Raw genomic sequence first — 115,343 nt, 5'->3', positions numbered from 1 at the left:
GAGTTCCTCGCTTGCGAATGTTGCGAAAAAGATATTGTCACGATTCATGGCAAAGCACTTCACATGCTCACGCATGCGGTCCCGCCACGGAAATACCTCCGGAAATTTCGAGGCGAAATGCAGCTCGCTCCGCCAGTGCGTGTTCCCGACGCGACGGCGGCTTTCCTGGGTGATGGCCGAAGACCAGTCGGCCGCCTCCTGATCATAATAAATATGAGCGGACGGTCCTGTCGAGCCACCAGTTTTGGCCACATGAATCCGCATACCGTCCCGGTCCTCGCGCATCAGTCTTTGACCCTGTTCGCGAATGATATCCTTCGTTAGGTATGGCAAATCCTCGATATATCGGGGGTCCGCAGCCACCTTCACCGGATCGAAGCCGATCGAACTGAACAGATCACGATAATACGGCACCTTGGCGCCGGCAAAGGCGACTGTTTCGGCAAGGCGCGCCACCGCACGCGCACGTCGCTCTAAAAACGGCCGGTCTATCTCTTCTCTGATCCATCTTGTTTTGCGGCGAATATCGCGAGCCTCATAGCGCTCGGTGAGGGGGTAGACGATGGTCGTTGCCAAGGCCCCGCGAATGCCGTTCCGAAGAGCGCTAAAAATCATTGTCTTTCAGCCTTTGAAATTCCGCGTCAAATGCGCTTTGGTAAGGGCAAGTAGACTCGCCTGTCAACGCGCAGCCGCCAGCCTGTGGTAGAGTTCTAGCAACGGCTCGACGGCGTGATTCCAAGTAAAATTCTTGTTCACATAGTGCCGCAGTTGCTCCGATGGCGGCGTTTCTCCTGCTTTTCTCAATGCGGTGGCAATCCCCTCTACATCGTCGCTGTTGACATATAGAGCATGATCCCCAAAATACTCGCGGGTGGAGCCTTCACCTGTGATCACAAGCCGTGCACCTGCAGCCGATGCCTCCAAAGCAGCAAGGCCTGGCGTTTCCAACGTTGAAGGTAGACAGAAAACCTCGCAAGCAGCATATGCAGACCGCAGCAACGGACTATCGTGATCAAGTGCGCCCAAATGGCGAACATTCGGACCTGCTTCAGCGAGACAAGCCTCACCATATTCTGCGTCTCGGATATGACCAAGGAGTATCAATGGCTTGCCGGCCTGCTTTGCTGCGCGGATCAAAGCCAACTGATTCTTGCGTGGCTCGATATTCCCGACATTGAGCACAAACGGCCCGTGAATCTCGTAGGCGGAGCGGAAAAGCCTAGGGTCAACCGGCTCTCCGAACCACGGATCGCAGGCATTGCGTACCGTTTGGAAGCGTTCGCGCGATAGACCAAGTATCGTGGAGATACGATCGCTTTCTACATCGCCATTGGTAACGATTGCATCGGCCAAGGAAAGCTGTGCGGTGATTTCGGCGATTGGATAGAGGTGCATGGTTTCTTCCGTCAGCCAGAGGCTGGCAGAAATGACGAGAGGAATGCCCCGCGCCTTCACGTAGTTGCACAGATGTACGGAGCCGCCCATGCACGAGAAAAAATGAAATAGCTCCGCCTTGTCGAGGCCGCTACGCCAGGGATCGTACCGCACGACATCCGCGCCGGCCTTGAGCAGATATTGTTCATATTTCAGCAGCTGGATTTCGCCACCGCCCGGTGTCTCGAATGCCCAGGGATAAGTCGCATAGACGATCTGCATCAGGCTGCTCCCAAACCTTCGATAGCAGTCAGGATAAGCCTGCCGTCAGCCTTTGTCCGCAGTTCCTCAAGGCGTTTCTTCCGGAAGGAGGCGTGGCCAGAGTGGTCGCCATCTATAAGAAAAGCCGCGATCGCCGCCGCCGCTGCTGCCTTGTCATCTTCCCGAATTAGCAATGCCGCAGACCCCAACACTTCCAATATTGCGGGAACGGGAGTGACGAACATCGGTTTATCAAAGGCCAGCGCATCGAGGGCGGGCACGCAGAACCCTTCGTGAGACGAGTGCGCGATGCAGGCTGTCGCCATTTCATAGAGCCCCTTCAATTGGCGATCCGATATCCCATGATGGAAGGTGACAGGCACACCATGGGTTTCCTCGATCGTATTTGCGAGCGCCTTGACAAGATCGACGTAGGGGCCGTTTGCAGGGCCCCCGACGATATCGAGTGCAATCGGTATCTTCAGTGCCGCTAGCTCTCCGGCGATATCGACAATGTCGAGGACGCCCTTATGTGCAACGATGCGCCCAACGTACAGAAGATTTTGCTTATCCGACGCAGCTCGCAGACCTTCGGCCTGAACAGCATTCCACCGGTCCGCGCCGATGAGCGGCGGGCAGATGACGATCCGGTCCCTGTGATGCGCTAAAGCATCCGCATCGAACGCCTCGAGCAGACACTTCGCCGTCGCTTCCGAATTGACCATGATGACATCGAACTTAGCTAGAAGTGGACGCTGTTCGAGGCCCAGCCGGCAATTTTCGATTGTTCGCTCGTCAACTCGATCAATCAGATCAGGCGGTGTGATATTGTGAAAATAAACAATCTTAGCATTCGGTAGCGCGATAATATCCTCAAGCGCAGGATCGAAGATCGAATGATTGAAAAAGATGACATCCTGCGGCTGGACTGCCGTCCAGAATGCCGATCGGCTTTCAACAGGGTGAGGCTCTTGAACGTCTGTGTGTTCGGCCCAAAGCCGAACGTGGTGCCCTGCTTTCTCCGCTAGAATGGCGATCTGCCGCGCGAAGCTGCCGACGGCGTCGTTTAAAACGATATCCCGGGCATGAATATGCACTGTGCTCAACGCTGTTCTTTCTGTATTATGGGTCAGCTAACCGCAGTTGCAGGCGTTTCCGCACCATCAATCTTCTGCGCCCGCACGACAGCTTCATCGGATTTGATATGCCCCTGCTCTAGCCGCACGATGCGTGTGCAAACACGTTCAAGCATCTTCATGTTGTGGGATGCAATGATGAGGATCTTCGAACGAGAAACCAAATCCTCCATGCGCCGCTCGGCCTTCTTGGAAAAGGTTTCATCAACGACGCTCAGCCATTCATCCAGAAGAAGGATCTCCGGTGAGAACGCCGTCGACACTGAGAAAAGTACGCGCATCAGCATGCCCGAAGAGAACGTGCGCAAGGGCATGCGGCGCATTTTGTCCTCTAGGTCCGTGAACTCCCAGATCGAATCAACAAGCTCTTTCGTTGGTTTGATACCATCCACGCGGAGCAAGAGCCTGATGTTGTCCTCGGCAGAAATTTCCATATTGGCGCCGATTGCAAGCCCGAGCAAAGGCGTTATTTGACCGGTGACGGAGATGTTGCCGCCGGATATTGGAAAAATACCCGCGATTGTCCGCAGCAGTGTCGTCTTGCCGGAACCGTTTGGTCCGTACAGTCCGATGCGTTCCCCAGCTTTAACCTTAAAGTCGATCTCGTGAAGGGCGCGGATGACTGTTGTTTTCTCCGTAGATCCGCCCGCGGCGGACAACAAAAGCCTCTTCAAAGACTTGTCGTTCAGATCGTAGATCGGATAGTCAAGCGTGACTTTCTCAAGCGTGATCGTAGCCATTGTTCAGATCCAGAAAGCCGCGTTGCGCAGGCGCGTTAGCGCAAACCAGCTCAGTAGGGCAAGAATTGCGAAGAGTCCCAGCGACACGATGAAACTATCCCAGGGCATCGCGTCGTTCAACAATGGCTCTCGCCAGATCGCAAGCAAATGCACGACGGGGTTATAGTGCAGCAGATAGTCGCGACCCGCGACCACATGCGGTTTCCACATGATCGGCGAGGCAAGGAAGGCCAAGTTCATAAATGACTCCACCAGCGGCTGCACGTCTCGATAGCGCGTGGCAAGCGTTCCCGCCACGAGCGATAGGCAGAGCGTCACCGCCATGAAAATGATCAGCCCTGGAATAGCCATGAGGAGACCGGGGAACGTAGCCCCTCCTAGAAAGATGAAAAGAATAATCGGAACGAGGATGTTGTGGGCGAGAAACAGTAGATGCCGGAAAAAGCACTGGACATAGAAGACATAGGCAGGCAGCCCCCGATCCTTGATGAATCCACCCGCACCCAGTAGCGTCGTCGTCGCATTGTTGGTCGCGCCGGACAAAAAGTTCCACATAACGAAACTAATTGCAAAATACGGCAAGAAGTCGGGAACGGAGACGTTCGATATAGCGCTGAAGACAAATCCAATGCAGCCTACGAAAATTGCCGTCTGTAGCGTAATCCAAAAAGGGCCGATCACCGATCGCGCATAGCGGTGCCGCACATCGTACCAAGCCAGGAAATAGGCCAATTTGATGTTGTTATACACCCCAGGCGGCGATTTCTGTATCCGCAAGGACTCAGTCGATTCAGACCACGACGGATTCAACGGGCTCGTCGCCTGTGTCTCAACTAACATATTAGTTATCCTCTTCTCGAGATCAAAAGCATCCCGTCGTCTATCCCACAAGCTCCAACTAATAAGCAAATGGGAACAAAAGAAGGCCTAAGCTTTCCTGCCTTGATGCAGAAGCGATCAACCCCCGATCACCGCCAGCCGCTGCAGGCAGTGAGCTAAGGAGTCGCGCCAGTGCGGAGCTTCAATTTCCAGCACGCTGGCGATCCGATTGCAATCAAAACGTGAATTGGCAGGCCGCCTTGCCGGCGTCGGATATTCGGCGGTCGAGATTGCCGTCACACGGTCGGGCACTGCCCATCCGTGCGCTGCCGCTTCGGCGAAGATTGCCTCGGCAAACCCGTGCCATGTCGTATATCCGCGACCGGCGAAATGGAACGTGCCCGCGACGTTGCGCGAGCGAGCCTTCGCTATCTCAACGATCTTCAAGCACGCTAAGGCAATATCGCCCGCATAGGTCGGATTGCCATGCTGATCGGCGACGACGCGCAGTTCCTTCCGCTCCCGGCCAAGGCGAAGCATGGTCTTGACGAAGTTGCTTCCACTCTCGTGAAAAACCCAGGCAGTACGAAGGATGGTGGCTGCCGAATAGACCTCGCGCACTCGCTTCTCGCCTTCGGCCTTGCTTAGGCCATAGGTGCTGATCGGCGATATCGCATCGTCTTCGGTATAGGGCGTCGTTTTGTCGCCCGAAAAGACGTAGTCTGTAGAGATATGAACAAAGGGGACATCAAGCTCCCTTGCGGCCCGTGCGATGATCGCTGGGACATCCGCGTTCAGACGCATCGCTGAGGCAGCCTCGCTCTCCGCTTTATCCACAGCGGTATAAGCCGCAGCGTTTACGACTGCTGACGCTCCCGACTTCATGATCGCCGCATATGTCTTGTCGAGATCTGAAAGGTCGAGCTCGCCCCGACCCCACGCAACCCATTCGAGGCCGCGTTCCTTGGCCAGTTCCGCAAGGGCTGTAGCAACCTGTCCATTCTTCCCTAAGATCAAGAGCGTCATTTGGCTTTAGCCTTATAGAGGGCCTCGGCAGCATCCTTGTGCGGGCGCCACCACCACTCGTTGGAAAGATACCACAAGATGGTGGCATGCAGGCCGTGGTCGAAATCATATCTCGCTTTCCAGCCGAGTTCGGTTTCAATCTTTGTTGCATCTATCGCATAGCGGTGATCGTGACCGAGGCGGTCGGTGACATAGGTGATCAGGCTCTCATACCCTCCTTGCGGCGCAGGAGGTCCCAACTCGTCCAACAAGGAGCAAATGGTGCGAACGACATCGACGTTGCGGCGCTCGTTGCGCCCACCGATATTGTATTTCTCACCAAGGCGTCCCTTCGTCGCCACAAGCCACAGAGCGGAAGCATGATCGTCCACATGCAACCAGTCGCGGACGTTGTTTCCGGCACCGTATATCGGTAACGAGCCATGCTCCAGCGCGGTCGTAATCATGCGCGGGATGAGCTTTTCCGGAAACTGGAACGGACCATAATTGTTTGAACAATTCGAAATGACAATCGGCAGGCCGTAGGTATGATGCCAGGCATTGACCAGATGGTCCGATGCAGCCTTCGATGCGGAATATGGCGAGTTTGGCGAATAGGGCGTCGTTTCCGAGAAAAGTCCCTCGTCACCCAACGTACCATACACCTCGTCTGTCGAGACATGCAGGAAGCGAAATTCCTTCTGCTCGGCCGCTGGGAGCGCCGACCAATAGCTGCGAACGGCCTCTAGAAGCCGGAAGGTGCCGACGATATTGGTCTCGATGAATGGCGCCGCCCCGTCGATAGAGCGATCAACGTGAGACTCCGCCGCGAGATGCAGAATGACCGACGGGCGGTGACGTTGCAGGATTTCACCCACCAACTCGCTATTACCGATGTCACCTTGTATGGTCGAGAAGCGCGGATTGGATTTGATGGAGTCGAGCGAGCGAAGATCACCAGCGTACGTCAACAGATCCAGATTGACGACATCGTAATCTGTTTCGCCAATGAGATATCGACAGACTGCTGATCCTATAAAACCCGCTCCACCAGTGACCATTGCTGTTTTGCGCATGAAAAGCTCTCCGCACTACCTTGTACTCAAGGGAGTGTCCCTATATCGGATCTTGACCGACGTCAAAGCTGCTAGCGTGATCGCCATCTCCAGGAAAGGAAAAAAATGAACTTCAAGGCTATTCCTCAGGCTATCCCCGATGTCCTGCTCTTGGAACACAGGGAATTCGGAGACGATCGCGGCTCGTTTACAGAGACGTTTCGGGCCTCCGCGTTCCAGGAACTTGGGTTGCCGCAATTTGTACAGGATAATCAATCACGCTCCTCAAAAGGAGTCGTTCGCGGCCTGCACTATCAAGTCAATCCTCACGCGGTGGGAAAATTAGTCCGCTGCGTTCACGGGCGGATATTCGACGTTGCCGTGGATCTGCGGCTGGGATCGCCGACTTATGGTAAATGGGTGGGAACCCAGCTTGCCGGCACAGACAATCACATGTTTTATGTTCCAGAGGGCTTCGCCCATGGCTTCATGGCGCTGGAGGATGATACCCTCGTTTCCTACCGGCAGACGGGATACTGGGATGCCGCGTCCGAGCGGTCGCTCCTATGGAACGATCCTGACGTCGCGATTGATTGGCCCAAACTTGGCGTGTTGCTTTCGCCAAAGGATGCCACCGCCACGCGCTTTGCTGACGTCGATCACAATTTCAGCTACTAGACGGCAGACGAGTCCAATTCCGCTTATAGAGAAACTATCGCGGAATTAGGCTCAGCAGGTACTTTCCATAGCCGCTCGACACAAGTGGATGAGCCAGTTGTGCGAGCTGCTCGTCATCGATGAAGCCCATGCGCCAGGCGATTTCCTCAATGCATGCGATCTTCTGGCCCTGGCGTTTTTCGATCGTGTGTACGAATTGGCTCGATTCAAGAAGACTATCATGGGTTCCGGTGTCGAACCATGCATTACCGCGACCGAGCTTCTCGACGAAAAGCTTTCCGTTTTGCAGATAGACGTCGTTGACCGTTGTGATCTCAAGCTCACCGCGGGAAGAGGGCTTGATACCTTTTGATATCTCGATGACGTCGTTGTCATAGAAGTAGAGCCCGGTAACGGCGAAGTGACTTCTCGGATTCTTCGGCTTCTCGACGATGGAGATCGGGGTCATCTTATCTTCAGCAAACTCGACGATCCCGTAACGCTCTGGGTCGCTTACCGAATAGGCAAAAACGGTCGCACCGGAACTGCGTTCGCTCGCTTGCCGCACGCTCGTGCCCACGCCGGTGCCATAGAAGATATTATCTCCAAGCGCGAGGGCCGCACACGCACTGCCGATAAAGCGCTCTCCAATGATGAAAGCCTCGGCAAGACCGCGTGCCTCCGCTTGTATCGCGTACTCGAAACGCATACCAAGCGTTTCACCGGATCCCAGCAATTCCTGATAGAGGGGCAACGCACTTGGTGTTGAGATGATCAACACCTCTGTGATTCCGGCGATCATCAGCGTACTAAGCGGATAGTATATCATCGGCTTGTCATACACTGGCAGCAACTGCTTGCTGACTGGGATCGTCGCTGGGTAAAGCCGTGTTCCCTTGCCGCCGGCGAGGATGATGCCCTTGTATTTCGGCTGAAGCATTTACGTTAACCACTTTTCGGCCCCAAGGCCGCTGAGAAATCAGTTATAACAAACCCGCATAGATCAACTTGCAAATCTTTTCAACATCTATGGGCTGACGATATCGTGCCCGCGAGGAAGTTGGAAACTTGCCATCAAGTTATCAAGAGTGTAACTGGGTTCGCTTCAAATGCGGCTACCAGCAGCAGTTTTTATTTGAATCGTTCAACGCAAACGCTGGAGCAAGATCGATAGCTATGAGCGTTCTCCGAGTTTTGGTCGCTAACCGTCCTTCAAACGTCGCCTCGACCTACGTGTCTCGATCGATATCGGCTCGACTATTGGAGCCGTTGCACTATCTGCACGATGCAGGAACAGCGGATTTTTTAGTCGATTTTCCGAGCGAACTTCGAAAGAGATACACGCCTGACTGGGTATTCTTCAATAAGGCAATTGACAACGATTCCATCGAGTACGCGCTTGAAGCCAAGATGCAAGGCGCTCGCATTCTTTACGATGTTGATGATCATGTGCTTGCTTACCCGGCCTATAGCGGTGCAAAGCCCACACAGGCGAATATCGATATCATCCTTAAATTTCTTTCGCTTAGCGATGTCGTAAGCGTAGCAAACCCTCGACTCTTGGAAATTTACAAACCTCTTTGCTCTAAGATTCAACTTCTGCCGAACGGGATATATACCGAGAGATATGCATCGTCACCTCCCGTGGCACGCGAAGACGGGAAGCTTCGTATCGGCATGGTCAACGCCGATTTTTTGAAGATCGTAAATTTCAAACAAGATTGGCTCCGATCAATTGATGCTGTCAGGGACAGATATCCTGATATCGAGTTCACGTACTATGGAGATTTTTCACCTGATGAACTGGGACTACAGGACTGGAAATGGCTTGGAAGTGTTGATTTCGAGACCTATCGTCGCTCGCTTTTCAAAGGCATCTTTGATATCGGCCTGGTTCCCTTGGGGGGGAAGGAGGATGAGGGAAGTTACGAGTTCAATCTTTGTAAAAATCCCTTCAAGTTTATCGAATTCGGAGCAGCCGGCATTGCGGGTGTCTATTCAAGAGTCCCGGTTTACGAAACGGTAATAGACGACGGTGTCCACGGCCGTCTGGTCGAGAACGAGCGTGATGCATGGATAAATGCCATCACGATGTTCATCGATAATCCTGACGCGAGGCGGAAGCTGGTTGAAAATGCGGCTTTGCGAGTGGAAGGCGCACTCCATATCAAGTATGCGGCTTCAGCCTTGGCCTCGATGCTACGATAGAGTGACAGAAAAACTCAGAAGCTCGCCTTTTTCAATAGCATGCACCCGTCTACCAAACAAATATCGAGATCAACAATTGCGCAGTTTCGCAAGTTAAAAAGGGGAAATCGGCTTAGTTCGATATTAAACAATTTGTGCAGTATGATGTTGATAGGCCCGAGGTGCGTAAAAAGTAATACTTTTTTATTGTGCTTGGGTGCAACTTCCGAGCTGATGAAGGTCAGTACACGCTTTCCCATTTCGCAATGGCTTTCTCCGCGAGGATACGCTCTTTCAAGATCGAGAGGGTTGAAAAAGTCCGGAAACTCTGCGTCAAATTCTGATCGTGGCCGCCCGCCCCAAGCTCCGCCATTCGTTTCCTTCAAGAGGCTCGTAAGTGACATTGCATCAAAGCCGGCCAGTCGCGCCGTCTGAATTGTGCGCTCGGTGTCACTTACATAAACCGCATCGAATACACCAAACGATTTTAGTGAATCCGACAATGCAATTGCTTGTCGTTCACCCTCCTCGCTAAGCACATCCGCGTCCGTGCCAGTGAGCGAGCCAGCTATATTACCTTTCGATTCCGCGTGCCTGACCAGCACAAGCTTCAATGCAGCCATAATCACAATTTTCTTCAAGTGCCAATTTTTTGGCAGCCGATCGACTTGTATCGTGCCTTTCGTATCATTATGGTTCTCGTTCAGGAAGTATCATTGCCGTGAATCTTTGAAGTGACCCACCTGCTATCAGTAATCATGCCAGCCTGGAATCGAGCAAGTGTGATAACTCGCGCGCTCAGTTCACTTGTCGAGCAGGATATCGGCCAGCTAGAGTTATGCTTGGTAGACGATGGAAGTACCGATGGCACCGGAGACGTAGCCAAAGCATTTTTGTCGAGCTTTACCAACAAGATACAATTACGATACCAGAAAACTGCGCATGGCGGCGTTAGTGCTGCTCGAAATGTGGGTCTGCAAATGTCTACTGGCGAGCTTATCGCATATCTGGACAGTGACAATACGTGGAGACCGAACTTTGCGTCGACGGTCGTAAAAGCATTTTCGGACAATAGCCAACAGAAGACGGCTTATTCTAGGCTTCTTTTTCTTGACGAAGTCGAACAACAGTCAGCAACCCTTTTCTTTCCTTTCGAAAGGAAGTCTATTTTATATCAAAACTTCATTGATATGAATGTCTTCGTCCATCGTCGGGAGTGCATTGAAAAATATGGTATCTTCGATACCAAGCTTGCGAGGCTCGTCGACTGGGATCTTGTTCTCCGATATACCAAAGACACGGCCCCGATGGTTGTTCCGGAGACACTGTGCGAATACTATGTCGGCAGGCCAGGATCTGGTCGCATCTCCAACACGGAAAATATGAAACGTGCGATGCACCAGATCATTACTAAAAACATTGCTGAAATTGCTGAGCTCGACTTGCATAAGCTGATCCTCTCCGGTCACCCCCACAGGCATGCCACTCTCGTGCAGCCAGCGTGGGATCGCTATTATCGGGAAATATTGCACAGCTTGATGCCAGACCATTCGCTTGCTATTAACTAGGCTCCTAACGATCAGTTGGTGAACGAGTACGATAGAGCATTCAGCAAGCTTTGCATTTTGATGAATGGGCAATTTAGTTGTATGGCGCGACAAAGCATGACGATAACCTGTAATATTTGCGGAGCAGCCAAGTGGGGCGATATGAATGGCCGCATCGCGGTGAGGTGCGAATTTTGCGGATCGCTAGAAAGGACTCGCGCAATTAAGCTCATTATCGACAAATTGCGCATGCCGTCGGCAACAAGCAAGATACTTCATCTGGCACCTGAAACTGGACTTCTGAATTATCTTTCTAGCGTATCGCCCGAGGGATATGAGGCGGTGGATTATAATCCTGAAAATTTCCCGTCTAAGAAGGTCCGTAAATTCGATATCATTAAGGACAGTCCCAATCTCGCCGAAAACCACTACGATTTGATAATACATTCACATGTAGCAGAGCATATACCTTGTACGCTCGCATACATGTTCTTTCACCTATCGAGGTCACTTCAGCCAGATGGATATCACATTTTCTGTCTGCCCCTAATCGCCGGCCACTATGAGGAAGATTTCGGTCCATTGACCGAAGACGAGGCTTTGCGGCGCTTTGGTCAGGGTGACCATGTTCGACGTTTTGGTATCGACGATCTTGACCGCCACCTGGGGCTGATAATGAGGCTAGAGCCGCAATACTCGCTTTCGAAGTATGCTAGTGAAGCGGAAATGGACTCCTGTAACATACCACCCTCAGAGCGATCGGGGTTCAATGGTAGCACGATTTTTGTTGCCCGAAAGGCGGACTACCTCCTTCAGTGACGCCCACGCCACCAATGTTTCTTGGCTGTCGCACGAGACCCGACCCGAGATTGATGGATTTTCCATCGAGAGTTCTATCTGACTCATATGCGGAACAGGCCGGACCTCGGTAGAAATCAAAATCGTGTCGTTGCTTAACATTGTTACGTCGTTAGGTACGGTCGGCGCCATGCTTTTCGGCCATCACTTCAATCATCGCATTTAGGATGGTGCCTGCTCTATCGTCGAAGCTATGATTTTGACGAATATAGTGCGCAGCAGCCGAAGATCTGCCCGGATGTCGTCGATGTGTTTGACGAGCCTCCTCGATAGCCTCCGCAATCGGCTTAGCGGAAGAAAACATGGTACAAAACTGTGCGAGTTCGGGCGGCATTCCCCTCACGTCATCGGTCACCACGTTGCCCCCACAAGCCAGTACATCAAAGATGCGGTTTGAAATAAACCCCTCATTTCGCATGGCATCCCAGTGATCATTCAGTATAATTTCGGCGTTTGAATAGTATCGCGGAAGATCTACATTGTCGATTTTGATCCCTTTAATCCAACGTTCGGGTGCGATTCCGCCCCACATCTCACCGAAGATGTCGAGAGTGATGTCACCCTCAATAGCTTGTTTTACGACGGCTCTCTCCACCAGTCTGGAATTGGCAACATACAGGCGGGGGAATGCGACGCCACTATCCTTCTCCCTAGGGTAAAACCGGCAAGTATCTGTGCATTGCAGCAGAGGTTCAATCTTAACAGGTCTGGAACGATCATCATGGGGAGACCAAATGTTCGAAGCAGCGAAAATACGGTCGAATTGCAAAAGCTCGCCGGTTGAGATTTTGTCCGGATGACTGATCACCCAAATGAGGTTGACGGCATCGGCGTCTGCCGAGAACTGTGAAATACCACGCAAGACGAGATTGATGTCATTTGGCATTGCGTTGGCATGCCAGCAGTCTAGGAAATCTATACGCGCGCGCACACCCTTGCGTAGGAATGCGGCAGCCAATGCGACTGCAAAGTGGTAGTCGCCCCAATGATCTTTCAGAGTACTGTTTGGACAACCGATTTTGATGGCAATCGTTGTATCCGTGGGCAAAAGTTCAGCGTAATTCCTGACTGTTTCTCGCCCGCCCACTTCGCGTGGTCGCCAGACTGCGTACCCCGTGTCAGTCCATGGAGTGTAGTCCGGGATATATTCGCCTACTTCAACTCCATCCTCGGAATAATGCATGAAGTCGTCTGCTAGATTGGCGTTCTTCCATCTTTCGGAGAAAATCTGGCGATTGTATTCAATGTGATCGCGGCGGCCGACTGTTTTGCTTTCATGGTGGATTATCGTGACCTCTGGTGAATAGGCAAACAAGTGTTCACCCCCTCCGAGACGCAAACATAGGTCAACATCTTCCTGACCGTTGATAAATATCGGGTCAAATCCCTCAACGGATGCAAAATCGCTCGCGCGAAACGCAACACATGCGGCCGTTAACGCGCGGAATCGCTTTGGCTTTTGTGATGGCTCATAGTCTCCTGGTTTGCCCGCATAAATTGGATAGCCCATCGGAGTGCGATCAGAGAACACAATTCCGATGGCCTGAATTAAACCATCGGGATAGATAAGCTTGGGTTGTACGCCTTTCACGTTCGGATCGTTCAAGGGCCGTGTCAGAGACCGTAACCACTCGGGACAGACCTCAGTATCGTTGTTAAGGAATACGACCCGCGACCCACGCGATGCGGCGAAACCAATGTTGTTACCGAGGGCAAAATTTAAGTTTGTAGCATTGTGAATCAATTTTATCTCGGTATGTCGCGCAGCCCATTGCTCAAGACGTCGCCTCGTTTCGGAATCGTTTCCGTTGTCAACGATGATGAGTTCGAAATCCTCCCCTGCTTCGTGCCGAAATATTGATGTCAGGCAGGTGTCTGTCAGATCCATTTGTCCGTAGACACACATTATAATCGACACCAAGCGATCATGTCGCCTGGTGAGATCCCGGCGCACCGATGTCCATTTAGGTTCATTACAATCTTTACTTGAGTCCTTCAGACTATCTCTATCAAGGTTTGCCATCACGCTTCTTTCAGCCCCAACGACATTCATGCCGCGCAGGGAGCCTTTTGCCACTACAACAACTCCATTGCACTTACTTTTTATCTGAGGGAACGTCAGCGGCCTACCTGCTTCACCATAAAGCGTATCCGATGCGACCGTCCCATGGCTGAACTGGGTTGACGTCGGCGGATCTGTTTGCGGCGCCATTGCAGGGCTTAAGCTTGGGTACGAACTCTGGGTGGTCGGCCGGTGCCGAGGGATTGAAGCGCATCGGCTTGCAGTGGGCGTAGATTTCCTCGACCGCAAAAGGGAGCGTACGCCAGTCGTCTTTAAGGATGGCCTCAGTCAGCTTAGGAAACGCCATCGAGATCATTTCGATCGATCGGATGCAGACTCCGATCAAGCCGCCCCATCGTTCCGAGATGATTTCGCCCCTTGATCTCGGGATGATCTCGCCTACTGTCTAGAGGGTCTGGTTGTTGTCAGCTCATTCAGGCGAAGTGTCAAGCTTTGCGCGGCAGATTTCGGCGCAGACTATCGCCGCTCAGTTCGATCCGATGGGCATTGTGGACCAACCCGTCGAGAATGGCGTCGGGGTAGGTTGGGTCGCCGATGACACCGTGCCAGACCGATATGGGAAGTTGGATGGTAAAGATGGTTGCGCTTCTTTCGTCGTCGCCAAGGACCTCGTCGAGAAAATCAACGCCTTCGTTCAGGCCTACAACGGCAAGGCGTCTGGTCCGCCACAAGCGAGGCAATCCTCGAAAAGGTTGAACGATTATGTAAAGCTATTTGCAGGACACGACACTAGGCGCAACGCTCGTTTTGGAGCGTCAACCATAACAGTGCCAGGACCGCGTCATCGATTTTGTCCTCGTCGATCTCTATTCTGCTATGCTACCACGCGTGAGATCCTAAGTCCCGCGGCCCACCTCGGATGGATACAACGAATGCGCGTTCTACATTTTTTCAAAACTTATTGGCCCGATACGTTCGGCGGCATCGAGCGAACGATTCACGCTCTAGCCGAAGGAAGTAGTGAACACGGCATCAAATCCAATGTGCTATCGCTGAGCAAGGTACCGAAGGATCGTGAATTCGGGAACCATATGGCCTATAAGGCCAGGCTTGACTTCGAATTCGCATCGACAGGATTTTCTCGTGACGTATTCTGTCGCTTTCGTGATCTGAGTGCAGCCGCCGATATTGTCCATTATCACTTTCCCTGGCCTTGGATGGACGTTGTGCACTCGTTTATAGGCCCTGGAAAGCCTACGCTTGTCACATATCATTCCGATGTCGTCAAACAGAAGATCCTGTTGCGGCTTTATCGACCGCTGATGAAGCATTTCCTCGAGAGCGTCGACCATATCGTAACGACATCTCCTAACTATCTGGCATCGAGTGGCATTCTCCAGCAATTCAAGTCCAAAACTAGCGTCATCCCGCTCGGTCTGGACGAGACGAGCTACCCGGCTGCGAACGCGGATGCCTTAACCCGATGGCGTCGCGATTTGCCGCCGACATTCTTTCTGTTCGTCGGTGTGCTTCGCTATTATAAGGGTGCGCACATCCTGTTGGAGGCGTCGCGGATCTCTGGCTTGCCGGTAGTCATTGTCGGCGAAGGCCCGATGGAGGTCACTCTCAAGGAGACGGCTCGTCAGCAAGCGCTTAGCAACATCTTCTTCCTAGGCGCCTTGCCAGATATCGATAAGGCTGCCTTACTCGAACTCTGCCTCGGCGTAGTCTTCCCGTCGCATCTACGCTCAGAAGCCTTTGGCCTAACGTTGGTGGAATCGGCCATGTTCGGCAAGCCGATGATCTCTTGTGAGATTGGAACGGGCACGAGTTATGTTAATCTTGATGGCGAGACCGGCTTGGTTATTCCGCCCGCCAATCCTGCGGCGTTGGCGGCGGCTATGACACGGCTGGCAAACGATCCGGTTACTGCCATTGAATATGGCTCCAAGGCAAGACTCCGATATCTGCAGATGTTCACCGCGAAGCGAATGGTATCGGAGTATGCCGAGCTTTATCGAATGTTAGCGGAACGCAAAGATATGGTTTTCGGGCAGCATCCCCTTGAAACGCCCGTCTACCCAAAACTCTGATACCGTTGCAGGATAGGTCCCCACATAGCAGCCATCGCTCTGGAGCGGCTGCGTGATCTCGCCGCCGAGGGCCACTTTCAGGCCATCCTGATCCACCCGCGGGATCGGCTGAGCAGCAAATATGCTTATCAAGTCCTGTTGACGGAGGAGTTCGCCTGCCATCGTGTCGGGACGATATTCCTGAAGGCACCATATTCCGGCACGCCCGAAGATCAGTTGATGCTGCAATTGCAAGGCATGATTGCGAGCATGAACGGGCACAGATTCTCGAACGATCCCGTCGCGGCAGGGTAAACGCTCATTTCCCTGCACATTGACGCGGGCGATTTTCATCCCGCGAGTTCGAAGGGAAAGTTGATCAGGCGACCGCGGCTTGGGGAAAATTGAAGAGTGGCAGATCAGAGATGTCGGCGTCTTTGGCGCGCTGCTGCAATTCACTGAGAACATGGCGCAAGTAGGCCAAGGTTCGACGCCGGAAGCCCGGCATGTCAGCATGATGCTGTAGACGGCGCTGGCCCTGGCACCTTCCATGGTGACGCTGAGGAGCCACGATTTTCTGCCCGTTGCAAAAATCCTGATATCACGCTCAAGAAGGTTGTTATCAATCAGCACTCTGCCGACTTTGGTGTAACGGGTCAGATAATCCCATTGGTTCAGGGTATAGGAGATGGCATCGCCGAGCTTGCTGTCCGGCAAGACCTTCGGCTCGATGTCATCAAGCCATTTCTTGAGGGCATTGAGGATGGGGATGCTGTGTTGCCGACGAAAGCGCGAATGCAGTCGACCTGCGTTTCACCCTCATCATTCGGCTTTTCGTCCTTCGCCAGCCTTTCTCCAGTAGAGCTGTTCAAAGAACTTGAGCCCCTGTTCCGGCGCTCCGCCATCTTTATTCCTCGTCTAGAGGGCGTCGACGAAGCGCTTTCGTGAATGGGCCGTGCCTCCAATATGTGTTGCCCCTCCAGAGTGCGCCAGGCGGAATAGCCGTAGCTCATGAGTATGCCACAGTAATCGCCAAGGAAGATCTTGGAATGGATTTGGCCGCGGCCCAGCTGATAATCGAAGAGGACGATTGGCTCGTCACTCTCGACGTCGTGTCGATGGGCCTACATATACGACGTGTCGGCGGCCTCTCTATCCTTTTGCTTTAGGACCTGAACCGTCGTCTCATCGCCATGGATGAGAGGCTGCGATCGAAGCCGCAGCTTCAGCGTCATAAATGCGGGAGAGATGCATCTGGCTCGAGCCGATCACCTAATGTCCCAATGCACCCCGGCTGACGGGAACACCGGCGCCCTCGAAGACTTGGCTCACGCGATAGAACGGTGTGCCGTCGACATATTTATGAACGAGGCGAAGGCCGGCGTCGAAGCCGTGGCAATGCTGCTAGGCAAGGGCTGTGCAGGCATTGTGGCAATGATGACCGGCGTGTTGACGCCGGCCCGTTCGCAATTCCGGCATGCATACTTGAACCGGACATTCTGCAGGACCTTGGCGTTCACCTCGACATGAAGCTGCTCGGTGACGGCTTCACCCGTACGATGCGTCTGGCAATGGCAGCCTGGGCTGGCCTTCTGATTGTCGGAAAGCTAATATTCGACACGTTCTTGGGGAAGGTTTTCCGGCAAGGGTCTGCGGTCGCGCTTCTTGCCTTCAGGCTTTTGCGCGGACGGCAGGCCGGTGTCCGGCAGGTCGATGACATAGCCTTCTTAGCCCTCGCCATCATCCTCACCGGCAATCTGTTCGGCCTCATTGAAGAGGCGCTCAACGTACTTTTGACTACGAGGCGCATAGCGATGCATTCACGCCAGCGCCGCTCTTCCTCGAGTTTGACCATGCGCTGCAAAAGCGCTTCCTTCTCGGCCTTGAGTGCGCCCCGTACTTTCCGGTTTCGTCAAAGGCTCTTCCCCATGCAGGGTAGCCAGCGCCGTCGCCAGGTTGCATTCTACGGCCGCAACCGGGACAAACGCCGATGCTCAAGACCTGCCTCCTTGACTTGCTTGATCAATTTCCTCAGCAGATTGGCATTGACCCCATTATCTAACGTAAGTCGCGACACCGACACTCGCGGCTCAAGGCTCGCCGCGGCAAGGCGCACTTTCGACGCCGTGTCATATCGCTGACGCCCGTTTCGCAAATCTTCCTCACCCTCAATTACTTGGCGTCGACCTCCTCCTTTAAGTGGACGCTTCATGCGGCACGACTCTCAATGACAAAACGTGCACCGAAATGAACGATTACGCGGCAAGCGCCACCGCGCCAAGGTTGGCGAAGTCTCGCTCCTCCTTTGCGACGCACCCTGTAGCTATCGTTACATTCGCAAGACCCGCCATGCGCCAGTACCCCGGGAGATCGACACCGTAGAAGCGGAGGTGGTGCGACTACGCACGACAAATATACCGCGGATGGTCTGAGTATTGGCGCGATTGCCCTGCTGTTATATGCCATCGAAAACATCATGCTTTGTGACCAAAAGTTGCTGCCAAATTGCCAGACAACCTCAAGCGCCGGCTGTCGAATTTTCCGTGCTTGCCAGAATTCGTCATAGTATTGCCGCCCAGCTTAGAACTTCGCAAAGCGATTGACCTTTGCCGCCTCATCCATCTCCTTGCGACGGAAATAGATCGCACGTCCGCAGCGAATTGGGCTATGGCCCTGGACAATGATGATCTGCTCGTCCTTGCGCATCGACTGGGTGATTTCGTGCGGCATGATCAGCGGCCGGCGCTGGAAACTGACGCTTTCGGATTTGCGGCCGCCGGTATTTGATTTGCTCCAACCGATATCGCGCGTACGCCCCTGCACTTCGACGGTCATGTCTCCGCATTGAGCGGAGACATTGCGAGCCGTGTCGAGCGCCTTGATCGCGGCGTAGGACGTGAATGCGCAGCCTTCGATCCAGGAGGTCGCTCCATCCTTTCCGAAATGACGCTCGAGCTGGCCGACGGATTGATACATCAGCATCAGTGTGATGCCATACTTGCGTCCGCGGTCGCGCGCTTCTTCAAGAATGCGCATGTAACCCAATAGATCGACCTCGTCGAGCACGAAGAGCGCTCGCTGGCGGAAGTCGCCGTCTGCCCGGACCATGGCATTGATCAGCGAGCCGCTGATCACTCGGCCAATGCCCGGATAGGAGCGGAGGATCGATGCAGGGATATTGAGGAAGACGTCCTTCCGACCGGAAGCGATGTCGCTCGATTTGAATGCATTTCCGCAGACGAGCGCAGCATAATTGTCGAGCGACAGCCATTGCGTATCTTTGGATGCGGTCGAATATACCCCGGAGAAGGTCTGCTCTGTCATATTGGTGAAGACGCCGAGCGTTTCGCGGATAAAGGCGGACGCGGAATTTTCCTGGATGTCGCGCAGCATGGCAAGCACCGACGGTTCTGGCTCGGAAACGATCAGGCGCAGGCTACGCAGGTTGCGGCGGCCGGCGTAATCGGGCGATAGCATCACATGCGCCAGAAGCCCAGTTAACAGATTGTGCGCCTGGTTCTGGAAATAGGAGCCAGTCGAGGTGTCGAAGCGTAGGCTCTCCGACAAAAGCATATGGGCGATACCAACAATGTCCTCTTCCTTACGCGTCGATCGCTCGATCCCATCAAGAACGTTGAAACCCATGACTGGATTGGCGGGATCGAGTACCATGACTTCGCGACCGAGCGCATGGGCGCGATGTTCGAGAACTATCGGCGCGACCTCAGTTGATGGATCGAGACAGATCAGCGGCCCCCTATAGCGTAGCGCCGTCGGGATGACGTTGCTGGTCGTCTTGAAGCCGCCGGAGCCTGCAAAGAACAACATATGGGTGGAATCGAAATTCTGATTGAAGGTCATGAGTGGCGCCTTGCCACCTTGCCCCCAAGTCCCGTGATCGTTCGGATCGAAAGGCAACTTATGCACGTGGTCACGGTCGACGCGGTAGCGTTCACCGATGACGATCTCCCCATCCGAGGGGAAGAGCTTAGCCACTTCCGGCATGGGCAGCCAATCGGCATCGCCGAAAATGCCGTGCTTGGCGCGCTTGATCGGATCGGAAACGACGATCGAGATGCGCGCGGAGATCGCGACGATACCAAATCCGAGAATGGTCCCGGCAACCGCAAAGGCGTCGAGATAACTGAGAGCCTCGCTCCACATGACGACGCCATTCTCCACCCATGGAACTAGACGGCCATATTCCCTCAGGACGTAAAAGCCTGCCACACATAAAAAGCAAAGAAGGCTCACAAAAGCGATCGGCCGGCGACGATGTAGCGGCAACGCCGAAACCGTCACAAGTGAGGCTATAGGTCCGAGAACGAGATCTGGAAGAGGACCCACTCGCAAGAACCAATAGGCGATTCGTGCTGGCATGCCGATCGCCAAATCCTGCCACTGCCATTTAGTGATACAGAGTGTCAGCGTTGTCACTATGATCGGCACCAGCATGAGAAGCAAGCTCGGATGAATTTTGTTCTTCAGCGCCATCAATAGGCCTTCTTGGGCGGTAGTGTTTTTCATTCGCGTAAGGCATTTTTGAACACCGTCCTTCTAATCTGCTGATGATCTGCTCACTGCGCAGGACCGGCTCGGGTGTCTGCGTTGTTCAAATCTTCTGCTCTGCGGCCGGGCAGTGCGCTAAGCGAGCAACATTGCGAGGCGGTGTTGACGGAGTTGATACAGCTGGTTCGCGCCGACGGGGACGAGGCGGCGAGCAACATCAAGGGCCGCAATGGCACCTATCAAATTGCCAATCTCCAACCGATATCCCTGGACTAATGCTCCCTACCGCGTGACGGCAAGTGAGCTGGTTCAGAACCTCCAGGAAACCACTCGATTGCGTCGTTGGAGATCGCCGCGAGTTTCAAGAGGCTACCCTCTAAAAGAGTTCGAATTGCGTAGAAAATGACGAGGTTCCGGGCAGAAATGCGAACAAATAAACCATCGTTGGTTGACCGAATGATGGCGCAGCCGTCGCCAAAGTTCAGAAACCTGCTGGCTCTTTCGGTGGCCGCAGATCGGCTATCATCCCGAATCTGCGGGCAAGCCTTCTCAGCAATAATATCCGCAGTGCTGATAATTTGGTGTCCTTGCGCGCAGTCGAACCATTTTTCTCGCCCGTTGGGGATTATGAAAGGGCATAGCTCGGCAGCGTGTCCGCAAATCTGCTCAAGCCATATATCGGAATCCGGTAAGGTGACGTAGGTTTCGGCGATATATTCCAACATATCGATCCCGTGGCCTTTAAGTTGGCGTTGCGGCTAATTTCCGGCGCTTCGTTTAGAATGGTGCTGATGGAGTCAGTCATGGATCTGTTCCTCGTTCGGCGAACGCCTCGTTGATCGCACGTCCCAACCCCTCAATCTCCCAAATGCCGTGGCTGGCGGTAGGGCAGACCCGCAAGCCAGCCTTGCCCTTTGCGACCGTGGGAAAGAAGATCGCCGAGGTGTAGAAACCTTTGTTGAGAATATGGGCAGCCGCACGAATGGATTGTCTTTCATCGCCGAACTCTATGGTGCGGATTGGTAGCTTTGAGCCGGCTTGCTCGCTGACAACCATCCTGTCGAAAACAGCTAACCGATCCGCAAGCGCATCCTGGCGCAACTTGAGCTCATCGGTGCGGTGCAGCGTCTGGGACGCCATGGCAGCGCCGATTGCCGCTAAATTAAGCGACGCGGAAAAGGCGTAAGCGATCGAGAAGCGCCGGAACAATTCCTCCTGCCGAGGAGTGCCGAGCATCAGCAAGCCACCCGATGCTCCAAAGCCTTTGCCGAGCGATGCAGCAATGATTGTACGCTCGCCAAGGGCTGCGCCGACCTGGGATCGTACAAAGCCCTCCCCAGACTTCCCGAACAAGGAAATGCCATGGGCATCGTCGATATAAAGAAATAGGCCGTACCGATCCTGGAGTGCTAGAAGGTCCGCAATCGGCGCGCTACCGCCCATGGAATAAACGCCATCGCATACATAGGCTACGCGATCGTTGCGCCGGCAAATATCCTCCAGTGCGTTCAGGTCGTTATGAGCAATCGTTTCGACCGGTGTTTCATTGGCGACGACCGGCTTGTGAAACGCAATCGTCGCATGGGCTAACCGGTCGAAAACGACCACCGGTCTTTTGTTGTCAGTGAGGTATCCGGAGGCGAGGAGCGGTAGGGCTCCCATATTGGCGGCGAGGACGGTCGTGTAGGTTATAACCCGTGCAGCAAACAAGTCAGAGAGCGCTTCTTCCAGTTCGCCTAGCAGGCTGAAATTAAGTCTCGTTCTTGCGCAGGACCAATGGAGCGCCTTGCATCGCTGCACCGCGTCTATTGCGCCTTCAAGGATGAGCGGATGATTGTCGAGGCCGAGATAAGAGCAGCGAACGAAGTCAGTCACTTGTCTCTTCCGAGGCGCCGTGGGCAGCATGACGGAGCGATCCTTATCCGGATCGACGTATAGCGCCATGACCCCCTCCTGCTCGGCCGCAGCAAGGTTTTGGTCGGCGGAAACAATCACGCTGTGTGTATTGCGGTAGGGTCGCGACACAGCGTTAGCGGTGGGCGGATGATGATCATCGCTCATGGGAACATCCAAATTGTTGGTAGTGGAACAATGATACCGCAGAAGATGGATATCTGCTGCAGCACATCGCATCTCACTGAGGATGCGATGCTATTTTATTGCCGTGGAATGGGTCCGCGAACAACGATCGTTCCGGTAATATTGTTTGAAGGTTCTGTGACGCCAATGTTTCGAACGCGAGAGGCTTGAGAAACACAACAGGCGGAACGTCAAATTGATGCTCAACGGAGTCTCTCCGCAATCTCGGTGCCCTACGAAGCCCTATCTGCCCACTGACGCTCATCCAGCGCATAACCGGTAGCTCGCACCGTGCGGATAACATCGCGACCTAGCGCAGCTCGCATGGTCCGCCGGAGGCGCCCGACATGAACGTCGACGGTGCGGGGCTCCACAAAGGTACCTCGCGGCCATGCAGCCTCGATGAGATCGTCGCGGCTGAAAACGTAGCCTGGTTTTTGTAGAAAATGCTGGAGAAGGCGAAATTCGATCGGACTGAGTTGGACATCCATGCCGTTGCACTCGACGCGCCTTCTATCGAGTTGCATCGTGATTTCCGCATAAATAAGCGAATTGCCGGAAGCTTTTTCCGTGCGAGATCTTGCGTTGTCGTCTGGCGATAAATCTGAGAGATAAGATAGAAAACGCTCTGGGTTGAACGGGCGTATGAAAATTTCGCTCACGCCGGTTTTGAGCACTTCGAGATAAAGTTGTTGATTGCCTGCTCTCACGAAGACCGCGATCGGCAGCGCTGTATCGGCCAGTGTCTCTCTGATCTGGCTGACGAGATCACCGATGCGGAAGGCATCGCTATGATAGTCTATTATCACGGCCACCAAGTCATCGGATTTGATGCTAGCGAGAGCCTCCTCCGCTCCTTCCACCAGTGAAGCTTCAAAACCTCTCATGTTGAGGATCTGAGCGAGCAGAAGGTAGAATTCGTAATCCGTGGAGCAAATGAGGATGAGTGGCTTCATTGATGATAACCTTTCGATCAGTGGGCGGCAGCACGCAGAAGATGAGAGGGTCGGAGACTCTGCATAACCTTCGAACATTTTGACGCAACAAAAAATACCCGCAAGAATTGCGATATTTTCTGCTTCTTCCGAAAATCGCAGTAATTTACCTGTCATAAATGTGCATTGCACGTAAAGAGGGAAAATGATATTTGTTCGATCACAATTTTGTTGCATCAAAAAAGGAGGCGCTCGCGAGCGAATTCGGTTGGCTCGCCCAAGATTCACGGTTGGTGTACGTTGAGATAAAGTAGGAAGTGGCCAGGGATCACACGACATATGCGGCATCCGCGGTCGTGACTCACTTGTGAGAACAAAGTCCGGCCAAATTTCGTCCCGTGCCGGACATTCACGGGAGAGCTTCCTATGACTTTTGCGAATACATCAAAATTTCGCCAGGCGTCGCCCTGGGATGATGATATCTCTATTTGGTCCGGCACGGACATGGCAGCCGCGGTTTTAGCCGCCAAGGCAGCCTACGGTCCCGGTGCCACGCTTGCTGTGGCTTGGTGCGCTTTAGGCGCAAAGGTAGATGGGCGGGCTACCGACGCCCATTTCTGGTTTCAGGTTTTTTGCCTACTAAGTGCCGGCGAACCTGGGGAGGCGCGTCTTTCGAGTAGCGAAGACTCCGTAAATCCAGGTGGAAAACTGCATTAGTCTAGGTTTGCTGTAGTCACAACTGGTGGGGCAGAACCGATAATCTTTGTACTTCTCGGTAACGCCCCACCGCTCGGGTATCGGCTGACGCTAAGCGAAGAGAGTGCGGATAGAGGGGAGTTTCCGAAGTGGAGCAGCAGCGTATGACGATCCGATAAGTGCCAAGTGTCTGGAGACAGATCGCGACGTGGCGGACGGAGCAAAGAACGCCGATAAGCGATTGACAACAGGGCTTAGAGCTTTTGCCGCAGCTTTTCGATATGCTCTTCACAAATCGCTTTTACCAATTGCTGCAGTGCGTCCGTACGTTCGCCAAGCCAGACAAGCGCTTCTTCGGTGATCTTGAAATGCTCGGAATATCGGGCTTTCACGTAGGCGTGATTGATGATGTTGAACCAGGCAGTATAGCGCTGCCGATCTTGTGGCCAGATCTCAGCAAGCCGCCGATCACGACCTTCCGCAAGTGTCCTTAAATGGTTGAGGTTGTGTGAGGCAGGGCTATAATTCGTCAATGTCAGCAGCAGGGTCGAATAGGCCTGTTCAATCGCTTGATGGAGCAGGAATGCTGCTTCGTCCATGTCGCCCTCGCTTGCGTAAAATCGAACGCCTTTGAGAAATTTTTTTGCCCTTTGAAATCTCTTAAAATGCTGTTGACTAACGCGATATTCCTCCGCCGGCGTGAGCGATTTTGGTTCGGCAAGTTCCTCGTCGTCGAGTTCATAGAGAACGATGCCGTCGCGACGGATTTCGCTGAAGAAATAATTGCCGAGTTTCAGTGCTGTGTTGACCTCGCGAAGCGAATGCACGTTGAGGCTGACTGGCGGCTTGACGATGCGGGGAAAGCGGTCGGCCGCCTTGCGCCAGTATGAGCCGAAGTTGGTAAGCTTGCGATTGTTGACGATTACCAGCAGATCGTAGTCGGACTTATAGCCTTTGCCGATGTTCTCTTCATCGACCCAATCGCCACGAGCATAGGAGCCGAAAAGAATGATCTTGAGGATGCGGCCCTTCTTCTTGAAATCGGCGGTACCTTCTTTCAGCGCATCCTCGAATTCTTCATGCACGATCTCGACAATTCGCGACAATTCCAAGCGTTTGCGTTCCGGCAGATGATCGAGGCTGAACTTCATGGAGAGCGGGACCCTTTCTGATGATTCCAGTTGTAGGTACGATCCGACTACAACGCCAGTCCGATATTGATTCTATGCCAGCGGATAGGATAGCAGAAGAGATCTTTCAGCCCTTGGATCGAATTCGGATTTCGAGGGCGCCTGCTCAATGATCTGCTCTGCGCAGGTAATGGTAACTCCGTTGTTCCCTTTATGTTCTTAGATTGCAAATAAGAAGTCAAGTTTGACTTCTGAGCATTAAGGCACCGATATCTTTGGGAACCGATATCTTTGGGAAATGTCCGTTCGCCGGAGTCCTTCGGCATCCACCCATGGATTGATCCGACGCTTTAAGAAGGTAGCGGCGCGCGACAAAAGGGGTAATTTCTGCATCGTTACGAGGCCTCATTAGGCAAGAGAGGTCCGCCTTCGAGCCTTTCTGCTCGCAGACGGACCTCTCGCGGAGGTGCACCGGGGTGCGTAGGCGTCTAGCGTTCATTCAATGAACCATCGCTGAACGCTTATCTTCTAAACGTCGCGGCATCCCATGATCATGCACAATGTTTTGGTATCGTCATCCTGCTTCAGCGAACCCAGTTGTTCCACCGCTCCAATAGCTCCGAGGCATGATCGTTTATCCATTTGGCATCTGGAATGACGATACTGTCGCGCACGTCTTCGGCGCTCGGCATCTGGTCGCGAACTGCTTGCGGCATCATCATAATCGCCGCGCTGCTCGGTGGCGTGCACAGCAATGTCTCGCAAACCTTGGCCTGGATGTCCGGGGAATCCAACCAGAAGGCGATGAGCTTCAGAGCATTGTCCCGATTGGGCGCCCCTTTGATAACTGTGAGACGATCGCCCACCAGAAATGCCGCCTTGTTCGACCAGGCGATTGAACGTCCCTCTGCCTTGAGCGCGCTTGCCCTCGTTAGCCAGATCTGTCCGATGCTGTAATCGTTCTCACGGAACCCCTGGACGCTCTGATCCCCGGTTTTCCACCAGAGCGAGATGGACGGCCGCAATGCGTCAAGTTTCCTGAGGGCGCGATCGACGTCGAGCGGAAACAGGTTCTCGCGCTTGACCCCATCTGCCAAAAGGGCAGCCGCCATGACGCGCCACGGATCATCGAAATTCGGAAACGAGCGTCCGCCCGGAAACTTCGAAGTATCCCACATATCCGCCCAAGTCACGGGCTGGTTGCCTTTGAAAGCCTGCGGATCGTAGGCCATCAATGTGGCCGTCGAAAACAGCCGCACGCCGGCCGGGATGCAGGCATCGGGAACAAGATCCTGGCGGTCCTTAAACTGGGCGCAAAAACCGTCAAGCGGTTCGGAAATCGCGAGATGATCCTTTGAGCTCACCTGGATTTCTCCATCGGGGTAGAGATCCCAGCTGACATTGCCAGTTTTCACCATCGCGGTCGCCTTGGCGCGCATCTCCGCGTTGGTTGCCGCTACGGAAACGACCTGGATACCAGTCTTAGCAGTGAACGGCTCGAACCACCATTTGCGTAGCGCCGCATCATAGGCGCCGCCAGTCGTGGCGATCACGACCTGCTCACTGGCAAGTGCTGGATTGGGCATTTCTCCCAGAAGAATGGCTGCGCAAAGCATAGCGATGCCGCTCAGCCGGATGGCTGCTCTTATTGTCATCAATGTTGCCCTCTTATTATCCCGCCTACAGCGGGCGTTTTTGCCGCAAGTGTTGCTCCCGGCGGCTGTTCAGGAGATGTATGGACCCCATCAAAAGCAGCGAGACGGCAACAATGATGACCGAGACGGCGGCAATGACAGGTGTCAGGTTGAAATCGATGTCCTCGAACATTTTCCGGCTAATCGTCTTCCCGCCGGTATCGGAGATGAAGAATGCCACGGTCGCCTCGTCAAAGGAGGTCAGGAAAGCAAAGACCGCGGCGGTCGCGACGGCCGGCGCCAGATTTGGAAGTGTCACGGCAAAGAAGGCTCTGAGCCGCCCCGCTCCGCAGCTCAAGGCTGCCAGTTCCAGCAGCGGGTCCATTCTTTCCAACGCTGCGGAAACGATGATGACCACAAAAGGTACCGCCAGCACCGAATGGGCAAGGACGAATCCCGTCAGATTCCCGGTCAGTTGCAAAGGTGAGAAGACCAGATAGAGCGCCACGCCGAAGACGATTGCCGGCACGATCATCGGCCCAAGGCATAGGGCCTGGAGCAGCGCCTTGCCCGGTAGTTTGCCACGTACAAGAGCAACCGCCGCCATCGTCCCGATGATCGTCGCTACCACAGTGGTTAGTGCGGCGATCTGTAGGCTGAAAATGGTCGAGCGCAGCCAGTCGACATCGGACAGATACGCCTCGAACCAGCGTAGGGTCAGTCCCTGCGGTGGGAAGGTGATATAGGAGGCGTCGTTGAGTGCCAACGGTATCACCAGCAGCGTCGGAAGGATGAGAAAGAACAGCACCGCCGCGATCATCAGATTGGATGTATGTCGTGCCATCCATGGCCAGACCGAACGATACTGGCGAACCTCAGACGATGGTGTTGCCAATCGCTGCGTAAAGGATTCAGATTCAATGGACACTGTTCAAACCTTTGCTGAAAGAAAGCGCGCGGCGAAAGAGCAGCACCAGCACCAACGTCGCGGTGAGCAGGATGACTGACAGGGCGGCCGCAAATGGCCAATCCAGAAGGACGATCGTCTGTTGACCGATCAGGGTCGCCATCATCAGCGCGCCGGGTCCACCGACAAGGGCGGGGGTGATGTAAAATCCGATGGCAAGAATGAAACAGATCACACAGCCGGCGAAGACGCCCGAGAGGCTGAGTGGAAAGGTCACGCGCCAGAAGGTGACGATCCGGCTGGCGCCCAGATTTCGTGCTGCTTGCTCATACGCGCTCGGCACCGAACGCAAGGCCGAATGGATCGGCAGGATCATGAAGGGCATCAGCACATGCGTCATCGCGAGAATGACAGCGCCCTCCGTATAGAGCATTTTCAACGGCGTCGAGATAATACCGAGTTGGATCAGCCCGTCGTTGATGATGCCGTTGCGACCTAGCAGTACGATCCAGGCATAGGAGCGGACAAGCACCGAAGTCCATAGCGGAATGAACAAGCATGCCGTTCCGAGCTTTACCCACTTGCCGCGCATGCGCGCGATCGCATAGGCGGTCGGATATCCGATTGCAAAACAGGCAACGGTTACGATCGCTGCGATGCGGAAGGTTCTGAGCAGGACCTGAATATAAAGTGGACTGTCGAACACACGTTGGTAGGGAGCAAGTGGGGCTTCCCCGGAAAGGCTGATGCCGATAAGCCTGACCACCGGATAGACGAAGCCTCCCGCCAAGAGGAGGAGCAGTGGCAGGATCAGCAAGATGGCCAATAGCGGCGAATAATGCTGGCTCGATCCTGTGAGGATCCAACTGCGGAAAGTGCCGGTTGATTGTCTCGCGAAGGATGATGCCACGGATTAGACCTCCGCTTTTGCAAACAGCCGTAAGGCGTTCGCTTCAGGGATGACGTCAACCAAGTCTCCCTGATGAAGGCCTGCCGCTACATTTCCGACGGGCATCTGGATCTGGAGGAGGCGGTCATCGCTGTTCTGGGTTCGTACGAAGAAGAGGAAAAACGAACCGGCGAAAACAGTTGCATCTATGGTGCCCGTCAGAATGGCGCCGCGGTCGCGACCGTGAGGGGCTAGCGACAACCGTTCGGGGCGAACCGCGATACTGACAGCTTGGCGTGGGGAAAAGGGGCTTGCCGCGTCTTCGGCAGCCGCCGCAGCAACGACATTGCCGCCTTTTGGCCGTATCATGTACTTCCCGTTATCTTGACCGAGATATTCGCCGTCGAGAAAGTTCATGCGGCCAATGAAGTCTCCGACAAAGGCTGAGGCAGGCGAACGGTAAAGATCGAGCGGCGATCCCACTTGAGCCAGGCGACCTTTTGCGACCACCGCAACGCGATCAGACATTGTGAGTGCTTCCTCCTGATCATGCGTCACATAGACGACGGTCGCCCCAAGGCGTTGCTGCAAGCTCTTGATTTCCAATTGCAGCGCTTCCCGCAGTTTCTTGTCCAGGGCCCCAAGTGGTTCGTCCATCAAGAGAACGGGCGGCTCGAAGACGATCGCCCGAGCGACGGCGACGCGTTGCTGCTGACCTCCGGAGAGTTGATGGGGATATCGATCGCCATAGCCGTCGAGATGTACCTGCGCCAGTACCGCCTCGACCTTGCGGCTGATGAGATCTTTGTCCATTCGGCGCATGCGCAACGGAAAAGCAATGTTGGCCGCCACCGTCAAATGCGGAAAAAGCGCATAGCGCTGGAACACCATACCGATGTTGCGCCTGTTTGGTGCCACATAGGTAACGTCGCGCCGGCCGATCATGATCTGGCCGTTGCTCGGGCTCTCGAAGCCCGCAATCATCGTTAGTAGCGTCGTCTTGCCAGAGCCCGAAGGACCAAGGATCGACAGGAATTCACCTGCCCGGATGGCAAGCGAAATGCCATCCACGGCAAGCGATGTGTCATATCGCTTTTCAAGCCCTTGCAGCGTAAGTGCTTCACCAATCAAAGTCCCTCTCCATATTGTTGTCGTTATGAACGTTGTCGTTTGCGCCGGCGCTGCAACTCACTCGCCGATCGCTTGGCTTCTGGTCCGGTTCCCGAATTGAACTTTGGGAAGACGGAAATTTGCGAACGTGGTATGACTTTTAATGTCACATAATGTTTGCAAGCACGTCGCTTTTCATTTTTGTTGCAACAAAATGAACGTTTGTCAAAGGAAATTGGAGAAATTTTCAATGGAAATCGCACTGGAAGACGAAGAACGCCATCGACATCAGCCCAATCGATTGGGCGAAATGGCGTATGGCAACATGAAGGAGCGACTGATCCGGGGCGCTTTTTCCCCTGGAGATAAGCTCACGATCCGTGCGGTTTCGGAAATGCTGGATGTCAGCACGACGCCCGCTCGTGATGCCATCAACCGGTTGGTGATTGATGGGGCGCTCATTTACTCCGGCCCGAAAACCGTTATCGTTCCTCGCTTAAGGTTGTCGGATCTCGAGGAGATCACGCAGATGCGCCTGGCCTTGGAAGGGCTGGCGGCAGCGCTGGCCGTCAAGGCCGCAGGAGAAGCGACGATCGAAGAGCTTGAGCAACTTCAGACAAAAATTGAGGCCGCATTAGACGAAAAGCGTTATTTTGACGCCCTCTGGCATAATAAGGAGTTCCATTTCGCGATCTACCGTTTGAGCGGTATGCCCTATCTTTTGCAGACGATCGAGACCCTGTGGCTGCGGGTTGGTGCGTCATTTAATGGCCTCTACCCGGAATTTTCCGAGACCCGCCACGGTGCTCGCAACCATCGTGCCGCGATAGAGGCGCTCGTTGACAAGGATGCCGCCGCTACCCGCGCCGCCATCGAGAACGACATTCGTGATGGATTTCGCCAGATGAAAAAAATCACCGCTGACCACGATCAAAGGAATCTCTCTCGTCGCTAAATAATTATGTTGCACTTTCCCTCTCTCCATGTTTTTTTGTTGCAACAAAAATGTGAACGGGATGCGAACGCGCATCTCGACGTGGAGAGGGCAAGGCATGCTACATCAGGATTTTCCATCATTTCGGCGCGCAGCGCTCAGATCGCGCTCGCAATATTTCTTCGAGCGAGGGCAGATCGTGTTTCCCGATGGAACCACGCGTGTCACCATCGAGCGCGATCCTCTGCCGACGTATATTTCCCGTGGCGAGGGTGCCTATCTGATTGATGTCGACGGCAATCGGCTCCTCGACCTCAATAACAATTTCACGACGCTGATCCATGGTCACGGTTACCTCCCTGTCGCCGACGCGATCGCAGATCTGCTGCAGAAAGGAACCTGTTTTTCCAATCCAACGGAACACGAGTTGGGATTAGCGGAATTGCTCGTGCAGCGCATTCCCGCGATCGAGCAGATCCGCTTCGTCAATAGCGGCACCGAGGCCGTCATGTTCGCTATCAAGGCTGCCCGCGCCTTCACCGGGCGGTCGCGCATTGCCCGCGTCGAAGGAGCTTATCACGGTGCCTATGATTGGGCCGAGGTAAGCCAAGGCGCGTCGCCCGCATCGTGGGGCCTCCCGGACGCTCCCGCATCCACGACCTCTTATATCGGTGCGCCGCAAAGTGTGGCCGAAGAGGTCGATGTGATCCGTTTCAATGATGTCGAAGGCCTGGAGCGAAGGATGGCCGCGTCTGGTGGCGACCTTGCTTGTATCCTGATGGATCCCATGCCGAGCAGGGCAGGTTTGCTCGCTCCTGAGCCAGCCTTCCTCGAAGCCATTTCCGATCTGGCCCGACAATATGGCGTTCTCGTCGTAGCCGATGAAGTGCTGAATCTGCGTCAGGGATATCGCGGTGCATCGGCGCGTTTCGGGCTGGTGCCGGATCTTATCGCCGCCGGGAAGATTATCGGCGGCGGCTTCCCAGTCGGCGCGGTTGGTGGTCGCAAGGAGGTGATGGCAGTGTTCGCAAGCTCGGGCGCAAGGCCGGCGGTGCCACAGGGCGGCACCTTTTCGGCCAATCCGGTGTCAATGGTCGCAGGAAGAGTGGCTATGGAGGCACTGACATCGGCAAGCTTCGAGCGCCTGGATGAAATGGGTGCACGTGTGCGTGACGGCCTTTCTGCCGCGATCGTGCGTCATGACGCACCATTTATCGTCACCGGCTCGGCTTCGCTTTTCCGCATCCACCCCAAGCGACACGTTCCCCGTGACTATCGCCAGGCCTTCCCGACACCGGAACAGAACAGTTGGATGACCAATCTGACAAGCCACTTCCGTCAGCACGATATCCTTCTGCCCTTTGGAGCCGCCGCGTGCCTCTCCACGGCAATGACGAATCCCGATCTCGATCTGATCGTCGAAGTCTTCGGCGATTTCCTTGAAACCTACGAAGCCGATTTTGCTGGAGCAAACGCATGACCTCGATATCTTTAGAAACTGCCGCCGAATGCCTGGCTCGCTCACTGGTGCGCCACGACGTCACCCATATATTTGCCCAGAGCCTACCATCCGCTCTCATCCTGGCTGCTGAAGCGGTAGGCATTCGCCAGGTCGCCTACCGGCAGGAGAATATGGGCGGCGCCATGGCCGATGGCTACGCTCGACGATCCGGAAAGATCGGCGTGGTGGCTGCCCAGAATGGTCCTGCTGCCACGCTGCTGGTGCCGCCCATGGCCGAAGCGCTGAAAGCGAGCGTTCCGATCGTAGCACTTGTGCAGGAGGTTGAGCGCGATCAGATGGATCGGAACGCGTTCCAGGAGCTCGATCATATCGCGCTCTTCCAATCCTGCACGAAATGGGTGCGCAGGGTCATGGTCCCGGAGCGAATCGAGGACTATGTCGATGCCGCCTTCACTGCTGCTGCCTCCGGTCGACCCGGGCCGGTTGCGTTGCTGTTGCCTGCCGATCTGTTGCGCTCGGAGCTTGGTCTCAAAACCCCATCACGATCTCTGAATCTTGGCCATTGGCCGCTTGATCGGTCGTGCCCTGATCGCGCGAGTTTGCAAAAGGCAGCGGAGTTGATCGCTAATGCTCACAATCCCGTAGTCATCGCTGGTGGCGGCGTCCTCGGCAGTGATGCGTGCCATGAACTGGCCATGTTGCAGGATCTGGCTGTACTCCCAATTTTGACCACCAACATGGGCAAGGGTGCCGTTAATGAATATCATCCGCTTTCTGCTGGCGTCTTAGGATCACTCGTGGGTCCCCGGTCACTTGGGCGCCATACGGTTGCTCTCGTCGGCGAGGCAGACCTTGTCATTCTGATTGGAACCCGAACCAATCAGAATGGCACGGATAGCTGGCGGCAAATTCCTGCTGGTGCTCAGGTGATCCACATTGATGTCGATCCTCAGGAGATCGGCCGCAATTATCAAGCGCTGCGCCTGGTCGGGGATGCGCGCGAGACGCTCAGAGAGCTTGTTCATGCCCTGAACGGGCAAGATTTATCCCTGCGTCGGGACCAACGGACTGCTATTAGCGACCGTATAGCCGAGTGCTGGCGGCGGTTCGATGAGGATCGGCATCAGCTCATGCATGCTGCTGCCTCGCCGATCCGCCCGGAACGAATCATGGCAGAACTGCAGGCGTCATTGACACCGCAGACGACCGTCGTTGCGGATGCAAGCTATTCATCGATGTGGGTCGTCGGCCAATTGCGATCGCTTGACTCAGGAATGCGGTTCCTGACGCCGCGCGGTCTTGCGGGGCTGGGATGGGGCCTGCCTCTGGCTCTTGGCGCAAAGGCAGCTAGACCCGAGCATCCGGTGGTCGCCATCATTGGCGACGGCGGGTTCGCCCATAGCTGGGCGGAGATGGAAACCATGGTTCGCTCCGAACTTCCCATAACCATCATCCTTCTCAATAACGGTATCCTCGGTTTCCAGCGGGATGCCGAGACCGTGAAGTTCGGGCGCTTCACATCGGCGTGCCATTTTGCACCTGTCGATCATATGAAGATAGCTCAAGCCTGCGGATGCCCGGCGGTTCGCGTTGAGGATCCAGCCGAGCTCACGGCTCATCTACAGGGTGGTCTGGCAGGCAAGGGGCCGCTGTTTATCGAGGTCATGACAGATCCCGAAGCTCATCCCGCTTTGTCCTTGTTTGCCGGCTTGGATGAGGCTGCGTGATGCCAGGGCCGTCTCGCATCGCCGTCGTGACAGGAGGCACGAGCGGTATCGGATTGGCGACGGCGCGAAAGCTATTAGCGGCGGGGCATCGTGCCGCCGTCTTCAGTCACAGCGCTAAAACTGTGACTGACGCAACTGCCGTGCTTTCCGCGGAGTTCGGATCTGGACGGGTCCTGGGCCGAGTTGTCGATCTGTCGGATCCTGCGGCTGTTGCCGACTTCTTCAAAGAGCTCTCATCCAGCTGGGGAAATGCTGAAATTCTCGTCTGCAACGCCGGGATATCGCCCAAGGGCCTTGCTGGTCCTCGGCGGTTCGAGGATATCGGGCTGGAGGAATGGAACGAAGTGCTGGCCGTTAATCTGACCGGCGCCATGTTATGTTGTCAGGCAGTCGTCAGGGGAATGCGAGACGCGGGATTTGGACGCATCATTTTGATCGGATCGCTCGCGGGGCGGACACGCCCTCGCATTGCCGGCGGCGCTTACGCAGCCAGCAAGGCAGCACTGGCCGGTCTGATGCGCGCGCTTGTCGGGTCGTGCGGTCCTTTCGGCATAACCGTTAATCTCGTAGCGCCCGGCAGGATCTTGACGCCCCTGACTGGCGATCCCAATACGCCAACCAATCGGGACGCGGTTGCACGCATTCCTTCTGCCAGATTGGGAACGCCGGAAGACATCGCCGCTGCCGTTGCCTTCCTGGCGTCGGAGGAGGCGGGTTTCGTGAACGGTGCTATCCTCGATATCAACGGGGGCGAATATGCGCCAGCCTAGTGCCGTAACACGGTCCGGCGCGTCCAACTTCGAGCACTCCGATGCGGCGGCGAAGCTCGAAGTGGCCGCCTGCGACGAAGTCATTATCTGGACCTCCGATGCAGAGCTGTTCCTGCCGTTTAGTTATATTCTGAAGACGGAAGGCTTTATTCCCTCTTTGGCTTGCAGTGCCAACGATGTTCTGGCTTCCTGCGCGAACCGCTTACCGTGTGCCGTCCTTTTCGATTGCACCCACGAAACCCAGGATGCCGTTTCCTTATGTGGTGAAATCAGGCGATCCACGACACACGACGAGGTCCGTCTGATTGCACTCTTGCGAAGCGAAGCGCAGCCGCTTCACCTGGCGTTGCTGCAAGCCGGTGTTGATGACTGCCTGTTCAGGCCGCTTTCACCGGAGAAGTTGCTGACATCTCTCAGGCAGGCGACGGGAGAGGCCATGGAAACGGTCAACTCGAAAATGGTTGCGTCACCGGCTCTTGCTGACCTGGAAGTCGATGTTGCCAGTCGCCGAATACACTGCAACGGTCGCGACTTTGCGCTGCCACCCATTGAGTTTAATATTCTACGTCACCTGATGAACAGGGAGGGACAGCTCTGCAGCCGTTCCGAACTGATTGCTTCGGCTTGGCCGCCTTCCGCCGAAGTCACGCCGCGAACGGTGGATGTTCACATTGGTCGCTTGCGCAAGGCACTCGGGGAGCTGCCCGGATGTGGTGCTGCCATTCGCACCGTCCATGCAGCGGGCTATGTGTTCAAGCCACGGGGCTTGCGAAGGAATGGGTCAAGCACATCAGCATAGTCGCTTTGTTTGGACGTTTCTGGGTTTTTATTGATTATTTTAATTCAGTTTGATTCGGCTGCGAAGGTGATCAATCACCGCGCCTGAAAGCTCCGTAACTTCTCGAAAATCTCTGGCGCGATCTCAAATTGACGGGCCTTACCGCGCCCCATGGAATTCTTCACGAACGTCTCCGTCAGGATCCCGCGCTTCACCAGCGGCTCGATTGTCTCCGTCACGCCCATGCGTGTGAGCTTGGTAATTTCGACTATATTTGAGATAGTTAGCGCTTGGTGAGCTTGGTTCATGATGTAGAGAACACTCATCATACCGACCTGTTTCAGCCGCGATTGCGGTGTCTCGTCCTCCTGCGGATTATCCATGATCTCATGCAGGATGAAAGCTGCAAACGAAAGACTGTGCCACTGCGTGGTTAGGGTACTTGTCATCTTTTTAACTGCATCATATAAGTAAGTATAAATTATCAACGACGCCTGATTCGTCGTCGGACGGATCGTTTGATATCGCCACATCGAAGGATCATGCTGATGAAACGCCTTCTGGTTGGAACAATCTTCGCCATTGCCGGCTGCAGCCCTTTATACCTCATTTCCGAGCGGCTTGCGCGCGCCGATGATTGGGGATGTCAGGTTATCCTGTGCCTTTCCAATCCGGGTGGACCGACACAATATGCCGCCTGCCGTCCGCCGATCAGCAAGCTCTGGCAGGAGCTTGCCAAGGGGCATTCCTTTCCCACCTGCAGCGGTGTCGGCTTCAGGGCATCGCGTCCTGGTTACGAGCCTTATTTCTGCAGTGACAGCTATCGCCTGACGACACGCTATGGCGAGCGCGGCCAACAGGAGACCTGCGTTTCGCGAACCCTTTCCAAGGTTGACGGTGGTTATTGCGCTTCCGGCCGTGATGGTAGCGCTAGAGACGACGGGCTGGTGATATCGGCGCGTTGGCAGCAGGATGGTCGGCACGTTCAGTGCATGGGCTATCCGACGGCGCGGCCGAATGTGCGATCCGAGCCCCATTATGTCGATGTGACCATCGACGGCGTTGGAAGCCAGCGGGTGTGGTACTGATCATGGCCGTCTCCTTCACCGATCTTGCCCAGACCTGTGCGCCGGCGATTGCGATCGAAACGCTTGCAGCGGTTGTCAGTCTCGAAAGCCAGTTCCAGCCTTTTGATATTCGCGTGCGAGGAAGGTCATCTCTCCATGAACAGCCAAAGAACAAAGCCGAAGCGGTCGAAACCGCAACGGTGCTGATGGCGGAGCATAAAGATGTCCAGCTAGGGCTTGGCGGCATTGGCATCGCCGAATTGCGCAAATTTGATCTCAGTATCGCGGATGCCTTCGATCCGTGCCTCAACCTCAAGGCAACGGCGACACTGCTCGATGGTTATTATCGTTTGGCCGTGCGCGCCGGCGCGACATTGCAACAGGCTGAGCGCGTGATGCTGCAATCCTACTACGGGCGCTCCGATCCTTCGGTCGAAAAGATGGCTCAGTATGACGATCAGGTCCAAAGCGAGGCCAAGCGGCTCTCGAAGACCCTGTCCACCATAGCGATAGGGCAGAGTGCGCGGCGGCCGACGGTTTCCCAACTCCAGACCAATGATCTGTCCTTGAACGGTGAGGAAAAGCCTTCGCCCGAACGGTCGGCGAAACTACCGTCTTGGGATGTCTTCCATGTAGCGCGGCAATCATCCGCGCTGGTCTTCCAAAATGATCAACCGGAGCAGTCTGAATGATGTCGAGGATCAATATTCGTGCATTTGGCGCCACCGTTGCGATGGCAACTGTCCTTTCGATCGCCATGATCGAGCCAGCCTTCGCACAGAGCGCCGGCGGGATTGAGACGGTTCTGCAGAATATCGTCACCTTGCTCACCGGCAACGTCGCCAAGCTCCTGGCAACGATCGCCGTCATCATCGTCGGTATCGCCTGGATGTTCGGCTATCTAGATCTTCGCAAGGCCGCCTATGTCGTGCTTGGTATCGGCATTCTCTTTGGCGCCTCGCAGATCGTCAGCACGATTTCCGGGGGCTGAAGGTAATGGTGGAGAGGGTTTCGCTTGAGGAAGATACCCTGTTCCTGGCCTGCACTCGGCCGGCGATGATCGCCGGGGTGACGATGGAGGCCATGGGCGTCAACATTATGCTGACGACAATCCTCTACATTGTAGCTGGCTCGATTGCCTATGGGCTTGTCGGTGTGGTCTTTCATTTCATTTTTCGCTCGCTCGTCAAGCATGACCACAACATGTTCCGCATTCTGCTGGCTTGGATCGAAACCCGTGGTCGTTCGCGCAACGGCGCCTATTGGAGGGGTGCTTCGCTGACGCCGTTGAGGCTAGTGCGACACTATGACGAAAGGGACCTTGGCCATGCCTAATGTGTCCCGTCTCAAATCCCGTGAACTCGAGCCGGAAACCTTCATCCCCTATGTCCGGCACGTGGATGAGGCCGTGGTCGCGCTCGATTCCAGGGCTTTGCTAGCGATGATCGCTGTGGAGGGCGTATCGTTCGAGACAATCGATGCTATCGACCTGAACAGTCTGCAGGGCGATCTCAACACGCTCTACCGCAACATTGCGGACGAGCGTCTTGCAATCTGGACCCACATCATCCGCCGCCGCGATAACACTTATCCCGACGGTGGATTCACCAATCCCTTCTCGGCAGCTCTGAATGACAAATATCGCGAACGGATGGTGAGAGAAGACCTATTTCGCAACGATCTCTATCTCTCCCTGCTTTGGCATCCCGGACGCGATCCGGCCGAGCGGCTTGCAAATTTGCTGTCACGGCTTCGCAAGGCCCAACGAGCTGCGGTCGAGCTCGATGAGGACAGCCTGAAGCGTCTGCGGGACAAGGTCACCGATGTTACCGCGGGACTGAGACGCTTCGGCCCCCGTGTGCTGTCACTCTACCATCGGAACGGCATCCTGTTTTCCGAACCGAGCGAGGTGCTGCATCAGTTGATCGGCGGCCGCCGAGAACCGATCCCATTGACGGAAGGAAGGGTCTCCTCGGCGATCTATTCCGATCGTGTGATCTTCGGGCGGGAGACCGTCGAGATCCGCGATGAAGGGACAAGCCGTTATGCGGGCATGTTCGGTTTCAAGGAATATCCGGCGAGAACCCGCGGCGGTATGCTGGACGGCATTCTGACGGCACCTTTCGAGCTGATCCTCACCCAGTCCTTCGCGTTCAGGTCCAAAACCGATGCCCGCACTATCATGGGCCGCAAGCAGAACCAAATGGTGAGTGCGCTCGACAAGGCAGCCTCCCAAATTGAAGAGCTTGATGCGGCAATGGACGAGCTGGAATCGAACCGTTTCGTGCTCGGCGAACACCATCTGACCCTCGGGGTCTTCGCTTCATCTGTCAAAGACCTTGCTGACAATCTTGCGAAGGTGCGCTCGCATCTGACCAATGGTGGCGCCGTCGTGGCGCGTGAGGATCTAGGGCTGGAAGCTGCATGGTGGGCACAATTGCCCGGTAATTTTCGGTATCGGGCCCGTTCCGGTGCAATCACCTCGCGGAATTTTGCAGCACTTTCTCCGTTTCATTCCTATCCTATGGGCAGGAAGGACGGTAACGAATGGGGACCAGCCGTCGCCATGCTGAAGACGGCGTCGGGCTCGCCGTTCTATTTCAATTTCCACTATGGTGATCTGGGCAACACCTTCGTCTGCGGTCCGTCGGGTGCTGGCAAGACGGTACTTCTCAATTTCATGCTATCGCAACTCGAAAAGCATGACCCGCACATGGTCTTCTTCGACAAGGATCGTGGCGCCGACCTCTTCGTCCGGGCTGCCGGCGGTACCTATTTGCCGCTGAAGAACGGGCTTCCCACCGGATGTGCACCGCTGAAAGCCTTAGAGCTGACACCGGAGAACAAGATATTCCTGGCACGATTTATCGCCAAGCTAGCCGGAGCGGTGGCGCGTGATTTTGCGGTCAGCGATGTTAGCGATATCGCGCTGGCGATCGATGGTCTTGCTGATCTGCCGAAAGAGCAGCGCACGATCGGCGCTTTGCGCACCTTTCTCAACAATACCGATCCGGAAGGGATCGCGGCGCGCCTGCGTCGGTGGGAAAGAGGCGGGCCGCTTGGTTGGGCCTTCGACAACGAGGCCGATGAGATCGGTATCGGCGCCAAATTTCTCGGCTACGACATGACCGATTTCCTCGACAATGAGGAAATCCGCAATCCCTTGATGGCTTATCTTTTCCATCGGGTCGAACAGTTGATCGATGGCCGACGGATCATCATCGTTATCGACGAGTTCTGGAAGGCGCTGCAGGACGAGAGCTTTCTTGATCTTGCCCAGAATAAGCTCAAGACCATTCGCAAGCAGAACGGCTTGATGCTCTTTGCCACGCAAAGCCCGCGAGACGCCATCAACTCACCGATCGCGCATACGATCATCGAGCAGTGCCCAACCCAGGTTTTCCTACCGAATTCCCGCGGTGATCGAGACGATTATGTCAGTGGCTTCAAGCTCACCGAACGCGAATTCGAGTTGGTTGCCCGCGAGCTCTCCGCCGAAAGCCGGCGCTTTATCGTTAAACAGGGTCACAACAGCGTTGTCGCCGAGCTCAATCTCAACGGTTTTGGCGACGAGCTCGCAATCCTCTCCGGGCGAACGGCAAACGTGGAACTTGCCGAGGCGATCCGGGCAGAGCTTGGCGATGACCGGGACGAATGGTTGCGGATATTCCAACAGACGAGGAGTGCAAGCTGATGGCGCAGAGCAGAATGATTCCCATGACAGCGATAGTACTTTTCCTTTCTTCGTATGCCGCCGACGCACAGGGTATCCCTGTTATCGACCAGACCGCGATTGCCAAGCAGATCGAAAGCATAACCCAACTGAAATCGCAGCTCGATGCGCTGAACCAGCAACTCCAGCAGGCCCAGCAGCTCTACGGTTCGCTAAACAAGCTGACCAACATGGCCGACGTCGCCAGCCTGTTGAACGATCCGGCGATCCGCAAGGCGTTGCCAGGGGACTTTTCTGCCGTCGAAAGCCTGCTCAGGGGCGCAGGTTCAGGCACGCTTGGCCATGCCGCCTCAAAGTTCTTGACCGACAATTCGACCTACAAAACGAGCGCTAACGACTTTTATGCTCAAGAACTGTCGCGTCTTCAGAACAAGAATGCTGGGCAGATGGGCCTCGGCCAGCAAATTTACGATACCGCGACCAAGCGGATCGACGGGATTGATCAATTACGTCGGCAAATCTCTTCGGCGAGCGATGCCAAGGACATCGCCGATCTGCAGGCGCGGCTGCAGGCCGAAACGGCCTTTCTCCAGACCGATATGCTCAGGATGCAGGCGTTGCAGATGGTGCAGCAGGCCGAGGTTCAGGTCGATGAACAGCGCAAGGCCGAGGATTGGCGCAAGCGCATGGATACGATGGGAGCGGCCCTTCAATGAAGTTTCTTGTTCTCCTCACACTCGGTGTTTGTTTGTTCGGCTGCTCGAAGCAGCCCGAGCATACTTATTCGGTCGATGAGTTGATGGCCAACCAGACGCTGCTGTCGGATCTCATCGCCAAATGCAAAAGCAATCCCGGCGAGTTGCGAGCCACGCCGAACTGCGTAAATGCCGAGGCGGCGGATTGGAAATCCCGCCTGGAGCGCATGGGCAAAGCGCTTGGAGGCTGAGGTATGTATCAAATCTTTGCCTTCGTCGATGGGCAGTTCAAGGCGCCGTTGGAGAACTTCATATCGTCAGGTACGTCGAATATCGCCAGCTGGGTCACCGGGCCATTGACGGCGGCATTGACACTTTATGTCATCCTCTACGGCTTCCTGATCCTGCGCGGATCAGTCCACGAACCGATCATGGATTTCGCCTTTCGGGCAATAAAGCTTGCCATCATCCTAATGCTGGTCACGAATGCTGGCGAGTATCAGACTTATGTCGGCGGTATCTTCTTCGACACCTTGCCCAAGGAGATTTCACAGGCGTTGAACTCCGGCACGATACCAAGCGCCTCGACCTTCGACAGCCTATTGGATAAAGGTCAGAAATGCGCTCACGAGATCTGGGCGCGCGCCTCGTGGGGCGTCGACATCGTCACCGGCTTCGGTGGCATGCTGGTCATCTTGGCAAGTTTCGTGGTTGCCGCGATCGGTTATATCGTCTCGCTTTATGCGCGTCTCGCACTGGCGATCGTGCTCGCTATCGGCCCGATTTTCGTAGCGCTCGCCATGTTCCGCTCGACACGCCGCTTTACCGAAGCCTGGATCGGGCAACTCGCCAACTTCGTTATCCTGCAGGTACTGGTCGTGGCGGTTGGCTCGCTACTCATTAGTTGCATCGATTCCACCTTCACAATGATCGAGAGCTACAGCGACGTACTCATGCGACCGGTTGCGCTCGGCGCCATTTGCCTTGCCTCCCTCTACGTTTTTTATCAGCTTCCAGGCATCGCCTCGGCGCTTGCCGCGGGCGGAGCGTCGCTCACCTACGGCTATGGCGCGGCACGCGACGCCCATGAAGGCACGCTTGCCCGAGGTGCTACCTACATGGCGCGAGCGACTGGTCGGGGTGCACGTGCCGTTGGCCGCAGCTTTCGTTCCCAAAGAGCCGGCTGATGTGGAACTTCAAGCAAATTACAAGATGGTTGACGATGATCCGAATATTCGTGCTTTTCTGTATGGCATCAACACTCGGCGGCTGCGCGTCCCATTCCTATCCCCTGCCTAAATGCGACGGCTATTCGCGCCGGCCGCTCAATCGCGCCATGTGGCAATGGGACGGCGATAGTGGGTCCACGCCGCAACCGCCTCGCTCTTCATCGGCACAGTCCGGTGGCAAGCCGCCTGCCTACGTCGAGGAAAAGCCGGATATCGTTCCCGCCGCCTTCGCGCATTTTGATGTCGGCCACTCCTATCGCCGATGCGGAGGGCCGCGGTGATGGTGACGACGGACAGTCTCAAGGATTATTTCGACAAGGCCCGGCGCTTCGACCAGGATCGCATGATCCAGATGGAACGTTCGGCTCGGATTGCCTGGTTCGTAGCCACCGGGGCCGGCATTCTTGCGGCGATTTCTATCGTTGCAATCGCAGGTTTGACACCGCTGAAGACGGTCGAGCCTTTTGTCGTGAGAGTCGACAATTCCACCGGTATTGTCGATGTCGTTTCGGCACTCACGTCGACCGCGGGCACCTACGACGAAGCTGTGACCAAATATTTTGCCGCTCGCTATGTTCGTGCCCGCGAGGGTTATGTCTGGAGTGAGGCGGAGGAGAATTTTCGCACGGTTTCGCTACTCTCAACGGCGCCGGAACAGACCCGCTTTGCCGCGATTTATCGTGGTGGTAATCCGGATTCCCCGCAAAATATCTACGGTCGCGGCGCCACGTCGCGGATCAACATCGTTTCCATCTCGCTGATCAACGCCCATGTCCTGTCTGTTCGCTATATGCGTACCATCACCCGCGGTGACGAGACCCATACGACCCATTGGGTGGCAACGCTTACCTTCTCCTATGTGAATGCTCCAATGTCCTCGACCGATCGGCTGATAAATCCGCTCGGCTTCGCCGTCAGCGACTATCGATCCGATCCGGAGGCCATCAATTGAAACATCTGAAACATCATTGTTTGATCGCACTGCTCCTGACTGCTGGCTGGTCATCGGCAGCCCTTGCGCTGGAAACGCCGCGCGGGGCCTCCCAGGACAGTCGGATACGCTTCGTCGACTATCAGCCTTACAATATTACCAGGATCGTGGGCTCGTTGCGCTCCTCCGTCCAGGTGGAGTTTGCCGCCGACGAGGAAATTGCCCATGTGGCGCTTGGCAACACTGTCGCATGGGAAGTGGCGCCAGCCGGCAATATCCTCTTCCTGAAGGCGCGAGAGAACCAGCCGGTCACCAACATCTCCGTGGTCACGACACGTCGTGACGGTTCGACGCGCAGTTACCAGATGGAGTTGACGGTCCGAGATGGTCCGGTTGCGGCCGGCCAGGATACTTACTTCTATGTCAAATATCGCTATCCAGCCGATGATGCCGAACGCCGTCGTCAGGAGGCGCTCGCGCGAACCCAGGCAGCACAAGCCGGACAAGCCGACACAGTGCTGGCTTTGCACGAGCAATATGGACCGCGCAATTGGCGTTATTCGGCGCAGGGATCAGGGGCCTTGGAACCGAACGCTGTTTATGACAACGGCAAGATCACGGCCATCGCCTTCTCCGGCAATCAGGAAATCCCGGCAATCTATATGGAAAACTCCGACGGCACCGAAAGCCTGGTACCCAAGTCGGTTTCCGGTGATCTCGTGCTCGTTCACGCGATCGGCCGCAAATTCATTCTGCGGCGGGGAGGAGACGTGCTCTGCATCTTCAACGAAGCCTACGATCCGACCGGCATCGATCCCAACACCAATACGATCTCGCCTTCGGTCGAGCGCGTCGTGAAAGCGCAGGCGGCAAGCGCTGCAACAGGAGGAGCCCATGGCGGATGAGGCGGAAGACCGTATCCCAGGTGAGCGCGCCGAGACGGATGTCAATCAGCGAACTGAGGGCCGTCCATTCCTGAAGCGCGGTGGCGTGGTGCTAGCGATGGTCGCCTTTGTTGGGTTTTCGTTGTGGTCGATGCGTGACCGGCAAAAGGCTGAGACGAAAGAGCCCGACCATGTCGTTATTCGCCAGACGGCTGACTTCGAGCCGGCGAAGGAAGAGGTAAAGCCGGCCACACCCCTTCCTGAGGTGTTGCTACCGACGCCTGCGTCAAAGGAGCAGGTCACACCCGCTGAAGACCCCTTGTTGGACTCCGCCCGCCGTGCGCCCGTCATGGCCTATAGTGGACAGCAGTCATCATCGCAACGACGCGACACAGCAGCCGCGATGTCGCAAGATCCAGGTTCCAATTACCTGCCCGTTCCTGGCAGCTTTGGGGGCGCCCAACCTGAAACCGAGGGCCAGCGCTTCAACAGGATGTTGACGCCGACCCAGCTGGAAGGATCACGCGCCGGCACGCTCGGCAACCGCGACTTCATTGTCGCTATGGGAACGTCCATTCCGTGCGTGCTCGAGACGGCGCTTGCTTCCGATCAGCCGGGCTTCGCCAGCTGCGTCATCAATCGCGATGTTCTTTCCGACAACGGCCGCGTGGTCCTGATGGAGAAAGGAACTCAGATCGTCGGAGAATATCGAGGCGGCTTGAACCGGGGCCAGAAGCGCCTGTTCGTGCTTTGGAATCGCGCAAAGACGCCAGAAGGTGTGATTATTACACTCGCCTCACCCGCGACCGACGCACTCGGGCGGGCGGGCATGGATGGTTATGTCGACACGCATTGGTGGGAGCGCTTCGGCAGCGCCATCCTGCTCTCCATTGTCGGCGACGCAACGACCTATGCCGGCAGCCGGCTGCAGGATAGTGACGTTCAAGCGCAGAATACGACGACTTCTGGCCAGCAGGCAGCAGCGATCGCCGTCGAGCAATCCATTAATATCGCGCCGACATTGACAAAGCATCAGGGCGAACTCGTCTCGATTTTTGTAGCCCGTGATCTCGACTTTTCCGACGTCTATAGCCTGCGTGTTACCGAACCCCGCAACAGGATCCTCGATCGGGCGGTATCGGGGGATTTCGGGCCTCAATCGACGCTGGTGACGAAGTAGGGCGGAAGATGGCGGAAGCTTCAGATGCTCGCGTGGTGCGTGAATTGCTTTTGCCACTATCTCGCTTCCTGAAGGATACGTCGCTCTATGAGATCGTCGTCAACCGCCCGGGTGAAGTGCTGACCGAGGGAACGGAGGGATGGCAGCATCATGCACTGCCGGATCTTAGTTTCGAGAAGCTCATGCGCCTTGCCCGGGCCATTGCAAGCTATTCGAACCAGGCAATCGATGAGGCCCGGCCGGTCTTGTCGGCCACCTTACCCGATGAAGAGCGGATTCAGATCGTTGTTCCGCCGGCAACGACGAAGGGCACGGTCAGCATCACGATCAGGAAGCCGTCGTCAGTGACGCTGACGTTGGATGATCTCGAAAGGGGTGGATTATTTTCCAATGTCTCCTCGCCGAACCGCCATGTTGAATCCTCCAATACCAGGTTAGACAAGATCCTTAAGGCAGGCAACTACGCGACGTTTCTGCGCGCGGCGGTTCTTGAGCGAAAGAACATCATCATCTCGGGGGCGACCGGATCTGGCAAGACCACCCTCTCGAAGGCATTGATCCGGCATATCCCGGAGCATGAGCGGATAATCTCGATCGAGGATACGCCGGAGCTGGTCATCTCGCAGCCCAATCACGTCAAGCTTTTCTATTCGAAAGGAGGGCAGGGGCTGGCGAAAATCAGCGCGAAAGATTTGCTCGAATCGTGCCTCAGGATGCGACCCGATCGCATTCTTCTACAGGAGCTGCGCGACGGCTCAGCCTTCTACTACATCCGCAATGTCAATTCAGGACACCCTGGATCGATCACAACGGTGCATGCCGATTCCGCGGCCCTGGCATTCGAACAACTGACGTTGCTCGTCAAAGAGTCGGAAGGAGGTCGTGACCTTGAGCGCGGCGATGTTCGTAGTTTGCTCAAGGTCGCGATCGATATCATTGTCCAGTGCAAGCGGATCGATGGGCGATTTCGGGTGAGCGAGATTTTTTTCAAGCCGTGATCGAGCGGAGAAATGATTGGTTCCTGCATTTTGGTTTGTTCGCTTCAGCCGAGGTTCCTTGTAAACGGAAAACAGGCCTAACCAGATTTAATCCGGTGCCTTGTCTTCCTCGGCTTCGGCGAACGGCCTCGTTCATCGGAAAACTGGACCGGAAAAAGGCCGATGTGCATGCGAAATTCGGGGTACGTGAGCGCTCTCCAAGGCCGCATGCCATGTTTGGTCACACGGCCTCGTAGTTGCCCGCGGATTATGCAATGAAAATAGAGAGCATTGGGGTACAAATATTTGAATTTCGTGGTGGTGATCCGGTTGGGTCGCAGCATCACCAACTTGGTATGACGCTTTTCGTGCGTTGTTGAGCGAAAAGCCGAGTTCCTCAGTCGCGAAGGGATTCTAATTGGATTTCTATAGCGCCCCCTGTTTCTAATCGATTTTCGATGCGAAACCTGCGGTTCGATGAGGCGCATGTCCGGTATAATCAATTTTCGATATGGTTGATCGAATCTAAGCGTGTTTCGATAAGGATAATTGATTTCCGATCTAAGCGATTTTCGATATCATGTCTCGAAAATAATCATTCTTCGATGATGTAACTTTTTTTCGATGAGGAAGGAAGTCGGCATGACAGCTAATCCCGCAAATCTGGGGGTCTTCCAAGAGCGTATTGTGCCAACGGATACGGTTCCCGTTGGGTATGCAGCTCTTGTCCAGAAATACGGGATTGCAGCCCCTGTTCGTCTCCCCTCGTGCGTCGCGAAGGGCTTCGTCTATGGCTCGAGGAGAGCACATGAGGATTGGACGATCTTCGACAAGCGCTTCGCTCCAGAGGACAGCTTACTTGGACATCTGTCTTTCGCACTGAGGCACGAGACGATCGATCTGTTGATCCTAAAAAAGCTATTTCACATCGTCCCGGCCAGTCAGATCGCAGCGCTGATCGAAGCCGAACCGACGAGCAGCGTGACGCGCCGGATCTGGTTTTTCTATGAATGGCTGACAGGTACACGCCTTGACATTCCGGATGCGGAACGGGGGAACTATGTTGAAGCGCTTGACACCGCGAGCTACTTCACATCGTCCCCCGTGAATTCGCCCCGTCACCGCGTGCGAGACAATCTCCTTGGCACACCAGCATTCTGCCCCGTATTAAGGCGTACCGAATATCTCGTCGACACGGTCGCCCACCGCTGGGACGCTGAAGCCAAAGAGCTCATCGGAAAGATCGGAAAGGGGATCGTTACGCGCGCGGCAAGCTTTCTGCTTCTGTCGGATAGCCAGGCATCCTACCAGATCGAAGGCGAACGCCCGCCGCGAAGCCGCCTCGAGCGTTGGATGAGGGCTGTTGCTCAAGCGGGAAAGCGGCCGATCACAGTGGACGAACTCGTGCGCCTCCAGCACATTGTGATCGAGGAGAGCCGGTTCATCAAGCGCGGGCTGCGAGACGCCGGCGGCTTTATTGGCGATTGCGACTGGAACGACGATCCTCTCCCCGAATTCATTTCAGCCCGGCACGAAGACATTAGCGATCTGCTCGGAGGGATCATAGCCTCAGGAAGCAGGATGGCGGAGAGTGGGGTCGATGCCGTACTTCAAGCCTCGGTCATGGCCTTCGCCTTCGTCTTCGTCCATCCCTTCGAAGACGGAAACGGTCGCCTGCATCGGTACCTCATACACCATGTTCTGTCTGAGCGCGGATATACGCCCGCTGGCATGATTTTTCCCATTTCTTCCGTACTTCTTGAACGCCAGGAGGAGTATGGCGAGCGCCTGCGCGGTTACACCGGACCGCTGTTGCCCTTTATCGAATGGGTGCCGACACCGGAGAAAAACGTGAGTGTCCTCAACGACACTGCCGATCTTTACAGGTTCGGGGATTATACGAAGTTGACGGAATTTCTCTATGCTTGCGTCGTACAGACGATCAGGCATGACCTGCCAAATGAGATCGATCACCTCGCGCGCTTCGATGAAGCGAAGGGACGCATTCAGGATTTCCTTGAGATGCCGGACGGGATGATCTCCAGTCTCATCAATTTCATCCGTCAGAACGAGGGTACGCTTTCCAAGAAGCGGCGCAGTCGTGAATTCGAAAAGATGACGGACGAGGAGGTAACGTCAGCGGAAGCGGTGGTTCGCGACGCCTTCGACATCAGCCTATCGAATGAGGATGGCGCGCCCAAAGGCCCGCTCGGCTAGGCTCAGCCTTTCCAATAGGGCCAGCACGTCGATCGACGGTTCAAGCGGTAATGGGGGGGCGGCACGAAGGCGCGCACGATTCGCCCGCTATAGGGGTCTCGACGAAGCGGCCTAGCCGAAGGTTAGAAGCTGAAACGGACATGTCCAATTACGAGAGTGCAGTGTTATTTAAGCAATTGGCTCCTGGCTTAAATAGGGGCTGAGCTAAGTTAAGCGCCCTTAAATGGCGGAGCGATACCATTCTGGGCGGGTAGCTGTGTCAGCGAATGGCTTCTTCGGGCTCAGCGGACGATGCTCACCACCGATATGGAGGAAGGTATTCGATCGGCGTTTACAAGGTCTGCTAGACATCACCGCTTTGGCAGAGGGTGCATTTTCGGAACCGAATACTTCCTGCATGCGCAGGACGCGGATTTGTCGGGAACGATCCTGGCCCGATACGACATAGATCGAACGTTTTGTCGCCAATCGCGAAGAAGGGTGATCTCAAGGCGCTGAGTTTGCTTGTGATGAAATGTTGCCTAGATCATCCAACGATGAACTTGAATTCCGCCTCGCGTCAAAAACGACTTCTCGCCGGCAGCGTTCGAACTTTTCCACCACCAAACGCGCTAGTTTCTACGCTTTTCACGCGGGGGCAATCAGTCGCTCTTCGTGCGTCGTAGCTCGGCGGGTATGGACGGCTTTGGAGGCCTCGGTGCCCGACCTGAGAGATAGGTGACGAATTGTACCGGAGATATGGGTGGTAACACTTTCGGCTTTTTGGCGGGAGGTGTTGATGCCGTGGAGAGAGCCTTCGGTGATCGAGGAACCTCTACGCTCTGTCGCCCGGCTGCTGGAGGCGAAGGCATGAGCGATGTGTGCCGGGAGTTCGGGATCTCGCCCAAGACCGGCTACAAGGTTTTCAACCGCTACAAGGACGATGGCCTGGAGGCGCTGACGGATCGGTCACGGCGACCTGTGCGCTATGCCAACCAGCTACCCGAAGCAGTCGTGCAACTATCATGCTCACGCTCTCACGGCCGCTTCTTGCCGTTCCCCTTTAGAGATCGTCAAATACTCCCCCTTCAGCCGCATGTGACACCAGCAGGCGAAGGCGGAGCTTGCGAAGGCCAGGCTTTCGCCGATCGCCAGGCGGTTGTTGGAGTTGCTGAGGAGCGTCAATGAGAAAAAGAAAAGGCAGGCGATATAGGCGTGCCATGCGGCGCGCGGAATAATGCCGGCCGTGCGGGCGCGCCAGACGGCGCGGATGAAGGTGGCGAGCATAAAGCCCATGATTGCCGCACCGAACAGGCCGTAACGTACTAGGATTTCCAGATAGCCGTTGTGCAGCAGCGTGTACTGAACATGCGAGTAGCGCGTCTCGGCCCAGCGTTCGAGCCACCGATTGCCCCAGCCGAAGATCGGCGCCGATGAAAAGACTTCCCAGCTGTTCGACCAGAGCTGCAGGCGTTCGTCCATCGACACCGGTGTATTGCTGGAGCTGATGGCGTTTGAAACCACGCCGCCCATCTCATGGCCATTGGCCACATTTTCGACCATGGAAAGGGCTGCCGATACAGTTGGGCCGGCCGTTTTGTCCAGATTGTGCCTGACGCCATAGATCCCTGCGATCAACAGGGCCGCGACGGCGATAATAATGATGGCACCGCTCCTCAGGCGCAGGTAGGTCAGCGTAATGAGCGCAAGGACAGGCAGTGTGATGCCGAGTGCCAGCCAGACGCCTTTCGATTTGGCACCGTAAATGGCGATGAAACAGAGCGCGAAGATGAAGGGCGACGCGATATAGGCGAAGCGGGCGATCCGGCGGTCGCTCGATTTGTTCGTTAGGTAATGCAACAGCCAGAATAGGGTGAAGATCACGATCATGCCGCAGGCGACGGCGCCGTGGATCTGGTTGTTCATAATCAGCGGGCGGATGGTTTCGCCGGCAAAGACCTCGCGCAGATGCTGAGTGGCGACCAGCATGACGAGCACCACGGCGAAATAGGCCGCGACGATCTTTTCCATCAGCTCTTCGTAGAGCAGGAAGGCGACGCCCATGATGGGGAAGAAGAAGGGGAAGGCATAGAGCCAATCCGAAGCGCCGATATCGTGCTGCGGCGTCAGCCAGAAGGTGATGAAGAAACGCGCCATGACATAGAAGGCCCAGCCCATGCAGAGCCAGCCGATCCAATCGGTGCGCGGCCGTATCGGCGCCTTCATATAGTAGTAGAGGGCGATCAGAGAGAGGAGCGCGGTGGCATACCGGTAGGCGTCGCTCTCGACGACGGTCGGCGAAGCGACAAGCAGCCAGAGAATGCCGCCGATGATGGCGAGCGGCTTCGTCATGTTGCTTCCTGCCTTCGTGACGCCGATCGGTTCGGCTGCAAGATCAGCATGCGGTTTGTTGATGCGCGAGTCGTCCAATGTCGTCATCCGCCTTTGTCCAGAATCGGTTCACCATCCGGCATTCCTCGCCCCGTCACGGGCCGTATGGTCGCAAAGGGGCAGGAATACGGCAATTTTCCCGCGCCGTTGTGTCACTGATGCCGATTTCGCTGATTGTTTGTCAATGAGCAACTCCGTCGCGCCGGACCACTTTCAATACCGTCAGGAAAATGATCTTCAGATCGAAAAGAAAGGAGCGTCGGTGCAGATAGTCCTCGTCCAGCGCCACCTTCTCGGGGATCGGCAGCTCGTCGCGGCCGTTGACCTGCGCCCAACCGGTCAAGCCCGGTAGCAAAGCGTCGACGCCACGTTCCGTGCGCAGTGCGACGAGATCGTGCTGGTTGAATAGCGCCGGGCGCGGGCCGACGATGCTCATCTCGCCTCTCAGGATGCACCAAAGCTGCGGCAACTCGTCGAGGCTCGACTTGCGCAGGAAGGAGCCGATCGGCGTCAGATAGATCTTGGGGTCCTTCAACAGATGGGTCGCAACCGCCGGCGTATCCGTACGCATGCTTCGAAATTTCGGCATGCGGAAGATCTTATTTTTCCGGCCGACCCGATCCGACCAATAGAGGATCGGACCAGGTGAGGTCAGACGCACTGCAAGTGCGACGATCAGGATCGGGATGAAAAAAACGATGGTCGCGGCTAGAGCGGCGAGAAAATCGAAAAGGCGCTTGGCGATCGTATAAAACATCGTCTCTTGTCGTTGCATCACCCTCTGTTCTGAGGGTGATCAAGGTCGTCAGTGTTCCGTCCATCTCATATCGCGATTTCAAGCACAACCAGTCCCGGCAAGATTCCCCGCCCTTGTTCTAAGCAGACATCCCGTGCAAAGCATGTCCCAATTAATCATGGTGCGGAAAAGTGGAGGCAGCTGGCGGATGATCCTGGTGACGGGTGCGACGGGTTTTGTCGGACAAGCTCTGTGCACGGAGCTTTCCCGCCGGCGAATGGAGTATCGGCCGGTCAGCCGCAACTCCCGCCCAGGCTTCGTCGCCATCGGGACGATGGATCGCGATACGGATTGGACCGATGCGCTTGCCGGCGTCGATGTCGTCATGCATCTGGCGGCCCGCGTCCATGTCATGAACGAGAGCGCCGCCGATCCCTTGGCTGCGTTCCGAGCCGTCAATGTCGATGCGACCGTCAACCTGGCGCGACAAGCCGCGGCCGCGAGCGTAAAACGCTTCGTCTTCCTGAGCTCGATCAAGGTCAATGGCGAGGAGACGGCGGAGGGGGAGCCTTTCAAGGCTTCCGATATACCGAATCCGGAAGATGCCTACGGCCGCTCGAAACTGGAGGCGGAGGAGGCCTTGCTCGCGATATCAGCGGAAACGGGCATGGAGGTCGTCATCATCCGGCCGCCGCTCGTCTATGGTCCCGGCGTTAAGGCGAATTTCGCAAGCTTGATGAGGTGGGCTGCGCGGCCGTTTCCCTGGCCGTTTGGGGCGGTTCGAAACCGCAGGTCGCTCGTTTATATCGGCAATCTCGTCGATTTCATGCTGCTCTGCGCCAGCCACTCTGCCGTCAGTAATCGTGTATTCCTGGTCAGCGATGGCGAAGATCTTTCGATTGGCCAGCTGATCTCCAAACTATCTCTGGCTGCAGGGCGCAAGGCTTGGATACTACCGCTGCCGCCTGCGCTGCTTGAGGGACTTGCCGCAATTCTGGGACGTCGAGCCGCCGCGCGGCGATTGCTTAGCTCGCTTCAGGTCGATATTGGCGAGACGCGGGCGCTCACCGGCTGGTCGCCGCCTTACTCCGTCGAAGAAGGGTTGGCGGCAACGGTCGCCGGCGGGGATAAAGGCGCGCTGAGCTAGCGTTTCAGCCTTACAGACTCCAGACTGAGTGACCTTCCAGCAGAGGATTACTCCGATCGAGAGCTGCCTTCACGTCGACGACGACGCCGTTCTCGCTCAAGAGATCGAGGATAGTGGCTGCACCTTCCGCCAGATAGGATTTATGGGGAACGGCAAGCACGACGGCATCAAGCTTGCCGAAATCCTTCAGCTCCATCAGGCGAATGCCGTATTCCTCCTCGGCTTCCGCATGGCTCGCCATCGGATCGTGCACCAGCGGCTCCAGGCCGAACTGATGCAGTTCGCTTATAATGTCGGGAACGCGGCTGTTGCGCAGGTCAGGCACATTTTCCTTGAAGGTCAGACCGAATATGCCGATGCGCGCGCCATTGATCGGCTTTTTCGCCGCAACCAGCATCTTGATGAGCTTCTGGGCAATGAAGGCGCCCATTCCGTCATTGATGCGGCGGCCGGAGAGGATGACTTCGGGATGATAGCCGAGCTCTTCTGCCTTGGCAGTCAGATAATAGGGGTCGACGCCGATGCAGTGGCCGCCGACCAGGCCGGGAGTAAAGGGCAGGAAGTTCCATTTCGTCCGTGCCGCCTTTAAAACATCGGCGGTGCGGATATCCATTTTCTCGAAAATGATCGAAAGCTCGTTCATCAGTGCGATGTTGACGTCGCGCTGGGTGTTTTCGATCACCTTGGCGGCCTCGGCCACCTTAATACTCGGGGCGCGATGAATGCCCGCCTCGACCACGGCACCATAGATGGCGGCGATCTTTTCCAAGGTTTCCGCATCATCGCCGGCGACGACCTTCACGATGCGCTCAAAGGTGTGTTCCTTGTCGCCAGGGTTGATTCGTTCCGGCGAATAGCCGACATGGAAATCCTCGCCCTGGCGCAGCCCGGAAACTTCCGCCAGCACCGGGCCGCAGACCTCTTCGGTAACGCCGGGATAGACGGTCGATTCATAGACAACGATCGAACCCTTGCGCAGGACTTTGCCGACGGTGCGCGAGGCGGAAATCATGGGCCGCAGGTCGGGCTGGCGGTTCCGATCGATCGGCGTCGGCACGGCAACGATGAAGATATCGCGATCCTTGAGATCCTCGATCTCGCTGCTGATGTGCAGTCCGCTCGACCGCAGCCGTTCAGAAGAAATCTCCCGGGTATCGTCCTTGCCCGCCTGCAGCGCAGTGACGCGAGAGGCTTTGATGTCGAAGCCGACCACATTATGGAATTTTTCGGCAAGCGCAATCGCGACAGGTAGGCCAACATAACCGAGGCCAATGACGGCAATTTTTTCGTTCAACACAACATACCTCGAACACTCCGCCTGAATTAGCCCGAATTTGAAGCTGATGTCAGCGCCTAATATTTGCCCTCGGGATCATTTCAGCCGCAGTCGCATGAATGTGATGACCGGTCGGTCACTTTGAAACAAGTGTGAAACGGCGGCATTGCGGCATTTCGTGACAAGAGTTTCAGGTGGGTGATGGGACGTCTATCGAAACTTTCTGATTTCGAACCTATTTATTGGGAGTGACTTCATTTCTTTGAAAGCGTATTCGCAATGCGAAACAGCTATCTCAAACATCTGCGCACACAGCGCGAGCAGCTTGAAGCCAAGCTTGAGCTGCACATTGCCCGCTATTGTTTTGGCGAAGGCGAGGTGGACGACGGTACCGAGGCGGAGCTCCGTCAACGCATCGCGGAAATCTCCGACGAGATTGCCGCTCTCGAGGCCGAACGCGCGGAGTAAGATTTGCGCGCGCCACCTCACTTTATCGTCATGCTAGGTCCTTGCTTTCCGAATTCGTCATGCGTGCATCGGCGCGGAACGCTTCCATACCAATCTTGTGTAGATGGCGGTATTGCGCGGTATCAGGCGGGATCCGGCTCGCCTCGATCAAGGCGCCGAGCAGGAACGCACGATCGGCCTTTCGCAAGCCAGCCTTGATGATCAATCCGCCGAAGATCATCTTTTCGCGCGTTTCGCGCTTGCGATCTTTTATCATGTCACGCTGCTGCCTGCGTTCGAGAAGCATAATCCGCTGATCTAGCCTCTTAAGTGGATGCGCCCGTTTTCCTTTTTTCACCGTCGCGAAATCGCGCTGTGATTTCGGCGAGAACCTCATTGAGCTCGGCGTCGGAAATGTCCAGTTCCGCGAGACCTGCCCTCCGTGCCGCGCTAGCGAAACGTTCATTGGCCTTGGCGACCATCCTCTTGCGCTTCTCCCTGAGCAGCTCGATCTGCGTGTCCATCTCGGAAGCCGTGCTTCTTGCACGCATGCCCTGTCCTTTCTTTCATCGGGATCAAATCTAATGGAATCTTTTATACTGCATTAAATGCAGTAGTCAAATGGACTGAAATAATATAGGAAAGTGGAATTCATCCTAGAAAACCGGCCTATTATGGGCCTTTTCGCCAGGTCTCTCGATATCTATGCGGTACCGATGTGCTGGAAAAGGAAGAGTCAAATTTGGCTATTATGTTTTTGAGAGCGAAAATGATCAGCCGCGGAGCGGGACAGAGCGTTGTCTCGGCTGCTGCCTATCGGCATCGTACCAAGATGACGGATGAGCAGGTAGGGACTAAGTTCCGCTACTCCGCGAGGGCGGACGAACTCATCCATGAGGAACTCGCTCTGCCTGACGATACACCGGCATGGTTGCGAACTTTAATCGACGGACGATCGGTTGCCGGCGCCAGTGAGGCGCTCTGGAATGCTGTCGATTGCTTCGAGACCCGGTGTGATGCACGGTTAGCCCGCGAGATTATCCTTGCGCTTCCAAACGAGCTCGGCAGGACTGAGAATATCGCGCTGGTGCGCGATTTCGTTCGCGAGAACCTCCTGTCGTGCGGAATGGTTGCAGACTGGGTCTATCACGATAAGAAGGGAAATCCGCACGTCCACGTTATGACCACACTGCGTCCGCTGACCGCGGAAGGGTTTGGGCCGAAGCAGATCGCTATCGTCGACGACACCGGCGAGCCTCTGCGCCTCAAAAGCCCAGATAGGCCGAAAGGAGCAATCATTTACCGTCCGTGGGCAGGCAACAAGGAAACGATGGAGGAGTGGAAGCTTGCCTGGGCTCAAACGGTAACGCGCCATCTGGCACTTGCCGGTCACGATATTCGCATAGACGGCCGCTCCTATGAGGAGCAGGGATTGCGGGGAATGGGGCAGCGTCATCTCGGTCCTGCCCGCACGGCGCTTCTACGCAAGGGTGCCAATGTCTATTTCGCCCCGGCGGCGTTGGCGCGGCGTTACGAGACGGCGGATCGCCTTGCTGCCGACCCCGGTCTACTGCTTAGGCAACTCAGCAATGAGCGCTCGACTTTTGGTGAAGCCGAGATCGCCCGTGCCCTGCACCGCCACGTTGATGATCCAATCGTCTTTGCCAATATCCGCGCGAAACTGATGGCGTCGGACGATTTGGTAATGCTGCGGCCGCAGCAGGTGAGTGCGGAAACTGGTGGGGTAGAGCTGCCGGCGGTCTTCACGACGCGCGCGACGATCAGAACCGAATTCCATATGGCGCGGTCGGCATTCAATCTCTCGAACATGGGTGGTTTCGCGGTATCGTCATCCCAAGTTGATGCCGCCATAGGTGAGATTGAGGCGGCTCCCGACAGGGTCATCCGCCTTGACGCTGAGCAGCTCGATGCGGTTCGGCATATCACGGCCGATAGCGGCATTGCCGCGGTCGTCGGGATTGCGGGCGCTGGCAAATCGACATTGCTGAGTGTGGCACGTCTCGCCTGGGAACGAGACGGCAGGCGCGTCCTCGGAGCAGCGCTCGCCGGCAAGGCGGCGGAGGCATTGACTGGCAGTTCCGGGATCCGTTCGCGTACGATTGCCGCTTGGGAGCTTGCCTGGAAAAACGATCATGACCTACTTCAGAAGGGCGATGTCTTGGTCCTAGACGAAGCTGGCATGGTATCGTCGCAACAGATGGCACGTCTCCTCAAACGCGTCGAGGATGCCGGGGCGAAAGCGGTTCTTGTCGGCGACGCGATGCAACTTCAGCCGATCCAGGCGGGGGCTGCCTTCCGTGCCGTCGTCGAGCGCATCGGCTTTGCCGAATTGGTCGGCGTTCGCCGCCAGAGACACGAATGGGCGCGAGAGGCGTCTCGTCTATTTGCCCGTGGAAATGTCGAGGAAGCCTTGAGTGCCTATAGCGCCCATGGCCATCTCCTTGAAAGTGACACGCGCAATGATGCGGTTCAACGCATCGTCTCCGACTGGGTCAGCGCCCGCCTTGATGCCATTGCCAAGGTGGAGGCCGAAGGTCGTAAATTGCGTGGCGACGAGTTGATGGTTCTCGCCCACTCTAACAGCGATGTGAGACGCCTCAACGACGCGATCCGTGCGATCCTGTTGCAACAGGATGCGCTTGGGGAGGGTAGGTCGTTTCGTACAGAGCGCGGCATACGTGAGTTTAGCGAGGGAGACCGGATCATCTTCCTCGAAAATGCACGGTTCGTCGAACCCAAAGCCCCTCACTTAACTGTTCAGCACGTCAAGAACGGCATGTTTGGAACGGTCATATCGACAGCGGGTCGAGGCGGGGTACCATTGCTTTTGGTTCGGTTGGACAGTGGTCGGGATGTCATGTTCTCCGAGGAGACTTATCGCAACGTCGACCATGGCTACGCTGCAACGATTCACAAGACTCAAGGATCGACCTTCAACCGCGCTTTCGTGCTGGCAACAGGCATGATGGACCGACACCTGACATATGTTGCCATGACGCGTCATCGCGAGCGTGTCGATCTTTATGCGGCAAGGGAAGATTTTCAGCCAAAGTTCGAACGGGCCAAGACGACACGCGTCGAGCATGCCACTGGCATCACCGGCGAGGTTGTTGAAATCGGACTTGCGAAGTTTCGCAAGCGGGACGACTCTGGTCCTTCTCCTTATGTCGACGTCAGAACGACCGATGGAACCACGCATCGCCTTTGGGGCGTCAATCTGCCCAAGGCGCTTGAGACGGCCGGCGTCGGGGTCGGGGATATAGTGACCATGCGCAAGGAGGGGACTGAAAAAGTTACCGTTAAAATGCCCGTTGTTGATGAGGAAACGGGGGCGAGGCATTTCGAGGATCGCATTGTCGGCCGCAATATTTGGACGGCATATTCAATTGATAAGGCCGAGGCTCGGATGGAGCAAATTGACGCCGAACACCGCCCGCCGACGCTCTTTGCGCAATTGATTGAACGGCTGTCGCGCCCCGGCGAAAAGACGACGACGCTCGATTTCGAAAACGAGCCGTCTTATCAATCCGTAGCTTTCGATTTCGCACGGCGGCGCGGCATCGACACTATCGCGGAGTATGGTTACGCCGTCGAGTTACAGGTGGAGCGCCTATCCAATTGGCTCACGGCAAAAAGTGATCATGTGGCGCGGCTCTGGCGACGGGCGAACGTGCCCCTGGAGGTGCCAGTCGCAACTTCAGGGCGAAATGCTGCTATTCACGCAACACACGACAAAGACGCCTTGCCCGTTCCAACGGCGGATGCTTCCGATCTATTACCCGCGGTGAACTCCCTAACCCGATCGTTTGCAGAAGAGGCGCGTCTCGCCCAACTCGCATCGCCTGCGATGTTGCCGGCGGTCACGAAATTCAATGTAAGCCTCGACGAGGAGGCTCGAACACGCGTAATCGAGACTGAGCATTACAAACAGGCGAGAGCAGCACTCACCGCGACGGGATCCGTGATCTGGCGCGATCCCGCAGCCGCCGTGGCGATGATCGAAGATCTGGTGCAAAAGCAGATCGACCCTGAGCGTATTGCGCGTGCCGTCACCACAGAGCCAACTGCCTATGGCCCTTTGCGCGGTAGCGGCAGAATGATGGATAGGCTGCTTGCCGGTGGTCGCGAGCGTAGGGAAGCTCTGCGGGCGGTTGAAGCAGTTGGTGCTAATGTACGCTCTCTGGGGCGATTTTACTTGAGCGCTTTTGAGGACGAAAAAGCGGCGGTCATGATAGAGCGGGAACGGATGGCAATACCTATTCCGGCGTTGACGAGAACCGCTCAGACAGCGCTGCGACACATTTCGTCCGAGACGGAGAAGAAGCCGCGCGAACTGGCACGATTGGTCCGGTCGTTGTCGGCAGATGTCCGTCAGGAATTTTCTCTCGTTAGCAAGGCACTTGATGCTCGCTTCGGACCCGGTGTCATTTTGCGCAATGAAGCTGATGCTGCCAAGATGGTCTCAAAGTCTCAGCAGACGGACTTCAAGGCCATCCTGGGCCAATTGCGCATGGTCCAACGTGTCGTCGCTACAGATAGGGCAGAAGAGATTATCGCCGAGCGCCAACTTCGAACGATCAACCATGCCCGTGGCGTTGATCGCTGAGAGCATCCGGAGATTTTAGAGGGAACGATAGGCTTATATCCGGACCGACCGGCGCCGCACGGCGATGTTTCGCTTCTCCAGCGCGCAAACGTCTCGACATTGGAGGTCATTCGGCGCGATAAGGTCGGAGACGATCGAAGCGAGCGAGAAAGCAATGAAGCCGAGCCTGCCCACCCTTCTGAGCATCAATGGCGGCTATGTCGATACCGCGGGGTTTCTTGCCCTGCATGGCCTGTTCACGGCGCATGTCACGGGCAATTTCGTCACGCTCGGCGCTTCCCTGGCGCTTGGAACGTCGGGCGCTCTCGCCAAGCTTCTGGCGTTGCCGGTTTTCTGCGTCGTCGTCATTCTCGCCCGTCTCCTTGGCGGCGATCTCTCGCGGCGCAATCTGCCGACGCTGCAGATCATCCTCTCGCTGAAATTGCTGCTATTAGCGTTCGCGGCGATCCTCGCTTTGCGCTTCGGTCCGTTTGGCGATGGAGACGGCTGGCAGCCGCTTCTGACGGGCATGACCCTTGTCGCCGCCATGGCTATCCAGACGACGGCGCATCGCATTCACCTCGGCTCGACACCACCGACGACCATGATGACGGGCACGACGACGCAGATCATGATCGACATCGCCGATCTGCTCCATGGTGCCAAGCCAGAAGAAAAGGCGGCGATGCAGGCGCGGCTTCGCCGCATGGGAGCGGCCGTCGGCGGCTTTGCCTTCGGCTGCGCGCTGGCGGCGGCGCTTTTCCTGATCGTCGGCATGGCTTGTTTCCTGCTGCCGCCGGTTCTGGCGCTTGCGGGAATTCTCATGCATAGCGGCAAGGCGGAGGTGAAGCCGGCTTAGCTTTTTCGCCTGCGTCCATTCTTGAGACTACCAATCTTGCTCCTTTCTCCCGCCTTGCAAGTCGGCTACAGCTCTCTAAGTGTACGCGTCGGATCGAACCGGTCCGCCGCGTTCGAGGCGGCAAATCCTTGTGAGTTAAGAAGGGATGGTCATGGCAGGAGAAACGGTGCTTGTGGTCGGCGGAGCCGGATATATCGGTTCGCACACTTGTCTGGATCTGGCGAATAAGGGGTTCAAACCCGTCGTCTACGACAATTTCTCCAATGGGCATCGCGAATTCGTCAAATGGGGTCCGGCCGAGGAAGGCGATATCCGCGATCGGGCGCGCCTCGACGAGGTGCTGGCCAAGCACAAGCCTGCCGCTATCCTGCATTTCGCCGCACTGATCGAGGTCGGCGAATCGGTCAAGGATCCCGTCGCCTTCTACGAAAACAATGTCATCGGCACGCTGACGCTGCTGTCCGCAGCGCAGGCGGCCGGTGTGAAGGCTTTCGTCTTCTCCTCGACCTGCGCAACATACGGTCTACCGCAGAGCGTGCCGCTGGACGAGAGCCACCAGCAGGTGCCGATCAATCCTTATGGCCGCACGAAATATATCGTCGAGCAGGCGCTGGCGGATTATGACCAATACAAGGGGCTGCGCTCCGTGGTTCTGCGCTATTTCAATGCTGCCGGCGCCGATTTCGAGGGGCGCATCGGCGAATGGCATACGCCGGAAACCCATGCGATCCCGCTCGCCATCGATGCCGCCCTTGGTCGCCGTCAGGGCTTCAAGGTCTTCGGCAGCGACTATGACACGCGCGACGGCACCTGCGTGCGCGATTACATCCATGTGTTAGACCTCGCCGACGCTCATGTGCGAGCCGTGCAATATTTGCTTGATGGCGGCGATTCCGTCGCGCTCAACCTCGGCACCGGCACCGGTACGACGGTGAAGGAATTGCTCGGAACGATCGAGACCGTGTCGAACCGGCCGTTTCCGGTCGAGTATGTCGGCCGCCGCGAGGGCGATTCGACGACGCTTGTCGCGAATAACGACAAGGCTCGCGATATTCTTGGCTGGTCGCCGCAATATGACCTGACCGAGATCATCCAATCCGCCTGGAATTGGCATGCCAAATCCAACCAGCACTAAACGGCGTTCTGTCGCTGGTGTTGAGGGCAAACGCCCGAATGTCCTGCTGATTTCAGCCGACCAGTGGCGGGGAGATTGCCTCTCCGCCGTCGGGCATCAATGCGTGAAGACGCCGAATGTCGATGCGCTCGCGCGGGAAGGCGTGCTCTTCCGGCGGCACTATGCCGGAACGGCCCCCTGTTCGCCGGCGCGCGCGACGCTCTATACCGGTCTTTACCAGATGAACCATCGTGTTTGCCGCAATGGTTCGCCGCTGGATGGCCGTTTCGACAATGTCGCGCTCGCGGCGCGGCGGGCCGGCTATGACCCGACGCTGTTCGGCTATACCGACACGGCGCCCGATCCGCGCAGCCGCGATCCCCACGATCCGCATCTGACGACCTATGAGGGAGTACTGCCCGGCTTCACGCCGCGGCAGCTTTTGCCCGAGCACGAGAAACAATGGCTTTCCTGGCTGCGGTCGCGCGGCCATGCCGATGCCGTCAGCCGGGATATCCATATTCCCGTCGGCGCCGAACCCGGCGAGATTTCCAGCAACGCACCCGCCTATTCCAAGGAGGAGACGCAGACGGCCTTTCTGGCGGGCGAATTCATCCGCTGGCTCGGCGAACAGGATCAGCCCTGGTTCGCGCATGTTTCCTTCCTAAGGCCGCATCCGCCTTTCTCGGTGCCGGAGCCTTATAACCGTATGTTTTCGCCCGCCGACGGCCCGACCTTTGCGCGCGCCGCCGATCGCGAGACGGAAATGGCAGCGCATCCGCTGCTCGCCTTTGGCCTACCACTGATCGGCAAGAGCGGCTTCATCTATGGCGGCAAAGGCTCCATTAGCGACTGGACGTCACAAGACTTTGCGGCGATCCGCGCGATCTATTACGGCATGATTGCCGAGGTCGACGCGCAGCTCGGCCGGATCTGGCAGGCATTGAAGGATGCAGGCGCCTGGGACGATACCATCATCGTCTTCACATCAGATCATGCCGAGATGATGGGCGACCACTGGATGCTCGGCAAGGGCGGTTTCTTCGACGGCAGCTATCATGTGCCGCTCGTTATTCGCAATCCCGGCCAGCTTGCCACGCACGGCCGGCAAGTGGAGCATTTCACCAGTGCTGCGGATATTTTCCCGAGCCTGTGCGACCGGCTTGGCATCGCCCCGGCAAATCATGTCGATGGCGAAAGCCTGCTGCCGTTCCTTTCCGGTTCCGAGCCGGAAAACTGGCGCGACGCGGCTTTCTGGGAGTTCGATTTCCGCGATATTGCCGAGGGTGTCCCCGAGCAGCATTTCGGCTTGCGGTCCAATGCCTGCAATCTGGCGGTCGTTCGCGACGAGCGCTTCAAATATGTCCATTGCGCCGGGCTGCCGCCGCTGCTCTTCGATTTGGCGAAGGATCCGGCCGAGCTGTCCAATGTCGCCGAAGACGGCGCCTATATGGCGATCAGGCTTACCTATGCCGAAAAGCTGCTCTGCCTACGGGCGGAGCATCTCGACCAGACGCTCGCCTATACGGAACTGACGGAAAAAGGGCCGGTCTCGCTCCGGCCCTGAATCGTCTTAGCCGAGTGCGCCGAGATAATTCATCTTGCCCACCGCCAGGCCGCGGCTGCGCAGGATGTCGTGCGCCGTGGTGACGTGGAAGAAGAAGTTCGGCAGCGCGAATTTCGCCAGGTAATCTTCGCCCTTGAAGGTGATCTTGTTGCCTCCCGGCGTGATCGTCACTTCCCGGGTTTCGCTGCCTTCCATGGTGGCCGGCGTGATCGTCGCCAAAAAATCCTGCGTCTTCTTCAGACGCTCCCGCAAGTCTGCGACGGTCGTCTCGTTATCTTCGAAACGCGGCGCATCGATCCCGGCGAGACGGGAAATGGTGAGCTTCGCCGTATCCGAGGCGCGCTGGTACTGGCCGGAGAGCGGCAGCATGTCGTCGATCAGGCGCGCGGAAACGAGTTCCTCCGCCGCAATGCCTTTCTCCGTGGCATAGGCTTCGATCTTGTCGAGATAGGCCGAAAGGTTTTGCAGGCCGCGTTGAAAGATGGGGACTGAGAAACTGTACATCGAGGGCATGCGTTTTCTCCATTGCGGGCCGCGGCGCGGCTGGTGGGTTTGCCGACATTCTATTCCGTTTCCATGTCGATGGAATAATCGTTCCACGGTATCGGCGCTCATATGTAGGTTTTGACCGCCTATTCTTGCACCAGCGGACACGAGAAAACTCGTCGTCGTGAGGTCCCGTTTCGGGGACTAGAATTTGCTGTTGACCTTTCCCTTGAAAAATGGAATGAATATTCCGGATAGAGAATTTTACGGTTTGTTTGTTCCGTTTTTCGATGTGGTCGCCATGGGAGTGGCGGCTGAATTGACTAGAGGCCCCGCAGTCGAAACTGGGGGCTCCGGCATTTAGGAGGGGTGTGGCCGGGCACCTTATCTGGGAGGAAAACATGAAGAAATTTATCCTTGGCTCCGCGATGGCTCTTCTGCTGTCGACCGCTGCCCACGCCCAAACCATCGGCGTTTCGATGGCGCTCTTCGACGACAACTTCCTGACCGTTCTGCGCAACGGCATGCAGGACTACGCCAAGGACAAGGGCGTGACCCTGCAGGTCGAAGACGCGCAGAACGATATCGCCAAGCAGCAGAGCCAGATCCAGAACTTCATCGCCAGTAAGGTCGATGCCATCATCGTGAACCCGGTCGATACCGACGCGACGGCTGCGATTTCCAAGCTGGCCGCCGATGCCAAGATCCCGCTCGTCTACGTCAACCGCGAGCCGGCAAACGTCGACAGCCTTCCGGATAAGCAGGCTTTCGTCGCTTCGAACGAACAGGAATCCGGCACGCTGGAAGCCAAGGAAGTCTGCCGCCTGCTGGGCGGCAAGGGCAAGGCCGTCATCATGATGGGCGAGCTTTCCAACCAGGCTGCCCGCATGCGCACCAAGGACGTTCATGATGTCGTGGCGACTGACGAATGCAAGGGCATCAAGATCGTTCAGGAGCAGACCGCCAACTGGCAGCGCACCCAGGGTGCCGACCTGATGACCAACTGGCTCTCCAGCGGCATCGAATTCGATGCCGTCATCTCCAACAATGATGAGATGGCGATCGGCGCTATCCAGGCACTGAAAGCTTCCGGCAAGTCGCTGGACAAGATCGTCGTTGCGGGTGTCGACGCCACGCAGGACGCGCTTGCCGCCATGCAGGCTGGCGACCTGAAGGTCACGGTGTTCCAGGACGCCGCCGGTCAGGGCAAGGGTGCAGTCGACGCCGCACTCAAGCTTGCCAAGGGCGATAAGGTCGAGAAGAAGGTCTACATTCCCTTCCAGCTCGTCACGCCGACCAACGTCAAGGACTTCGTCAAGAAGAACTGAGGACGAGAATGATCGACGGATGCGGGTTTTATCGCCCGCATCCCTTGAAATCCGATCTGCCCGGGAGGGAAAAATGGTTGTGAGCCCATCCACCATGGCGGCGGTGCGCGCCAGCGGCGTTGTTCCCAATGCCGCCTATCTGTTGAGCGCCGAAGGCATCCGCAAGGAATTTCCCGGCGTGCTCGCCCTCGATGACGTTTCCTTCCGCCTGAAGCGTGGAACGGTGCATGCGCTGATGGGCGAAAACGGCGCGGGCAAGTCGACGCTGATGAAGATCCTTGCCGGTATCTATATCCCCGATCAGGGCGAGGTACGCCTCAAGGGCGTCGAAATCCGGCTGAAGTCACCGCTCGACGCACTGGAAAACGGCATCGCCATGATTCATCAGGAATTGAACCTGATGCCCTTCATGACGGTTTCGGAGAATATATGGATCCGCCGCGAGCCGAAGAACCGTTTTGGGCTCGTCGACCATGCGGAGATGAGCCGCAAGACCGAGGAGCTCTTCCAGCGCCTCAACATTTCCATCGATCCTGAAATCCAGGTGCGCGAGCTTTCTGTCGCCAGCCGCCAGATGGTCGAAATCGCCAAGGCGGTCTCCTATAATTCCGACGTGCTGATCATGGATGAGCCGACCTCGGCGCTCACCGAGCGCGAGGTGGCGCATCTATTCCAGATTATCCGCGACCTGCGCGCCCAGGGCATCGGCATCGTCTACATCACCCACAAGATGAACGAGCTGTTCGAGATCGCCGACGAGTTTTCGGTGTTCCGCGACGGCAAATATATCGGCACGCATGCCTCCACCGATGTGACGCGCGACGATATCATCCGCATGATGGTCGGCCGCGAGATCACGCAGATGTTCCCGAAGGAGGAAGTGCCGATCGGCGAGACCGTGCTGTCGGTCAAGGATTTGAGCCTCGACGGCGTCTTCTCCAATGTGTCCTTCGACGTCAGGGCCGGCGAGATCCTCGGCGTGGCCGGGCTTGTCGGATCGGGTCGGTCGAATGTTGCCGAGACCATCTTCGGCGTGACGCCTGCTACCTCCGGCACGATCGAGCTTTTTGGCAAGAAGGCCGAGATATCCTCGCCGGCGGCTGCTATCCGCCACGGCATGGCCTTCCTGACGGAGGACCGCAAGGATACGGGCTGTCTTCTCATCTTGAGCGTACTCGAGAACATGCAGGTGGCCGTGCTGCACGACAAGTTCGTGCGCGGCGGCTTCGTGCAGGAGGGCGCGATCGAAGAGGCCTGCGAGGAGATGGCACGCAAGCTGCGCGTCAAGACGCCGAACCTCGACGAGCGCATCGAAAATCTATCGGGCGGCAATCAGCAAAAGGCCCTGATCGGCCGGTGGATGCTCACCAATCCCCGCATTCTGATCCTGGACGAGCCGACGCGTGGCATCGATGTCGGCGCCAAGGCCGAGATCCATCGTCTCGTTACCGAGATGGCGCGCAACGGCGTCGCCGTCATCATGATCTCGTCGGAAATGCCCGAGGTGCTTGGCATGAGCGACCGCATCATGGTCATGCATGAAGGACGGGTCACGGGATTCCTGGATCGTGCGGACGCAACTCAAGTGAAGGTGATGGAGCTGGCCGCGCAGTGACGCCGCCAATCATCGCAAGGGAGGATTGAACCATGGTTAGCAAAGTTGCAGAGGCGACCGCCCCGGCGGTCACACGGCCAAGACGTCGCCGCGTGCCGCCCGAACTCGGCATCTTCCTGGTGCTGATCGGCATCGCGCTCCTGTGCGAGATCCTCGGCTGGATCTTCGTCGGCCAGAGCTTCCTGATGAACCTGCAGCGCCTGAAGATCATGATCCTGCAGGTCTCGGTCATCGGCATCATCTCGGTCGGCGTGACGCAGGTCATCATCACAGGCGGTATCGACCTCTCGTCCGGCTCCGTCGTCGGCTTGACGGCCATGGTCGCTGCAAGCTTTGCCCAGTCGTCGACATGGGCAAGGGCCGTCTATCCCGCACTGACCGACATGCCATTCTTCGTGCCGATCGGCATTGGCTTGCTGATCGGCCTGCTTGCCGGCTACATCAACGGTCAGCTGATCACGAAAACGAAGATCCCGCCCTTCATCGCGACGCTCGGCATGATGGTTTCGGCCCGCGGCCTGTCGAAGCTTTATACCAAGGGCCAGCCGATCTCAGGCCTGACCGACCAGTTCAATTTCATCGGGTCGGGAATTTGGCCGGTCGTCGTCTTCCTCATCATCGCGGTCCTCTTCCATGTCGTGCTGCGCTACACGCGCTATGGCAAGTTCACCTATGCGATCGGCGCCAATGTGCAGGCCGCGCGCGTATCGGGCATCAATGTCGAGGCGCATCTGGTCAAGGTCTATGCGATTGCCGGGCTTCTGGCCGGCCTTGCCGGCATCATCACGGCCGCCCGCGTGCAGACGGCGCAGGCCGGCATGGGTGTGAACTACGAGCTGGATGCGATCGCGGCTGCGGTCATTGGCGGCACGTCGCTGACCGGCGGCGTCGGTCGCATCGCCGGCACGGTGATCGGCACGGTCATCCTCGGTGTCATGATCTCCGGCTTCACCTTCCTCAATGTCGATGCCTATTACCAGGAAATCGCCAAGGGGTTCATCATCGTCGCGGCTGTTGCCATCGACGTCTACCGCCAGAAGAAGCGGGCCAAGCGCTGAAATGCCCGACACATCGTCAGCGTTCTAACATGCTCTCAAGGCGGGGTTTTTACCCCGCCTTTTCCATTTGACGATGCCATTCCATGCAAATGCAAATTTTTTTCATTTGGGTATGGCGAATCCTGTCAGCTTTTCTATTCTGGCCGCTTTCCATTCGCTCACTCGAGCGCTTCATCCGGGATAGACAATGCAAGCCGTATTCGATGGTCATAACGACGTTCTCCTGAGGCTCTGGCATCACGCGCGCGACGGCGCCGACCCGATCGCCGAATTCCGGGACGGGACGTCGAGCGGTCACATCGATGCTCCGCGGGCCAAGGCCGGCGGTTTGGCCGGGGGGCTGTGCGCCATCTATATTCCCTCGGGCGATCTCGTTTTCGCCGATCCTGATAGCAATGGCCATTATGCCACGCCTTTGGCGGCTCCGCTGGAGCGCGCGCCCTCTCTCGACATCGCGCTGGACATGGCCGCGATCGCGCTGAGACTCGACCGCGCCGGCGCCTGGAAGCTCTGCCGGTCCACGGCCGACATTCGCGACTGCATGGAGAAAGGCATTTTCGCTGCTGTTATGCACATGGAAGGCTGCGAGGCGATCGATGCCAATCTCGTCGCGCTCGAAACCTTCTATGCCGCCGGTCTGCGCTCGCTCGGCCCCGTCTGGAGCCGCAACAATGTCTTTGCCCATGGCGTGCCTTTCGCCTATCCGAGTTCGCCGGATACAGGACCTGGCCTCACCGAGGCTGGTTTCGCGCTGGTGCGCGCCTGCAACCAGCTCGGCATCCTCGTCGATCTCGCCCATATAACCGAAAAGGGTTTCTGGGATGTGGCGAAGACGTCGGACCAGCCGCTGGTTGCAAGCCACTCCAATGCGCATGCGCTGACGCCGGTCGCGCGCAACCTCACCGACAAGCAGCTCGACGCCATCAAGGAGAGCCGCGGCATCGTCGGCCTCAACTATGCGACCGCGATGCTGCGCGACGACGCGCGCTCGGATGCCGACACGCCAATCGAGGCGATGGTTCGGCATGTCGATCATCTCGTCGGGCGTCTCGGCATCGATTGCGTCGGCCTCGGATCGGACTTCGACGGTGCGACGATTCCGGCTGAAATTGCCGATGCGGCAGGCAACCAGAAGCTGATTGAAGCCCTTCGCAACGCTGGTTATGGTGAGGCCGATCTTGTAAAGCTGTGCAGGGAGAACTGGCTTCGGGTCCTGGCGTCCGCCTGGAAGGAAGGTAGCCGGTGAAGTGCGTGCCGATATTGCGTAAAGTTTGTTAAGAGGGGAATGAAAACAATGATGATGACCAAGATGAACCGCGGTTTGCGCGCACTGTCTGCCGGCGCGGCTCTCTCGCTTCTGCTGATGGCGGCGCCGAATGCATATGCCGCCACGCCCAAGGACACGCTGGTCGAGGGTTTTGCTTTCGACGATATTCTCAGCATGGATCCGGCCGAAGCCTATGAGCTGTCGGCTGCCGAAATCACCGGCAACACCTATAGCCTGCTCGTCCGTCTCGACATTAACGATACGTCCAAGATCAAGGGTGACCTTGCAGAGAGCTGGTCGGTCTCCGACGATCACCTGACCTATACGTTCAAGCTGAAGCCCGGCCTGAAGTTTGCGTCCGGCAATCCGATCACCGCCGAAGACGTTGCATGGTCCTTCGAGCGCGTCGTCAAGCTCAACAAGAGCCCGGCCTTCATTCTTACCCAATTCGGCCTGACCGGCGACAACGTAACGGAGAAGGCTAAGGCAACCGATGCGAACACCTTCACCTTCACCGTCGACAAGCCCTATGCGCCGAGCTTCGTGTTGAACTGCCTGACGGCGACCGTCGCCGAAGTGGTCGACAAGAAACTGGTCCTGCAGCATGTGAAGCCGGCAACACCGACCGCCGACTATAAGTACGACAACGACTTCGGCAACAGCTGGCTGAAGACCGGCTTTGCCGGTTCCGGCCCGTTTAAGCTGCGTGAATGGCGCGCCAACGAGGCCGTCGTGCTGGAGCGCAACGACAACTATTATGGCGAAAAGACGAAGCTGAACCGCGTCATCTATCGCTTCATGAAGGAAAGCTCGGCACAGCGCCTGGCGCTGGAGAACGGCGATATCGATATCGCCCGCAACCTGTCGCCGACCGATCTCGAGGCCGTCGAGAAGAACCCGCAGCTTGCTTCGACCAGTGCGCCGAAGGGCACCATCTACTACATGAGCCTCAACCAGAAGAACGCCAATCTGGCCAAGCCAGAAGTGCAGCAGGCGTTCAAATATCTGGTCGATTACGATGCCATCGGCAAGACGCTGATCAAGGGCATCGGCGAGATCCACCAGACGTTCGAACCGAAGGGCATGCTCGGCTCGCTGGATGAGAATCCGTTCAAGCTCGACGTCGCCAAGGCCAAGGAATTGCTGGCCAAGGCGGGCCTGCCCAATGGCTTCTCGATCACCATGGACGTGCGCAGCATCGAGCCGGATACGGGTATCGCGACCGCCATCCAGCAGACGCTCGGCCAGGCCGGCATCAAGGTGGAAATCATCCCGGGCGACGGCAAGCAGAAGCTGACGAAATATCGTGCCCGTAATCACGATATCTACTTCGGCAACTGGGGCCCGGACTATTGGGATCCCCATTCCAATGCCGATACCTTCACCACCAACGACGACAATTCCGATACCAGCAGCAACAAGACGCTCGTGTGGCGCAACACCTGGACCGCTCCCGAACTGGAGAAGCAGGCCAAGGCGGCGCTCTTCGAGGGCGATGCTAGCAAGCGCGGCGCAATGTATCAGGACATCCAGAAGAAATTCCTGGAAGCAAGCCCCTTCATCATCCTCTATCAGCAGACGGAAGTCGCCGGCTATCGCAAGGACGTGAAGGACTTCAAGCTTGGTCCGAGCTTCGACAACAACTTCGTCTGGCCGATCTCCAAGTGATGATCCGGCAGGACTAGGTCTTTGAGTACTGTCGAACGGAAAATGCAGGTGCGGCCCAAAAAGGGCCGTGCCGCTCCCTTTTTCATGGGGCTGCTGCGATTCCTCGTCGTGGCCGTCACCACCTATCTCGGCCTTCTGGCCGTCACCTTCTTCATCGGGCGCGTCATACCGATCGATCCGGCGCTGGCGATCGCCGGCGATCACGCGCCGCAGCAGATATTGGAACGTCTGCGGCGCGAGATGCATCTCGACGAGCCGCTTTATCTGCAGTTCTATTATTATCTCGTGAGCGCTCTGAGCGGCGATTTCGGCACGTCGGTTCTGACGACGAATCCGGTCATGGATGACATCAGGCGCGTCTTCCCAGCGACAATGGAGCTCGCGACGGTCGGCACGATCATTGGCGCCATCTTCGGGGTTCCATTCGGTGTGCTCGCCGCGGTGCGCCGCAACAGCATCATAGACCAGATCGTCCGCGTGATTGGCCTCGTCGGCTATTCCGTGCCGGTCTTCTGGCTGGCCATGGTTTCGCTCGTCATCTTCTATGCGAAGCTGAACTGGGTCGCCTATCCCGGCCGCATCGACATCGCCTATGAATATACTTTCACGCCGGTCACCGGGTTCTTCCTGCTAGACAGCGCTATGCAGGGGCAATGGGACGTCTTCTGGGACGTGTTCCGCCACATCATCCTTCCGGCGTCGCTGCTCGGCTATTTCTCGCTTGCCTATATCAGCCGCATGACCCGCAGCTTCATGCTGAACGAACTAGGCCAGGAATATATCGTTGCGGCCCGCGCCAAGGGCCTTTCCGAGACGCGGGTGATCTGGGGGCATGCCCTGCGCAGTGCCGCCGTGCCGCTGATCACGGTGATCGCGCTTTCCTATGCCGGGCTGCTCGAGGGATCCGTGCTGACCGAGATCGTCTTCTCCTGGCCGGGCATCGGCTTCTATATCACCAGTTCGCTGCGCAATGCCGACATGAATGCCGTTCTCGGCGGCACCATCGTCGTCGGCACGGTGTTCATCGGCATCAATCTGATTTCCGATCTTCTGTATCGGACGCTCGACCCAAGGACCCGACGTAAATGACTGTCGAGACCACTCAACCCAGCTTGAGGGACTGGCTGCTCTCCGACCGGCCGCAGTCGCGCCGGCAGGCGAGATTGGGACGTGCCTACGTCACCTGGCGGCAGTTTTCCGCCAATCGCCTGGCCGTCATCGGGCTCGCGATCATCATCGCGCTCGTGCTCGTGGCGGCGCTCGCCGATGTCATCGCTCCGCATTCGCCCGTCATCGGCGACTTGACGAATGCCTATCTGAAACCACCGGGCACGCCGGGCTATCTTCTCGGCACCGACGATCTCGGCCGCGATATCCTTTCGCGCCTCATCTACGGTTCGCGCTGGACACTCTACATCGTCATTCTGGTCGCGATCATCTCGGCGCCGATCGGGCTGATCATCGGCATGGTGTCGGGCTATCTGGGCGGCTGGGTCGATGTGATCCTGATGCGCATCACCGATATCTTCCTTGCCTTTCCGAAGCTTGTGCTGGCCCTTGCCTTCGCCGGCGCCCTCGGCGCAGGCATCGAAAATGCCGTCATCGCGATTGCTATCACCTCCTGGCCGCCCTATGCGCGGCTGGCGCGCGCTGAAACAATGACGGTGCGGCGTTCGGACTATATCGCCGCCGTGCAGCTCATGGGTGCCTCGCCGCTGCGCATCATCTTCCGCCATGTCATGCCGCTCTGCATCTCCTCGGTGATCGTCCGTGTGACGCTCGACATGGCCGGCGTGATCCTGACGGCCGCCGGTCTCGGCTTCCTGGGGCTCGGCGCGCAGCCGCCGCTGCCGGAATGGGGCGTCATGATCGCGAGCGGCTTCAAATACTATCTCGATCAATGGTGGGTGGCGGCCATGCCCGGCATCGCGATCCTCATCGTCAGCCTCGGCTTCAACCTGCTCGGCGACGGCCTGCGCGATGCGCTCGATCCGAAGGAGAGCGGGCAATGACGGCACTTCTGACCGTGGAAAACCTTAAGGTTCGCTATCCGACCCGTACCGGCGTCATCGACGCCGTGCGCGGCGTCTCTTTCACGCTGGGTCGCGAGCGGCTTGGCATCGTCGGCGAGAGCGGTTCCGGCAAATCGCAGACCGGCCGCGCCATCATGGGACTGACGCCGCCGCACGGCATCGTCACAGCCGACAAGCTCGATTTCAGCGGCATTGACTTGCTGTCGATCTCGGCCAAAGAGCGGCGCTCATTGCGCGGCAAGCGCATCGCCATGGTGCTCCAGGATCCGAAATACTCGCTCGATCCTGTCATGACCATCGGCAAGCAGATCACCGAGACGCTGCGCACCCATGAGAAGGTGAGCAAGGCCGAGGCTCGCGATCGCGCCCTTGCCATGCTGGAAGCGGTGCAGATCCGCGATCCCGCCCGTGTCTACGACCTGCATCCGCACGAGGTTTCGGGCGGCATGGGCCAGCGCGTCATGATCGCCATGATGCTGATCGCCGGGCCGGAGCTGCTGATTGCCGACGAGCCGACTTCGGCGCTCGACGTCACCGTTCAGCTCGATGTCCTCAAAATCATGGACAAGCTCGTCTCCGAGCGTGGCATGGGGCTGATTTTCGTCTCGCACGACCTGCGGCTGGTGTCGTCCTTCTGCGATCGCGTAATCGTCATGTATGCGGGTAAGGTGGTGGAAGAACTCAAAGCTGCCGAATTGAACAATGCCCAGCATCCCTATACGCGCGGCCTGCTGAACTGCATGCCGGTCATTGGCGAAAACAGGCATCCGCTGCCGGTGCTCGACCGCAAGCCGGAGTGGGCGGCATGACGACAGCACTCGCAGTTGATGGCCTCAGTGTGGTCTATGATGGCTATTATGCGCTCGACGCCGTCGGCATCGACGTGAACAAGGGCGAATCCTTCGGTCTGGTCGGCGAGTCTGGCTCCGGCAAATCGACGCTGCTGCGCGCCGTTGCGGGCCTTGCGCCCGTCACCGACGGCAAGATCCACGTCGGCGGCGAACAGCTGAAGGGCGCCCGGCGCAGCAAGACCTTCTATCGCCAGGTACAGATGGTGTTTCAGGATCCCTACGGTTCCCTGCATCCGCGCCAGACGATCGACCGGTTGCTGCTTGAGCCTTTGTCGATTCATGGGATCGGCGACACGGAGACCCGGATCGCCAGGGCGCTGGATGAAGTCGGCCTCGGAAAGGGCTTCCGCTTCCGCTATCCGCACCAGCTCTCCGGCGGCCAGCGCCAGCGCGTCGCCATTGCGCGCGCGCTGATCGTGGAGCCGTCGATCCTGTTGCTCGACGAGCCGACTTCGGCGCTCGATGCCTCGGTGCAGGCCGAAGTGCTCAACCTACTTGAGCAGGTTCGCAGGGATCGCCATCTGACCTTCGTTATGGTCAGCCACGATCTCGGCGTCATCACCCATATGTGCGAGCGTCTGGCCGTCATGCGCAACGGCGCGGTCGTCGAGAGGCTGACCGCGAAGGAACTGGCTGTCGGCGATGTGAAGGAAGATTACACGCGCAATCTGATGGTCGCCAGCAAGGGGTTCGTCCGCGCCTGAGCGGCGGCTTGTGCCTCACCGGCGCGTTAACGAACTGGGCGCGTAAACACGACCAATCGTATAGACTATTGACACCTGCCGCAATTCTGTCATGATCTCGTTAATGGCAGTTAACTTTCGTGATCCCGACAAGGGGCCAGACGTTAAGTGGAGGCAGGCATGTTTTTCATGGGTGGCATGACCATGGGCTATCTTCATCCGCCGGTTCCGGCGAAACGGGAAGGTGCACGGTCCGCTACTCTTTCTGACGAAAACTGCCGCCGCCAGGCCGGACCTGCCGAAGAGCAGACGGCCGATACCAGCGCCATCGAGCGCAGCTTGATTTGGGCCCGCCGCATTCTTTGCTGAATTGGCATTGCCGATCTTTCGGGTCCTCGACTTCAGATGGTTTAATTTTTCTCGGCTCGCGTTCTGGACGGAAATTCATCTCTACCTAATTGATAGGAAATGTATGAATATCCGTCCCGGGCTTGGCCTGAGAGACATATAAGAAACGAACGGAGGCAACACATGGCGAATTTGGGTATTTCGAATGCGCATGTGAATCAGTTCGATGGTTCCAAGCGCGCCGCCAAGACGCGGCAGAAGATTCAAACAGCGATTCATGTCGTCCTGTTTTCGGCTGCATTCCTGTTTGTCGCGGCCATTGTTTGTGGGCTTGTCGTCTAAGGCGACGTTTGGCCGGTGGCGGCTTTGTTCCGCCGCTGATGTGGGGCCGATGCGGCCCATCTCTTGAAAATCGGGAAGTTTGCGGGTCCGGTCAATCACGACTGGTCGTTTTTCTCCTTGTGCAGCTTCCGATCTCGTTTCATCGGCAGAGTTTCGCCGGGCAAGGAAAATTTGCTCGGCCGATGGAATGTGCCGTGTGGAACAGTAAACTTTATCTCAAAATATGGCGCGGCGAGAAGGCGATGAATGCCGTGCTCGACCAGCTGGTGGATGACGAAAACCGCATCATCCGGCTGTTCACGCCGCCCTTTGCCAAGTCGGCGCGTGATCCGGGTTACATCAAGTCCTATCCGCCTGGTGTGGGCGAGAATGGCGGCCAGTATACCCATGCGGCCACCTGGGTCGTCATGGCGCTGGCCGAGATGGATCGCGGTGACGATGCCTGGCATTGCTTCGATATGCTGAACCCGATCAACCATGCACGCGATCGTGATCAGGCCGATACCTATCGTGTAGAGCCCTATGTGGTTGCTGCTGATATCTACGGCGAAGGACAATTGACGGGCCGTGGCGGCTGGACCTGGTACACGGGCTCCGCCGGCTGGCTGTATCGCGTCGCTGTCGAAGGCATTCTCGGTATCCGCGTGAAAAACGGACGACTTTTCGTCAAACCGGCATTGCCCTCGAACTGGGATGGCTTTACGGCGGATATCGAGCTGCCGGGCGGAAATTACCGTATTTCCGTCTCAAAAGCGCCCGATGTGGCGGGATACTCGGTCACTATCAATGACAGGGCGGTCGCCCATCCCGAAGAGGGCTATCCGGTCGGACAGTAGCGTTTCTGCACTGTTTCGCTTCGACGATCGGGGCCAAAGGGGGAACTCTTTGGCCCCGATTGCATTTGAGTGTCGGAACAGGAGAGTTTTATGAATTCGAGGGCGAATATGAGCTCGGTGTCGGCACAACGAGTGAGTTTGCCGAAGCCGGTCTCCCAGAGGGATACCCGACTGGATGTTCTCAGAGCCCTGGCTCTGATCATGATTTTCATCAACCATGTGCCGGGGCAGATCTTCGAGGATTTCACTTCGAAGAATTTCGGCTTCTCCGATGGTGCCGAAGCCTTTGTGCTGATCTCCGGCATATCGGTCGGCCTTGCCTATGGAACGAGATTTCTTCCGGGCAATCGGCTGAACATGGCATGGAAGGCGATCAAACGTGCCTTCACGCTTTATACCGCGCATATGATCACGACCTTCGTGACGCTGGTGCTCTTCATTTCTGGCGCGTGGCTTTTCCACCAGAAGGGCTTGCTCTGCGAAGTGAATATCCTTGCCCTGCTGATGGACCCGGCGCGCGGCATTCCCGCGCTGCTGACGCTCGGGCACCAGATCGGCTACAACAACATTCTACCCATGTACGGTGCCTTGTTCCTGATGCTGCCGCTGATCATGCTGCTGGAAGCAAGAAGCCCCCTACTTCTGCTCGCAATTTCGGTTGGCGTCTGGCTGGTGTCCGGCATCTATTACATCGCGCCGCATACGACATTGCTTGAGGGCTTCTGGTTCCTCAATCCGCTATCCTGGCAGCTGCTTTTCGTCATCGGCTTCGTCGCCAGCATGCATGTCAAGCGCGGCGGGCACATCCCTGCCCATCCGGTTCTGATCGGGCTGGCCTGCGCCTATGTGCTCGTGTCTTTCATCTGGGTGACCGACAAGCTGTGGATACTCGGCGACTACCTCGCCATGCTCGGTCTGCCGACCGTCGTCACCGGCTTCGACAAGACTTTCCTGTCGCTGCCGCGGCTGCTGCATGTTCTGGCGCTTGCCTATCTGATCGTCAGCATCCCCGCCATTTCGGCGTTCCTGCGCCGCTCGGCCAATCACCCGCTGACGATCCTCGGGCGGCATTCGCTGAACATCTTCGTTGCCGGCACCATCCTCGCCATGGCTGGTCAGGTCCTTCTCTACGTGACCAACAAGAGCCCCGTCGTCGGCGCCATCTATGTCGTCTTCGGCATCGCTGCCCAGTTCCTCTATGCCTATCATCTCGAGCACAAGCGGCTTCAGCTTGCCGGCCAGCGCGCGGCGAAGAAGCCTGCCGCACCGACTGCAATGCCTGCGCATTTCGGAAAGCCTCACTGAAGGTTGCTGCCGCGCTGCGTGCCTGTGCTGTTCGGTGCATCGATCTTCGTGCGATTGCCGAGAAAAGCAGGCCCTACCGTCAAAATTTACCTTAGTGTTATGCGCAGCTAGCTCCCAAGCGCGTCTAAATCAGAACGGGACATGATCGCCCAGATCTTCAACCTGTACCCCGAGAGCCTTCGCAAGGGCCCTTCTTCCGCTATCAGGCAACCTTGTAAGGCTGCTGGCGATCGCTTCCTGCCACGATGGCCCTCTCGCGCACGCCTCTTCGTAGGCATCGGCTAAGACGTCGCCTTGGCGTGTCTCCACGAGGGCCTCGAAAAGCAGGGAGGCCTGAGATCGATCCTTGTCTGCCTTGGTGCGTCCCAACGCGTCTGTGAGCCGTCTCGATGCTACGATGAGTTTGTGGACGGCAAACCGCTCGGGAACCGGAACTAACACGCTTACACCTTCACGATGAAGAAGCACGGTGCGGACAGGTTCGTAGATCAGGTAGTCCAAGAATCGTAGGCTTTCCGCCGACGCGCCTCCGAGGGCGGGCATGGGCGATGGTTTGCCGGAATACTCGTCAGATCCCCGGTTGCTCGTGAGAAACTCTACTCGATAGCCCTTTGCGTTCACGAAAGCGACGACCTTTGCCTGATCCGATTGGTGCGGGATCGCTCGGAAGCTGGGATCAACCGACTGGAGGACTTCCAGCACGGGTGGCAGACTATCCCCAACTTCTGCCGAGATTGCAAAATCCTGCGCGAAATCGGCATCACTTGTCTGCATTGCCGACGAGGGCAGCCGAACACCAAGAAGGCCCGCATAGGTACCGAATGCCACAGATCCGATCAGGACGGCCCGCAGTCGGAACAATCCGGCGTCCGCAAGGGCCTTCGTGATGTCTCCAGCGAATGGGTCTGGACCGGGAAGACCAGCGCGACGCAAGGAGCTGACCATGCGCCGGCGTTCCTTGATGTTGTCCTTGATCTGCTTGTGGGCGTTCACCCGCGCCGTGATTTCTTCGTCGCTGTGCGGGCCGACATAGCGTCGCTTGTCGCCGTTTGGTGTAGGGAGATCGAAATACCAGTAGTCGCGGCCCTTGACGGGAACCGTGACGAAACGCCCCTCCAGAGGGAAGTCCGCATGGAACTGGCCATCGAGTGCGCGCTGTGCGAGTTCCGCGAACATTGTTCGGTATACAATATCGATTTCTTTCATCGATATATTCCTCTGAAGCGTTGCGTCCGCGCGGTCGTCAGCTGGTAATCATTTCCTTGAACGCGATTTTGCGACGACATAGTTATAATGTTTCCGTAGAAAGATTATAACTCATTTTGCCGGCGTCAACGATTGCATCAATTATAATTTCTTCGCGAAAACATTATAACCAGAGCAGAACTCCGGTTGGCGCTTGTTTCACAAATATCGTTCGCCCACAGCCTCAACAGCAAAAAAGCCGGGAGAGCATCGCTCTCCCGGCTTTGATCTTGGGCCCCTTGCGAAGATCAGGCGGCTTCGCTTTCCGTTGTGTGTGCCTTGCGGACTTCCTCGTCCGTCAGGATACCGCTGGCGCGCAGCAAGGCGGCGAAGCGGCCGTTGCTCTGGCTGAGCTCGTTGAAGCTGCCATTCTCGATGATGCGGCCGTTGTCCAGGAAGAGGACCATATCCGCCTCGCGGACCGTCGACAGGCGATGCGCGATGATGAAGGTCGTGCGGTTCTGGCGCAAGTTGTCGATCGCCGTCTTGACCCGGTTTTCGGTTTCGACGTCGAGCGCACTGGTCGCTTCGTCGAGCACCAGGATCGGCGCATCCTTGAGGATGGCGCGGGCGATCGCGATACGCTGGCGTTCGCCACCCGAGAGCTTGTTGCCACGCTCGCCGACGCGGGTATCGTAGCCGCCTTCGCGGGTTTCAATGAAGTCGTTGGCGGCGGCGGCCTGGGCTGCGCGGATCATTTCCTCCTGCGTCGCACCTTCACGGCCGAGGCGGATGTTGTCGCTGATCGAGCGGTTCAGCAGGCCGGCATCCTGGAAGACGGTGGCGATGAAGCGGCGCAGCGACTTGCGGGTCACCTTGGTGATGTCGTGACCGTCGACGAGGATCTGGCCCTTCTGCGGATCGAAGACACGCTGCAGCAGGTTGACGAGCGTCGTCTTGCCGGCGCCCGTCGGGCCGACGATGGCGACGGTCTGGCCAGCCTTCACCTTGAAGGAGATGTCGTGCAGGCCCTGCGACGAGTTGGCGAAGCCGAAGGATACGTCGCGGAACTCCACTTCGCCCTTGACGTCCTTGATTTCGGCAAGGCCGGCCGGCTCTTCGCGGTCGCGAACCGAATCTTCCAGCGTGTAGAAGTCTTCAAGCTTGGCGCGAGCTTCGAAAATCTGGTTGGCGAAGTTGCGCAGCTGCTCCAGGCGGCCGATCAGCACGTTGGCAAAGGCGATGAAGGTGATGAGCGCGCCAAGGCTCAGGCTGCCGTCCTGGACCAGAATGGTGCCGATCATCAAGATCGCCATCATGGCGACAGTCGAGGCCGTGCGATTCAGCGCGCCGGCAAGAGCCCACCAGTCGAGCACCGGATACTGAGCCTGCAGCAGGCGCTCGGTGAAGGACTTCAGTGCCTTGGTTTCGGCTTCGATGCGGTTATAGCTGTGCAGCACCGAAACGTTGCTGATCGAGTCGCTCACATGCGAGAAGACGGTGTTGTAATGGCTCTCGACCGAGCTCTGGCCATCCTTTGTGCGGTTCATGACCAGACGGCCGATGATCCAGTAGAAGACGCCGAGCAGGACGAGGACCGCGGACAGTCGCAGGTCCATGGCCATGGCGGTCGGGATCATGATGACGAGCGCGACGGCGGTCGTGAGGTGGTTGCGCATGAATTCCAGCCACAGGCCGAACAGCGCTTCGCAGGCGCGAAGCAGCGTGTTCAGCGCGCTTGCGGTGCCGCGCTGGCTATGCCAGGACAGCGGCATCGAGATGATGCGGCCGAATGCTTCGGTGAGCAGGGAGGCGCGGCGGCCATGCGCAAGGCGGTCGGCCTCGCGGGACACAACGATGAAGGCGACAGCACTGAAGACGGCGAAGCCCGCCCACAGCATCATCGTCGGCGTGACGGCTTCTTTCTTGGCAATGGCGTCGAAGATACGGCCGAACAGGACCGGTTCATAGATGGTGGTCATCGCAAGCGCGATGTTTGCGACCACCACCATCCAAACGCGGTAGCGATACGCGCCAAGATACTTCAGGGCTCTTGCATAGACTTTGAACAGTGACACGTCAGGCACCCTCTTTGCATCAGCAAAACTCGGAATGCTGCGACACTACAGATCGGTACCTGAACCGGCGATTAACGGAATCTGAAGCTGTTTTTTCAAGGGAATTTCCCGCCTGACGCGTGCTGTCGCAGCGAGGTGCTATCGGCCGCCGCAGAAATGTGACAATTTGGGGACGACCCTGCCGCGACATCATCCGTTACTATTAAGTCACGCCGAGCGCGGCCATTCACGGTTGAATGGTAAAAAAATCGCCAAAGGCGTTCAATTTCGCGCCGGCCTGAGTATGTTGCCGCCGATTAAGCGCGCTATGGGGCCAGGCGAGCAAGGTGGCAATGCTCGTCCGCCAATAATTCAGGCTGCGAGGCCGAGGGGTAAATGTGAATATCCATTCGCTAATAGAATTGCTTGTGGTTATCGAAGAATGCGAGCGTACAAAGGATGTCGTGGCCGAGCTTGAGCTTGTGCTCCGTTCCTACAAATTCGATTTCTACGGTCTGCTGCGGCAGACGAGGCCGAATGTCGATATCGCCAACTTCATGCTGGCAGGCCGCTGGCCCGATCAATGGCCGCTGACCTATGTCCGCAAGAGATACATGCTCGTCGATCCGGTGGCGCGCTATGCCACCAGGGCACAGCGCCCCTTCCGCTGGAGGGATGCCGTGGCTGCGCACAAATCGGACCCGCTCCGGCGCCGGATGGAGCAGATGATGGCGGATGCTCGTGCCAACGGGCTTATCGACGGCTATATTTTTCCGATTCACGGACGAAGCGGTCTGCTCGGCAGCATGACGATCGGCGGTGAGGCGGTGGATCTTTCCCCGACCGAGCTTTCGCTCTTCGATGCCGTGGCCAGAAAGGCCTTCTGGCGGCTGCTAGAGCTGCGCGACGAAGCGCAATTGCTCGAGGAACAGGAGAAAGCCGATCTGAAACTGACCAAACGCGAGATGGAGGTGCTCAACCATCTGGCCGACGGCATGACGTCGATCGAGATCAGCCGGCTGCTGACGATCTCCAATCATACCGTCGACTGGTACATGAACAGTATCCAGGACAAGCTGAAGGCCAGAAATCGGCAGCACATTGTTGCCATCGCTTTCAGAAACGGACTTATTCCGTAACGGCAACTATTTTGATGTCGGATGTCGCAGGAGAAATTGAACTTCCTGTGACAAGAAGTTAAGAATTCTCTTCGCGGGTGCAGCATTGCCCGTTTCGATGCCGTGAGGAGACAGCATTGCCCATATCCAAGATCCTGGTTGCCAACCGTTCCGAAATCGCCATCCGCGTATTCCGCGCCGCCAACGAGCTTGGCATAAAAACGGTGGCCATCTGGGCCGAGGAAGACAAACTCGCGCTGCATCGCTTCAAGGCCGACGAGAGCTATCAGGTCGGCCGCGGTCCGCATCTTGCCCGCGATCTCGGGCCGATCGAGAGCTATCTGTCGATCGACGAGATCATCCGCGTTGCCAAGCTTTCCGGCGCCGATGCCATCCATCCAGGTTACGGCCTGCTGTCGGAAAGCCCGGAATTCGTCGATGCATGCGATGCCGCCGGCATCATCTTCATCGGCCCGCGCGCCGATACGATGCGCCAGCTCGGCAACAAGGTGGCCGCCCGCAATCTTGCGATCTCGGTCGGCGTGCCTGTCGTGCCGGCAACCGATCCCTTGCCTGACGATATGAAGGAAGTCGCCAAGATGGCGGCCGAGATCGGCTATCCGGTCATGCTCAAGGCCTCCTGGGGCGGCGGCGGCCGCGGCATGCGCGTCATCCGCTCCGAGGCCGACCTTGCCAAGGAAGTGACGGAAGCCAAGCGCGAGGCGAAGGCCGCCTTCGGCAAGGACGAGGTCTATCTCGAAAAGCTCGTCGAGCGTGCCCGCCATGTCGAAAGCCAGATTCTCGGCGACACGCATGGCAATGTCGTGCATCTGTTCGAGCGTGACTGTTCGGTTCAGCGCCGCAACCAGAAGGTCGTCGAGCGTGCACCGGCCCCCTATCTTTCCGATGCGCAGCGTCAGGAACTGGCCGCCTATTCGCTGAAGATCGCCAAGGCGACGAATTATGTCGGTGCCGGCACCGTCGAATATCTAATGGATGCCGATACCGGCAAATTCTACTTCATCGAAGTCAATCCGCGCATTCAGGTCGAGCATACGGTGACCGAAGTCGTCACCGGCATCGATATCGTCAAGGCGCAGATTCATATTCTCGACGGCTTTGCCATCGGCACGCCGGAATCGGGCGTTCCGAAGCAGGAAGACATTCGACTCAACGGCCATGCGCTGCAGTGCCGCGTGACGACGGAAGATCCGGAGCACAATTTCATTCCGGATTATGGCCGCATCACCGCCTATCGTTCTGCGTCCGGCTTCGGCATCCGTCTCGACGGCGGCACCTCCTATACCGGCGCGATCATCACCCGTTATTATGACCCGCTGCTGGTGAAGGTGACGGCCTGGGCGCCGAACCCGCAAGAGGCGATCGCCCGCATGTACCGTGCGCTGCGCGAATTCCGCATCCGCGGTGTCGCGACGAATCTCACCTTCCTCGAAGCGATCATCACGCACGAGAAATTCCGCGACAACAGCTACACGACGCGCTTCATCGATTCGACGCCGGAACTGTTCCAGCAGGTCAAGCGCCAGGACCGCGCCACGAAGCTTCTGACCTATCTCGCCGATGTCACGGTCAACGGCCATCCGGAAACGCGCGGCCGTCCAGTACCTTCGCCCAAGGTGGCGCAGCCAGTGTTGCCCTATATAGACAGCAATATCCCCGACGGCACCAAGCAGTTGCTCGACAAGCTCGGCCCGCAGAAATTCGCCGAGTGGATGCGCAACGAGAAGCGCGTGCTGATGACAGACACGACGATGCGCGACGGCCATCAGTCGCTGCTTGCGACACGCATGCGCACCTATGACATCGCCAGCATCGCCGGCACCTATGCGCGCGCCCTGCCGCAGCTTCTGTCATTGGAATGCTGGGGCGGCGCCACCTTCGACGTCTCCATGCGCTTCCTGACGGAAGATCCATGGGAGCGTCTGGCGCTGATCCGCGAGGGCGCACCGAACCTGCTGCTGCAAATGCTGCTGCGCGGCGCCAACGGCGTCGGCTATACCAATTATCCCGACAATGTCGTGAAATACTTCGTCCGTCAGGCGGCCAAGGGCGGCGTCGATCTCTTCCGCGTCTTCGACTGCTTGAACTGGGTCGAGAACATGCGCGTGTCGATGGATGCGGTTGCCGAGGAGAACAAGCTCTGCGAAGCGGCGATCTGCTACACGGGCGACATCCTCAATTCGGCGCGGCCGAAGTACGACCTGAAATATTATACCGATCTCGCCGTCGAGCTGGAAAAGGCCGGCGCTCATATCATCGCGCTGAAGGATATGGCGGGCTTGCTGAAGCCGGCCGCGGCCAAGGTGCTGTTCAAGGCGCTGCGCGAGGCGACCGGTCTGCCGATCCACTTCCATACGCATGATACCTCGGGCATTGCCGCTGCGACCGTGCTTGCCGCCGTCGATGCCGGCGTCGATGCCGTGGATGCCGCGATGGATGCGCTGTCGGGCAATACCTCGCAGCCTTGCCTCGGCTCGATCGTCGAAGCCCTCAAGGGCTCCGAGCGTGATCCGGGCCTCGACCCCGAATGGATCCGCCGCATCTCCTTCTACTGGGAAGCCGTGCGCCATCAGTACGCCGCCTTCGAAAGCGATCTCAAGGGACCGGCCTCGGAAGTCTATCTGCACGAAATGCCCGGCGGCCAATTCACCAACCTCAAGGAGCAGGCCCGCTCGCTCGGGCTTGAGACCCGCTGGCACCAGGTGGCGCAGGCCTATGCCGATGCGAACCAGATGTTCGGCGATATTGTCAAGGTAACGCCGTCGTCCAAGGTGGTCGGCGACATGGCGCTGATGATGGTCAGCCAGGACCTGACGGTCACCGATGTTGAAAACCCGGCCAAGGATATCGCCTTCCCGGATTCGGTCGTCTCCATGCTGAAGGGCGATCTCGGCCAGCCGCCGTCCGGATGGCCGCAAGCGCTGCAGAAGAAGGCGCTGAAGGGCGACAAACCCTATACCGTCCGCCCCGGTTCCCTGCTTGCCGAGGCCGATCTCGATGCGGAGCGGAAGGTCATCGAGACCAAGCTGGAGCGCAAGGTCGACGATTTCGAATTCGCCTCCTACCTGATGTATCCGAAGGTCTTCACCGATTACGCGCTGGCCGCCGACACCTACGGCCCGGTCTCGGTGCTGCCGACGCCGGCCTACTTCTATGGTCTCAAGGAAGGTGATGAGCTCTTTGCCGAGATCGAGAAGGGCAAGACGCTCGTCATCGTTAACCAGGCGATGACGGCGACCGACGAGAAAGGCATGGTGACGGTATTCTTCGAGCTCAATGGCCAGCCGCGCCGCATCAAGGTGCCGGATCGCGCCCATGGGGCTTCCGGCAGTGCCGTGCGCCGCAAGGCGGAAACCGGCAATGCCGCCCATGTCGGCGCGCCGATGCCGGGCGTCATCTCCACGGTCTTCGTCTCGCCCGGCCAGGCGATCAAGGCCGGCGACGTGCTTGTTTCCATCGAGGCCATGAAGATGGAGACGGCGCTGCACGCCGAAAAGGATGGCACGATCTCCGAGGTGCTGGTGCGCGCCGGCGACCAGATCGACGCCAAGGATCTGCTCGTCGTCTACGGCGCATAATCCAAGCTTCGCTGAGATATGAAGGCGGCCGAATCTGGCCGCCTATTGCAGACGGGAGCTTTGGTCGCGGGTATCCGAGATCGGCTCTCCATGTGCGAACGCGACGAAGAATTCCATAGCTTTCGTGTCGGATCATGGTAGCCAGGTCGAGGAGGCGGAGGCATGACGAGAGCATTTTCCTTGCGGGCGGCGACAGATGCCGATGTCGATGCAATTCGGGCGCTGACACGCGAGGCCTATTGTAAGTGGGTGCCTCTCATCGGCCGAGAACCACTGCCGATGACGGCAGATTATGCCGAGGCCGTGCGCAAGCATCGTATCGATCTCTTGGAGGCCAATGGTGAGCTTTTGGCGTTGATCGAGATGGTGCCGAGAGAGGATCACCTGTTGATCGAGAGCGTCGCCGTCTCGCCGCGACATCAGGGAAAGGGCATCGGCAGGAAACTGCTAGTTCATGCCGAGCAGGTTGCGGCCGAGCTCGGCGTGAGTGACATGCGGCTTTACACCAACAAGCGTTTTGTCGAGAATGTGCAGCTCTATCTCCGACACGGTTATGCGATCGACCGCGAGGAGCCGCTGAAAGATGGTTTCCTTGTCCATATGAGCAAGCGCATCTGATCGGCGCCAGCTACCTCCGTTTTTCGATCAAGGCAGCCCAGACTGCAGCCACTAGCGCGAGTACCGCGGATGCCAGCATCAGGGCGAAGAGCGCATGTATCGTTGGCGATCGTGCAATGAACAGACCGCCGATCGAGCCGATGAGCGCGCCGCCAGCAATCCGCATGGCAGCGGCGAGGCCTGCGGCTGTGCCGACCATATCCGACCTGACCGACATGGCGCCGCTATTGGCGGCCGGCATGGTGAGGCCGTTGCCGATGCCGATGAAGATGCAGGGGCCGAAGAGTGCCAGAACCTCAACCATGCCCGATAGCGACAAGGCAAGCCCGATTGACAGACCAATGCAGGTCAGTAACCGCGCGATGACGAGGATCGTGCCGAGCGGGATTCTTGCGCCATGGCGGCCAGCCACATAGCTGCCGAGAATGAAGCCGGCCGGAACGAGGCCCATGTAGAAGCCAAGCTTGGCGCTCGAACCGCCGAGCGCATCGCCTATCGTCAGCGGCGCTCCGCCGAGAAAAATGTAGAGCACGCCCATCGAGCACGCCATGCAGAGCGTATAGGCCCAGAACCGAGCCGAACGCAAAAGCAGGGCATAGGAGGCAAGATAGTTTCTGCGCGCGGCTGACGCCGGCGCTTTCGATCCCTTCAGTTCATGCAGGGACAGAAAGAGGGCGGCAATGCCGAAGATCGCAAGGACGATGAAGCTTGCCCGCCAGCCGAAAAGCTCGTCCAAAGATCCGCCGAACAAGGGGCCGACCATGGGCGCCAATGCCCATCCCATGGCGAGATAGCCGAACTTGCTGGCAGCCTGGCGCTCGTCTGATGTTTCCTTGATGATGACGAGGGCGACCGAATAACACGGTCCGATACAGGCCTGCATCATGCGGCATAGCAGGAAGATGTCGATATTCGGCGCGAGAACGCAGCCAATCGAAGCGATGATGAAGATCGAGAGCGCCGTCAAGACGACAGGCCGACGGCCGAACCGGTCGGATATCGCGCCCCCGACCGCCTCAAGGGCCGCGGTGACAATCGAAAAGCCGGCAACCGATAGATTCACGAGAGCGAAATCGGCATGGAGTGCCGCTGCGATCTTCGGCAGCGACGGCAGGATCATGTTAACAGGCAGCACGGCAAGTGCCGAGAGCAGGATGAGGGTTATCAGCCGCGGCGGTGCGGCGGCTCTTTCGGTCGCCGTGTCGTCGGTTGGTTGCTTGGATGGATGATCGATGCGGCTTTCGGTGCGCGTCATGGCCTTGTCCGTCGTGTGAATGGGAAGTCGAGGGGAATCTGACGGGGTGCGGCCCGGATTTCAGGCAATAAAAAAAGGCCCCGTCAGGAGCCTGCTTACCGCGCATGGGTGCTTTCGCCGGATGGTTACACCATCCTGCCCATGCGCCTTCCTACCACTACGAGAACGAGTGCCGTGTTCATGGCATTAGAGCTAGCCGCAAAGCGGCCAAGCGTCAATGCGCGGCTTTGTCCAATAGCGACGAGCCCCGTTTTAACCTCAGCCGGCGGCTCAGATGCGGCTCAGATGCGGCTCAAATATCGTAGCTGAGCCCGGAATTCAGTGTCGAGATGAATTGCTTCGTCCGCTCCTGTGCCGGATTGGAGAAGATGTTGCGAGAAGAGCCTGTCTCGACGATGTTGCCTGCTTCCAGGAACACGACGTTGTTGGCGATCTTCGAGGCGAGGCGCAGGTCGTGCGTCGCCATGACCATGGTCGTGCCTTCGTTGGCGAGCTTGCCCAGCACGTCGACCACTTCGGCCGCCAGTTCCGGATCGAGCGCCGAGGTCGGTTCGTCGCAGAGCAGCACGCGCGGCGAGGGGGCGAGCGCCCGGGCGATGGCGACACGCTGCTGCTGGCCGCCCGAGAGCGTCGAGGGCCAGGCATCGATCTTGTGTGCCATGCCGACCTTGGTCAGAAGCTCGACGGCGCGGGCGCGGGCCTTGTCCTGAGGCCAGCGCAGCACGGTCGTCAGGCCCTCCATGACGTTCTGGATTGCGGTCTGATGCGGAAAGAGCTGGAAATTCTGGAAGACCATGCCCGTCTGGCGGCGGATCTTCTGGATATCCTGCCAGGACGGCTTCTTACCCGGCTGGAAGGTAGCCGTCTCCTCGCCGATGCGGATCGTTCCGGCGGTCGGGATTTCCAAAAGGTTGATGCAGCGAAGCAGCGTGCTTTTGCCGCCGCCCGAAGGTCCCACAAGCGCCGTCACCGTTCCCTCGGGGATCAACAGGCTGATATCCTTGAGGATGACAATGTCGCCGAAGCGCTTTTCGATATGCGAAAGCTCGATCATGCCTGTGCCTCCAGCGTGCCGCCAGAGCGGGCGAAGCGGCGTTCGAGGTAGCCCTGCAGCGTCGAAAGAAAGGTGCTGAGCACGAGATAGATGATGGCGGCCTCGATATAGAGGATCAGCGGCTCATAGGTCGTTGCGACGATGCGCTGCGCGGCCTGAAACAGCTCCGGCACGGTGATGGCTGCGGCAAGCGATGTATCCTTGACCAGCGAAATGAAGGTGTTCGACAGCGGCGGCACGGCGACGCGGGCTGCCTGGGGGAGGATGGTGCGGCTCATGGCTTGGCGCCAGTTCATGCCGATCGAATAGGCGGCTTCCCACTGGCCCTTTGGCACAGAGGAAATGACGGCGCGGATGATCTCGGACGTATAGGCCCCGACGCTCAGCGTAAAGCCGATGATGGCTGCCGGAAAAGCGTCGAGCAGGATGCCGAGGCTCGGCAGGCCGTAGAAAATGACGAAGAGCTGCACCAGAAGCGGCGTGCCGCGGATCACCCAGACATAGAAGCGGGCGATGGCGACGAACGGCGCCGGGGCAAACAGCCTGACGACGGCGGTGAGCAAGCCGAGCAGAAGGCCAAGCACGAAGGTTATCAAGGTGAGCGGGATGGTGAAGACGAGCCCCGCCCAAAGCAGCGTGCCCAGTGACTCCCACATCAGTTGCAGCCAATGCTCCAAGGAGAAGCCTTTCGATAACAGAATGCGTCCGGAGGTGACCCCGGACGCATCTTTTTCACAATTTGGCGTTTCTGCCTATTCCCCTTACTTCGAAACGTCCTGTCCGAAGTATTTTTTGGAGATCTTGTCATAGGTGCCGTCAGCCTTGATATCGGCCAGCGCCTTGTTGATCGCAGCAAGCAGCTCCGGCTCGCCCTTGCGGATGATGACGGCGGAGAAATCGGCATTGGCCTGCTGGGCGACGATCTTCACCGGCGCGTCGGGCTTGTGCTTCTTGAAATCGAGGAAGGAAAGGCTGTCGTTGATCGTGGCGTCGGCGCGGCCGGTCAGCACGAGCTGGATCGACTGGTCGAAACCGTCGGTACCGACGAGTTCGGCGCCGGATTCGGTTGCGAGCTTGCCGAAGTTGCTGGTCAGCGACTGTGCGGCTTTCTTACCCTTGAGATCGGCGAAATCCTTGATATCGGTATTGCTGTCCTTGACGATCAGCACGGCCTTGGAAGCGATATAGGGCTCGGAGAAGTCATACTTCTTCTTGCGCGCTTCGGTGACGCCGACTTCGTTGATGACGGCGTCGTAGCGGTTGGCATCGAGACCGGCGATCAGGCCATCCCACTTGCCTTCCAGGAACTGCACCTTGACGCCGAGCTTGGCGGCAATCGCCTCGGCGATCTCGACATCGAAGCCGGTCAGCTTGCCGCTCTCGTCATGAAAGGTGAAGGGCGCATAGGTGCCTTCCGTGCCGACCTTGAATACGCCGGCCGACTGGATCGCCTTGAGGTTTTCGCCGGCATGGGCGGGGAGCAGGAACGCAGCCTGCACGAGGGCGGCGGCGGCAACAGTCTTCAACCAGTTCATCGTTCTCTTCCGTTTCTGGAGCGGTTTCATTCAATGTCGCATACATCGCAGAAAAATTGCATCGCGAAAGCGTAGAAAACTGCGAGATAAATGGGCAATTGCGAATATTTTTCTCAAAGAACGGCGGATCGAGCCATCAAGAGAGGCGAGGCTTCCATCTCGGTCGATAATTGCTGACCAATGTGGCGGTGCAGCATAGTGACAATTCTCGATGTTGCCCTACTTCTCCCAATGTTGCTCCATTTTTCTCAATGTTGCCTATTGCAGCATCTGGTTGTGTCTTTGGTGCGGCATTATTCATGCAGGGCATGCGCGCTATCAATGTCTCCAGTCGGTTTGCCGGGAGACGCGGGCGGCGATCAAAATGCGTTTCTATTAGGAATTGCAGTGCAGGAATTGATCTGACACAGCCCGAAGAGGTGACGAATTGTCCATCATTGCGCGCTGGCGGCCTTGGCCGGTTCGTGAGCTTCACGTCGTGGCTGCGTCAATTCTTCTGAGCGTGTCAACATTCATGCCGACCTTTGCGGCGGAAATGACCGAGCGGCCGTCGAAATGGGTCGGCCGCGTTGCGGCCAACGATGCGGCTTTTGGCTGGCCCGGCAGCGGTTTTGCGCTGCGTTTCGAAGGCACTTCGCTCTCGGCTACCCTCTTTGATACCGGGCAAAACAGCCTGGAGATCGAATTGGACGGTGTTCCCCAGCGCCTTGATCTGCAGACGGGGCAACACCGATATCAGCTTGCCGATGGCTTGCAGCAAGGCGTCCATAGCGTTCGCGCGACCCGCCGCACCGAAGGATGGATTGGCGATACCACATTCGTTTCGGCCGAAACCGACGGGTCGTTCCTTCCAGCGGAGGCATCGACCGAAGAGATTGTGGCAATAGGAGACTCCATCACTGCAGGCTACGGTGTCGAGGGTGTCGGTCCCGGATGCAAATTCACTCCCGGAACTGAAAATCAATATCTGACATATGCCGCTCTCGCCGCGCGTAGCCTTGGGATGGAGCTTACGACGCTCGCGGTTTCGGGAATCGGCCTTTCGCGTGCTCGCAAGGGCACGAAAACCATGCTTGACGTCATCGACAATGGGACGCTGTTGAGAAGCGGTGCGCCCGGTCTTCCTGACGAGCGCGTTTCCACGGTCGTCATCAATCTGGGGACGAACGATTTTTCGGACGGCAAGAATCCCGACGATTTCGGCGGGGAATATGCCAAGCTTCTCTCCAAGCTCAGATATCAATTTCCAAAAGCGTATTTCTATGCCGCGCTCGGGCCGATGATGCCTCAGAAGGATTTCGATACGGCCGAGAAAGCAATCAAGGCCGTCGTCCAGACGAGCGTCGCGAAAGGCGAAAGCCGCCTCCGATATCTGAATTTACGCGTTAAACCGAAGGATTTTGGATGCAACTGGCATCCAAGCCGCAGCACCCAGGCGGCGATGGCGGATGTGTTGGAACAAGCAATCAAAGCGGATCGAGGCCGTCATGGTTAACGAGCAGGTGCTTTCCATTCCGCGGTCAAACTCGAAACAGCTGGACTCCCTCCAGTTTCTCCGGTTTGTGGCCGCCTTCTCCGTTGTTCTCTTTCATTTCGGACGCACTCTCGTGCTCGAGTACCAAGTCGATCGCAATTATTTCGACATGGGTGCGGCCGGCGTCGACATTTTCTTCGTTCTGAGCGGCTTCATCATCAGTTATTCCTCCGATCCGGGACGCGGGCTTGTCTATTTCGCACGCAAGCGCGTTGCGAGAATAGTTCCGCTTTATTGGTTGCTGACGCTGGTGATCGTCTTGATCGCGCTCGTGAAGCCCAACCTGCTCAATTCGACTGTGGTGACCGTCGACACGGTCATCAAATCTCTACTTTTCATCCCTTATCAGAAAAGCGGGGGCGCCGTACAACCGATCCTTTTCCTGGGCTGGACGCTTTGTTACGAGGTGTTTTTCTACCTGATCTACGGCGCCTGCCTGATCTTTGGCGCCAGGGCAAGCTGGTTCGCCTCCGCAGCCATCTTCTTCCTGATCGCGCTGCATGCGATTTGGCCCGCGGGATCTATCGAATGGCGTTTCTATACAAATCCGATATTGATCGAATTCGTTCTCGGCATGATGCTTCACAAGGCATATTCGGCTTACAGCGCCATCAGGAGCGGATCGAATGTCGCCGCCTTTGTGCTCGTTCTCCTGGCATGCGTGGCTTACTTCTTCATCGTGACACTCGCCGGCCCCAGTCTCTTTGCCTCAAGTCTCTTTGCGGTCCTCTTCGTCTCGGGCTTCCTGCTCATGCGGCTGCCGTCCGGGAAACTTTGGGCCATTCTGGTTCTGCTGGGAGATGCGTCCTACTCGCTCTATCTCGTTCATCCCTACACGTTTCAGCTTCCGGTTAAATTGCTGGGCAAGCACCTCTCCCTGGCCGTTGTGACGGGAATTTTGGCGCTGGTCACGCTTTGCACGATCGGGATCTCGGTGGTGCTTCTTAAGTTCTTCGAGCGGCCGATGCAGGCTCTTCTGATGCGGCGGCCGAAACCCATCGAGCCGACTGTCGCTCCGGTGGGGTAAAACCCAGCGTCTCGCTGCGGGTCGGCGACCATCAAGCCGCGGCCGTTCGACGCTTCATTCGTTCGCTGATAATGATGATGAAGCCGGCGCTGAGGATTAGGATAGCGCCGATGAAGGTGTTGGCGCCGGGGATGTCGCCCCAGATGAGGTAGCCGAGCAGGAAGGCCCAGACGAGGGAGGTGTATTCGAACGGTGCCAGCACCGAGACGGGTGCCTTGCGCATGCCTTCGAAGAGGGCGAGCTGACCGGCGCCGGCGATGATGCCGGTCAAGGCGAGCAGGACGATCTGGAGCGGCGTCGGCGTGTGCCAGTGGATGATCGCCATGCCGGCGGTCAGGATGATGAACATGATGTTGGAGACGGCCATCTGGATATGGCTCTTCTCGTGCAGCGCCGTCTTGCGTAGGAGCACCATGCCGCATGCCCAGAGGACGGCGGCCTGCAGCGCCAGATAGACCGGCCAGGAAATCGACAGCCCCACGGGATTGGAGGCGATCACCACGCCGCAAAAGCCGACGCCGACCGCCATCCAGCGGGCGAAGGTGACCTTTTCGCGCAGCACGATGGTTGCCAGAATCGTGCCGACGATCGGAGCGGCGTAGTAGAGCGTCGTTACCTCGGCGAGCTGCAGATAGGACGCCGCCGAATAATAGGAAATCCAGGCGATCAGGATGATGATGCTGCGCACGATCATCGGCTTGATGATCGGCGAGCGCGCCACCTTATGGACGAGCGAAGGCCCTTCGAAGACGAAGCAGCCGGCAAGAATGGTGCAGCTTCGGATGAACAGGACCTGCCAGACGGGAATGGAGGCGACGAGCAGCTTCACCGCCGAATCGTGGGCGGTGAACAGCATGTAGGCAAACACCGTAAGCAGGATGCCATAGCCGATGGAGTTTTTCACGGGGATGCACCAGAGGATGACCCGGCTTGGGCCGACCGAAGAATCTTTCAGGTCTCAACCGATAGGAGCCTACTTTTTCGGCGTCAATAGAACATTTTGTTGATGGCGTGCACATGTGAATGATTTATTCGGGTTGTGGTGTCTTTGCCTCCGCTTTAACAGACGGAGATGAAATGTGACCGCTTCGACTTTTTCGATCGTTGAGATTTCAATCGATTTAAATAGACTGCGGCGCAAATTTGGAGGAATTTTCATGGACAACGGGACGAGAATGGAGGGCTTGAAGGAGCGTAGGAGCCCGTTTTTCACCAAATCGCGTGCTGCGGTGTCGCTGGTGTTTCTCATGAACGGCTTCATGGTCGGATGCTGGGCACCGAAAATTCCCGAATTCGCCGAGCGGCTGCAACTGACGAAATTCGAGCTCGGCCTGATGATCCTCATCTTCGGCGTCGGCTCCCTCGTCATGATGCCGCTCGCCGGCGCGCAGATCGCCGTGCGCGGCTCGCGCGTCGTCGTGCAGGCCTTTGCTGTGCTGCTGCTGCCGATGATCCTGGCGCTGACGCTGGCGCCGAATGTCTGGACGGCGGCGATCGCGCTTTTTCTCTTCGGCGGTTTCATCGGCGCCATGGATGTGGCCATGAATGCCAATGCCGTCTCGGTCGAAAAATCCATGCGCCGGGCGATCATGTCCTCCTGCCATGCCTTCTGGAGCCTGGGCGGCCTTTTGGGCGCGGCGATCGGCGGGCTGCTGATTTCGCGCTGGGGCATTCTCGGCCATGCCGAAGCCTCGACTGCGATCGCCGTGCTTTTCCTCGCCATTGCCTGGCCTATGGTGCTTGGCGATCAACCGCATCATGATGAGGCCAAGCCGAAGGCAAAGCTGCCGATGATCCCGCTGCCCTGGCTGCTCGGCATCGTCGCGCTCTTCTGCATGGTACCGGAAGGCGCGGTTCTGGATTGGAGCGCGCTCTATCTCAGCCAGGAAAAGGGCGCCTCAGTGGCGCTCTCCGGCTTCGGCTACGCCGCTTTCTCCGCCACCATGGCGACCATGCGTTTTGCCGGCGATTTCGTCCGCGATTGGCTAGGGGCCGTCAGGACGCTGCGGGTCTGCACGGTCTTCGCCATCGTTGGCATGCTGGCGGCGGCGCTGGCGCCGAACGCGGAAATCGCCATTCTCGGCTTTGCGCTCTGCGGCATCGGCATTTCCAACATGGTGCCGATCGCCTTTTCGGCTGCCGGCAATATTCCGGGCCTGCAGCCGGGCATCGCCATTTCGGTCGTCACGACGCTCGGCTATTCCGGTATGCTGGTTGCGCCGTCGGCGATAGGCTTTGCCGCCGAGCATGTCGGCTTCTCGCCAGTCCTGATGGCGCTACCGGTGCTGCTGCTTGTGGTGCTGGCATTGTCATCGCTGGCGCGCTACGCCGACGGCATCGGGGACGCCAAGCACTAATTTCGTCGCTTTTGCCCGGTAACGGTTGAGGTCAGTCCGATCAAAAGAGATTGTCGTGGCGGTTGACAACGACCGCTGCGTGATCCACCTGAAAGACACCCATTTTCGAGGCCTGCGAGAGCTTTCCATGTCGTCCGCCACCGATTTCGATCCGAAACCGCGCCGTTCCTCCGTTGCCGTCGATGTCGGCGGCGTGATCGTTGGCGGCGGTGCCCCCGTCGTCGTGCAGTCCATGACCAATACCGACACGGCAGATATCGATTCGACCGTCGCCCAGGTCGCCGCCCTCTACAAAGCCGGCTCGGAACTCGTGCGCATCACCGTCGATCGCGATGAAAGCGCTGCCGCCGTGCCGAAGATCCGCGAGCGGCTGCTGAGCCTCGGCATGGACGTGCCGCTGATCGGCGATTTCCATTATATCGGCCACAAGCTGCTCGCCGATCATCCGGCTTGCGCCGAGGCGCTGGCGAAATATCGCATCAATCCCGGCAATGTCGGCTTCAAGGACAAGAAGGACAAGCAGTTCGCCGAAATCATCGAGATGGCGATCCGCTACGACAAGCCGGTGCGCATCGGCGTCAATTGGGGCTCGCTCGATCAGGATCTTCTGACCGCGCTGATGGACAAGAATGCGGCGGAAGGTTCGCCGCTCTCGGCCCGGCAAGTGACGCGCGAGACCATCGTACAGTCTGCGCTGATTTCGGCGAGTCTCGCGGAAGATATCGGCCTCCCGCGCAACCGCATCATCCTCTCGGCCAAGGTCAGTCAGGTACAGGATCTCATCGCCGTCTACTCCATGCTGTCGGAGCGTTCCGACCATGCGCTGCATCTCGGGCTCACCGAGGCCGGCATGGGCTCGAAGGGCATCGTCGCCTCGTCCGCCGCCATGGGCTATGTGCTGCAGCATGGCATCGGCGACACGATCCGCGTTTCGCTGACGCCGGAACCGAATGGCGACCGTACCCGTGAAGTGCAGGTGGCGCAGGAACTGCTGCAGGTCATGGGCTTCCGTCAGTTCATCCCCGTGGTTGCGGCATGTCCCGGCTGCGGCCGAACGACGTCGACGGTCTTCCAGGAACTGGCGCAGAACATCCAGAACGATATCCGCAAGAACATGCCGGTCTGGCGCGAGAAATATCCGGGCGTGGAAGCTCTGAACGTCGCTGTCATGGGCTGCATCGTCAACGGTCCGGGCGAAAGCAAGCATGCCGACATCGGCATTTCGCTGCCCGGAACCGGCGAGACGCCGGCCGCGCCGGTGTTCATCGATGGTCAAAAGGCCATGACCCTGCGCGGCCCGAATATCGCCTCGGACTTCGAGGCACTGGTGACCGACTATATCGAAAAGCGATTCGGTCGGAAGAACGTCGCGGCGGAGTGATCCGCCGCTTAAAGCCGAGGCTGATTAGATATTGCTCGTCAGCAGCTTGATGCCGGCAAAGCAATAGAAGCCGGCCATGGCGCCCTCGATCCAGCGGCGGGCATTGCGATATACTTTGAGCGCATGCGATGTCGAAAATAGGATCGCATAGCCCATAAACGCCAGAAAACCCGTCGTGCCGCAGACGACGATGATCAGCACCGCTACGGAAGCGGGCGCGCCCTGCGGCATGCCGAGCGCGATGATGGCGAGCCATGCGAAGATCGCCTTGGGATTGGTCACGTGGATGCCGTAGCCACGCAGGATCAGCGATTTGAAGCTAGGCGCCTTCTGTTCCATCTTGGCTGTTTGCAGCTCGCCATGGGCGCGTACGGCACGGAATGCCTTGTAAGCGAGATAGAGCAGATAGATGCCACCGAAGATCTTCAGAACTTCCAGCGCCATCGCATAGGTTTGCAGTAGCGTTGCAAGGCCTGCCGCTGCGGCAATCGCCCAGGTCATTGATCCCCCGAAAATCCCGAGCGAGATCGTCATGCCGGCTTTGCGGCCATGGGTCATCGAGGTGCCGATGATGGCCATGATGGCGGGGCCAGGGCTAACGACGGCAATGATGTAGGCGATATAGGCCGGCAGGATCTGCGGCAGATAGGCAAGGGTTTCGTGCATGGAAGATTTCCCGGGGATGTCGGCCGTCGCGGAGAATTCAGCGTCTAAAGGCCAATACGGAACGGGACTGTGTCATAGATTGCGGCCGAAATCACCCGGCGCAGTTATGGATTCTTGTGATGGTGACATTTCATGGCTGAATGAATGGCCATGGCTGAGCGTGGCCATGGGCCGGTAGCCGCTGCCGAGCGGCTGGCTCACCCTCATGCAACACAATTGACGGTATTTCGGAATCAGCTCTTTCGGTTCGCGATGAAGCGGGCGGTTTCCGTCAGGATGCCTGCCTTGTCGCCATAGCCAGACAGCAGGTCAGCCGCTTCCTTCACCAGCCTTGCGAGCGTCGTTTCGGCCCATTCCTGCCCGTGCAGAGCGACCAGCGTGCCCTTGCCACGGGCGGCATCCTTGCCGGTTGCCTTGCCCATGGTGGCGGCATCGGCGGTGAGGTCGAGGAGATCGTCTGCGAGCTGGAAGGCAAGGCCGATCTTTTCACCGAAGATCCGGAGGCGCTTGCGGTCTTCGGCCGAAGCACCAGCGATGATGGCGCCGGCCTCGCAGGCAAAGCGGATCAGCGCGCCCGTCTTCATCGCCTGCAGCGTGGTGATACCCTTTTCGTCGGGCGCTTCCTTCTCGGCCGCGAGATCAAGCGCCTGGCCGCCGGCCATGCCGCCGATGCCGGCTGCGCGCGACAGCGCCAGCACGAGCGCCATTTTCCGATCCGCCGGCAGCTCCGTCTCGGGGGCGGCGATGATGTCGAAAGCGTAGGTCAGCAGGCTGTCGCCGGCAAGAATCGCCGTGGCGTAATCGAAGGCGATATGCACCGTCGGCTGGCCACGACGCAGATCATCGTCGTCCATGGCGGGTAGATCGTCATGGACCAGCGAATAGCAGTGCACGCATTCGAGTGCGGCGCCGACCCTCAGTGCCGCCTCGGCATCGCCGCCGAGAAGGGTCGCCGATTCCATGACCAGGAAGGGACGCAGCCGCTTGCCGCCGTTCAGGACGCCGTGGCGCATCGCGCTCAGCAGCCTGTCGGGGCGGGTGATCTCGTCATGGAGGCTGGTGTCGGCCAGCAGCCGGGTCAGCAGTGCTTCGGTCCTACCGGCATTGACCTTGAGGCGTTGTTCGAATGAGGTATCGGTGCTGTCCATGGCCGCTGTTTGGCATGAGAGGCGGTTGCTGGCAACGAGAATTGTCAACAGCCAGGTGGGGAATTGCGTCGCACTCTGGTCATCGCTTTGCGTAGACGGTATGACGAATGCAGCATCAGAGCGTTTCCCGGATATATCAAGGCGTGCCGGGATGGAGCGATCGTGGACGTCAGGCATTTGGACATATCGACGGACAGTGAGGAGGAGGAAGCCGAGGTGCCGCGACGCTCCTCCCTGTTGGCACGCTTCAGGGACCGTCCGTTCTGGCAGCGCATCGTCCTCGTCCTGATCGGCTTTTTGCTGCTCCCCTATGTCTTCATCGTCTTCTACCTGCTGCCGTTCATCCATCCCGTCTCCACCCTGATGATAGGTGATGCCGTCGCCTTTCAGGGATATGACCGCCGCTGGGTCCCGCTGGAGAAAATCGCGCCGGTGCTGGTGAAATCCGTCATGGTCTCGGAGGACGGGCAGTTCTGTTTTCACGGCGGCGTCGATTGGGGGGAGATGCGGGTTCTCGTCGAGGAGACGCTGAGCGGCAAATCCACCCGCGGCGGCAGCACGATCCCGATGCAGACGGTGAAGAACCTGTTTTTATGGAACGGCCGCTCCTTCGTGCGCAAGACGCTGGAATTGCCTTTGGCGGTCTCCGCCTCGGCCGTGTGGTCGAAACGCCGGATGATGGAAATCTATCTGAATGTTGCCGAATGGGGACCGGGCATTTACGGCATCGAGGCGGCGGCACGCTATCATTTCAAGGTGCCGGCCTCCAAGCTTACGGCACGTCAGGCGGCGCTTCTTGCCGTCTCGCTCCCCAATCCGATCGATCGGGTGGCAAGCAAGCCGGGACGAGGCCTCAGCCAACTCGCCTCGCTCATCCAGCGCCGCGCACGAAATGCCGACGCATATATCAAATGCCTTTATGACTGATATCAGAACTTGTCGTTCGATCGGCTTGTCGTCATCTGGCATCCTTGGCCGTGACGTAAGGGCGGGTTTGAATCATTTCAAATAATTCTTTCCCTTCGGATTCCGGCGCTGAATAGGAAACAATGATCGTGGACAAGCTCACTCTCTATATCGGCAACAAGAACTATTCGTCCTGGTCGTTTCGACCGTGGCTTGCTCTTGAAGGATGCGGCATTCCTTTTGAAGAGGTGCTGATACCTTTCGATTTTCCAGGTGGAAATCCGCGCATTCGTGAGGTGTCGCCGACGGGCAAGGTGCCGATGCTGGTTCACGGTGGTTTCAAGGTATGGGAATCCTTCGCCATCATTGAATATGCGGCCGAGCTTTTCCCGGATGCCGGACTTCTGCCGAGGGATCGCCAGGCGCGTGCGTTGGCGCGATCCTATAGCATGGAGATGATTTCGGGCTTCAGTGCCCTGCGTAACAGTTGCCCGATGAACATGCGCCGTCCGATCGCGCGCCGCGAGCTGCCAGATGCGGTGACGACGGATGTGGAGCGCATCGAAACAATCTGGCGCGAGGCGAGAGCCGTTTCAGGTGGGCCTTTCCTGTTCGGAAGCTTTTCCGGCGCGGATGCCATGTTTGCCCCTGTTGTCAGCCGCTTAGAGCGGTACGACATTGCGGTTGCGGCGGATACGCGGGACTATATGGCTGTTATGAAGGCGCTGCCTGCCTGGCAAAAATGGGAGGAAGCGGCATTGCAGGAAACATGGACCGTGCCGGAGGATGAGGACTGATTCGGCGTCGAATATCCGCGAATCTGGCGCGGCCGGCAAAAAATGCTATTTGGGACTGGTCAAAGCCCGGCAAGCCATGTATAAGCCCGCCCAATTTCCGAAATTGATGCATGTCTGTTTCGGCCGCCTTGCTGGCCGTGGACATGTTTCGTCCGTACATGGAGTAACGAGAATGGCTGTACCGAAGAGAAAAACGAGCCCGTCCAAGCGCGGTATGCGCCGCTCTGCTGACGCCCTGAAGGCTCCGACCTACGTCGAAGACAAGAACTCCGGCGAACTGCGTCGTCCGCACCACATCGACCTGAAGACCGGCATGTATCGCGGCCGTCAGGTTCTGACGCCGAAGGAAAGCGCATAATCTAGCGCTGCCTTAATGGCATGGATGAAAAGGCTGGCGGTTCGCCGGCCTTTTTGGTTTTGATCGGGGGTGCTGAAGTGGATTATACGGGGGGAAAAACGCCGCCTCGCGGTATGGTGCGGCTCTGATATTCCCCTCTGTCCCTTTCGGGACATCTCCCCCAAAAGGGGGGAGATTATTGGGAGTATGCTGCCCGCTCTCACCAAACCGATAACTGCAGTTCCGCGGATTCGATATCCGCTTGAGGCGCGAGGATTCAGCAAGTTACCAATCTCCCCACTTGTGGGGGAGATGTCACGTCAGTGACGCAGGGGGTAAAACTCTCCAAGAATTCACGAGCGCGTTGGCATGCATCAAAGGCTATCTAGCTTGTTCTGCATGGCGCGGAGCTGTTCCTTCAATTCGTCGATGTCCTTGGCTTCGGCCTTGCGGCTTTCCTTGGCCGGCGGCTTCATGAAGGGTGAGAACATCTGCATGGCCTGCTGGAACATTTCGGTGTTGCGGCGGACCTGTTCCTCGACCATCTGCATGGGCAGTTGCAGGTTCTTGCCGAGCGGCGTTTCGCCGAATGCGCGATTGATCTGCTCGCGCATCTGCGTCTGCTGCTCGGTAAAGGCGCGCATCGAGTGCTCGAGGAAGCTCGGCACTACCATCTGCATCTGGTCGCCGTAATAGCCGATCAGCTGCCGGAGGAAGGAAATCGGCAGTAGCGTGTTGCCGGTCTTCGATTCCTGTTCAAAAATGATCTGTGTCAGGACCGAATGCGTAATATCTTCACCGCTCTTGGCGTCCTGGACGATGAATTCCTCGCCCTTCTTCACCATCTCCGCCAGGTCGTCCAGCGTCACATAGGTGCTGGTGCCGGTATTGTATAGGCGGCGATTGGCATATTTCTTGATTACGATCTGGCCCTCATTTTTTGCCATTATCAGTCTCCTGGCCCCGTCTGATTGTATGGAATATTCCTCCACTCCGGAGTGTAGACGCAAAAGAAGCTTGGTGACAATCGGTTTGTGCGATGCGGCAAGGCCTTTCCTTTGATTGGATTTTTTGAACGCGGTGACAGCTTCGTGAAATCTGCTCGATGAAAATTCTTGCTGTTTGACTCAGAAGCAAAGCTTTGACAGTTTCGCCTCATATACGTGTCCATTCTGTGAGGAGGCTTCCATGAGCAGTTCATCCATCGTCGTCGCCAGCGCTGCCCGCACCGCTGTCGGTTCGTTCAACGGTGCTTTCGCGACCGTTCCGGCGCATGAACTTGGCGCGGCCGCGATCAAGGGTGCGCTGGAGCGCGCCGGTGTCGATGCCAAGGAAGTCGACGAAGTGATCCTCGGCCAGGTACTTCAGGCTGGCGAAGGACAAAACCCTGCCCGCCAGGCCGCGATGAAAGCCGGCATTCCGCAGGAGGCGACCGCATGGGGCGTGAACCAGCTTTGCGGTTCCGGCCTGCGTGCCGTGGCGCTCGGCCTGCAGCAGATTGCAACGGGTGACGCGAAGATCATCGTCGCCGGCGGCCAGGAATCCATGTCGATGGCGCCGCATGCCGCGAACCTGCGCTCCGGCACCAAGATGGGCGACATGAAAATGATCGATACCATGATCAAGGATGGCCTGACGGACGCCTTCTACGGCTATCACATGGGCATTACGGCGGAAAATATCGCCCGCCAATGGCAGCTTTCCCGCGATGAGCAGGATCAGTTCGCCGTTGCCTCGCAGAACAAGGCCGAAGCTGCGCAGAAGGCCGGCCGCTTCAAGGACGAGATCGTCCCTTTCACGATCCAGACGCGCAAGGGCGACGTCACGGTCGATGCCGATGAGTATATCCGCCATGGCGCGACGATGGAGGCCATGGCGAAGCTGCGCCCGGCCTTCGACAAGGAGGGTTCCGTCACCGCTGGCAATGCTTCCGGTCTCAACGACGGCGCCGCAGCGGCCGTGCTGATGACCGAGGCGGAAGCCTCGCGCCGCGGTATCCAGCCGCTGGCCCGCATCGTCTCCTGGGCGACAGCCGGTGTCGACCCGCAGATTATGGGGACCGGGCCGATCCCGGCCTCCCGCAAGGCGTTGGAGAAGGCCGGTTGGTCGGTCAACGACCTTGATCTTGTCGAGGCCAACGAGGCGTTTGCCGCCCAGGCCTGCGCCGTCAACAAGGACCTCGGCTGGGATACGTCGATTGTCAACGTCAATGGCGGCGCGATCGCCATCGGCCACCCGATCGGCGCCTCGGGCGCACGCGTCCTCAATACGCTGCTGTTCGAAATGAAGCGCCGCGGCGCCCGCAAGGGGCTTGCCACGCTGTGCATCGGCGGCGGCATGGGCGTCGCCATGTGCTTCGAAGCGCTTTAAAATCAAAAAAGTAGAGCAAGATGTCGTCCGAAAACCGCGGGACATTTTCGGCATCACGCTCTGAGGCGTCTTGAAGGGTATTTCCAGAAGAAGTGGTGAAAGCGGAGCGGGCTACCCGAGCTTCGGGCGTCCCGCCTCCGCAACAAAAAGGGGAGTGGCACATGAGCAGAGTGGCATTGGTAACCGGCGGTACGCGCGGCATCGGAGCCGCCATTTCGATGGCGCTGCACAATGCGGGTTACAAGGTGGCGGCAACCTATGCCGGCAATGACGAGAAGGCCCGGGCTTTCCACGATGTGACGGGTATCTCGGTCCACAAATGGGATGTCACCGACTATGAGGCGTGCGGCAAGGGAATTGCCAAGGTCGAGCACGATCTCGGCCATGTCGACATCCTGGTCAACAATGCCGGCATCACCCGTGACGCCATGTTCCATAAGATGACGCCGCAGCAGTGGCATGAGGTCATCAACACCAATCTCACCGGCCTCTTCAACATGACGCATCAGGTCTGGCAGGGCATGCGCGACCGCAGCTTCGGCCGCGTCATCAATATCTCTTCGATCAACGGCCAGAAGGGGCAGATGGGCCAGGCGAACTATTCCGCCGCCAAGGCAGGGGATCTCGGCTTCACCAAGGCGCTTGCCCAAGAAGGGGCCGCCAAGAACATCACCGTGAACGCGATTTGCCCTGGCTATATCGGTACTGAGATGGTGCTGGCGGTGCCGGAGAAAGTGCTGAACGAGCGCATCATCCCGCAGATCCCCGTTGGGCGCCTCGGCGAGCCTGAGGAAATCGCCCGTATCGCGGTTTTCCTCGCCAGCGACGATGCCGGTTTCATCACGGGATCGACCATATCTGCCAATGGCGGCCAGCTCTTCGTATAAGCAATTCCAGAAGAAGCGCAGGGCAGCTTTTCTCATCCGAAGTTGCGTAAAGGTAATGAGATGGAGCGGTTCGGAACTCTTGCGAGAGGCTGAGCCGCTTCAGACCGTTATGGAGCGGGATGCCGAAAAGTGTCAGGGGATTACAGCGGATTCAGATTTAGGCCGACTCATCCGGCTCTAGGGGTGGACTAAGAGTTCCCATTCCCGGCGTGCAATCATCCCCGGTTTGAATTTGCTTGCTGTCGCTGCCGTGGCTTGAATTCCAGAACGACGGCTTCAAGTGCGCCCTGCTGCTTTTCCTTTCCGCGTGCTCTTGCCGCGCTGGCGAGGGCGTAGAAAGTCGTGCCGATGAGCACGAGTGCTGCAATGCTTGCGATGATTGCGGCCATGATGCCGTTCCTTTCTCAAAACACTGCCACCTTCCCCCGGGCGATGCCGCGGGAAGACGATTTTCCTGAGGGAACGGTTGTTCCGTGAGTTTGTTCCAGAACGCGTCCTGACCGGCCGTAAAGGACGATCGGTCAGGCGATGCTGGCTTTAGCGGCAGCGAGCTTCGTAACGGTGACCATACCGATCGCGGTAGATGCAATATCCGCGACGATCTTCCGAGCGTCCGATGAGGTTGCCGACCACACCGCCAGCGACTGCGCCGACAGCGGCGCCACCCCAGCTATGCGTGGCTACGCCGCCAATCAGCGCGCCAGTACCGGCTCCGATGGCCGTGCCTTTTTCCGTAGACGTGCACGATGCCAATGCGCCGAGGACGGCGATCGCGAGGATGATCTTCTTCATGGTGTAGCTCCCTAGTGTTGCGAGGTTTGAACAACAAACCGCGGATCAAATCCGTCCCATCAATAACAGAATAAGGACAATGACGAGAACAAGCCCGAGACCACCCGATGGGCCATACCCCCACGCCCGGCTGTAACCCCAGCTGGGTAGTGCGCCGATCAGCAGCAGAATCAGTATCACAAGCAATACCGTACCAAGCATGATGTGTCTCCTCCATGTCGATCGCGTGAATATCCCGCCAATATCGCTTCCGATCCGACGTTATCCTTCCAGCGCTCCAGCTCAAATCCGTATCCAGGAACAGGCTGAGTTCCGCAATTCTGTGCAGATAAACTTGCGTGCTCGATAATTGTTCCGGCTAAGAAATAAAAATGCGAGTAGGCGGGGGCCTGGGCTCTTAGGGAAACGTTAGTGCGGCAACGTCATATCGCCGTCGCCGGAGCGATGGGAGATCCGTTTGTATGGTTAAAATATGATTAAAATACAATGGCTTGTGGTGAACGAAACGGGAAAGGACCGATGTCTGTGATTCGTCGGCGATTCGTTCTCTATTTGGACTTGGGCTAACCGCGAGCCTCCTCCAGGTACGCCATCAAGGTGCCGGAAGGGCGAAGTGGAGCCCAGGTGAACCGCATAGATGGTGCTTTCGCCGGCCGATTGGTTAATTTGCTGCAGGTTTGTGGGAGGTTCGTCTATTCATGGCAGTGCTATTTCGCGATGCTGTTCCGACGAAATACAATACGTAGCCGTGAACGAATACGATACCTGCCTCTATCCGCGATTCGTCACCGATTCGTTCCGGCTTTGATCGATGTGTTAATGGCTGCAGCTATTGCGTGTATTTGCTGATTCGTTATAGCTGCGCTCGTTAAAAGGTTAATCACAATCGCAGATTCGGCCGGAATTCGGGTCTCAACCATTCAGAGTCCGGTATGTCCGCGGCCGGGAAACACTAAATATTGTGGAGAACAGAAACGGAACCGCCTGGAATCCGCGATTCGTCTCCGATTCGTTCCGGCTTTGGCCCGGATGTTAACGCGATCCCTTGATTCACGCGAAACTTCATTATTTACAGACCATTAACCATAATGCGATCGGAAATTTCGCTGGCTGAGCATTCTCCGCTTGACTCCTTTTGCGCTGGAAAAGTTACGTAAACAAGATTCAGCATTTGGTGTGAATCTTTTCATTGAAATCCATATGTAGTCGTGAACAAATAAGGAACGTAGTGGAGTCAGCGATTCGTCTCCGATTCGTTCTCAAGCTGTTCCGGAATCGCCGGGACTCGCATGGGATGCAGCCGAAATGTAGCTTATGGTTGAGGCGATCAAATATGAAATCGGTTGTTGTCGTATCTGTTTTTTCATTCGGGTCTTGCCTTTGTCACATATGGTCGTCATCTGTTCGTTTCCTCCAGGAGGAACATGCTGATCGGAAGACGGTAGTTTCTCGCCCATGCACGGACCTATGACTCAGACTTCGCAGCCCATGATCCTGAGCGGACGCGGCGTAACCGCGGTGCTCGGACCAACCAATACCGGCAAAACCCATTATGCTATCGAGCGCATGGTGGCACACGGCAGCGGCGTGATCGGCCTGCCGCTGCGGCTGCTTGCCCGCGAGGTCTATACGCGCGTCGTCGAAAAGGTCGGGGCACACAATGTCGCGCTCGTGACCGGCGAGGAAAAAATATCGCCACCCAATGCGCGCTATTCGGTCTGCACCGTCGAGGCCATGCCGCGCGAGACGCGCGCTTCCTTCGTCGCCATTGACGAGGTGCAGCTTGCCGGTGACCTAGAGCGCGGGCATATCTTCACCGACCGTATCCTGCATCTGCGCGGCCGCGATGAAACCCTGCTGCTTGGTGCCGGCACCATGCGGCCGATTCTCGAACAGCTTCTGCCAGGAATTACCGTTCTCGAACGGCCCAGGCTGTCGCATCTCTTCTACGCCGGGCAGAAGAAGATCACGCGCCTGCCGCAGCGCACGGCGATCGTCGCCTTTTCCGCCGACGAGGTCTATGCAATCGCCGAGCTTATCCGCCGCCAGCGCGGTGGCGCGGCCGTCGTTCTCGGGGCGCTCAGTCCACGTACCCGCAATGCGCAGGTGGCCCTCTATCAGGAAGGTGATGTCGAATATCTGGTTGCGACAGATGCGATCGGCATGGGGCTCAACCTCGATGTCGATCATGTCGCCTTCGCCCAGGACCGCAAGTTCGACGGCTATCAGTTCCGCAACCTCAATCCGGCCGAGCTTGGCCAGATCGCAGGTCGTGCCGGCCGTCACCTTAAGGACGGCACTTTCGGGGTGACGGGGCAGGTGGACCCGTTCGATGACGAGCTGGTGCGCCGGATCGAGGGACACGAATTCGATATGGTCAAGGTGCTGCAATGGCGCAGCAAGGATCTGGATTTCGCTTCGATCGCGGCGTTGCGTGCAAGTTTGGAAGACGCGCCTCGCGTGCAGGGCTTGACGCGGGCGCTGCCTGCGGTAGACCAGCAGGCGTTGGAATATCTGTCACGCGATCTGGAGATAGTCGATCTTGCCAGCAACCCGGCTCGGGTTGAGAAATTGTGGGAGGCCTGTGCGCTTCCCGACTATCGGCGCATCACGCCTGCCCAGCACGCCGATCTCATTGCCGCCCTCTTTTCCGATCTCGTGCGCTATGGCACGGTGAAAGAGGATTTTCTGGCCGAACAGGTGCATCGCGCCGATCGGACGGACGGCGAGATCGACACGCTTTCGGCGCGAATCGCGCAGATAAGGACTTGGACCTATGTGTCGAACCGGCCTGGCTGGCTTGCCGATCCGACACACTGGCAAGAAAAGACGCGGGAAATCGAAGATCGATTGTCCGACGCGTTACATGAGAGGTTGACGAAACGCTTTGTTGATCGCAGGACATCTGTGCTCATGAAGCGCCTGAGAGAGAATGCGATGCTGGAAGCTGAAATCAGTGTGAATGGAGATGTCTTCGTTGAGGGACATCATGTGGGACAGTTGACCGGATTCCGGTTCACGCCTATCGCAGGGACCGAAGGGCCTGATGCCAAGGCTGTCCAGACGGCCTCGCAAAAGGCGCTGGCGCTGGAATTCGAGGCACGTGCCGCACGTCTGCATGCGGCCGGCAACGGCGATCTCGCGATTAGTGCCGATGGCCTCGTGCGCTGGCTCGGCGATCCCGTCGCGCGCCTGTCAGGCAGCGATCATGTCATGCGTCCGCGCGTCATCCTGCTCGCCGACGAGCAGCTGACCGGCAATGCGCGCGATCATGTCGCTGCTCGTATTGAACGCTTCGTGAATCACCACATCAGCACCGTCCTGAAGCCGCTGGACGATCTCCAGCGCGCCGAAGATCTGCAGGGCCTTGCCAAGGGACTGGCCTTCCAGCTGGTGGAGAATCTCGGCGTTCTGTTCCGCCGCGACGTTACGGAAGAAGTGAAGTCGCTGGATCAGGACGGGCGTGCCTCGATGCGCCGTTACGGCGTTCGCTTCGGCGCCTACCATATTTTCGTGCCCGCCCTTCTGAAACCCGCTCCGGCCGAGCTCATTACGCTGCTCTGGGCACTGAAGAATGATGGCCTGGACAAGCCCGGCTATGGCGATCTGATTCCGGTTCTAGCTGCCGGCCGTACCTCGGTCGTTACCGATCCTGGATATGAGCGCACATTCTACAAGCTTGCAGGCTTCCGGTTCCTCGGCAAGCGCGCGGTGCGTATCGACATTCTGGAGCGCTTGGCGGACCTCATTCGTCCGCTCCTTCAGTGGAAGCCTGGCCAGGCTTCGCGCCCCGACGGCGCCTATGACGGCCGTCGCTTCACGACGACGACCGCGATGCTCTCCATTCTCGGCGCGACGCTTGAGGACATGGAGGAAATTCTCAAGGGTCTCGGTTATCGCGCCGATTCGGTGAGGGCGGAGGAGGCTGCGGCCTTCCTCGCTCAGCAAGATGCGGCTGCAACGCCCGCCGCACCAGCTGAAGAAGCCGCAGCCGATAAGGCCGATCATGATGATGCCGACGCTGCGACCGAAGAGCCGGCTAAGGAAACGGAAGCTGTTACCCAGGAAGCAGCTCCGGCTGCGGATGCGTCGGCTGAACCGGTTTCCGTAGCGATTGAGGCCGCCGAGGCTACCGAAGCTGGTGCCGTTGCCGCGGAAGCGGCAGAGACCAAGCCGGTTCTGCTCTGGCGTCTGGGTGGTCGCAATGACCATCAGCAGCGCCAGGGTGGCCGTGGCCATGGCGATCGTCGCGGCCAGCAGGGCGAGGGCCGTGGTCACCAGGGCAATCGCCGCGGCGGCGGCGAGCAAGCCGCTGGTGAAGGCAATCGCGAAGGCGGTCGTGATCGTCGCGACGGACGCGACAATCGTGAAGCTCGTGGCGGCGATAAGGGTCCGCGCGGCAATCGCGAAGGTGGCCGTCCGCAGCATCAGGGCAACCGTGGCGAACGCGGTGATCGTCAGGAGCGCGGCGACCGCAACAATCGCGGCGCATCGCAGCCGCTGCGCTTCGAAGCCAAGCCGCCGCGCAAGGAAAAGCCGATCGATCCGGATTCTCCTTTCGCCAAGCTCGCTGCCCTCAAGGAGCAGATGAAGAAATAGGCCATGACGGACGAGAAACAGCCATTTTCCGGTTCGCGCCAGCGCATCGACAAATGGCTGTTCTTTGCCCGCATGGTGAAATCCCGTTCGCTGGCCCAGCTCTATGTGCAAAACGGCAGTGTCAGGGTGAATGGTGAGCGGATCGCCCAATCGAGCTTCGGCGTCAAGGCAGGCGATCGGATCGAGCTCTCGCTGGAGCGTCGCGATATTGTGTTGATCGTGCGGGCGTCCGGCGAACGCAGGGGGCCATTCGAGGAAGCCAGGCTGCTTTACGAAGATCTGACGCCGCCGCCGGATGAGACAAAACGTCTCACCCCGTTCGAGCAGGCGTTGCGCGCACCGGGCAGCGGCAGACCCACGAAACGAGATCGGCGCGCAATCGACCGCCTCACCGCCGACGACGATTAGAAAACTCTGCCTGTCGCAGGCGGTTTTCAAGATTGTTTGTCCTTGAAATTGGCTGGCAAAGTGGATACCTCACGATCAACCTGCCGGTAACCCGCCGGACGGCGCGTTTGTGCGTGACGCATTCGTGTGCCCGTTCGGCTCCGCGGAGAGGTGCGACGTTCCAGGTTGCGCATCCGCGGGAACTAGAGACATTCCTGGAGTGCTTCATGACATATGTCGTGACCGACAATTGCATCCGCTGCAAATATACCGACTGCGTGGAAGTCTGCCCCGTCGACTGCTTCTACGAAGGCGAGAACTTTCTCGTCATCCATCCCGACGAATGCATCGATTGCGGTGTCTGCGAGCCGGAATGTCCTGCCGAGGCGATCAAGCCCGATACGGAGCCGGGTCTCGACAAGTGGCTGAAGGTCAATGCGGAATACGCCGCCATCTGGCCGAACATCACCGTCAAGCGCGACCCGATGCCGGAAGCCAAGGAAATGGACGGCGAGCAGGGTAAATTCGAGAAATATTTCTCGGCCAACCCCGGCGCGGGCGACTGATCGAAGGTCGTGACAGGCCAGCGATAAAGGTGTAGTCGATATCGCAGAAAGCGAATCATTGCCGTTGGGCCGCTGGTCGGTCAACGTGGCCATTTTGGCGCGCGTGCAGCAAATTATTGATTTCCTCAGATTTTTGTGATAGGTTCCTCATACTGATCCACTGCGGCATTTCGCATGCCCAAAACCATCACGAAAGCAAATCACCAATCCGTACGCGGTTTCCTTGACATATCAACGTATTGTGTTGTCGGGTCCCGGATCGCGATGGATGGGTTTCTGTTTGCATAAGTCTGGCTGGACCAGGATGAAGTGACCCGACGGTACGTCCGTCTCATCCGGGCCTGACTGACCCGGCACCCCGGCCCTAACGGGGCGCGTAACAGGGAGTTTTTGAAAAGAATGACGACCCAGCAGAAAAAACCTTCAGCAGCACGCCACGGCTTCAAGACTGGTGAAGCGATCGTTTATCCGGCCCATGGCGTCGGTACGATCACTGCGATCGAAGAACAAGAAGTCGCAGGCATGAAGCTCGAGCTGTTCGTAATCGACTTCGAGAAAGACAAGATGCGCCTGAAGGTGCCGGTGGCCAAGGCCATGAGCATCGGCATGCGCAAGCTTTCCGAGACGGATTTCGTCGAGCGTGCATTGAAGGTCGTGCAGGGCAAGGCCCGCGTAAAGCGCACCATGTGGTCGCGCCGCGCGCAGGAATACGATGCCAAGATCAATTCCGGCGATCTGATCTCGATTGCGGAGGTTGTTCGCGATCTCTATCGTGCCGAGAACCAGCCGGAGCAATCTTATTCGGAGCGCCAGCTTTACGAAGCTGCTCTTGATCGCATGGCGCGCGAAATCGCGGCCGTCAACAAGATGTCGGAAACCGAAGCCGTTCGCCTTGTCGAGACCAATCTGAACAAGGGCCCGAAGCGCGGCAAGGTCGTCGACGACGACGACTCGCAGGACGAAGCCGCATAAGGCCAAGACGCCACCATTGCTTCAAAAACCCGGCCTTCGTGCCGGGTTTTTTTCTTTGGAACCTTTTCCGTTCTGCCGCGTTTAAGCCTCGTGTTGGCGGTCGGTGTGGGTACTCTCCTGTGGAGAGGGGGTTCCATACAGGCCGTATTGTAGACATTCACGAGGACCGGCCTATGCGTTTTCACTCGAAGCTCCCCGGCGATCTGAAGATGCTTCAATCGTCAGACCCGTTCGATGAGATCGAACTAGACTAGTCATCGATAATCCGGCCAGCCGGATATCGGTTTCCAATTCGCAATTTCATTCATTGATTTCCATCCGAACAGCGATGTTCGGAAGCGATGCTTGCTGCCCTTTTCGTCGACCGCGGCATAGAGACGATTTGAGGCCGAACCTAGGAGATGCATATGACGAATATGTCTGCAGATCGGCGCATGATCAAAGTTGCGATGGCTGCTCCCTATCTCGATCGCGACGAAGAACACGATCTCGCTATTCGCTGGAAGGATCACGAGGATCGTGGTGCCCGCAATCAGATCGCAACCGCCCATATGCGCCTCGTCATTTCCATGGCGGGGAAATTTCGTAATTTCGGATTGCCGATGAGCGATCTAGTGCAGGAGGGCTATGTCGGCTTGCTGGAAGCGGCAGCCCGCTTCGAACCGGAACGGGAGGTTCGGTTCTCTACCTATGCAAGCTGGTGGATCCGCGCTTCGATCCAGGACTATATCCTGCGCAATTGGTCGATCGTACGCGGCGGCACGAGTTCCGCCCAGAAGGCACTGTTCTTCAATCTGCGCCGTTTGCGCGCCAAGCTTGCCCGCAGCAATTCCAGCGTCACCGTCCAGTCCATCCACGAGGAAATCGCCGTCACGCTTGGCGTCAGCCTCGCCGACGTGCAGACGATGGATGCGCGCCTTTCCAGTAGCGACACCTCGCTGCAGGCGCCTTCGATTGCCGGCGATTCCGAAAGCGCCGAACGCATTGATTTTCTCATCAGCGACGAACCGCTTCCCGACGAGCAGGTCTCCGACATGATCGATGGCGAACGCCGTCGCATCTGGCTGGCATCGGCTCTGAAGCATCTCAACGAGCGCGAGATGAAGATCATCCGGGCGCGTCGTCTTGTCGAAGATGGCGCAACGCTGGAAGAACTCGGGGCCGATCTCGGTATTTCCAAGGAGCGCGTGCGGCAGATCGAAAGCCGCGCCCTGGACAAGCTCCGCAATGCGCTTGTCGATGCGGACCCGCGCATGGCAAGCTACGCCTGAGGCAGATCTTCTCCCGGCTGGGAGCGATCTATTCCGAGATAATTTTGACCCTATCGCCCGGCGCAATCGTCGCCCCGGTTGGTAGGGCATTGATCAGTTTGAACAGGTCGAGCTTGCGATCGGTGCCCATCATGCGGGCAGCGAGCGTGGTGATGGTGTCGCCAGGCTTGACGGTGACGACACGCACGCGCAGCGGCTTCAGCGAGGCCGCCTCCTCCGGCGTCATATGCCGGAAGCTCGCGCGCAGGACATTTGCGGTCTGATCGAGCTGGGCGATATTTCCTTTCGGCACTGCCGTCAGGAAACGGAAGATTTGCGTGCGATCGCGGATCACCGTGACATCGAAATCCCAGCGATCGGCGGAGGCGCGCGCTGTCGCGGCCGGCATGCCATTTACGGTGATCGACTGAATCGAATTGGGATCGAGGCCCGTGACCCAGCCGCTGGAAATATAGTTCGTCAGATTCTGGTTTTGGGTATCGGCAACGCCATCGAAACGGATGGCGATATCGCCCGGGCCAGTCGCCATGACGGCTTCAACCTTGTTGTCGATGCGGAAGTCGGGCGGCACGTCGAAGCGGATGCCGAGGCCGCCATGCAGGAAGGTCTGGCCGCGCACATAGCCTTCCTCGGGGCTGTCGCCATAGAGCAGCCCATCGATGCCGTTCAGGTAATAATCGCGGCCGATGTCGCCGACCTTGCCTTCCTCGCCGAATTCGCGGGCATGCGCCTTGGCAAGATCGATCCGCTGCGGCGTGCTCGGGTGGCTCGAAAGGAAGTCCAGGCTCTGGTCGACGTCGGAATTGGCCGACATGAAGCGGCTGTAGTCTTCCATCGCGTTCAGGAAGCGAGCGGCGGCATAAGGATCATAGCCGGCTTGGCCGAGCGTGCGGATGCCGATCTCGTCGGCCTGCAGCTCCTGCTGGCGCGAGAAGGCGGCAAGGCGCAGCTTGCCGCGGGCAAGCGCCTGCTTGCCGGCCAGATCGCTCGACAGGACTTCCGAAACGACGCGGCTAGCGATGACTTCGGCCTCCTCGCGCTTCTGCCTTTCGATGCCGTGGTTGGCGGTGACGTGCGCCATTTCATGCGCCAGCACGGCAGCGACTTCTGAAGCGTCGTTGGCGAGCGCCAACAGGCCGCGCGTGACATAGAGATAGCCGCCCGGCAGCGCGAAGGCGTTGATCGAGGGAGAGTTGAGAATGGTGATGCGGTAGGACTGCTGCGGATTTTCCGACACGCTGGTCAAGGCGCCGGCGATGCGGGCGACGAGCCGCTCGGTCTTGGCGTCATTATATTCGCCGCCATAGCTTGCGAGGATCCGCGGATGCTCGCGAGCGCCCATCTGCGCGCGCGGGTCGTTCTTCTGGACTTCGGAGACGATCTGCGGATTGGCGGAGGGAGAAACGCTCGGCTGGTAGGATTGATCCAGCACCGTCTGGCAGCCGTTCAACATCGCCGCGGCCGTAAGGACGGGGACAAAGCGGCGCAAACGGGCTGCGACGGTCGCATCGATCCTTCGTTGTGCTCGCTTGCTCTGCTTCAGGACCTGCATCCTACTCATTTCGCTGTCATGCCGGCTCGGCGCCAAATCCGGTTGATCCTTACCGGGCCGATCATCGTCGTGCGCCGACAAAGGTTACTTCCGCCCCCATCGATCCGCATTTACCCGGACGGTCTCCACCCCTTGCTGTAGCCGATTTTGGCACCGGTTGCATAGCGAGACTCCGTTTAAATGTGGCGGCGTTGTATTTTAGCAAGCATTCCCCAGGACTTTCAGCCGCTTGCCGCGACGAAATTAAGGCAAAACCGGCGGCAAGATGCTGCGACGCAATCAATGTTGCAGAAATGTGGTCAGTGCCGGAATGCCGTCCGTCTTCAGGAAGGTCCCGATGGGAGCGGCGAGCTTGATGGCGCCGCCATCGATGAAGACGGCGTGGTCGGCAAGGCGCCGCACTTCGGCCGGATCATGCGAGACGATCAGCACCGTATTGCCGGTTTCGCGATGCAGGGTTTTCAGGAGTTCGACCATGCCGGAGCGCAGGCCGGGATCGAGGGCGGCGAAGGGTTCGTCGAGCAAAAGGATCGGCTTGTCGCGCACGAGCGCCCGCGCGAAGGCGGCGCGCTGGCGTTCGCCGCCGGAGAGTGTCCCCGGCTTGCGCGTCTCGAAGCCGGGCAAGCCGACGCGCGCCAGGGCTTGCGAAACCCTTTGCCGGTCCTGCGCCGAGAGCCTCAGCGATGGGCTGATGCCGAGACCGATATTGGTGAAGAGGTCGAGATGAGCAAAGAGGTTGTTGTCCTGGAAGACGAGCGACACGGGCCGTTCAGCGGGATGCAGGCCGGTTACGTCCTGTCCGGCAAGCAGAACGCGGCCTCGATCCGGCGGTTCGAAGCCGGCTAGCAAATTGAGGAAGGTCGATTTTCCTGATCCCGACGGGCCGGCGACGGCGATGATCTTGCCCTGTGGCAAATCACAGTCGAAGCGGAAATCATGGGTGCCGAGGCGCAGCTCGACACCGGCCATGGCAATGCCCTGTTCCTTCATGTCGCGGCCGTCAGCCATGTCGTCTGCTTTCGTCATCGCGTGCACCCTGGCCGGCCGTGCCGGCAATGGTCAGGAGAAGACATACCAGGCCAAGGATCAAGGCATATCCATCGGCATCATTGGTGCGGTAGCTGCCGAGCTTGCTATAGACCAGCCAGGGCAAGGTCATCAGGCTGTCCGAGCCGAAGAGGGCAACCGCGCCAAGATCGCCGAGCGACAGCGCCATGGCGAAGGAAAGTGCCGTGAAGAGCGGCTTGCGCAGGCCGGGCCAATCGATGAGGCGAAGGCGGGAAATGCCGTGAAGGCCGAGGCTTGCCGCCAGACGTTCGGTGCGACGGACATGGACCGCATAGGCTGGCTCGATGACACGGATGACGAAGGGCAGCGCCATCAGCGCGTTGATGACGACGATCAGAATGGCCGCAAAGCTGCTCGGGTCGCCCAAGGGCCGGAGTGCCAGAAACCAGCCGGTCGCCAGCACGATGGGTGGGACCAGCAGGATGAGGGAAGAGCTTCCGCTCAGCACGATTGCCAGGCCGCGGAGGCCGAAGGTCTTGCGGCGATCCGCCGATATCACCGTTCGGGCTCGGATGATCCCAAAGGATGTCAGGACGGCCAGGAGCCCGGCGACGAGCGCAATCGCCAGGCTGGTGGCAGCCGCCTGCAGAAAGATCGGCTGGCCGGCGAGCCTGAAGAGGTTCGCCTCAACGCCGGTAACGACGACCGAGGCGAGCGGCAGGCCGAGAAAGAGCGTGGCCGCCGACAACACAGCGGCATCGATCCATCGACGGGCAGGCGCCTGCCCATCGATGCGCCGCGGGGCGCGGCCGCTGGTGAGGCCATGATCGTCAGGGGCACGAAACAATGTCATGGCGCCGAGGATGACGAGAGTGACGACGATTTGCAGAAGCGACAGCATGACGGCGCGGCCGGGATCGAAATCGAAGCGCAGCGCTTGGTAGATCGCCACTTCAAGCGTTGTCGCAGCCGGACCGCCGCCGAGGATCAGGACCAGTGTGAAGCTAGTGGCGCAGAGCATGAAGATCAGCCCGGCGATGCCGGGAATGAGGCCACGCAGGATGGGCCATTCGATGAAGCGGAAGACCGAGGCGGACCGCATGCCGAGTCCGCCGGCCACAAGCCAATATTCCGCAGGAACACGTTCCAGCCCGGCAAGCATCAGCCTGCTGGCGAGCGGCATGTTGAAGAAGACATGCGCAAGCAGGATGCCGGCAAGACCGTAGATGCTGATAGGATGCGACAGGCCGAGAGTTGCGAGGGCCTGATTGAGCAGACCTTGCCGGCCCCATATGCCGAGCAGGCCGAGCGCGCCGATCAGTACGGGCAGGCCCATCGGCACGGCCATCAACCGGATGAGCCAAAGGCGGCCGGGAAAGCGCGGCTGGCGCGCCAATGCGCGCGCGACCGGAATGGCGAGCACAACGGAAAGCAGCGTCGAGAGTACCGCCTGCAGCAGAGTGAAGCGCAGGACGCGCAGCAAGTAGGGATCTGCCAGGGGATTGGTACCGCCGGAGTCGATGCCGGCGGCGAGCAGAATGAGCACGGCGATCCCGACGAAGAGCACGATGCCGGCGAGGCTGACTGCCCCGCCGGAAATGGCGCGTCTTCGCTCTGGTGCCGTGAGTGTCGTCAAGGCATCAGTTGCCGCTGGTGGCGGCCAGCCATTCGTCGATCCAGGCCTTGCGGTTCTTGTCGACATCGGCGGGGCTCATCAGGAAGGTCTTCGAGGGCACCACGAGCTTGTCGAAGGCGTCCGGCAGCGGCTCCGAAGTGGCTGAAACCGGCATCATCCAATTGCTTGTCGGGATGATGTCCTGGAAGCCCGTGGAGATCATGAATTTGAGGAAGTCGCGCGCAAGCTCCTTGTTCGGCGAGGACTTGATGAGGCCGGCGACCTCGATCTGGATGTAATGCCCTTCCGAGAAGTCGGCTGCCTGATAGCGGTCGGTCTTGTCCTCTATCATATGATAGGCAGGCGACGTCGTATAGGAGAGCACCATCGGCGCTTCGCCCTTTGTGAAGAGGTCATAGGCTTCCGACCAGCCGGGGGTGACAGTCAGGATGCGGCCCTTGAGCTTTGTCCAGGCATCGGCGGCCTTGTCGCCGTAGATCGACTTGACCCAGAGCAGCAGACCGAGACCCGGCGTCGAGGTGCGCGGGTCCTCGATGACGATCTTCTGATTGGGATCGCCTTCGACGAGATCCTTCATGCTCTTGGGGGGATTCTTGACCGTCTGGCTGTCATAGATCACGGCGAAATGGCCGTAGTCGTA

The 115,343-nt window shown here is 57.8% G+C and carries 104 protein-coding genes and 8 pseudogenes (2 of these 112 cut by a window edge); 62 read left to right on the top strand and 50 right to left on the bottom strand.

All coding sequences use genetic code 11. The features are described from left to right. The 7 genes from GDN47_RS25010 to rfbB form a co-directional block, all read right to left on the bottom strand. Nucleotides 1-615: the beginning of a phenylacetate--CoA ligase family protein gene (locus tag GDN47_RS25010; RefSeq protein WP_152094484.1), read on the bottom strand. The gene continues 762 nt to the left of window position 1, outside the view; only the first 615 of its 1,377 coding nucleotides appear in the window; the start codon lies at nt 613-615; the stop codon falls past the left edge of the window. A gap of 63 nt (nt 616-678) precedes the next feature. After that, on the bottom strand, nt 679-1,656 hold the full coding sequence (locus GDN47_RS25005) for a glycosyltransferase (RefSeq protein WP_152094483.1): 978 nt from the start codon (nt 1,654-1,656) through the stop codon (nt 679-681). Then, nucleotides 1,656-2,732, bottom strand: coding sequence for a glycosyltransferase (locus GDN47_RS25000; RefSeq protein WP_233790113.1), 1,077 nt, complete (start codon nt 2,730-2,732; stop codon nt 1,656-1,658). Before GDN47_RS25000 ends, GDN47_RS25005 begins: the two co-directional genes overlap by 1 nt. A 32-nt stretch (nt 2,733-2,764) precedes the next feature. Further along, nucleotides 2,765-3,511, bottom strand: coding sequence for an ABC transporter ATP-binding protein (locus GDN47_RS24995; RefSeq protein WP_152094481.1), 747 nt, complete (start codon nt 3,509-3,511; stop codon nt 2,765-2,767). A gap of 3 nt (nt 3,512-3,514) precedes the next feature. After that, complete coding sequence (locus GDN47_RS24990; protein ID WP_152094480.1) at nt 3,515-4,351, bottom strand: ABC transporter permease; 837 nt, start codon at nt 4,349-4,351, stop codon at nt 3,515-3,517. Nucleotides 4,352-4,468: 117 nt separating this feature from the next. Further along, nucleotides 4,469-5,356: a dTDP-4-dehydrorhamnose reductase gene (gene rfbD / locus GDN47_RS24985; protein ID WP_152094479.1), complete on the bottom strand. Its 888-nt coding sequence runs from the start codon at nt 5,354-5,356 to the stop codon at nt 4,469-4,471. Continuing rightward, nucleotides 5,353-6,411 carry a dTDP-glucose 4,6-dehydratase gene (gene rfbB / locus GDN47_RS24980; RefSeq protein ID WP_152094478.1) on the bottom strand — a complete coding sequence of 353 codons (1,059 nt, stop codon included), beginning with the start codon at nt 6,409-6,411 and terminating at the stop codon, nt 5,353-5,355. The genes rfbD and rfbB overlap by 4 nt, the downstream gene beginning before the upstream one ends. Nucleotides 6,412-6,516: 105 nt before the next feature. Here rfbB and rfbC point away from each other — a divergent pair, with 105 nt between their 5' ends. Beyond that, nucleotides 6,517-7,068, top strand: coding sequence for a dTDP-4-dehydrorhamnose 3,5-epimerase (gene rfbC / locus GDN47_RS24975; protein ID WP_152094477.1), 552 nt, complete (start codon nt 6,517-6,519; stop codon nt 7,066-7,068). A 34-nt stretch (nt 7,069-7,102) separates the two neighbouring features. Here the strand turns inward: rfbC and rfbA are convergent, their stop codons facing one another. Beyond that, on the bottom strand, nt 7,103-7,987 hold the full coding sequence (gene rfbA, locus GDN47_RS24970) for a glucose-1-phosphate thymidylyltransferase RfbA (protein ID WP_152094476.1): 885 nt from the start codon (nt 7,985-7,987) through the stop codon (nt 7,103-7,105). Between the two features lie 128 nt (nt 7,988-8,115). Between rfbA and GDN47_RS24965 the strand changes: the two genes are divergently transcribed. Then, a complete protein-coding gene (locus GDN47_RS24965; protein WP_152094475.1) occupies nt 8,116-9,255 on the top strand; it encodes a glycosyltransferase family protein in 1,140 nt (379 codons plus the stop codon). A gap of 14 nt (nt 9,256-9,269) precedes the next feature. Here the strand turns inward: GDN47_RS24965 and GDN47_RS24960 are convergent, their stop codons facing one another. Next, nucleotides 9,270-9,857 (bottom strand): histidine phosphatase family protein, encoded by a 588-nt coding sequence (locus GDN47_RS24960; RefSeq protein WP_152094474.1) that lies wholly within the window; start codon nt 9,855-9,857, stop codon nt 9,270-9,272. A 111-nt stretch (nt 9,858-9,968) separates the two neighbouring features. Here GDN47_RS24960 and GDN47_RS24955 point away from each other — a divergent pair, with 111 nt between their 5' ends. Next, on the top strand, nt 9,969-10,802 hold the full coding sequence (locus GDN47_RS24955) for a glycosyltransferase family 2 protein (protein ID WP_152094473.1): 834 nt from the start codon (nt 9,969-9,971) through the stop codon (nt 10,800-10,802). Nucleotides 10,803-10,820: 18 nt separating this feature from the next. Continuing rightward, nucleotides 10,821-11,600, top strand: coding sequence for a class I SAM-dependent methyltransferase (locus GDN47_RS24950; protein WP_152094472.1), 780 nt, complete (start codon nt 10,821-10,823; stop codon nt 11,598-11,600). 151 nt (nt 11,601-11,751) lie between these two features. Here the strand turns inward: GDN47_RS24950 and GDN47_RS24945 are convergent, their stop codons facing one another. From GDN47_RS24945 to GDN47_RS32840, 4 genes and pseudogenes are all read right to left on the bottom strand, one after another. After that, the gene (locus tag GDN47_RS24945; protein ID WP_152094471.1) at nt 11,752-13,851 is read right to left on the bottom strand and encodes a glycosyltransferase; all 2,100 of its coding nucleotides are present in this window, start codon (nt 13,849-13,851) and stop codon (nt 11,752-11,754) included. 34 nt (nt 13,852-13,885) lie between these two features. Further along, a pseudogene (locus tag GDN47_RS32425) lies at nt 13,886-14,023 on the bottom strand (YecA family protein); the annotation flags it as partial. A 124-nt stretch (nt 14,024-14,147) separates the two neighbouring features. After that, nucleotides 14,148-14,312, bottom strand: a pseudogene (locus GDN47_RS24935) (ATP-binding protein); the annotation flags it as partial. A 142-nt stretch (nt 14,313-14,454) separates the two neighbouring features. Further along, a pseudogene (locus tag GDN47_RS32840) lies at nt 14,455-14,532 on the bottom strand (DUF6429 family protein); the annotation flags it as partial. A gap of 62 nt (nt 14,533-14,594) precedes the next feature. Between GDN47_RS32840 and GDN47_RS24930 the strand changes: the two are divergent. Then, nucleotides 14,595-15,755 carry a glycosyltransferase gene (locus tag GDN47_RS24930; protein WP_152094470.1) on the top strand — a complete coding sequence of 387 codons (1,161 nt, stop codon included), beginning with the start codon at nt 14,595-14,597 and terminating at the stop codon, nt 15,753-15,755. Here GDN47_RS24930 and GDN47_RS32835 read toward each other — a convergent pair. The 7 genes and pseudogenes from GDN47_RS32835 to GDN47_RS24895 all read right to left on the bottom strand — a co-directional run bounded on the left by GDN47_RS32835 (nt 15,687) and on the right by GDN47_RS24895 (nt 23,434). Beyond that, on the bottom strand, nt 15,687-16,088 hold the full coding sequence (locus tag GDN47_RS32835; RefSeq protein WP_443096541.1) for a hypothetical protein: 402 nt from the start codon (nt 16,086-16,088) through the stop codon (nt 15,687-15,689). The two genes, GDN47_RS24930 and GDN47_RS32835, sit on opposite strands and share 69 nt — an antisense overlap. A 25-nt stretch (nt 16,089-16,113) precedes the next feature. Beyond that, nucleotides 16,114-17,625, bottom strand: a pseudogene (gene tnpC / locus GDN47_RS24920) (IS66 family transposase); the annotation flags it as partial. 72 nt (nt 17,626-17,697) lie between these two features. Beyond that, on the bottom strand, nt 17,698-17,946 hold the full coding sequence (locus GDN47_RS24915; RefSeq protein WP_152094469.1) for a transposase: 249 nt from the start codon (nt 17,944-17,946) through the stop codon (nt 17,698-17,700). 368 nt (nt 17,947-18,314) lie between these two features. Then, nucleotides 18,315-20,228, bottom strand: a complete 1,914-nt coding sequence (gene traG, locus GDN47_RS24910; protein ID WP_152094468.1) for a Ti-type conjugative transfer system protein TraG — start codon at nt 20,226-20,228, stop codon at nt 18,315-18,317. Between the two features lie 287 nt (nt 20,229-20,515). Then, nucleotides 20,516-20,968 carry an SMa0974 family conjugal transfer regulator gene (rctB, locus tag GDN47_RS24905; protein ID WP_152094467.1) on the bottom strand — a complete coding sequence of 151 codons (453 nt, stop codon included), beginning with the start codon at nt 20,966-20,968 and terminating at the stop codon, nt 20,516-20,518. 76 nt (nt 20,969-21,044) lie between these two features. Further along, nucleotides 21,045-22,304 carry an 8-amino-7-oxononanoate synthase family protein gene (locus tag GDN47_RS24900; RefSeq protein ID WP_152094466.1) on the bottom strand — a complete coding sequence of 420 codons (1,260 nt, stop codon included), beginning with the start codon at nt 22,302-22,304 and terminating at the stop codon, nt 21,045-21,047. Between the two features lie 251 nt (nt 22,305-22,555). Then, entirely contained in the window at nt 22,556-23,434 is an 879-nt protein-coding gene (locus GDN47_RS24895; protein WP_173002561.1) for a winged helix-turn-helix transcriptional regulator, read from the bottom strand. Between the two features lie 249 nt (nt 23,435-23,683). On the opposite strand from GDN47_RS24895, the gene GDN47_RS32865 reads away from it, so the two are divergent. Continuing rightward, on the top strand, nt 23,684-23,974 hold the full coding sequence (locus tag GDN47_RS32865; RefSeq protein ID WP_503826388.1) for a Y4oE-related protein: 291 nt from the start codon (nt 23,684-23,686) through the stop codon (nt 23,972-23,974). A gap of 233 nt (nt 23,975-24,207) precedes the next feature. Here the strand turns inward: GDN47_RS32865 and GDN47_RS24885 are convergent, their stop codons facing one another. The 5 genes from GDN47_RS24885 to GDN47_RS24865 all read right to left on the bottom strand — a co-directional run bounded on the left by GDN47_RS24885 (nt 24,208) and on the right by GDN47_RS24865 (nt 29,644). Next, nucleotides 24,208-25,104 carry a nucleotidyltransferase and HEPN domain-containing protein gene (locus GDN47_RS24885; protein WP_152094464.1) on the bottom strand — a complete coding sequence of 299 codons (897 nt, stop codon included), beginning with the start codon at nt 25,102-25,104 and terminating at the stop codon, nt 24,208-24,210. A gap of 563 nt (nt 25,105-25,667) precedes the next feature. Beyond that, entirely contained in the window at nt 25,668-26,699 is a 1,032-nt protein-coding gene (locus GDN47_RS24880; RefSeq protein ID WP_152094493.1) for an extracellular solute-binding protein, read from the bottom strand. Nucleotides 26,700-26,763: 64 nt separating this feature from the next. Next, nucleotides 26,764-27,537, bottom strand: coding sequence for an ABC transporter permease (locus tag GDN47_RS24875; RefSeq protein ID WP_308936557.1), 774 nt, complete (start codon nt 27,535-27,537; stop codon nt 26,764-26,766). A gap of 97 nt (nt 27,538-27,634) precedes the next feature. Then, entirely contained in the window at nt 27,635-28,534 is a 900-nt protein-coding gene (locus tag GDN47_RS24870) for an ABC transporter permease (RefSeq protein ID WP_233790098.1), read from the bottom strand. A gap of 3 nt (nt 28,535-28,537) precedes the next feature. Continuing rightward, a complete protein-coding gene (locus GDN47_RS24865) occupies nt 28,538-29,644 on the bottom strand; it encodes an ABC transporter ATP-binding protein (protein WP_152094463.1) in 1,107 nt (368 codons plus the stop codon). A 229-nt stretch (nt 29,645-29,873) separates the two neighbouring features. On the opposite strand from GDN47_RS24865, the gene GDN47_RS24860 reads away from it, so the two are divergent. The 5 genes from GDN47_RS24860 (at nt 29,874) to GDN47_RS24840 (ending at nt 35,315) form a co-directional block, all read left to right on the top strand. Further along, entirely contained in the window at nt 29,874-30,578 is a 705-nt protein-coding gene (locus GDN47_RS24860; RefSeq protein WP_152094462.1) for a GntR family transcriptional regulator, read from the top strand. A 97-nt stretch (nt 30,579-30,675) separates the two neighbouring features. Continuing rightward, nucleotides 30,676-32,037 (top strand): aspartate aminotransferase family protein, encoded by a 1,362-nt coding sequence (locus tag GDN47_RS24855; RefSeq protein ID WP_152094461.1) that lies wholly within the window; start codon nt 30,676-30,678, stop codon nt 32,035-32,037. Further along, a complete protein-coding gene (locus GDN47_RS24850) occupies nt 32,034-33,746 on the top strand; it encodes an acetolactate synthase catalytic subunit (RefSeq protein WP_152094460.1) in 1,713 nt (570 codons plus the stop codon). The genes GDN47_RS24855 and GDN47_RS24850 overlap by 4 nt, the downstream gene beginning before the upstream one ends. After that, complete coding sequence (gene fabG / locus GDN47_RS24845) at nt 33,746-34,516, top strand: 3-oxoacyl-ACP reductase FabG (protein WP_152094459.1); 771 nt, start codon at nt 33,746-33,748, stop codon at nt 34,514-34,516. Before GDN47_RS24850 ends, fabG begins: the two co-directional genes overlap by 1 nt. After that, complete coding sequence (locus tag GDN47_RS24840) at nt 34,503-35,315, top strand: winged helix-turn-helix transcriptional regulator (RefSeq protein ID WP_152094458.1); 813 nt, start codon at nt 34,503-34,505, stop codon at nt 35,313-35,315. Before fabG ends, GDN47_RS24840 begins: the two co-directional genes overlap by 14 nt. A 74-nt stretch (nt 35,316-35,389) precedes the next feature. On the opposite strand, the gene GDN47_RS24835 is transcribed toward GDN47_RS24840, so the two are convergent. Further along, nucleotides 35,390-35,743 carry a helix-turn-helix domain-containing protein gene (locus GDN47_RS24835; protein WP_095436095.1) on the bottom strand — a complete coding sequence of 118 codons (354 nt, stop codon included), beginning with the start codon at nt 35,741-35,743 and terminating at the stop codon, nt 35,390-35,392. 99 nt (nt 35,744-35,842) lie between these two features. On the opposite strand from GDN47_RS24835, the gene GDN47_RS24830 reads away from it, so the two are divergent. From GDN47_RS24830 to GDN47_RS24765, 14 genes are all read left to right on the top strand, one after another. Further along, nucleotides 35,843-36,382, top strand: coding sequence for a hypothetical protein (locus GDN47_RS24830; protein ID WP_152094457.1), 540 nt, complete (start codon nt 35,843-35,845; stop codon nt 36,380-36,382). 2 nt (nt 36,383-36,384) lie between these two features. After that, the gene (locus tag GDN47_RS24825) at nt 36,385-37,053 is read left to right on the top strand and encodes a lysozyme family protein (protein WP_152094491.1); all 669 of its coding nucleotides are present in this window, start codon (nt 36,385-36,387) and stop codon (nt 37,051-37,053) included. Beyond that, complete coding sequence (locus GDN47_RS24820) at nt 37,050-37,352, top strand: TrbC/VirB2 family type IV secretion system protein (RefSeq protein ID WP_095433292.1); 303 nt, start codon at nt 37,050-37,052, stop codon at nt 37,350-37,352. Before GDN47_RS24825 ends, GDN47_RS24820 begins: the two co-directional genes overlap by 4 nt. A gap of 5 nt (nt 37,353-37,357) precedes the next feature. Then, complete coding sequence (locus tag GDN47_RS24815; RefSeq protein ID WP_113352766.1) at nt 37,358-37,696, top strand: VirB3 family type IV secretion system protein; 339 nt, start codon at nt 37,358-37,360, stop codon at nt 37,694-37,696. After that, a complete protein-coding gene (locus tag GDN47_RS24810; RefSeq protein WP_152094456.1) occupies nt 37,689-40,055 on the top strand; it encodes a VirB4 family type IV secretion/conjugal transfer ATPase in 2,367 nt (788 codons plus the stop codon). The genes GDN47_RS24815 and GDN47_RS24810 overlap by 8 nt, the downstream gene beginning before the upstream one ends. Next, nucleotides 40,055-40,750, top strand: coding sequence for a P-type DNA transfer protein VirB5 (virB5, locus tag GDN47_RS24805; RefSeq protein ID WP_152094490.1), 696 nt, complete (start codon nt 40,055-40,057; stop codon nt 40,748-40,750). The genes GDN47_RS24810 and virB5 overlap by 1 nt, the downstream gene beginning before the upstream one ends. Further along, a complete protein-coding gene (locus GDN47_RS24800) occupies nt 40,747-40,980 on the top strand; it encodes an EexN family lipoprotein (RefSeq protein WP_152094455.1) in 234 nt (77 codons plus the stop codon). The genes virB5 and GDN47_RS24800 overlap by 4 nt, the downstream gene beginning before the upstream one ends. Nucleotides 40,981-40,983: 3 nt before the next feature. Next, complete coding sequence (locus GDN47_RS24795; RefSeq protein WP_152094454.1) at nt 40,984-41,916, top strand: TrbL/VirB6 family protein; 933 nt, start codon at nt 40,984-40,986, stop codon at nt 41,914-41,916. A gap of 35 nt (nt 41,917-41,951) precedes the next feature. After that, a complete protein-coding gene (locus GDN47_RS24790; RefSeq protein WP_152094453.1) occupies nt 41,952-42,239 on the top strand; it encodes a hypothetical protein in 288 nt (95 codons plus the stop codon). Further along, nucleotides 42,239-42,910 carry a VirB8 family type IV secretion system protein gene (locus tag GDN47_RS24785; RefSeq protein ID WP_152094489.1) on the top strand — a complete coding sequence of 224 codons (672 nt, stop codon included), beginning with the start codon at nt 42,239-42,241 and terminating at the stop codon, nt 42,908-42,910. The genes GDN47_RS24790 and GDN47_RS24785 overlap by 1 nt, the downstream gene beginning before the upstream one ends. Before the next feature lie 5 nt (nt 42,911-42,915). After that, nucleotides 42,916-43,794, top strand: coding sequence for a P-type conjugative transfer protein VirB9 (gene virB9, locus GDN47_RS24780; RefSeq protein ID WP_173002564.1), 879 nt, complete (start codon nt 42,916-42,918; stop codon nt 43,792-43,794). Then, nucleotides 43,784-44,953, top strand: a complete 1,170-nt coding sequence (virB10, locus tag GDN47_RS24775) for a type IV secretion system protein VirB10 (RefSeq protein WP_152094451.1) — start codon at nt 43,784-43,786, stop codon at nt 44,951-44,953. Before virB9 ends, virB10 begins: the two co-directional genes overlap by 11 nt. Nucleotides 44,954-44,961: 8 nt before the next feature. After that, nucleotides 44,962-45,951: a P-type DNA transfer ATPase VirB11 gene (gene virB11, locus GDN47_RS24770; RefSeq protein ID WP_152094450.1), complete on the top strand. Its 990-nt coding sequence runs from the start codon at nt 44,962-44,964 to the stop codon at nt 45,949-45,951. Nucleotides 45,952-46,572: 621 nt separating this feature from the next. Continuing rightward, nucleotides 46,573-48,147 (top strand): Fic family protein, encoded by a 1,575-nt coding sequence (locus GDN47_RS24765; protein WP_152094449.1) that lies wholly within the window; start codon nt 46,573-46,575, stop codon nt 48,145-48,147. Here the strand turns inward: GDN47_RS24765 and GDN47_RS32830 are convergent. Next, a pseudogene (locus GDN47_RS32830) lies at nt 48,124-48,289 on the bottom strand (Fic family protein); the annotation flags it as partial. The gene GDN47_RS24765 and the pseudogene GDN47_RS32830 overlap by 24 nt on opposite strands. Before the next feature lie 636 nt (nt 48,290-48,925). Here GDN47_RS32830 and GDN47_RS24755 point away from each other — a divergent pair. Next, nucleotides 48,926-49,140, top strand: a pseudogene (locus GDN47_RS24755) (helix-turn-helix domain-containing protein); the annotation flags it as partial. 15 nt (nt 49,141-49,155) lie between these two features. Here the strand turns inward: GDN47_RS24755 and GDN47_RS24750 are convergent. After that, nucleotides 49,156-50,565 carry an O-antigen ligase family protein gene (locus tag GDN47_RS24750; protein WP_113352756.1) on the bottom strand — a complete coding sequence of 470 codons (1,410 nt, stop codon included), beginning with the start codon at nt 50,563-50,565 and terminating at the stop codon, nt 49,156-49,158. 133 nt (nt 50,566-50,698) lie between these two features. Then, nucleotides 50,699-51,274 carry a sugar transferase gene (locus tag GDN47_RS24745; protein WP_113352755.1) on the bottom strand — a complete coding sequence of 192 codons (576 nt, stop codon included), beginning with the start codon at nt 51,272-51,274 and terminating at the stop codon, nt 50,699-50,701. A 187-nt stretch (nt 51,275-51,461) separates the two neighbouring features. Here GDN47_RS24745 and GDN47_RS24740 point away from each other — a divergent pair, with 187 nt between their 5' ends. Continuing rightward, nucleotides 51,462-52,400, top strand: a complete 939-nt coding sequence (locus GDN47_RS24740; protein WP_145321881.1) for a UDP-glucose 4-epimerase family protein — start codon at nt 51,462-51,464, stop codon at nt 52,398-52,400. 10 nt (nt 52,401-52,410) lie between these two features. Here GDN47_RS24740 and GDN47_RS24735 read toward each other — a convergent pair whose 3' ends face one another. Then, a complete protein-coding gene (locus tag GDN47_RS24735; RefSeq protein WP_152094448.1) occupies nt 52,411-53,697 on the bottom strand; it encodes a nucleotide sugar dehydrogenase in 1,287 nt (428 codons plus the stop codon). Between the two features lie 258 nt (nt 53,698-53,955). Here GDN47_RS24735 and GDN47_RS24730 point away from each other — a divergent pair, with 258 nt between their 5' ends. Beyond that, nucleotides 53,956-54,144 carry a hypothetical protein gene (locus GDN47_RS24730; RefSeq protein WP_113352752.1) on the top strand — a complete coding sequence of 63 codons (189 nt, stop codon included), beginning with the start codon at nt 53,956-53,958 and terminating at the stop codon, nt 54,142-54,144. A gap of 28 nt (nt 54,145-54,172) precedes the next feature. Here GDN47_RS24730 and GDN47_RS24725 read toward each other — a convergent pair whose 3' ends face one another. Both GDN47_RS24725 and GDN47_RS24720 read right to left on the bottom strand, forming a co-directional pair. Then, on the bottom strand, nt 54,173-54,481 hold the full coding sequence (locus GDN47_RS24725; protein WP_308936556.1) for a conjugal transfer protein TraD: 309 nt from the start codon (nt 54,479-54,481) through the stop codon (nt 54,173-54,175). Then, nucleotides 54,450-54,674, bottom strand: coding sequence for a TraC family protein (locus GDN47_RS24720; protein WP_113352751.1), 225 nt, complete (start codon nt 54,672-54,674; stop codon nt 54,450-54,452). The genes GDN47_RS24725 and GDN47_RS24720 overlap by 32 nt, the downstream gene beginning before the upstream one ends. A 191-nt stretch (nt 54,675-54,865) precedes the next feature. On the opposite strand from GDN47_RS24720, the pseudogene traA reads away from it, so the two are divergent. The 4 genes and pseudogenes from traA to GDN47_RS24700 form a co-directional block, all read left to right on the top strand. Continuing rightward, nucleotides 54,866-58,363, top strand: a pseudogene (gene traA / locus GDN47_RS24715) (Ti-type conjugative transfer relaxase TraA); the annotation flags it as partial. A 541-nt stretch (nt 58,364-58,904) separates the two neighbouring features. After that, complete coding sequence (locus GDN47_RS24710; RefSeq protein ID WP_113331396.1) at nt 58,905-59,588, top strand: YoaK family protein; 684 nt, start codon at nt 58,905-58,907, stop codon at nt 59,586-59,588. A gap of 151 nt (nt 59,589-59,739) precedes the next feature. Beyond that, the gene (gene galE / locus GDN47_RS24705; RefSeq protein WP_069611643.1) at nt 59,740-60,723 is read left to right on the top strand and encodes a UDP-glucose 4-epimerase GalE; all 984 of its coding nucleotides are present in this window, start codon (nt 59,740-59,742) and stop codon (nt 60,721-60,723) included. Further along, nucleotides 60,701-62,269 (top strand): alkaline phosphatase family protein, encoded by a 1,569-nt coding sequence (locus GDN47_RS24700; protein ID WP_152094446.1) that lies wholly within the window; start codon nt 60,701-60,703, stop codon nt 62,267-62,269. Before galE ends, GDN47_RS24700 begins: the two co-directional genes overlap by 23 nt. A gap of 6 nt (nt 62,270-62,275) precedes the next feature. Here the strand turns inward: GDN47_RS24700 and GDN47_RS24695 are convergent, their stop codons facing one another. Beyond that, nucleotides 62,276-62,782, bottom strand: coding sequence for a DUF1993 domain-containing protein (locus tag GDN47_RS24695; protein WP_113396415.1), 507 nt, complete (start codon nt 62,780-62,782; stop codon nt 62,276-62,278). A 374-nt stretch (nt 62,783-63,156) separates the two neighbouring features. On the opposite strand from GDN47_RS24695, the gene GDN47_RS24690 reads away from it, so the two are divergent. The 13 genes and pseudogenes from GDN47_RS24690 (at nt 63,157) to GDN47_RS24635 (ending at nt 76,089) form a co-directional block, all read left to right on the top strand. Continuing rightward, entirely contained in the window at nt 63,157-64,083 is a 927-nt protein-coding gene (locus GDN47_RS24690) for a sugar ABC transporter substrate-binding protein (protein WP_113389765.1), read from the top strand. 73 nt (nt 64,084-64,156) lie between these two features. Continuing rightward, on the top strand, nt 64,157-65,698 hold the full coding sequence (locus tag GDN47_RS24685; RefSeq protein WP_113352746.1) for a sugar ABC transporter ATP-binding protein: 1,542 nt from the start codon (nt 64,157-64,159) through the stop codon (nt 65,696-65,698). 32 nt (nt 65,699-65,730) lie between these two features. Next, nucleotides 65,731-66,756 carry an ABC transporter permease gene (locus tag GDN47_RS24680; RefSeq protein ID WP_095433172.1) on the top strand — a complete coding sequence of 342 codons (1,026 nt, stop codon included), beginning with the start codon at nt 65,731-65,733 and terminating at the stop codon, nt 66,754-66,756. Between the two features lie 187 nt (nt 66,757-66,943). Next, the gene (locus tag GDN47_RS24675) at nt 66,944-68,002 is read left to right on the top strand and encodes a dipeptidase (RefSeq protein WP_113352745.1); all 1,059 of its coding nucleotides are present in this window, start codon (nt 66,944-66,946) and stop codon (nt 68,000-68,002) included. A 48-nt stretch (nt 68,003-68,050) separates the two neighbouring features. Then, nucleotides 68,051-69,691 (top strand): ABC transporter substrate-binding protein, encoded by a 1,641-nt coding sequence (locus GDN47_RS24670; RefSeq protein ID WP_113352744.1) that lies wholly within the window; start codon nt 68,051-68,053, stop codon nt 69,689-69,691. A 21-nt stretch (nt 69,692-69,712) separates the two neighbouring features. Further along, on the top strand, nt 69,713-70,780 hold the full coding sequence (locus GDN47_RS24665) for an ABC transporter permease (protein ID WP_113352743.1): 1,068 nt from the start codon (nt 69,713-69,715) through the stop codon (nt 70,778-70,780). Next, a complete protein-coding gene (locus tag GDN47_RS24660; protein WP_069611510.1) occupies nt 70,777-71,703 on the top strand; it encodes an ABC transporter permease in 927 nt (308 codons plus the stop codon). The genes GDN47_RS24665 and GDN47_RS24660 overlap by 4 nt, the downstream gene beginning before the upstream one ends. Beyond that, nucleotides 71,700-72,533, top strand: coding sequence for an ABC transporter ATP-binding protein (locus GDN47_RS24655; RefSeq protein WP_152094445.1), 834 nt, complete (start codon nt 71,700-71,702; stop codon nt 72,531-72,533). The genes GDN47_RS24660 and GDN47_RS24655 overlap by 4 nt, the downstream gene beginning before the upstream one ends. Then, nucleotides 72,530-73,279 carry an ABC transporter ATP-binding protein gene (locus tag GDN47_RS24650; protein ID WP_152094444.1) on the top strand — a complete coding sequence of 250 codons (750 nt, stop codon included), beginning with the start codon at nt 72,530-72,532 and terminating at the stop codon, nt 73,277-73,279. Before GDN47_RS24655 ends, GDN47_RS24650 begins: the two co-directional genes overlap by 4 nt. 159 nt (nt 73,280-73,438) lie before the next feature. Beyond that, the gene (locus GDN47_RS24645; RefSeq protein WP_112724137.1) at nt 73,439-73,627 is read left to right on the top strand and encodes a hypothetical protein; all 189 of its coding nucleotides are present in this window, start codon (nt 73,439-73,441) and stop codon (nt 73,625-73,627) included. A gap of 162 nt (nt 73,628-73,789) precedes the next feature. Continuing rightward, on the top strand, nt 73,790-73,948 hold the full coding sequence (locus GDN47_RS32125) for a hypothetical protein (protein WP_173002559.1): 159 nt from the start codon (nt 73,790-73,792) through the stop codon (nt 73,946-73,948). 227 nt (nt 73,949-74,175) lie between these two features. Then, a pseudogene (locus tag GDN47_RS24640) lies at nt 74,176-74,784 on the top strand (GH36-type glycosyl hydrolase domain-containing protein); the annotation flags it as partial. A gap of 108 nt (nt 74,785-74,892) precedes the next feature. After that, complete coding sequence (locus GDN47_RS24635) at nt 74,893-76,089, top strand: OpgC family protein (protein WP_233790107.1); 1,197 nt, start codon at nt 74,893-74,895, stop codon at nt 76,087-76,089. A gap of 129 nt (nt 76,090-76,218) precedes the next feature. On the opposite strand, the gene GDN47_RS24630 is transcribed toward GDN47_RS24635, so the two are convergent. Both GDN47_RS24630 and GDN47_RS24625 read right to left on the bottom strand, forming a co-directional pair. After that, entirely contained in the window at nt 76,219-77,295 is a 1,077-nt protein-coding gene (locus GDN47_RS24630; protein WP_113389768.1) for a nucleotidyltransferase family protein, read from the bottom strand. Between the two features lie 287 nt (nt 77,296-77,582). Next, nucleotides 77,583-79,352 (bottom strand): glucan ABC transporter ATP-binding protein/ permease, encoded by a 1,770-nt coding sequence (locus tag GDN47_RS24625; protein ID WP_113352737.1) that lies wholly within the window; start codon nt 79,350-79,352, stop codon nt 77,583-77,585. 377 nt (nt 79,353-79,729) lie between these two features. On the opposite strand from GDN47_RS24625, the gene GDN47_RS24620 reads away from it, so the two are divergent. The 3 genes from GDN47_RS24620 to GDN47_RS24610 all read left to right on the top strand — a co-directional run bounded on the left by GDN47_RS24620 (nt 79,730) and on the right by GDN47_RS24610 (nt 84,666). Next, a complete protein-coding gene (locus GDN47_RS24620; RefSeq protein ID WP_113389770.1) occupies nt 79,730-80,470 on the top strand; it encodes a helix-turn-helix transcriptional regulator in 741 nt (246 codons plus the stop codon). 116 nt (nt 80,471-80,586) lie between these two features. Next, the gene (gene pyc / locus GDN47_RS24615) at nt 80,587-84,048 is read left to right on the top strand and encodes a pyruvate carboxylase (protein ID WP_113501596.1); all 3,462 of its coding nucleotides are present in this window, start codon (nt 80,587-80,589) and stop codon (nt 84,046-84,048) included. A 162-nt stretch (nt 84,049-84,210) separates the two neighbouring features. After that, nucleotides 84,211-84,666: a GNAT family N-acetyltransferase gene (locus GDN47_RS24610; RefSeq protein ID WP_113331432.1), complete on the top strand. Its 456-nt coding sequence runs from the start codon at nt 84,211-84,213 to the stop codon at nt 84,664-84,666. Between the two features lie 10 nt (nt 84,667-84,676). Here the strand turns inward: GDN47_RS24610 and GDN47_RS24605 are convergent, their stop codons facing one another. The 4 genes from GDN47_RS24605 to GDN47_RS24585 form a co-directional block, all read right to left on the bottom strand. Further along, nucleotides 84,677-85,921: a multidrug effflux MFS transporter gene (locus tag GDN47_RS24605; RefSeq protein ID WP_145321897.1), complete on the bottom strand. Its 1,245-nt coding sequence runs from the start codon at nt 85,919-85,921 to the stop codon at nt 84,677-84,679. A gap of 292 nt (nt 85,922-86,213) precedes the next feature. Further along, a complete protein-coding gene (locus GDN47_RS24595; RefSeq protein ID WP_113389773.1) occupies nt 86,214-86,975 on the bottom strand; it encodes an amino acid ABC transporter ATP-binding protein in 762 nt (253 codons plus the stop codon). Then, entirely contained in the window at nt 86,972-87,652 is a 681-nt protein-coding gene (locus tag GDN47_RS24590; protein ID WP_015341657.1) for an amino acid ABC transporter permease, read from the bottom strand. Before GDN47_RS24590 ends, GDN47_RS24595 begins: the two co-directional genes overlap by 4 nt. An 84-nt stretch (nt 87,653-87,736) precedes the next feature. Continuing rightward, nucleotides 87,737-88,510: an amino acid ABC transporter substrate-binding protein gene (locus GDN47_RS24585; RefSeq protein ID WP_113389774.1), complete on the bottom strand. Its 774-nt coding sequence runs from the start codon at nt 88,508-88,510 to the stop codon at nt 87,737-87,739. 427 nt (nt 88,511-88,937) lie between these two features. Between GDN47_RS24585 and GDN47_RS24580 the strand changes: the two genes are divergently transcribed. Together GDN47_RS24580 and GDN47_RS24575 are read left to right on the top strand one after the other, a co-directional pair. Continuing rightward, nucleotides 88,938-90,005: an SGNH/GDSL hydrolase family protein gene (locus tag GDN47_RS24580; RefSeq protein WP_152094443.1), complete on the top strand. Its 1,068-nt coding sequence runs from the start codon at nt 88,938-88,940 to the stop codon at nt 90,003-90,005. Beyond that, on the top strand, nt 89,959-91,071 hold the full coding sequence (locus tag GDN47_RS24575; protein WP_152094442.1) for an acyltransferase family protein: 1,113 nt from the start codon (nt 89,959-89,961) through the stop codon (nt 91,069-91,071). The genes GDN47_RS24580 and GDN47_RS24575 overlap by 47 nt, the downstream gene beginning before the upstream one ends. Nucleotides 91,072-91,102: 31 nt before the next feature. Here GDN47_RS24575 and GDN47_RS24570 read toward each other — a convergent pair whose 3' ends face one another. Continuing rightward, nucleotides 91,103-91,975, bottom strand: coding sequence for a DMT family transporter (locus tag GDN47_RS24570; protein WP_152094441.1), 873 nt, complete (start codon nt 91,973-91,975; stop codon nt 91,103-91,105). Between the two features lie 253 nt (nt 91,976-92,228). Here GDN47_RS24570 and GDN47_RS24565 point away from each other — a divergent pair, with 253 nt between their 5' ends. Both GDN47_RS24565 and ispG read left to right on the top strand, forming a co-directional pair. Continuing rightward, nucleotides 92,229-93,428 (top strand): MFS transporter, encoded by a 1,200-nt coding sequence (locus GDN47_RS24565; protein WP_152094440.1) that lies wholly within the window; start codon nt 92,229-92,231, stop codon nt 93,426-93,428. Between the two features lie 127 nt (nt 93,429-93,555). Next, on the top strand, nt 93,556-94,809 hold the full coding sequence (gene ispG / locus GDN47_RS24560) for a flavodoxin-dependent (E)-4-hydroxy-3-methylbut-2-enyl-diphosphate synthase (protein WP_152094488.1): 1,254 nt from the start codon (nt 93,556-93,558) through the stop codon (nt 94,807-94,809). Between the two features lie 24 nt (nt 94,810-94,833). On the opposite strand, the gene GDN47_RS24555 is transcribed toward ispG, so the two are convergent. Further along, nucleotides 94,834-95,475, bottom strand: coding sequence for a LysE family translocator (locus GDN47_RS24555; protein ID WP_113352728.1), 642 nt, complete (start codon nt 95,473-95,475; stop codon nt 94,834-94,836). 233 nt (nt 95,476-95,708) lie between these two features. Then, a complete protein-coding gene (locus GDN47_RS24550) occupies nt 95,709-96,623 on the bottom strand; it encodes a polyprenyl synthetase family protein (protein ID WP_145635465.1) in 915 nt (304 codons plus the stop codon). 177 nt (nt 96,624-96,800) lie between these two features. On the opposite strand from GDN47_RS24550, the gene mtgA reads away from it, so the two are divergent. The 3 genes from mtgA (at nt 96,801) to rpmF (ending at nt 98,684) form a co-directional block, all read left to right on the top strand. Beyond that, entirely contained in the window at nt 96,801-97,550 is a 750-nt protein-coding gene (gene mtgA, locus GDN47_RS24545; RefSeq protein WP_371865532.1) for a monofunctional biosynthetic peptidoglycan transglycosylase, read from the top strand. A 128-nt stretch (nt 97,551-97,678) separates the two neighbouring features. Further along, entirely contained in the window at nt 97,679-98,326 is a 648-nt protein-coding gene (locus GDN47_RS24540) for a glutathione S-transferase family protein (protein WP_113352896.1), read from the top strand. Nucleotides 98,327-98,498: 172 nt separating this feature from the next. Beyond that, nucleotides 98,499-98,684, top strand: coding sequence for a 50S ribosomal protein L32 (rpmF, locus tag GDN47_RS24535; protein WP_003543812.1), 186 nt, complete (start codon nt 98,499-98,501; stop codon nt 98,682-98,684). Between the two features lie 353 nt (nt 98,685-99,037). On the opposite strand, the gene phaR is transcribed toward rpmF, so the two are convergent. Continuing rightward, a complete protein-coding gene (gene phaR, locus GDN47_RS24530) occupies nt 99,038-99,610 on the bottom strand; it encodes a polyhydroxyalkanoate synthesis repressor PhaR (RefSeq protein WP_069611531.1) in 573 nt (190 codons plus the stop codon). A gap of 241 nt (nt 99,611-99,851) precedes the next feature. Here phaR and GDN47_RS24525 point away from each other — a divergent pair, with 241 nt between their 5' ends. Both GDN47_RS24525 and GDN47_RS24520 read left to right on the top strand, forming a co-directional pair. Next, nucleotides 99,852-101,033 carry an acetyl-CoA C-acetyltransferase gene (locus GDN47_RS24525; RefSeq protein WP_112724156.1) on the top strand — a complete coding sequence of 394 codons (1,182 nt, stop codon included), beginning with the start codon at nt 99,852-99,854 and terminating at the stop codon, nt 101,031-101,033. Nucleotides 101,034-101,194: 161 nt separating this feature from the next. Then, on the top strand, nt 101,195-101,920 hold the full coding sequence (locus GDN47_RS24520; RefSeq protein ID WP_069611533.1) for a beta-ketoacyl-ACP reductase: 726 nt from the start codon (nt 101,195-101,197) through the stop codon (nt 101,918-101,920). A gap of 215 nt (nt 101,921-102,135) precedes the next feature. Here GDN47_RS24520 and GDN47_RS32120 read toward each other — a convergent pair whose 3' ends face one another. From GDN47_RS32120 to GDN47_RS24510, 3 genes are all read right to left on the bottom strand, one after another. Further along, entirely contained in the window at nt 102,136-102,309 is a 174-nt protein-coding gene (locus tag GDN47_RS32120; RefSeq protein ID WP_173002557.1) for a hypothetical protein, read from the bottom strand. A gap of 148 nt (nt 102,310-102,457) precedes the next feature. Then, nucleotides 102,458-102,712 (bottom strand): YMGG-like glycine zipper-containing protein, encoded by a 255-nt coding sequence (locus GDN47_RS24515; protein ID WP_113389778.1) that lies wholly within the window; start codon nt 102,710-102,712, stop codon nt 102,458-102,460. A gap of 45 nt (nt 102,713-102,757) precedes the next feature. Then, nucleotides 102,758-102,913 carry a DUF3309 family protein gene (locus GDN47_RS24510; protein WP_075853478.1) on the bottom strand — a complete coding sequence of 52 codons (156 nt, stop codon included), beginning with the start codon at nt 102,911-102,913 and terminating at the stop codon, nt 102,758-102,760. A gap of 1,266 nt (nt 102,914-104,179) precedes the next feature. Here GDN47_RS24510 and GDN47_RS24505 point away from each other — a divergent pair. The 5 genes from GDN47_RS24505 to GDN47_RS24485 all read left to right on the top strand — a co-directional run bounded on the left by GDN47_RS24505 (nt 104,180) and on the right by GDN47_RS24485 (nt 110,507). After that, nucleotides 104,180-107,311, top strand: a complete 3,132-nt coding sequence (locus tag GDN47_RS24505; protein WP_152094439.1) for a helicase-related protein — start codon at nt 104,180-104,182, stop codon at nt 107,309-107,311. 3 nt (nt 107,312-107,314) lie between these two features. Continuing rightward, nucleotides 107,315-107,719: an RNA-binding S4 domain-containing protein gene (locus tag GDN47_RS24500; protein ID WP_113389779.1), complete on the top strand. Its 405-nt coding sequence runs from the start codon at nt 107,315-107,317 to the stop codon at nt 107,717-107,719. A 206-nt stretch (nt 107,720-107,925) separates the two neighbouring features. Then, nucleotides 107,926-108,264 (top strand): ferredoxin FdxA, encoded by a 339-nt coding sequence (fdxA, locus tag GDN47_RS24495; RefSeq protein ID WP_069611537.1) that lies wholly within the window; start codon nt 107,926-107,928, stop codon nt 108,262-108,264. Nucleotides 108,265-108,663: 399 nt separating this feature from the next. Further along, nucleotides 108,664-109,236 (top strand): CarD family transcriptional regulator, encoded by a 573-nt coding sequence (locus tag GDN47_RS24490; protein ID WP_069611538.1) that lies wholly within the window; start codon nt 108,664-108,666, stop codon nt 109,234-109,236. 407 nt (nt 109,237-109,643) lie between these two features. Beyond that, nucleotides 109,644-110,507, top strand: a complete 864-nt coding sequence (locus GDN47_RS24485; RefSeq protein ID WP_113352721.1) for an RNA polymerase factor sigma-32 — start codon at nt 109,644-109,646, stop codon at nt 110,505-110,507. A gap of 28 nt (nt 110,508-110,535) precedes the next feature. Here the strand turns inward: GDN47_RS24485 and GDN47_RS24480 are convergent, their stop codons facing one another. From GDN47_RS24480 to thiB, 4 genes are all read right to left on the bottom strand, one after another. Next, entirely contained in the window at nt 110,536-111,960 is a 1,425-nt protein-coding gene (locus tag GDN47_RS24480; RefSeq protein ID WP_233790103.1) for a M48 family metalloprotease, read from the bottom strand. Between the two features lie 378 nt (nt 111,961-112,338). Continuing rightward, a complete protein-coding gene (locus GDN47_RS24475) occupies nt 112,339-113,067 on the bottom strand; it encodes a thiamine ABC transporter ATP-binding protein (RefSeq protein WP_113421230.1) in 729 nt (242 codons plus the stop codon). After that, nucleotides 113,060-114,769, bottom strand: coding sequence for a thiamine/thiamine pyrophosphate ABC transporter permease ThiP (thiP, locus tag GDN47_RS24470; protein WP_152094438.1), 1,710 nt, complete (start codon nt 114,767-114,769; stop codon nt 113,060-113,062). Before thiP ends, GDN47_RS24475 begins: the two co-directional genes overlap by 8 nt. Continuing rightward, on the bottom strand, nt 114,708-115,343 hold the 3' portion of the coding sequence (thiB, locus tag GDN47_RS24465; protein ID WP_113421228.1) for a thiamine ABC transporter substrate binding subunit. 393 nt of this gene lie beyond the right edge of the window; only the last 636 of its 1,029 coding nucleotides appear in the window; its start codon lies beyond the right edge, outside the window — the gene reads right to left on this strand; the stop codon is at nt 114,708-114,710. The genes thiP and thiB overlap by 62 nt, the downstream gene beginning before the upstream one ends.

This window comes from Martinezella dioscoreae, from assembly GCF_009176305.1.
Lineage (GTDB): Bacteria > Pseudomonadota > Alphaproteobacteria > Rhizobiales > Rhizobiaceae > Rhizobium > Rhizobium dioscoreae.
Note: the sequence above shows the minus strand (reverse complement) of the source record. Positions and strands in the feature narration are given on the sequence as shown.

Excerpts from the sequence above, each read along its gene's own strand:
- rfbB (WP_152094478.1), bottom strand. The coding sequence starts at position 6,411 with ATGCGCAAAACAGCAATGGTCACTGGTGGAGCGGGTTTTATAGGATCA.
- GDN47_RS24490 (WP_069611538.1), top strand. The coding sequence starts at position 108,664 with ATGACGACCCAGCAGAAAAAACCTTCAGCAGCACGCCACGGCTTCAAG.
- GDN47_RS24895 (WP_173002561.1), bottom strand. The coding sequence starts at position 23,434 with ATGACAGGTAAATTACTGCGATTTTCGGAAGAAGCAGAAAATATCGCA.
- GDN47_RS24655 (WP_152094445.1), top strand. The coding sequence starts at position 71,700 with ATGACGGCACTTCTGACCGTGGAAAACCTTAAGGTTCGCTATCCGACC.
- GDN47_RS24830 (WP_152094457.1), top strand. The coding sequence starts at position 35,843 with ATGAAACGCCTTCTGGTTGGAACAATCTTCGCCATTGCCGGCTGCAGC.
- GDN47_RS24835 (WP_095436095.1), bottom strand. The coding sequence starts at position 35,743 with ATGACAAGTACCCTAACCACGCAGTGGCACAGTCTTTCGTTTGCAGCT.
- GDN47_RS24660 (WP_069611510.1), top strand. The coding sequence starts at position 70,777 with ATGACTGTCGAGACCACTCAACCCAGCTTGAGGGACTGGCTGCTCTCC.
- GDN47_RS24945 (WP_152094471.1), bottom strand. The coding sequence starts at position 13,851 with ATGGCGCCGCAAACAGATCCGCCGACGTCAACCCAGTTCAGCCATGGG.
- GDN47_RS32120 (WP_173002557.1), bottom strand. The coding sequence starts at position 102,309 with ATGGCCGCAATCATCGCAAGCATTGCAGCACTCGTGCTCATCGGCACG.
- GDN47_RS24700 (WP_152094446.1), top strand. The coding sequence starts at position 60,701 with ATGCCAAATCCAACCAGCACTAAACGGCGTTCTGTCGCTGGTGTTGAG.
- rfbC (WP_152094477.1), top strand. The coding sequence starts at position 6,517 with ATGAACTTCAAGGCTATTCCTCAGGCTATCCCCGATGTCCTGCTCTTG.
- rctB (WP_152094467.1), bottom strand. The coding sequence starts at position 20,968 with ATGTTGGAATATATCGCCGAAACCTACGTCACCTTACCGGATTCCGAT.
- fdxA (WP_069611537.1), top strand. The coding sequence starts at position 107,926 with ATGACATATGTCGTGACCGACAATTGCATCCGCTGCAAATATACCGAC.
- GDN47_RS24505 (WP_152094439.1), top strand. The coding sequence starts at position 104,180 with ATGACTCAGACTTCGCAGCCCATGATCCTGAGCGGACGCGGCGTAACC.
- GDN47_RS24730 (WP_113352752.1), top strand. The coding sequence starts at position 53,956 with ATGCGAAACAGCTATCTCAAACATCTGCGCACACAGCGCGAGCAGCTT.
- GDN47_RS24520 (WP_069611533.1), top strand. The coding sequence starts at position 101,195 with ATGAGCAGAGTGGCATTGGTAACCGGCGGTACGCGCGGCATCGGAGCC.
- rpmF (WP_003543812.1), top strand. The coding sequence starts at position 98,499 with ATGGCTGTACCGAAGAGAAAAACGAGCCCGTCCAAGCGCGGTATGCGC.
- GDN47_RS24875 (WP_308936557.1), bottom strand. The coding sequence starts at position 27,537 with ATGATCGCGGCGGTGCTGTTCTTTCTCATCCTTCCGACGCTGCTGGTG.
- GDN47_RS25005 (WP_152094483.1), bottom strand. The coding sequence starts at position 1,656 with ATGCAGATCGTCTATGCGACTTATCCCTGGGCATTCGAGACACCGGGC.
- GDN47_RS24810 (WP_152094456.1), top strand. The coding sequence starts at position 37,689 with ATGCCTAATGTGTCCCGTCTCAAATCCCGTGAACTCGAGCCGGAAACC.
- GDN47_RS24605 (WP_145321897.1), bottom strand. The coding sequence starts at position 85,921 with ATGACGCGCACCGAAAGCCGCATCGATCATCCATCCAAGCAACCAACC.
- GDN47_RS24680 (WP_095433172.1), top strand. The coding sequence starts at position 65,731 with ATGGTTAGCAAAGTTGCAGAGGCGACCGCCCCGGCGGTCACACGGCCA.
- GDN47_RS24990 (WP_152094480.1), bottom strand. The coding sequence starts at position 4,351 with ATGTTAGTTGAGACACAGGCGACGAGCCCGTTGAATCCGTCGTGGTCT.
- GDN47_RS24750 (WP_113352756.1), bottom strand. The coding sequence starts at position 50,565 with ATGACGACATTGGACGACTCGCGCATCAACAAACCGCATGCTGATCTT.
- GDN47_RS24650 (WP_152094444.1), top strand. The coding sequence starts at position 72,530 with ATGACGACAGCACTCGCAGTTGATGGCCTCAGTGTGGTCTATGATGGC.
- GDN47_RS24635 (WP_233790107.1), top strand. The coding sequence starts at position 74,893 with ATGAGCTCGGTGTCGGCACAACGAGTGAGTTTGCCGAAGCCGGTCTCC.
- GDN47_RS24595 (WP_113389773.1), bottom strand. The coding sequence starts at position 86,975 with ATGATCGAGCTTTCGCATATCGAAAAGCGCTTCGGCGACATTGTCATC.
- GDN47_RS24525 (WP_112724156.1), top strand. The coding sequence starts at position 99,852 with ATGAGCAGTTCATCCATCGTCGTCGCCAGCGCTGCCCGCACCGCTGTC.
- GDN47_RS24720 (WP_113352751.1), bottom strand. The coding sequence starts at position 54,674 with ATGCGTGCAAGAAGCACGGCTTCCGAGATGGACACGCAGATCGAGCTG.
- rfbD (WP_152094479.1), bottom strand. The coding sequence starts at position 5,356 with ATGACGCTCTTGATCTTAGGGAAGAATGGACAGGTTGCTACAGCCCTT.
- GDN47_RS24670 (WP_113352744.1), top strand. The coding sequence starts at position 68,051 with ATGATGATGACCAAGATGAACCGCGGTTTGCGCGCACTGTCTGCCGGC.
- GDN47_RS24690 (WP_113389765.1), top strand. The coding sequence starts at position 63,157 with ATGAAGAAATTTATCCTTGGCTCCGCGATGGCTCTTCTGCTGTCGACC.
- GDN47_RS24885 (WP_152094464.1), bottom strand. The coding sequence starts at position 25,104 with ATGAAGTTCAGCCTCGATCATCTGCCGGAACGCAAACGCTTGGAATTG.
- traG (WP_152094468.1), bottom strand. The coding sequence starts at position 20,228 with ATGGCGCTGAAGAACAAAATTCATCCGAGCTTGCTTCTCATGCTGGTG.
- GDN47_RS24515 (WP_113389778.1), bottom strand. The coding sequence starts at position 102,712 with ATGAAGAAGATCATCCTCGCGATCGCCGTCCTCGGCGCATTGGCATCG.
- GDN47_RS24555 (WP_113352728.1), bottom strand. The coding sequence starts at position 95,475 with ATGCACGAAACCCTTGCCTATCTGCCGCAGATCCTGCCGGCCTATATC.
- GDN47_RS24565 (WP_152094440.1), top strand. The coding sequence starts at position 92,229 with ATGGACAACGGGACGAGAATGGAGGGCTTGAAGGAGCGTAGGAGCCCG.
- GDN47_RS24800 (WP_152094455.1), top strand. The coding sequence starts at position 40,747 with ATGAAGTTTCTTGTTCTCCTCACACTCGGTGTTTGTTTGTTCGGCTGC.
- GDN47_RS24745 (WP_113352755.1), bottom strand. The coding sequence starts at position 51,274 with ATGTTTTATACGATCGCCAAGCGCCTTTTCGATTTTCTCGCCGCTCTA.
- GDN47_RS32835 (WP_443096541.1), bottom strand. The coding sequence starts at position 16,088 with ATGAAAATCGCCCGCGTCAATGTGCAGGGAAATGAGCGTTTACCCTGC.
- GDN47_RS24550 (WP_145635465.1), bottom strand. The coding sequence starts at position 96,623 with ATGGACAGCACCGATACCTCATTCGAACAACGCCTCAAGGTCAATGCC.
- thiP (WP_152094438.1), bottom strand. The coding sequence starts at position 114,769 with ATGTCGACAAGAACCGCAAGGCCTGGATCGACGAATGGCTGGCCGCCA.
- GDN47_RS24575 (WP_152094442.1), top strand. The coding sequence starts at position 89,959 with ATGTGTTGGAACAAGCAATCAAAGCGGATCGAGGCCGTCATGGTTAAC.
- GDN47_RS24610 (WP_113331432.1), top strand. The coding sequence starts at position 84,211 with ATGACGAGAGCATTTTCCTTGCGGGCGGCGACAGATGCCGATGTCGAT.
- ispG (WP_152094488.1), top strand. The coding sequence starts at position 93,556 with ATGTCGTCCGCCACCGATTTCGATCCGAAACCGCGCCGTTCCTCCGTT.
- GDN47_RS24995 (WP_152094481.1), bottom strand. The coding sequence starts at position 3,511 with ATGGCTACGATCACGCTTGAGAAAGTCACGCTTGACTATCCGATCTAC.
- GDN47_RS24785 (WP_152094489.1), top strand. The coding sequence starts at position 42,239 with ATGGTGACGACGGACAGTCTCAAGGATTATTTCGACAAGGCCCGGCGC.
- GDN47_RS24475 (WP_113421230.1), bottom strand. The coding sequence starts at position 113,067 with ATGGCTGACGGCCGCGACATGAAGGAACAGGGCATTGCCATGGCCGGT.
- GDN47_RS24860 (WP_152094462.1), top strand. The coding sequence starts at position 29,874 with ATGGAAATCGCACTGGAAGACGAAGAACGCCATCGACATCAGCCCAAT.
- GDN47_RS24675 (WP_113352745.1), top strand. The coding sequence starts at position 66,944 with ATGCAAGCCGTATTCGATGGTCATAACGACGTTCTCCTGAGGCTCTGG.
- GDN47_RS24880 (WP_152094493.1), bottom strand. The coding sequence starts at position 26,699 with ATGCTTTGCGCAGCCATTCTTCTGGGAGAAATGCCCAATCCAGCACTT.
- fabG (WP_152094459.1), top strand. The coding sequence starts at position 33,746 with ATGCCAGGGCCGTCTCGCATCGCCGTCGTGACAGGAGGCACGAGCGGT.
- GDN47_RS24485 (WP_113352721.1), top strand. The coding sequence starts at position 109,644 with ATGACGAATATGTCTGCAGATCGGCGCATGATCAAAGTTGCGATGGCT.
- GDN47_RS32125 (WP_173002559.1), top strand. The coding sequence starts at position 73,790 with ATGGCGAATTTGGGTATTTCGAATGCGCATGTGAATCAGTTCGATGGT.
- GDN47_RS24930 (WP_152094470.1), top strand. The coding sequence starts at position 14,595 with ATGCGCGTTCTACATTTTTTCAAAACTTATTGGCCCGATACGTTCGGC.
- GDN47_RS24480 (WP_233790103.1), bottom strand. The coding sequence starts at position 111,960 with ATGTTGAACGGCTGCCAGACGGTGCTGGATCAATCCTACCAGCCGAGC.
- GDN47_RS24815 (WP_113352766.1), top strand. The coding sequence starts at position 37,358 with ATGGTGGAGAGGGTTTCGCTTGAGGAAGATACCCTGTTCCTGGCCTGC.
- GDN47_RS24630 (WP_113389768.1), bottom strand. The coding sequence starts at position 77,295 with ATGAAAGAAATCGATATTGTATACCGAACAATGTTCGCGGAACTCGCA.
- phaR (WP_069611531.1), bottom strand. The coding sequence starts at position 99,610 with ATGGCAAAAAATGAGGGCCAGATCGTAATCAAGAAATATGCCAATCGC.
- GDN47_RS24855 (WP_152094461.1), top strand. The coding sequence starts at position 30,676 with ATGCTACATCAGGATTTTCCATCATTTCGGCGCGCAGCGCTCAGATCG.
- GDN47_RS24695 (WP_113396415.1), bottom strand. The coding sequence starts at position 62,782 with ATGCCCTCGATGTACAGTTTCTCAGTCCCCATCTTTCAACGCGGCCTG.
- GDN47_RS32865 (WP_503826388.1), top strand. The coding sequence starts at position 23,684 with ATGACTTTTGCGAATACATCAAAATTTCGCCAGGCGTCGCCCTGGGAT.
- GDN47_RS24645 (WP_112724137.1), top strand. The coding sequence starts at position 73,439 with ATGTTTTTCATGGGTGGCATGACCATGGGCTATCTTCATCCGCCGGTT.
- GDN47_RS24740 (WP_145321881.1), top strand. The coding sequence starts at position 51,462 with ATGATCCTGGTGACGGGTGCGACGGGTTTTGTCGGACAAGCTCTGTGC.
- GDN47_RS24510 (WP_075853478.1), bottom strand. The coding sequence starts at position 102,913 with ATGCTTGGTACGGTATTGCTTGTGATACTGATTCTGCTGCTGATCGGC.
- galE (WP_069611643.1), top strand. The coding sequence starts at position 59,740 with ATGGCAGGAGAAACGGTGCTTGTGGTCGGCGGAGCCGGATATATCGGT.
- GDN47_RS24840 (WP_152094458.1), top strand. The coding sequence starts at position 34,503 with ATGCGCCAGCCTAGTGCCGTAACACGGTCCGGCGCGTCCAACTTCGAG.
- GDN47_RS24585 (WP_113389774.1), bottom strand. The coding sequence starts at position 88,510 with ATGAACTGGTTGAAGACTGTTGCCGCCGCCGCCCTCGTGCAGGCTGCG.
- GDN47_RS24820 (WP_095433292.1), top strand. The coding sequence starts at position 37,050 with ATGATGTCGAGGATCAATATTCGTGCATTTGGCGCCACCGTTGCGATG.
- rfbA (WP_152094476.1), bottom strand. The coding sequence starts at position 7,987 with ATGCTTCAGCCGAAATACAAGGGCATCATCCTCGCCGGCGGCAAGGGA.
- GDN47_RS24765 (WP_152094449.1), top strand. The coding sequence starts at position 46,573 with ATGACAGCTAATCCCGCAAATCTGGGGGTCTTCCAAGAGCGTATTGTG.
- GDN47_RS24850 (WP_152094460.1), top strand. The coding sequence starts at position 32,034 with ATGACCTCGATATCTTTAGAAACTGCCGCCGAATGCCTGGCTCGCTCA.
- GDN47_RS24825 (WP_152094491.1), top strand. The coding sequence starts at position 36,385 with ATGGCCGTCTCCTTCACCGATCTTGCCCAGACCTGTGCGCCGGCGATT.
- virB5 (WP_152094490.1), top strand. The coding sequence starts at position 40,055 with ATGGCGCAGAGCAGAATGATTCCCATGACAGCGATAGTACTTTTCCTT.
- GDN47_RS24960 (WP_152094474.1), bottom strand. The coding sequence starts at position 9,857 with ATGGCTGCATTGAAGCTTGTGCTGGTCAGGCACGCGGAATCGAAAGGT.
- virB10 (WP_152094451.1), top strand. The coding sequence starts at position 43,784 with ATGGCGGATGAGGCGGAAGACCGTATCCCAGGTGAGCGCGCCGAGACG.
- GDN47_RS24500 (WP_113389779.1), top strand. The coding sequence starts at position 107,315 with ATGACGGACGAGAAACAGCCATTTTCCGGTTCGCGCCAGCGCATCGAC.
- GDN47_RS24685 (WP_113352746.1), top strand. The coding sequence starts at position 64,157 with ATGGTTGTGAGCCCATCCACCATGGCGGCGGTGCGCGCCAGCGGCGTT.
- GDN47_RS24915 (WP_152094469.1), bottom strand. The coding sequence starts at position 17,946 with ATGAAGCGTCCACTTAAAGGAGGAGGTCGACGCCAAGTAATTGAGGGT.
- GDN47_RS24710 (WP_113331396.1), top strand. The coding sequence starts at position 58,905 with ATGAAGCCGAGCCTGCCCACCCTTCTGAGCATCAATGGCGGCTATGTC.
- virB11 (WP_152094450.1), top strand. The coding sequence starts at position 44,962 with ATGGCGGAAGCTTCAGATGCTCGCGTGGTGCGTGAATTGCTTTTGCCA.
- GDN47_RS24790 (WP_152094453.1), top strand. The coding sequence starts at position 41,952 with ATGATCCGAATATTCGTGCTTTTCTGTATGGCATCAACACTCGGCGGC.
- GDN47_RS24900 (WP_152094466.1), bottom strand. The coding sequence starts at position 22,304 with ATGAGCGATGATCATCATCCGCCCACCGCTAACGCTGTGTCGCGACCC.
- GDN47_RS24795 (WP_152094454.1), top strand. The coding sequence starts at position 40,984 with ATGTATCAAATCTTTGCCTTCGTCGATGGGCAGTTCAAGGCGCCGTTG.